General features: G+C 31.9%; 114 protein-coding genes and 2 tRNA genes (2 of these 116 cut by a window edge). 69 read left to right on the top strand and 47 right to left on the bottom strand.

All coding sequences use genetic code 11. The features are described 5' to 3' along the window. Positions 1 to 143, top strand: partial view of a glycosyltransferase gene (locus N5E64_RS00275; RefSeq protein WP_280035026.1) — the 3' end only. The gene continues 946 nt to the left of window position 1, outside the view; only the last 143 of its 1,089 coding nucleotides appear in the window; the start codon falls outside the window, past its left edge; its stop codon occupies positions 141 to 143. 13 nt (positions 144 to 156) lie between these two features. Beyond that, positions 157 to 1,551 carry an exopolysaccharide biosynthesis polyprenyl glycosylphosphotransferase gene (locus tag N5E64_RS00280; protein ID WP_125349127.1) on the top strand — a complete coding sequence of 465 codons (1,395 nt, stop codon included), beginning with the start codon at positions 157 to 159 and terminating at the stop codon, positions 1,549 to 1,551. 82 nt (positions 1,552 to 1,633) lie between these two features. Here N5E64_RS00280 and N5E64_RS00285 read toward each other — a convergent pair whose 3' ends face one another. After that, on the bottom strand, positions 1,634 to 1,822 hold the full coding sequence (locus tag N5E64_RS00285) for a hypothetical protein (protein ID WP_125349128.1): 189 nt from the start codon (positions 1,820 to 1,822) through the stop codon (positions 1,634 to 1,636). Between the two features lie 39 nt (positions 1,823 to 1,861). Between N5E64_RS00285 and N5E64_RS00290 the strand changes: the two genes are divergently transcribed. Further along, positions 1,862 to 2,806, top strand: coding sequence for a DUF6427 family protein (locus tag N5E64_RS00290; RefSeq protein WP_280035028.1), 945 nt, complete (start codon positions 1,862 to 1,864; stop codon positions 2,804 to 2,806). Here the strand turns inward: N5E64_RS00290 and N5E64_RS00295 are convergent. Beyond that, positions 2,741 to 3,568 carry a UDP-2,3-diacylglucosamine diphosphatase gene (locus N5E64_RS00295; RefSeq protein WP_280035029.1) on the bottom strand — a complete coding sequence of 276 codons (828 nt, stop codon included), beginning with the start codon at positions 3,566 to 3,568 and terminating at the stop codon, positions 2,741 to 2,743. The two genes, N5E64_RS00290 and N5E64_RS00295, sit on opposite strands and share 66 nt — an antisense overlap. Then, the gene (queD, locus tag N5E64_RS00300; protein WP_180905560.1) at positions 3,544 to 3,996 is read right to left on the bottom strand and encodes a 6-carboxytetrahydropterin synthase QueD; all 453 of its coding nucleotides are present in this window, start codon (positions 3,994 to 3,996) and stop codon (positions 3,544 to 3,546) included. Before queD ends, N5E64_RS00295 begins: the two co-directional genes overlap by 25 nt. A gap of 34 nt (positions 3,997 to 4,030) precedes the next feature. Here queD and N5E64_RS00305 point away from each other — a divergent pair, with 34 nt between their 5' ends. Both N5E64_RS00305 and N5E64_RS00310 read left to right on the top strand, forming a co-directional pair. Then, on the top strand, positions 4,031 to 4,696 hold the full coding sequence (locus N5E64_RS00305; protein ID WP_280035031.1) for a ComF family protein: 666 nt from the start codon (positions 4,031 to 4,033) through the stop codon (positions 4,694 to 4,696). A 27-nt stretch (positions 4,697 to 4,723) separates the two neighbouring features. Continuing rightward, positions 4,724 to 6,481: an Ig-like domain-containing protein gene (locus N5E64_RS00310; RefSeq protein ID WP_280035034.1), complete on the top strand. Its 1,758-nt coding sequence runs from the start codon at positions 4,724 to 4,726 to the stop codon at positions 6,479 to 6,481. 18 nt (positions 6,482 to 6,499) lie between these two features. Here N5E64_RS00310 and N5E64_RS00315 read toward each other — a convergent pair whose 3' ends face one another. The 4 genes from N5E64_RS00315 to radA form a co-directional block, all read right to left on the bottom strand. Next, on the bottom strand, positions 6,500 to 7,030 hold the full coding sequence (locus tag N5E64_RS00315) for a hypothetical protein (RefSeq protein ID WP_125349133.1): 531 nt from the start codon (positions 7,028 to 7,030) through the stop codon (positions 6,500 to 6,502). A gap of 5 nt (positions 7,031 to 7,035) precedes the next feature. After that, positions 7,036 to 7,446, bottom strand: a complete 411-nt coding sequence (locus N5E64_RS00320) for a DUF2752 domain-containing protein (protein ID WP_125349134.1) — start codon at positions 7,444 to 7,446, stop codon at positions 7,036 to 7,038. A gap of 4 nt (positions 7,447 to 7,450) precedes the next feature. Continuing rightward, positions 7,451 to 7,828, bottom strand: coding sequence for a CD225/dispanin family protein (locus N5E64_RS00325; RefSeq protein WP_125349135.1), 378 nt, complete (start codon positions 7,826 to 7,828; stop codon positions 7,451 to 7,453). A gap of 71 nt (positions 7,829 to 7,899) precedes the next feature. After that, complete coding sequence (radA, locus tag N5E64_RS00330) at positions 7,900 to 9,264, bottom strand: DNA repair protein RadA (RefSeq protein WP_125349136.1); 1,365 nt, start codon at positions 9,262 to 9,264, stop codon at positions 7,900 to 7,902. A 198-nt stretch (positions 9,265 to 9,462) separates the two neighbouring features. On the opposite strand from radA, the gene N5E64_RS00335 reads away from it, so the two are divergent. Genes N5E64_RS00335 through N5E64_RS00345 form a run of 3 tightly spaced genes read left to right on the top strand, consistent with a single transcriptional unit; the run spans position 9,463 to position 11,822 of the window. Further along, positions 9,463 to 10,272: a hypothetical protein gene (locus N5E64_RS00335; RefSeq protein WP_280035038.1), complete on the top strand. Its 810-nt coding sequence runs from the start codon at positions 9,463 to 9,465 to the stop codon at positions 10,270 to 10,272. Beyond that, the gene (locus N5E64_RS00340) at positions 10,265 to 11,053 is read left to right on the top strand and encodes a hypothetical protein (RefSeq protein WP_280035040.1); all 789 of its coding nucleotides are present in this window, start codon (positions 10,265 to 10,267) and stop codon (positions 11,051 to 11,053) included. The genes N5E64_RS00335 and N5E64_RS00340 overlap by 8 nt, the downstream gene beginning before the upstream one ends. Next, positions 11,046 to 11,822 (top strand): hypothetical protein, encoded by a 777-nt coding sequence (locus tag N5E64_RS00345; RefSeq protein WP_280035041.1) that lies wholly within the window; start codon positions 11,046 to 11,048, stop codon positions 11,820 to 11,822. Before N5E64_RS00340 ends, N5E64_RS00345 begins: the two co-directional genes overlap by 8 nt. A gap of 157 nt (positions 11,823 to 11,979) precedes the next feature. Here N5E64_RS00345 and N5E64_RS00350 read toward each other — a convergent pair whose 3' ends face one another. The 3 genes from N5E64_RS00350 to panC form a co-directional block, all read right to left on the bottom strand. After that, complete coding sequence (locus N5E64_RS00350; RefSeq protein ID WP_280035043.1) at positions 11,980 to 12,999, bottom strand: lysylphosphatidylglycerol synthase transmembrane domain-containing protein; 1,020 nt, start codon at positions 12,997 to 12,999, stop codon at positions 11,980 to 11,982. A gap of 23 nt (positions 13,000 to 13,022) precedes the next feature. Then, complete coding sequence (gene panD / locus N5E64_RS00355) at positions 13,023 to 13,370, bottom strand: aspartate 1-decarboxylase (RefSeq protein ID WP_125349140.1); 348 nt, start codon at positions 13,368 to 13,370, stop codon at positions 13,023 to 13,025. 85 nt (positions 13,371 to 13,455) lie between these two features. Next, positions 13,456 to 14,298, bottom strand: a complete 843-nt coding sequence (panC, locus tag N5E64_RS00360; protein WP_280035057.1) for a pantoate--beta-alanine ligase — start codon at positions 14,296 to 14,298, stop codon at positions 13,456 to 13,458. 118 nt (positions 14,299 to 14,416) lie between these two features. On the opposite strand from panC, the gene N5E64_RS00365 reads away from it, so the two are divergent. The 6 genes from N5E64_RS00365 (at position 14,417) to N5E64_RS00390 (ending at position 21,593) form a co-directional block, all read left to right on the top strand. Then, positions 14,417 to 15,229, top strand: a complete 813-nt coding sequence (locus N5E64_RS00365) for a glycogen/starch synthase (protein WP_125349142.1) — start codon at positions 14,417 to 14,419, stop codon at positions 15,227 to 15,229. A gap of 15 nt (positions 15,230 to 15,244) precedes the next feature. Then, a complete protein-coding gene (locus tag N5E64_RS00370; RefSeq protein ID WP_125349143.1) occupies positions 15,245 to 16,855 on the top strand; it encodes a DUF4270 family protein in 1,611 nt (536 codons plus the stop codon). A 45-nt stretch (positions 16,856 to 16,900) separates the two neighbouring features. Continuing rightward, a complete protein-coding gene (gene glmS, locus N5E64_RS00375; protein ID WP_280035060.1) occupies positions 16,901 to 18,748 on the top strand; it encodes a glutamine--fructose-6-phosphate transaminase (isomerizing) in 1,848 nt (615 codons plus the stop codon). 106 nt (positions 18,749 to 18,854) lie between these two features. Continuing rightward, the gene (locus N5E64_RS00380; RefSeq protein WP_038336006.1) at positions 18,855 to 19,442 is read left to right on the top strand and encodes a riboflavin synthase; all 588 of its coding nucleotides are present in this window, start codon (positions 18,855 to 18,857) and stop codon (positions 19,440 to 19,442) included. 2 nt (positions 19,443 to 19,444) lie between these two features. Further along, positions 19,445 to 20,893, top strand: coding sequence for an ATP-binding protein (locus tag N5E64_RS00385; RefSeq protein ID WP_280035063.1), 1,449 nt, complete (start codon positions 19,445 to 19,447; stop codon positions 20,891 to 20,893). Between the two features lie 49 nt (positions 20,894 to 20,942). After that, on the top strand, positions 20,943 to 21,593 hold the full coding sequence (locus tag N5E64_RS00390; protein WP_280035066.1) for a tRNA1(Val) (adenine(37)-N6)-methyltransferase: 651 nt from the start codon (positions 20,943 to 20,945) through the stop codon (positions 21,591 to 21,593). Positions 21,594 to 21,784: 191 nt separating this feature from the next. Here N5E64_RS00390 and pckA read toward each other — a convergent pair whose 3' ends face one another. Continuing rightward, positions 21,785 to 23,356, bottom strand: coding sequence for a phosphoenolpyruvate carboxykinase (ATP) (gene pckA / locus N5E64_RS00395; protein WP_280035067.1), 1,572 nt, complete (start codon positions 23,354 to 23,356; stop codon positions 21,785 to 21,787). A 228-nt stretch (positions 23,357 to 23,584) separates the two neighbouring features. On the opposite strand from pckA, the gene N5E64_RS00400 reads away from it, so the two are divergent. From N5E64_RS00400 to N5E64_RS00520, 25 genes are all read left to right on the top strand, one after another. Then, a complete protein-coding gene (locus N5E64_RS00400; protein ID WP_038336002.1) occupies positions 23,585 to 23,821 on the top strand; it encodes an acyl carrier protein in 237 nt (78 codons plus the stop codon). Positions 23,822 to 23,834: 13 nt separating this feature from the next. After that, positions 23,835 to 25,088: a beta-ketoacyl-ACP synthase II gene (fabF, locus tag N5E64_RS00405; protein ID WP_038336001.1), complete on the top strand. Its 1,254-nt coding sequence runs from the start codon at positions 23,835 to 23,837 to the stop codon at positions 25,086 to 25,088. After that, positions 25,088 to 25,840, top strand: a complete 753-nt coding sequence (rnc, locus tag N5E64_RS00410; RefSeq protein ID WP_221854049.1) for a ribonuclease III — start codon at positions 25,088 to 25,090, stop codon at positions 25,838 to 25,840. The genes fabF and rnc overlap by 1 nt, the downstream gene beginning before the upstream one ends. A gap of 4 nt (positions 25,841 to 25,844) precedes the next feature. Further along, complete coding sequence (locus N5E64_RS00415; RefSeq protein WP_114998513.1) at positions 25,845 to 26,303, top strand: IPExxxVDY family protein; 459 nt, start codon at positions 25,845 to 25,847, stop codon at positions 26,301 to 26,303. A gap of 32 nt (positions 26,304 to 26,335) precedes the next feature. Then, a complete protein-coding gene (gene pyk, locus N5E64_RS00420) occupies positions 26,336 to 27,778 on the top strand; it encodes a pyruvate kinase (RefSeq protein WP_280035071.1) in 1,443 nt (480 codons plus the stop codon). Positions 27,779 to 27,907: 129 nt separating this feature from the next. Next, on the top strand, positions 27,908 to 28,900 hold the full coding sequence (locus N5E64_RS00425) for a mannose-1-phosphate guanylyltransferase (RefSeq protein WP_280035073.1): 993 nt from the start codon (positions 27,908 to 27,910) through the stop codon (positions 28,898 to 28,900). A gap of 101 nt (positions 28,901 to 29,001) precedes the next feature. Further along, positions 29,002 to 29,421: an adenylyltransferase/cytidyltransferase family protein gene (locus N5E64_RS00430; RefSeq protein WP_114998507.1), complete on the top strand. Its 420-nt coding sequence runs from the start codon at positions 29,002 to 29,004 to the stop codon at positions 29,419 to 29,421. Then, a complete protein-coding gene (locus N5E64_RS00435) occupies positions 29,421 to 30,437 on the top strand; it encodes an NAD-dependent epimerase/dehydratase family protein (protein WP_280035075.1) in 1,017 nt (338 codons plus the stop codon). The genes N5E64_RS00430 and N5E64_RS00435 overlap by 1 nt, the downstream gene beginning before the upstream one ends. Continuing rightward, positions 30,434 to 31,756 carry a nucleotide sugar dehydrogenase gene (locus tag N5E64_RS00440; protein WP_280035077.1) on the top strand — a complete coding sequence of 441 codons (1,323 nt, stop codon included), beginning with the start codon at positions 30,434 to 30,436 and terminating at the stop codon, positions 31,754 to 31,756. The genes N5E64_RS00435 and N5E64_RS00440 overlap by 4 nt, the downstream gene beginning before the upstream one ends. Beyond that, positions 31,756 to 32,331: a dTDP-4-dehydrorhamnose 3,5-epimerase gene (rfbC, locus tag N5E64_RS00445; RefSeq protein ID WP_280035078.1), complete on the top strand. Its 576-nt coding sequence runs from the start codon at positions 31,756 to 31,758 to the stop codon at positions 32,329 to 32,331. Before N5E64_RS00440 ends, rfbC begins: the two co-directional genes overlap by 1 nt. Positions 32,332 to 32,979: 648 nt before the next feature. Continuing rightward, a complete protein-coding gene (gene rfbA / locus N5E64_RS00450; RefSeq protein WP_280035080.1) occupies positions 32,980 to 33,840 on the top strand; it encodes a glucose-1-phosphate thymidylyltransferase RfbA in 861 nt (286 codons plus the stop codon). A gap of 34 nt (positions 33,841 to 33,874) precedes the next feature. After that, positions 33,875 to 35,041 carry a nucleotide sugar dehydrogenase gene (locus tag N5E64_RS00455; protein WP_280035082.1) on the top strand — a complete coding sequence of 389 codons (1,167 nt, stop codon included), beginning with the start codon at positions 33,875 to 33,877 and terminating at the stop codon, positions 35,039 to 35,041. An 11-nt stretch (positions 35,042 to 35,052) separates the two neighbouring features. Then, a complete protein-coding gene (locus N5E64_RS00460) occupies positions 35,053 to 36,066 on the top strand; it encodes an NAD-dependent epimerase (protein WP_280035084.1) in 1,014 nt (337 codons plus the stop codon). A 2-nt stretch (positions 36,067 to 36,068) separates the two neighbouring features. Beyond that, positions 36,069 to 37,589 carry an MATE family efflux transporter gene (locus N5E64_RS00465; protein ID WP_280035086.1) on the top strand — a complete coding sequence of 507 codons (1,521 nt, stop codon included), beginning with the start codon at positions 36,069 to 36,071 and terminating at the stop codon, positions 37,587 to 37,589. Beyond that, the gene (locus N5E64_RS00470; protein WP_280035088.1) at positions 37,586 to 38,698 is read left to right on the top strand and encodes a polysaccharide pyruvyl transferase family protein; all 1,113 of its coding nucleotides are present in this window, start codon (positions 37,586 to 37,588) and stop codon (positions 38,696 to 38,698) included. Before N5E64_RS00465 ends, N5E64_RS00470 begins: the two co-directional genes overlap by 4 nt. Next, positions 38,698 to 39,741, top strand: coding sequence for an EpsG family protein (locus N5E64_RS00475; protein WP_280035091.1), 1,044 nt, complete (start codon positions 38,698 to 38,700; stop codon positions 39,739 to 39,741). The genes N5E64_RS00470 and N5E64_RS00475 overlap by 1 nt, the downstream gene beginning before the upstream one ends. Before the next feature lie 3 nt (positions 39,742 to 39,744). Next, positions 39,745 to 40,554, top strand: a complete 810-nt coding sequence (locus N5E64_RS00480; protein WP_280035093.1) for a glycosyltransferase family A protein — start codon at positions 39,745 to 39,747, stop codon at positions 40,552 to 40,554. Then, the gene (locus N5E64_RS00485; RefSeq protein ID WP_280035094.1) at positions 40,551 to 41,912 is read left to right on the top strand and encodes a phenylacetate--CoA ligase family protein; all 1,362 of its coding nucleotides are present in this window, start codon (positions 40,551 to 40,553) and stop codon (positions 41,910 to 41,912) included. The genes N5E64_RS00480 and N5E64_RS00485 overlap by 4 nt, the downstream gene beginning before the upstream one ends. 5 nt (positions 41,913 to 41,917) lie before the next feature. After that, complete coding sequence (locus N5E64_RS00490) at positions 41,918 to 43,045, top strand: right-handed parallel beta-helix repeat-containing protein (RefSeq protein WP_280035096.1); 1,128 nt, start codon at positions 41,918 to 41,920, stop codon at positions 43,043 to 43,045. Beyond that, entirely contained in the window at positions 43,046 to 44,185 is a 1,140-nt protein-coding gene (locus N5E64_RS00495; RefSeq protein ID WP_280035099.1) for a glycosyltransferase family 4 protein, read from the top strand. It abuts the gene before it with no gap. A gap of 3 nt (positions 44,186 to 44,188) precedes the next feature. Then, the gene (locus N5E64_RS00500) at positions 44,189 to 45,097 is read left to right on the top strand and encodes an NAD-dependent epimerase/dehydratase family protein (RefSeq protein WP_280035101.1); all 909 of its coding nucleotides are present in this window, start codon (positions 44,189 to 44,191) and stop codon (positions 45,095 to 45,097) included. Between the two features lie 166 nt (positions 45,098 to 45,263). Beyond that, positions 45,264 to 45,623 carry a four helix bundle protein gene (locus N5E64_RS00505; RefSeq protein ID WP_280035119.1) on the top strand — a complete coding sequence of 120 codons (360 nt, stop codon included), beginning with the start codon at positions 45,264 to 45,266 and terminating at the stop codon, positions 45,621 to 45,623. A 111-nt stretch (positions 45,624 to 45,734) separates the two neighbouring features. Next, complete coding sequence (locus N5E64_RS00510; RefSeq protein WP_280035121.1) at positions 45,735 to 46,286, top strand: sugar transferase; 552 nt, start codon at positions 45,735 to 45,737, stop codon at positions 46,284 to 46,286. Positions 46,287 to 46,362: 76 nt separating this feature from the next. Continuing rightward, positions 46,363 to 47,499: a DegT/DnrJ/EryC1/StrS family aminotransferase gene (locus N5E64_RS00515; RefSeq protein WP_280035123.1), complete on the top strand. Its 1,137-nt coding sequence runs from the start codon at positions 46,363 to 46,365 to the stop codon at positions 47,497 to 47,499. A gap of 148 nt (positions 47,500 to 47,647) precedes the next feature. Then, on the top strand, positions 47,648 to 48,667 hold the full coding sequence (locus tag N5E64_RS00520) for a phenylalanine--tRNA ligase subunit alpha (RefSeq protein ID WP_038336503.1): 1,020 nt from the start codon (positions 47,648 to 47,650) through the stop codon (positions 48,665 to 48,667). Between the two features lie 452 nt (positions 48,668 to 49,119). On the opposite strand, the gene N5E64_RS00525 is transcribed toward N5E64_RS00520, so the two are convergent. Beyond that, positions 49,120 to 49,611 (bottom strand): MepB family protein, encoded by a 492-nt coding sequence (locus N5E64_RS00525; protein ID WP_280035128.1) that lies wholly within the window; start codon positions 49,609 to 49,611, stop codon positions 49,120 to 49,122. Next, positions 49,612 to 50,679, bottom strand: a complete 1,068-nt coding sequence (locus N5E64_RS00530; RefSeq protein WP_280035130.1) for an ABC transporter substrate-binding protein — start codon at positions 50,677 to 50,679, stop codon at positions 49,612 to 49,614. It lies immediately after the preceding gene. A 191-nt stretch (positions 50,680 to 50,870) separates the two neighbouring features. On the opposite strand from N5E64_RS00530, the gene N5E64_RS00535 reads away from it, so the two are divergent. Further along, positions 50,871 to 50,944, top strand: a tRNA-Arg gene (locus N5E64_RS00535). Positions 50,945 to 51,052: 108 nt separating this feature from the next. On the opposite strand, the gene der is transcribed toward N5E64_RS00535, so the two are convergent. The 4 genes from der to N5E64_RS00555 all read right to left on the bottom strand — a co-directional run bounded on the left by der (position 51,053) and on the right by N5E64_RS00555 (position 53,466). Further along, positions 51,053 to 52,360, bottom strand: coding sequence for a ribosome biogenesis GTPase Der (der, locus tag N5E64_RS00540; RefSeq protein WP_280035132.1), 1,308 nt, complete (start codon positions 52,358 to 52,360; stop codon positions 51,053 to 51,055). A gap of 103 nt (positions 52,361 to 52,463) precedes the next feature. Then, positions 52,464 to 52,892 (bottom strand): adenylyltransferase/cytidyltransferase family protein, encoded by a 429-nt coding sequence (locus tag N5E64_RS00545; protein ID WP_038336508.1) that lies wholly within the window; start codon positions 52,890 to 52,892, stop codon positions 52,464 to 52,466. A 35-nt stretch (positions 52,893 to 52,927) separates the two neighbouring features. Next, entirely contained in the window at positions 52,928 to 53,278 is a 351-nt protein-coding gene (locus N5E64_RS00550) for a phosphomannose isomerase type II C-terminal cupin domain (RefSeq protein ID WP_038336510.1), read from the bottom strand. Positions 53,279 to 53,390: 112 nt separating this feature from the next. Then, a tRNA-Phe gene (locus N5E64_RS00555) sits at positions 53,391 to 53,466 on the bottom strand. Positions 53,467 to 53,597: 131 nt separating this feature from the next. Here N5E64_RS00555 and cls point away from each other — a divergent pair. Together cls and N5E64_RS00565 are read left to right on the top strand one after the other, a co-directional pair. Continuing rightward, the gene (cls, locus tag N5E64_RS00560; RefSeq protein WP_280035138.1) at positions 53,598 to 55,088 is read left to right on the top strand and encodes a cardiolipin synthase; all 1,491 of its coding nucleotides are present in this window, start codon (positions 53,598 to 53,600) and stop codon (positions 55,086 to 55,088) included. 34 nt (positions 55,089 to 55,122) lie between these two features. After that, a complete protein-coding gene (locus N5E64_RS00565; protein WP_181816261.1) occupies positions 55,123 to 55,266 on the top strand; it encodes a hypothetical protein in 144 nt (47 codons plus the stop codon). Positions 55,267 to 55,308: 42 nt separating this feature from the next. On the opposite strand, the gene N5E64_RS00570 is transcribed toward N5E64_RS00565, so the two are convergent. Continuing rightward, positions 55,309 to 55,947 (bottom strand): HdeD family acid-resistance protein, encoded by a 639-nt coding sequence (locus N5E64_RS00570; protein WP_114998444.1) that lies wholly within the window; start codon positions 55,945 to 55,947, stop codon positions 55,309 to 55,311. A gap of 173 nt (positions 55,948 to 56,120) precedes the next feature. Between N5E64_RS00570 and N5E64_RS00575 the strand changes: the two genes are divergently transcribed. Beyond that, positions 56,121 to 57,446 (top strand): hydroxymethylglutaryl-CoA synthase family protein, encoded by a 1,326-nt coding sequence (locus N5E64_RS00575; protein WP_114998442.1) that lies wholly within the window; start codon positions 56,121 to 56,123, stop codon positions 57,444 to 57,446. A gap of 35 nt (positions 57,447 to 57,481) precedes the next feature. Here the strand turns inward: N5E64_RS00575 and N5E64_RS00580 are convergent, their stop codons facing one another. Beyond that, the gene (locus N5E64_RS00580; protein ID WP_280035149.1) at positions 57,482 to 58,906 is read right to left on the bottom strand and encodes an MATE family efflux transporter; all 1,425 of its coding nucleotides are present in this window, start codon (positions 58,904 to 58,906) and stop codon (positions 57,482 to 57,484) included. 200 nt (positions 58,907 to 59,106) lie between these two features. Here N5E64_RS00580 and N5E64_RS00585 point away from each other — a divergent pair, with 200 nt between their 5' ends. Continuing rightward, the gene (locus N5E64_RS00585) at positions 59,107 to 61,221 is read left to right on the top strand and encodes a prolyl oligopeptidase family protein (protein WP_280035151.1); all 2,115 of its coding nucleotides are present in this window, start codon (positions 59,107 to 59,109) and stop codon (positions 61,219 to 61,221) included. Positions 61,222 to 61,300: 79 nt separating this feature from the next. Further along, positions 61,301 to 62,350 (top strand): NAD(P)-dependent alcohol dehydrogenase, encoded by a 1,050-nt coding sequence (locus N5E64_RS00590; protein WP_280035153.1) that lies wholly within the window; start codon positions 61,301 to 61,303, stop codon positions 62,348 to 62,350. A gap of 60 nt (positions 62,351 to 62,410) precedes the next feature. Here N5E64_RS00590 and N5E64_RS00595 read toward each other — a convergent pair whose 3' ends face one another. Beyond that, positions 62,411 to 62,632, bottom strand: coding sequence for a hypothetical protein (locus tag N5E64_RS00595; RefSeq protein WP_219034652.1), 222 nt, complete (start codon positions 62,630 to 62,632; stop codon positions 62,411 to 62,413). A gap of 30 nt (positions 62,633 to 62,662) precedes the next feature. Further along, complete coding sequence (locus tag N5E64_RS00600) at positions 62,663 to 62,920, bottom strand: hypothetical protein (RefSeq protein WP_280035157.1); 258 nt, start codon at positions 62,918 to 62,920, stop codon at positions 62,663 to 62,665. Between the two features lie 307 nt (positions 62,921 to 63,227). Here N5E64_RS00600 and N5E64_RS00605 point away from each other — a divergent pair, with 307 nt between their 5' ends. Continuing rightward, entirely contained in the window at positions 63,228 to 64,310 is a 1,083-nt protein-coding gene (locus tag N5E64_RS00605) for a hypothetical protein (RefSeq protein WP_280035159.1), read from the top strand. Continuing rightward, a complete protein-coding gene (locus N5E64_RS00610; protein WP_180905620.1) occupies positions 64,294 to 64,923 on the top strand; it encodes a hypothetical protein in 630 nt (209 codons plus the stop codon). The genes N5E64_RS00605 and N5E64_RS00610 overlap by 17 nt, the downstream gene beginning before the upstream one ends. Here the strand turns inward: N5E64_RS00610 and N5E64_RS00615 are convergent. The 3 genes from N5E64_RS00615 to N5E64_RS00625 all read right to left on the bottom strand — a co-directional run bounded on the left by N5E64_RS00615 (position 64,863) and on the right by N5E64_RS00625 (position 67,328). Next, on the bottom strand, positions 64,863 to 65,420 hold the full coding sequence (locus N5E64_RS00615; RefSeq protein ID WP_280035163.1) for a 5-formyltetrahydrofolate cyclo-ligase: 558 nt from the start codon (positions 65,418 to 65,420) through the stop codon (positions 64,863 to 64,865). The genes N5E64_RS00610 and N5E64_RS00615 overlap by 61 nt on opposite strands. Positions 65,421 to 65,790: 370 nt before the next feature. Next, a complete protein-coding gene (locus N5E64_RS00620) occupies positions 65,791 to 66,021 on the bottom strand; it encodes a ferredoxin (protein ID WP_038336269.1) in 231 nt (76 codons plus the stop codon). Positions 66,022 to 66,035: 14 nt separating this feature from the next. Further along, a complete protein-coding gene (locus N5E64_RS00625; RefSeq protein ID WP_280035167.1) occupies positions 66,036 to 67,328 on the bottom strand; it encodes a peptidase U32 family protein in 1,293 nt (430 codons plus the stop codon). Positions 67,329 to 67,481: 153 nt separating this feature from the next. Here N5E64_RS00625 and N5E64_RS00630 point away from each other — a divergent pair, with 153 nt between their 5' ends. Both N5E64_RS00630 and N5E64_RS00635 read left to right on the top strand, forming a co-directional pair. After that, positions 67,482 to 67,823, top strand: coding sequence for a DUF4377 domain-containing protein (locus N5E64_RS00630; RefSeq protein ID WP_219034657.1), 342 nt, complete (start codon positions 67,482 to 67,484; stop codon positions 67,821 to 67,823). 39 nt (positions 67,824 to 67,862) lie between these two features. Continuing rightward, the gene (locus N5E64_RS00635) at positions 67,863 to 68,636 is read left to right on the top strand and encodes an RNA methyltransferase (RefSeq protein WP_280035170.1); all 774 of its coding nucleotides are present in this window, start codon (positions 67,863 to 67,865) and stop codon (positions 68,634 to 68,636) included. Between the two features lie 60 nt (positions 68,637 to 68,696). On the opposite strand, the gene N5E64_RS00640 is transcribed toward N5E64_RS00635, so the two are convergent. From N5E64_RS00640 to N5E64_RS00660, 5 genes are read right to left on the bottom strand one after another with little or no spacing between them, the layout of a single operon-like run. Beyond that, positions 68,697 to 69,611: a hypothetical protein gene (locus N5E64_RS00640; protein ID WP_125349186.1), complete on the bottom strand. Its 915-nt coding sequence runs from the start codon at positions 69,609 to 69,611 to the stop codon at positions 68,697 to 68,699. A 29-nt stretch (positions 69,612 to 69,640) separates the two neighbouring features. Then, entirely contained in the window at positions 69,641 to 70,114 is a 474-nt protein-coding gene (rnhA, locus tag N5E64_RS00645) for a ribonuclease HI (RefSeq protein ID WP_038336544.1), read from the bottom strand. 3 nt (positions 70,115 to 70,117) lie between these two features. After that, entirely contained in the window at positions 70,118 to 71,968 is a 1,851-nt protein-coding gene (locus N5E64_RS00650; protein ID WP_280035175.1) for a M1 family metallopeptidase, read from the bottom strand. Beyond that, positions 71,965 to 72,711, bottom strand: coding sequence for a lysophospholipid acyltransferase family protein (locus N5E64_RS00655; protein ID WP_280035177.1), 747 nt, complete (start codon positions 72,709 to 72,711; stop codon positions 71,965 to 71,967). Before N5E64_RS00655 ends, N5E64_RS00650 begins: the two co-directional genes overlap by 4 nt. A 55-nt stretch (positions 72,712 to 72,766) precedes the next feature. Then, positions 72,767 to 74,392 carry an alpha/beta fold hydrolase gene (locus N5E64_RS00660; protein WP_280035179.1) on the bottom strand — a complete coding sequence of 542 codons (1,626 nt, stop codon included), beginning with the start codon at positions 74,390 to 74,392 and terminating at the stop codon, positions 72,767 to 72,769. A 163-nt stretch (positions 74,393 to 74,555) separates the two neighbouring features. Here N5E64_RS00660 and pgi point away from each other — a divergent pair, with 163 nt between their 5' ends. Beyond that, the gene (gene pgi, locus N5E64_RS00665) at positions 74,556 to 76,208 is read left to right on the top strand and encodes a glucose-6-phosphate isomerase (RefSeq protein WP_280035181.1); all 1,653 of its coding nucleotides are present in this window, start codon (positions 74,556 to 74,558) and stop codon (positions 76,206 to 76,208) included. Between the two features lie 46 nt (positions 76,209 to 76,254). On the opposite strand, the gene N5E64_RS00670 is transcribed toward pgi, so the two are convergent. From N5E64_RS00670 to N5E64_RS00705, 8 genes are all read right to left on the bottom strand, one after another. Continuing rightward, positions 76,255 to 77,493, bottom strand: coding sequence for an MFS transporter (locus tag N5E64_RS00670; RefSeq protein ID WP_280035183.1), 1,239 nt, complete (start codon positions 77,491 to 77,493; stop codon positions 76,255 to 76,257). Then, positions 77,493 to 79,226, bottom strand: coding sequence for a thiamine pyrophosphate-dependent enzyme (locus N5E64_RS00675; RefSeq protein ID WP_280035186.1), 1,734 nt, complete (start codon positions 79,224 to 79,226; stop codon positions 77,493 to 77,495). The genes N5E64_RS00670 and N5E64_RS00675 overlap by 1 nt, the downstream gene beginning before the upstream one ends. Positions 79,227 to 79,460: 234 nt before the next feature. Next, positions 79,461 to 79,982: a plastocyanin/azurin family copper-binding protein gene (locus N5E64_RS00680; protein ID WP_125349193.1), complete on the bottom strand. Its 522-nt coding sequence runs from the start codon at positions 79,980 to 79,982 to the stop codon at positions 79,461 to 79,463. A 96-nt stretch (positions 79,983 to 80,078) separates the two neighbouring features. Continuing rightward, positions 80,079 to 80,726 (bottom strand): 7-carboxy-7-deazaguanine synthase QueE, encoded by a 648-nt coding sequence (locus N5E64_RS00685; RefSeq protein ID WP_052217917.1) that lies wholly within the window; start codon positions 80,724 to 80,726, stop codon positions 80,079 to 80,081. A gap of 4 nt (positions 80,727 to 80,730) precedes the next feature. Further along, on the bottom strand, positions 80,731 to 81,606 hold the full coding sequence (locus tag N5E64_RS00690; protein ID WP_125349219.1) for a bifunctional 5,10-methylenetetrahydrofolate dehydrogenase/5,10-methenyltetrahydrofolate cyclohydrolase: 876 nt from the start codon (positions 81,604 to 81,606) through the stop codon (positions 80,731 to 80,733). A gap of 116 nt (positions 81,607 to 81,722) precedes the next feature. Continuing rightward, positions 81,723 to 82,214 carry a hypothetical protein gene (locus N5E64_RS00695; RefSeq protein ID WP_280035190.1) on the bottom strand — a complete coding sequence of 164 codons (492 nt, stop codon included), beginning with the start codon at positions 82,212 to 82,214 and terminating at the stop codon, positions 81,723 to 81,725. A gap of 89 nt (positions 82,215 to 82,303) precedes the next feature. After that, the gene (locus N5E64_RS00700) at positions 82,304 to 82,717 is read right to left on the bottom strand and encodes a hypothetical protein (protein ID WP_125349195.1); all 414 of its coding nucleotides are present in this window, start codon (positions 82,715 to 82,717) and stop codon (positions 82,304 to 82,306) included. Position 82,718: 1 nt separating this feature from the next. Then, the gene (locus N5E64_RS00705) at positions 82,719 to 83,720 is read right to left on the bottom strand and encodes an NAD(P)H-dependent glycerol-3-phosphate dehydrogenase (protein WP_280035193.1); all 1,002 of its coding nucleotides are present in this window, start codon (positions 83,718 to 83,720) and stop codon (positions 82,719 to 82,721) included. Between the two features lie 96 nt (positions 83,721 to 83,816). Between N5E64_RS00705 and N5E64_RS00710 the strand changes: the two genes are divergently transcribed. The 8 genes from N5E64_RS00710 to N5E64_RS00745 all read left to right on the top strand — a co-directional run bounded on the left by N5E64_RS00710 (position 83,817) and on the right by N5E64_RS00745 (position 92,650). Further along, complete coding sequence (locus N5E64_RS00710) at positions 83,817 to 85,235, top strand: lipopolysaccharide biosynthesis protein (protein ID WP_280035195.1); 1,419 nt, start codon at positions 83,817 to 83,819, stop codon at positions 85,233 to 85,235. 2 nt (positions 85,236 to 85,237) lie between these two features. Then, positions 85,238 to 85,672, top strand: a complete 435-nt coding sequence (gene dut / locus N5E64_RS00715) for a dUTP diphosphatase (RefSeq protein WP_038336568.1) — start codon at positions 85,238 to 85,240, stop codon at positions 85,670 to 85,672. A gap of 99 nt (positions 85,673 to 85,771) precedes the next feature. After that, entirely contained in the window at positions 85,772 to 86,794 is a 1,023-nt protein-coding gene (locus N5E64_RS00720) for a sugar phosphate nucleotidyltransferase (RefSeq protein ID WP_280035198.1), read from the top strand. Between the two features lie 6 nt (positions 86,795 to 86,800). Then, positions 86,801 to 87,601: a DUF4292 domain-containing protein gene (locus N5E64_RS00725; protein ID WP_221854108.1), complete on the top strand. Its 801-nt coding sequence runs from the start codon at positions 86,801 to 86,803 to the stop codon at positions 87,599 to 87,601. Further along, positions 87,601 to 89,268, top strand: coding sequence for a murein hydrolase activator EnvC (locus N5E64_RS00730; RefSeq protein ID WP_221627893.1), 1,668 nt, complete (start codon positions 87,601 to 87,603; stop codon positions 89,266 to 89,268). The genes N5E64_RS00725 and N5E64_RS00730 overlap by 1 nt, the downstream gene beginning before the upstream one ends. Positions 89,269 to 89,305: 37 nt before the next feature. Further along, on the top strand, positions 89,306 to 89,488 hold the full coding sequence (gene tatA / locus N5E64_RS00735) for a twin-arginine translocase TatA/TatE family subunit (RefSeq protein ID WP_038336575.1): 183 nt from the start codon (positions 89,306 to 89,308) through the stop codon (positions 89,486 to 89,488). Between the two features lie 81 nt (positions 89,489 to 89,569). Continuing rightward, the gene (locus N5E64_RS00740) at positions 89,570 to 90,181 is read left to right on the top strand and encodes a DUF4254 domain-containing protein (RefSeq protein WP_114998393.1); all 612 of its coding nucleotides are present in this window, start codon (positions 89,570 to 89,572) and stop codon (positions 90,179 to 90,181) included. 267 nt (positions 90,182 to 90,448) lie between these two features. After that, the gene (locus N5E64_RS00745) at positions 90,449 to 92,650 is read left to right on the top strand and encodes a M1 family metallopeptidase (RefSeq protein WP_280035209.1); all 2,202 of its coding nucleotides are present in this window, start codon (positions 90,449 to 90,451) and stop codon (positions 92,648 to 92,650) included. 91 nt (positions 92,651 to 92,741) lie between these two features. Here N5E64_RS00745 and N5E64_RS00750 read toward each other — a convergent pair whose 3' ends face one another. Both N5E64_RS00750 and N5E64_RS00755 read right to left on the bottom strand, forming a co-directional pair. Further along, on the bottom strand, positions 92,742 to 94,880 hold the full coding sequence (locus N5E64_RS00750; protein WP_280035212.1) for a DPP IV N-terminal domain-containing protein: 2,139 nt from the start codon (positions 94,878 to 94,880) through the stop codon (positions 92,742 to 92,744). A 9-nt stretch (positions 94,881 to 94,889) separates the two neighbouring features. Next, complete coding sequence (locus N5E64_RS00755) at positions 94,890 to 95,237, bottom strand: arsenate reductase family protein (RefSeq protein ID WP_038334703.1); 348 nt, start codon at positions 95,235 to 95,237, stop codon at positions 94,890 to 94,892. Between the two features lie 110 nt (positions 95,238 to 95,347). Here N5E64_RS00755 and rluF point away from each other — a divergent pair, with 110 nt between their 5' ends. The 3 genes from rluF (at position 95,348) to N5E64_RS00770 (ending at position 99,628) form a co-directional block, all read left to right on the top strand. Beyond that, positions 95,348 to 96,262: a 23S rRNA pseudouridine(2604) synthase RluF gene (gene rluF, locus N5E64_RS00760; RefSeq protein WP_038334704.1), complete on the top strand. Its 915-nt coding sequence runs from the start codon at positions 95,348 to 95,350 to the stop codon at positions 96,260 to 96,262. A 114-nt stretch (positions 96,263 to 96,376) separates the two neighbouring features. Then, on the top strand, positions 96,377 to 98,821 hold the full coding sequence (locus N5E64_RS00765; protein ID WP_114998387.1) for a S9 family peptidase: 2,445 nt from the start codon (positions 96,377 to 96,379) through the stop codon (positions 98,819 to 98,821). A gap of 84 nt (positions 98,822 to 98,905) precedes the next feature. Further along, positions 98,906 to 99,628, top strand: coding sequence for a GLPGLI family protein (locus tag N5E64_RS00770; RefSeq protein WP_114998385.1), 723 nt, complete (start codon positions 98,906 to 98,908; stop codon positions 99,626 to 99,628). A gap of 54 nt (positions 99,629 to 99,682) precedes the next feature. On the opposite strand, the gene N5E64_RS00775 is transcribed toward N5E64_RS00770, so the two are convergent. From N5E64_RS00775 to N5E64_RS00785, 3 genes are read right to left on the bottom strand one after another with little or no spacing between them, the layout of a single operon-like run. Further along, positions 99,683 to 100,627 carry a pseudouridine synthase gene (locus tag N5E64_RS00775; protein ID WP_038334708.1) on the bottom strand — a complete coding sequence of 315 codons (945 nt, stop codon included), beginning with the start codon at positions 100,625 to 100,627 and terminating at the stop codon, positions 99,683 to 99,685. A 10-nt stretch (positions 100,628 to 100,637) separates the two neighbouring features. Then, positions 100,638 to 101,561 (bottom strand): UbiA family prenyltransferase, encoded by a 924-nt coding sequence (locus N5E64_RS00780; RefSeq protein ID WP_114998383.1) that lies wholly within the window; start codon positions 101,559 to 101,561, stop codon positions 100,638 to 100,640. Between the two features lie 25 nt (positions 101,562 to 101,586). Next, positions 101,587 to 102,504, bottom strand: a complete 918-nt coding sequence (locus tag N5E64_RS00785) for a mevalonate kinase (protein WP_280035221.1) — start codon at positions 102,502 to 102,504, stop codon at positions 101,587 to 101,589. A 243-nt stretch (positions 102,505 to 102,747) separates the two neighbouring features. Here N5E64_RS00785 and N5E64_RS00790 point away from each other — a divergent pair, with 243 nt between their 5' ends. The 8 genes from N5E64_RS00790 (at position 102,748) to rfbD (ending at position 110,578) form a co-directional block, all read left to right on the top strand. Further along, entirely contained in the window at positions 102,748 to 103,404 is a 657-nt protein-coding gene (locus N5E64_RS00790) for an HPP family protein (protein ID WP_114998381.1), read from the top strand. After that, positions 103,404 to 104,288, top strand: a complete 885-nt coding sequence (locus tag N5E64_RS00795) for an NAD kinase (RefSeq protein ID WP_280035224.1) — start codon at positions 103,404 to 103,406, stop codon at positions 104,286 to 104,288. Before N5E64_RS00790 ends, N5E64_RS00795 begins: the two co-directional genes overlap by 1 nt. Positions 104,289 to 104,406: 118 nt before the next feature. Next, the gene (locus tag N5E64_RS00800; protein WP_280035226.1) at positions 104,407 to 105,180 is read left to right on the top strand and encodes a DUF6089 family protein; all 774 of its coding nucleotides are present in this window, start codon (positions 104,407 to 104,409) and stop codon (positions 105,178 to 105,180) included. 11 nt (positions 105,181 to 105,191) lie between these two features. After that, positions 105,192 to 105,935: an isoprenyl transferase gene (locus tag N5E64_RS00805; RefSeq protein ID WP_280035250.1), complete on the top strand. Its 744-nt coding sequence runs from the start codon at positions 105,192 to 105,194 to the stop codon at positions 105,933 to 105,935. A gap of 20 nt (positions 105,936 to 105,955) precedes the next feature. Next, positions 105,956 to 108,478, top strand: coding sequence for an outer membrane protein assembly factor BamA (bamA, locus tag N5E64_RS00810; RefSeq protein ID WP_280035228.1), 2,523 nt, complete (start codon positions 105,956 to 105,958; stop codon positions 108,476 to 108,478). A gap of 61 nt (positions 108,479 to 108,539) precedes the next feature. Beyond that, positions 108,540 to 109,127: an OmpH family outer membrane protein gene (locus N5E64_RS00815; protein ID WP_280035230.1), complete on the top strand. Its 588-nt coding sequence runs from the start codon at positions 108,540 to 108,542 to the stop codon at positions 109,125 to 109,127. Positions 109,128 to 109,153: 26 nt separating this feature from the next. Then, on the top strand, positions 109,154 to 109,669 hold the full coding sequence (locus tag N5E64_RS00820; protein WP_114998374.1) for an OmpH family outer membrane protein: 516 nt from the start codon (positions 109,154 to 109,156) through the stop codon (positions 109,667 to 109,669). A 54-nt stretch (positions 109,670 to 109,723) separates the two neighbouring features. Next, positions 109,724 to 110,578 (top strand): dTDP-4-dehydrorhamnose reductase, encoded by an 855-nt coding sequence (gene rfbD / locus N5E64_RS00825; RefSeq protein WP_038334743.1) that lies wholly within the window; start codon positions 109,724 to 109,726, stop codon positions 110,576 to 110,578. A gap of 68 nt (positions 110,579 to 110,646) precedes the next feature. Here rfbD and serS read toward each other — a convergent pair whose 3' ends face one another. The 5 genes from serS to N5E64_RS00850 all read right to left on the bottom strand — a co-directional run. After that, positions 110,647 to 111,915: a serine--tRNA ligase gene (gene serS, locus N5E64_RS00830; RefSeq protein WP_038334750.1), complete on the bottom strand. Its 1,269-nt coding sequence runs from the start codon at positions 111,913 to 111,915 to the stop codon at positions 110,647 to 110,649. Positions 111,916 to 112,230: 315 nt separating this feature from the next. Next, on the bottom strand, positions 112,231 to 112,533 hold the full coding sequence (locus N5E64_RS00835; protein ID WP_180905654.1) for a hypothetical protein: 303 nt from the start codon (positions 112,531 to 112,533) through the stop codon (positions 112,231 to 112,233). 21 nt (positions 112,534 to 112,554) lie between these two features. Next, positions 112,555 to 113,679, bottom strand: a complete 1,125-nt coding sequence (locus N5E64_RS00840) for a hypothetical protein (RefSeq protein WP_038334764.1) — start codon at positions 113,677 to 113,679, stop codon at positions 112,555 to 112,557. A gap of 18 nt (positions 113,680 to 113,697) precedes the next feature. Then, positions 113,698 to 114,375: a copper homeostasis protein CutC gene (locus N5E64_RS00845; RefSeq protein ID WP_038334770.1), complete on the bottom strand. Its 678-nt coding sequence runs from the start codon at positions 114,373 to 114,375 to the stop codon at positions 113,698 to 113,700. Then, positions 114,372 to 115,343 carry the 3' portion of a N(4)-(beta-N-acetylglucosaminyl)-L-asparaginase gene (locus tag N5E64_RS00850; protein WP_280035238.1) on the bottom strand. It continues 30 nt past the right edge of the window, so 972 of the gene's 1,002 nt are visible here — the last part of the coding sequence; the start codon falls outside the window, past its right edge — the gene reads right to left on this strand; its stop codon occupies positions 114,372 to 114,374. Before N5E64_RS00850 ends, N5E64_RS00845 begins: the two co-directional genes overlap by 4 nt.

The following is a 115,343-nucleotide window of genomic DNA, read 5'->3' on the forward strand; positions in this document are numbered from 1 at the left end:
AAAGTTTAAATTTTGCAATAAATGAGTTCGAAGAACTTCAATTTGATCAGACTTTAATAAGGAATCATGCATTAAGTTTTTCTCATGAAGTTTTCGAGAAAAAAATGAGAGATTTCGTAGAATCAAAAATAAAAAAAGTATAACGTAAATTTTATAATGGGTAATCTTAATAAATTTAATTTTTCAATAAAAATAGGATTCTATATTTTAGATGCATTGATTATTATTTTTGGTTTACTTTTTTTTATTTGTAATCAATACCAATATTTTTATCATACTAAGTTAGCTAGACTTCCTTATTTTTCTGAATTACTCGATGCTCATTACAAAGCAATTTTACTATTATTAATCGCTTGGTTTGTTATTGCAGATTATGTAAAACTCTATTCTATAAAAAGAGTCAATTTTCTTAGAGAAATTCTTCGAAAAATAGTGTTGCAAACATTTTTCTTTTCTTTGATTATTTTTACAATTTCTGGAATAAAAAAAGAGGAGCTATTAGCGAATCAATTAATTGTTTATTTTGTTACCATTTTATTTGTTTATCTAATCTTTACACGATTACTAGTGTTTTTTATGAGTAGATACAATTTTCAAAGAGGGAATGATGTGAAGAATGTTATTGTTTTGGGAGAGAATAGTAATACTCCACGTTTTAAATCGATTATAGAGAATAGAAAACATTATGGCTATAGAATTATCAAAACAAATAATATTATTGATAATGATTCATTAGAAACAGTTTTATTATCAAATAAAGTTAAAGAAATATTTATATCTCAATTAGGATTACCTATATCATTACAAGAACAAAGTATTGTTAACTTTTGCGAAGATCATCATATAAAAGTAAGCTATATACCTTATTCGTTGAACACGGAATTAATAAGTTTAGATGTTGTATACATTGATACTTTACCAATTTTTAGATTTAAAAAATTTCCTCTAGAAAAAGCGGAAAATAAATTGATCAAATCCTTATTTGATGTTATCATTTCTTGTTTTGTTTTAATTTTTATAATGAGTTGGTTGTTTCCGATAATTGCAATTTTAATTAGGTTAGATTCGAAAGGTCCTATTTTTTTTAAACAAAAGAGAAGAGGAATCAATGGAGTAGAGTTTGACTGCTATAAATTTAGAACAATGCGTAATGATGGAACAAATTCCATTAAAGCTACAGTAGTTAACGATAATAGAATTACAAAAATTGGAAAGTTTCTTCGTAAAGCAAGTTTAGACGAATTGCCACAATTTTTTAATGTACTGAACGGAGACATGTCTCTTGTAGGTCCACGACCGCATATGATATCACAAGATATACATTACAGTGAAATTATAAGAAAATATAATCTTAGAAATTATGTGAAACCAGGTATTACAGGTTTAGCACAAGTAAAAGGTTATCGTGGAGCTATAGACTGTGATAAAGATATGAAAGACCGTATACGAACGGATATTTTTTACGTACGTAATTGGTCACTTCTTTTAGATTTACAGATTATTTATCAAACAGTTGTTTTGATTTTCAAAGGAGATGAAAATGCAATATAATTCACAAAAAAAACCTCTTATAAACTTTATAAGAGGTTTCTCGAATTAATTCGAAAATATATTTTATACAATATAAGATAAATTATCTTTCGTATCTTTTTTCATTTTCGGTTCCAAAGCTAGCGATTTTATATAACCACCATCCCATCAATGCGCATCCGATGAATGTAAATAACCATCCAAAGATAACGCCAATTGGAGATAATAAGTTTTCAAAAGTCCATTTGAAAATATCACCAATCGCAAAAAATAAATCAGTTATAACTCCCATATTCTAGTTTATTGCTTAATTTGCATCAAAGTTAATAAAATGTTGGTTAATCTACTTGACAAAAGGAATTTTTTTATACAGATTTTTATCATTGTGCTGTTTACGTTACTTGGAGTTACTAATTTTAACAGTATTGATCTGAGTAATTTAGAAAAATTAGGCATAGTCCTGACGATTTTGACGATTGCTTTTGTGGGGTATATCGACAATACGAATGATTTAATTTCGACTTCATCCTATCCAACTTTTGTCTATATTTTATGGATCATGCCTTTTATTGCAGGTTTATCCGATTATCGAATTGCAGGAAGTTTGTTGCTTGTGACTTATGTAACAGTGCAATTACTCTATTTTGAGTCCGAAAAAAACGATACGTACAATGCATTTGATATAGGCGTTTTTATGAGTTTTGCAATTTTATTAAGTCCACCACTTATTTTCTTAGGAATTGTAGTTTTTACTTATTTCTTGACTTTAAGAGTGGTAGAACCAAAAATTCCTATCCTTGGTTTTCTAGGATTTATTCTTCCTATATTAATCGTTGCTCAAGTTAGTTTTCTGCTCGATTATTACTTTATGTTCGATTTTTATAAAGAACAATTAATGTTTACAATGGTACATTTCGAATGGAAACAATTGTTTTTAGTTCCAATTGCAATTATTCTAATTTATTCAATTATCAATCATTTCAAGAATGTGAATAAATTGACAGCACAAAAGAAACGTATCTTTTTGTTGATGCATTTTATGTTTGGAACAATGTTGATTACGTATATTCTTTACGGAGGAAATAATGACGCTTATCTTGCCTTCTTAGGTTTTAGCATTATGTTAATGTTAACAAGATATTTTAGCGAAAGCAAACCCAAAATAGAATGGCTAAAAGAGGCATTTCTTTGGGTTTTTATGATTTGCTTGCTAATCTATAATTTTTATGATAGAATCCCGAGATTCTTCTCCTTGATTACGGAGGTAAGTTTTTAATTCGAATTCTTTTCCATCAAAAATACCATAAGTAAAGTAGTTAATCCAATCACCAAGATTGATATGACGCGCTTTGCCTATCGCAATTTCCATTGGTAAATGTCGATGTCCGTAAATTAGATAATCGTAGTATTTTCGATGCAATTGTTTACGGCTATACATGATTAACCATTCATTATCAACGCCCAAAAAATTAACATCTTCATCACCCGAAATCATTTTATTTTTTCGCGAAGCTGTAATTCCCAACCACATTGCCAAATCGGGATGAAGTAGATAAAAAAGAAATTGACAAACTTTGTTTGTAAAAACCTTTTTCATGCGTTTGTAGCCTTTATCGCCAGGACCTTTTCCATCGCCATGAACAATAAAAAATTCTTTCCCATTGATGATAAAATCCTGCTTATCTCGGAAAACAATCGCATTGATTTGTTCTTCCAAATAATCTTTCATCCATAAATCATGGTTTCCAACAAAGAAATAAATTGGAATTCCACGATCAGAAATTTCGGCTAATTTTCCTAAAACACGCACAAATCCTTTCGGAACAACGTGTTTATATTCGAACCAAAAATCGAATAAATCGCCAATCAAAAATAAAACACCACAATCGTCTTTTATTTCGTCAAGCCATTTTACAAACAATTTTTCGCGCACCAAACTATCTTTTTCATTCGGAGCACCAAAATGATGATCCGAAGAAAAATAGGCTTTTTTACCAGCTTCTAACTGAATGTTTATTGGTTGTCCTCCGCTAACCATTCTGCATAAGAATTTTCAGTTTCGTGTAATTTCAAAGCAACCAAATCAATATTCGTTGGTAAAAGAGGTTTGATTTTATCCACAATCCATAAAATCATATTTTCAGCAGACGGTTGATAATCTGTAAAAACAACATTATGTCCTTCTGCTAATAATTTTTCTCCTAATGTTTTGTGAGGCGAATTTTCGTTCAATAAAATGGCGTGATCAAAAAGATTAACAATTTCTTTGTTCACAATTTTTTTCAAATCTCCAAAATCCATCACCATTCCAAGTTTCACATCGTTGGTGTCCTCAGAAGGTGTTCCTTTCACAGTTACAAATAATTTGTACGAATGTCCATGTATATTTTTACACTTTCCGTCATAACCATGCAAAGCATGTGCAGTTTCGAACGTAAAAGCTTTTGTAAGTCGAATGATTTTCATTAAATTTAGTACTAAACTTTAATTTGCAAAGGTAATGGAAATCAAAACAATCGTAAATTCTTTGGTTGATTTATTTTTTCCGATGCGTTGTTTGGATTGTCAAGACGTCATTCAACCTTCGCAATTTCTGTGTGTTTCGTGCTCAACAAAACTTGTTTTCACGCATTTTAATTTTGATCAAAATAATCGAGCTTATGATAAATTGAGAAATTTTTGCGAGGTCGAAAACGCTTTTTCTTTGTTAGAATTTAAACATCATAATACAACGCAAGCCATTTTACACGAAATGAAATATAGGAATCGTCCAGAAATTGGAATTGATTTAGCGCAATTGATTAAGTTTGATTTGAGTGATTATGACGGAATTATTCCGATTCCATTGCATTCAAAACGATTGAAAACAAGAGGCTACAATCAAGTAGAAAATTTTGCACTAACGTTGGCTGAAATCAACCAGATAAATTATTTTTCGGATGGATTAATCCGAACTAAATACAATTCATCTCAAGTAAATGAAGACAAAAAACACCGATTGGAAAATTTGAAAGATGCGTTTGAAATCAATCCAAATCTTAAACCTGGACATTATATTTTGATTGATGATGTCTTAACAACTGGTGCAACAATTGCATCGGCAATAAAAAAGTTTAATCTTTCTGAAAATTTTAAGATAAGTGTAATTACCATTGCTTGTGCTTAATAACAAGCTTTTTCTTAACTTGCGCCCATGAATAAGACGACACGTTTTTCGCTTTTGATGTTAACCATTTTGACGGTTATTTCTTGTGCAAGACAAGGTTCACCAACAGGAGGACCTAAAGATGAAACTCCGCCAGTTTTCCTAAAAGCTGATCCAGATACATTGGCTACGAATGTAGATGTCAATTTGCAAGAGGCTACAATCAACTTTGATGAGTATATTCTTCTGAAAGAATACAGTAAAAATGTGGTTGTTTCGCCATCGTTTCAGATTCCTCCAATTGTGACGCCGCAAGCTTTAGCGAAGAAGAATATTTCGATTAAATTTCAAGAACCATTGTTACCAAATACAACATATAGTTTCAATTTTGGTGATGCGATTCAAGATTTTAACGAAAATAATAAGTTATCAAACTTTCAATATGTTTTTTCGACAGGTAGTTTTATCGATTCGTTGAAGGTAACAGGTCGTGTAAATTCGTCTTATGATTTCAAATTACCAGAAAAGATATTGGTCGGGCTATATAAAGTAGATAGTACATACAAAGACAGTATCATTCTGCAAAAGAAACCATATTACATTGCGAGAGCCAATGATAAAGGAGAATATCAATTAAATTATTTGGCTTCGGGTAAGTATAAATTAATTGCTTTTGAGGATAAGGTAGAAAATGTGATGTACGATTATGGAAAAGAGCGTTTGGCTTTTCATAACGAACCAATTGAGCTGAATGCGAATCAACAAATCAACTTGAATTTATTCAATCAAAAACCAGCTTATCGTAAACCTGAAGCGAGTTTTAAACAAGAAGGTTTAATTGTTTTTAAAACGACAGGAGCAACGGATGATGTTACGATAACGCCGGTTGGGAAAGAATTCAAAACGGCTTATATTCAGAAGTTTCCAAGACAAGATTCGATTAATTTTTGGTTCAATCCAAAAGTGGATACAATTGTAGGAAGAAGTGCAAAATTGAATTTCAAGGTTCAACATAAAGATCAAATTGATGAAGTAAGTGCATTATATTCAAAATCGAATACAGAACGAAAATTAGAATTTAAAGCATTGAATGATCAAAAATTAGCACCAAATAAACCGTTTAAAATTCAGGCAAATGCACCAATAAAATCATTGGATTTATCTAAAATTTATGTGTTTAAGGATACGGTTTCCATTCCATTCAAAGTTTCGATCGATACAGTGAATGCTCAGAATTTGAATTTTGCTTTTGAGAAAAATTTAGATGAAAAATTTGAAGTTAATATCTATCCAAATGCGTTGACAGACGTGTTAGGAGAGAAGAATGATACACTTGCTTATCCTATAAAAATGGGAACGCGTGGAGATTTTGGACATTTGAAATTAACGCTTCAAAATACACCATCAAAACCATTTATTTTACAGTTTTTAAAGACTGATAAAGATTTTACAGTAATTGAAGAAATTTATAATCCAGCAAATAAAAACTATTTTGAGTTCAATTTTATTGAGCCAGGAGAATATTTGTTCCGTTTATTGGTTGATGAAAACGAAAATGGAAAATGGGATACTGGCGATTATTTATCAGGTAAACAGCCCGAACCAATTTATTTGTATCCAGAGCCAATTAAAATTAGAGCGATGTGGGATGCGACCGAAACTTGGGTTTTAGGAGAGGCAAATCAACCAGTTTCTTTACCAAATGATGACAAAGATTCGGACAAAAATAGAATACGTCGAGGAGAATTGAAAGAAGGCGAGGAGCGTCAAAATCCACGAACAGCAAATAAGAAATCAGAGGAATAGTTCTCTGATTTTTTTAATTTAGTCAATTCGCAAATTTCTCGTAATACTTGCGTATGGTTGTATGTCATAAACTGGACAACCTATTCTGTCCAAAATAATACTTCCTACAATTAAATAAACTTGATATTGAGTTTTAGGTGTATTGTTATCAAAAAGATGTTTACAATTTGTAATTAAAATTGCATTGATAAACTCTTCAACAGTAAGTTCTTCCCATTTAATAAAATGATAATCTAAGAAAATATATTTTAAAATATTAGAATAATTTTTAATTTTTAGATTTAAAAAATTGCTTAAATCTTGAAAGTTATTTATTTGTAAGTAATTTGATATTTTATCTGCTAGTTGAATATGATTTCCAAAATAATCCTGAAATAAAGCATAAAGTGAATTAAATTCTTCTTTGTTTTCGGAAGTAATATCAATCATTTGACAAATTAGGTTTGAAATTTCCTCAACTCGACTTATTTGCTGAATATCTTCATCTTTAAAACGAATATTGAAATGATTTTCAAATTCCATGATTAATTCAACAGTATCTAATCCCATATTTTCTAACTTTCTGGTGCCAAATATATAAAAGGTGAAAGAGGAATGTTTCTCAAAATAGAATAAACCAAAAGGAAGATTAAGAAATTTCTAGCAAAACTTTCGGGAAGATGTAATTTGCCTGACATTGGTTTGCCTAAAAAAATATTTTCAATAATAGCATAATACAATTGTACACAAATGTAAAGTGCAAAAGGCAAAATAAGATTGTATCGTAACGATTGTAAAAAATGTCCGTGAACAAGTAAGGAAAAAGCACGTTGACCGCCACAGCCAGGACACCATAAACCTGTTATTTCATGAAACATACATTTGATAGAAAACGGACTTTGGTTGCTGTAATAACTATAAAAATAGACAATTACCAAAATGGGTAAAAGTGTTGATAGTCCATAAACCAAAATCCGTTTTATCATATGATTAATTTCCGTTAGAGCTTTCTAAAATACTTTTATATTGCTCCATATAAGCATCCATACCTCCTGTAATTAATATCACAACATTTATAATAACACCAATTACACCTAAGCCAATTGCAACGTAAGCTAATATTTTAGAATTTTTAGCTGCTTGTTCAGCTCCTGTAGAATCACCAATATTGTGTTTTGTATTCACTTGATTTGCAAAAACAATCGCGATAATACCCACAATAGTACCGATACAACAAGGAGAACAAAGACCTAAAATAGTTCCGATGATTGCTAAAACAAGGTTGTTTTCTGGTTTTGGTTTAATTTCTTCAAAAGAAGATTGTTGTGGTTGATTAAAATCTTGATTAGATTGGCTAGAATAATCCATAATAATGTTTTTTTAGTTTCGAATAAAAATAGAAAAAATGTTTAAATAAATTTAATAAAATATTTAATATTCTATTGAAATAACATTCGATATAAATCTTCTACTTTTGATATTCTGACGATTCTAATTCCAAAATCTGTATCTTTTATTTTATTGTATTTTGAAACAAAAATTGCATCAAAACCTAGTTTTTCAGCTTCTGTAATGCGTTGTTCAACACGATTCACTGCTCTTATTTCTCCACTTAAACCAACTTCTCCTGCAAAACAACAATTGTCTGGAACAGCAGAATCTTCGCTTGATGAAAGAATTGCTGCAATAACAGCTAAATCAATCGCAGGATCATCTACTCGAATTCCGCCTGTAATATTTAAGAAAACATCTTTCATATTCAATCGGAAACCAGCGCGTTTTTCTAAAACAGCCAGCAACATATTCAATCGCTTGGCATCAAAACCAGTCGCAGTACGTTGTGGAGTTCCATAAACAGCAGTAGAAACTAAAGCTTGAATTTCAATCAACATCGGGCGAACACCTTCCAAAGTTGCTGCAATTGCATTTCCGCTTAGTAATTCATCTTTTTTGGTAATTAATACTTCTGACGGATTTGTGACTTCACGCAAACCCGCTCCTTGCATTTCATAAATTCCGATTTCTGCAGTCGAGCCAAAACGGTTTTTGTTTGCACGTAAAATTCGGTAAATATGGTTGCGATCGCCTTCAAATTGCAACACAACATCTACCATATGTTCCAAAATTTTTGGTCCAGCAATTACACCTTCTTTCGTAATATGACCAATTAAAATAATCGGTGTGTTGGTTTCTTTTGCGTATTGAATCAGCTCAAAAGTTGTTTCTCGAATTTGCGAAATACTTCCTGGAGATGATTCTACATAAGTGGTTTGAAGCGTTTGTACAGAATCGACAACAATCAGTTGAGGTTGAATTTCTTTGGCATGCGCAAATATTTTTTGCGTATTAGTTTCGGGTAAAATAAAACATTGATCCGATTCAATTCCGATTCGTTCGGCACGAAGTTTTACTTGCGAAACAGATTCTTCTCCAGATACATATAAGATTTTAATCGTATCTAACTTTAAGGCAACTTGCAACATCAATGTCGATTTTCCAACACCAGGTTCTCCACCAACCAAAATCACTGATCCAGGAACAATTCCGCCTCCTAAAACCCTATCTAATTCTTGGTTTTTCGTTGAAATTCTTATTTCTCCTAATGGATTTATTTCGCGAATATTCAGGGCAAACGTTTTCTCTTTTTTGTCCGATTTATCTTTCCACGATTTTTTTTCGTCGCCTTTGTCTACAATTTCTTCAACAATGGTATTCCATTCGCCACAACTTTTGCATTGTCCCATCCATTGCGCGGTTTGCGTGCCACAGTTTTGGCAGAAATATGTAGTTTTTGTTTTAGCCATAGCTTCAAATTTAGACAAAAATAATGTTTTATCGCGACAAGATATGGAGTTATAAGTGTGAAAAATTTTAATACAATAATCAAAAAACGTTAACAATAATTTACTTTTTTAACAAATTATCAACTTTAGATAAAGTTGAGTTAAATATTGATTTTCAATTATTTTCTCGATTATTTTTAATCATATTTTAAAATGCCAATGAAAAGAACTTTATTTCTTAGCTTTTTTTATATTTTTTGTATTTCTGTCAATGCACAATCGACTTTAATTTCGGGGAAAATTATGGTAGATAATGCGGATGAAATCGTTAATCTTGATGATTTTGTAATCGAAAATTTAACGTCAAATGCACGAACAAAATCAAATGAAAAAGGTCTTTTTTCGATTCGAGTTCAGCCAAACGATGTTTTACTTTTTAAACAAATTGGAATTGAAGAACGTCAGCTTAAGATTTCTGAATCAATGATTAGAAAAGGTTTTATAGACGTTCATCTAAATGTTGAAGTGATAGAATTATCCGAAACGAAAATAAAACCGCTTAAAAAGAATTGGAAAGAAAATATTAGCAAAGAAGAAACGCAAAGCGAAAAAATCAATAAAAGTTTAGGTATTAATGAAGAATTTAAAAATGATATGGTGAAAGCCTATTTTGCTTCGGAATATCTTCGAAAATTAAGAGTTCCCATTCGTTATGAAAATGTGATGGGTTTGATAGAGCAATATTCGGACAAAGAAGTGCAGACGTATAAACATTTTCTGAAAAAGAAAAACCTTGATAAATACGATAAAATCATTCAGCTCAAAGATTATTTCACCGAATATTATTTTGCACATGATTTGAAAATTCCGAAAGGAAATATTCTTGATTTTATTCATTATTGCTTTGTTGAGTTTAAGTTAGAACCACTTTTTAAAGCAAATAATTATGATAAAATCACTTTAATTTTCGAAGAACAAGCACCAAATTATCTTTCTACTATCAACCAAAAAACAATCGAACATGAGTAAAATTTTATTCTTTTTATTCATCATTTCATCAACTTATCTTCAAGCACAAAGCACTTTAATCACAGGAAAAATTATTGTGGATGATGCAGAAGAGGTTATTGATTTGGAAGGAACTTCGATTGAAAATTTAACGACAAAAGCCAAAACAAAAACGAATAATGTTGGCTTATTTTCGATCAATGTGAACTTGAATGATGAATTGATAATCAAACATACGGGAATTGAAGAAAGAAGATTGAAAGTTTCGGAAACTATGATTACAAAAGGTTTTGTGACGATTCATGTAAATATTGAAGTGATTGAATTGAAAGAAGCGAATATCTCGAAATTAGATAAAAATTCGCTCAAAAATTTGGGAAAAGAAAAATCATTTCAAGAAAAATTGAATGATGAAGCGGGTTTTACTTCTCTAGAATTTAAAGCGGAACTTAATCTTAAACATGATGAGGAAAGAGTGAATAGAACAATAAAACAAGTTGGTGGAGTTAATTTACTTGGGTTGTTAAATGTGTTTAAAAGTCCGAAAAAGCGAATGAAAAATCCAGTTCCGATAAAAGTTGTGAAAGAAGATCAATTGTCGGCGTTGCATAAATTTTTTACGACATATTATTTTGTGAATGATTTGAAAATTCCAGAAGGAAAAATAAACGAGTTTTTAGATTATTGTTATTCAAATTTTGATTTTCCGAAATTGTTGCGAGATAATAATTTTGATGAAATTCTTTTTATAATTGAAGAACAAGCGCCGATTTATTTAGCAAAAATGAAGAAAAATGAGTAGAATAAATTACATTATATTATTGAATTTGTTGAGCGTTTTTACATTTGCGCAAACAACCTTGATTACTGGAAAAGTAGTGATTGATGATGGTGTTGCTGGGCAAGATGCGGTAGACAATATTTTGGTGACAAACGAATCGACGAATGCGAAAACGTTTACAAATGCGAGCGGAATGTTTTCAATTAAAGCTTCTGTGGGAGATGAATTGGTGATTACACATGATTTTTATATCGAACGAAAAATCAAAATTACATCGGATATTTTAGCAAAAGGAATGCTGACGATTCATTTGAATATTGAAACGATTGAACTTGCTGAAGCGCGAATTAATACGTTGGACAGAAATTTTAAGAATAACATCAAGTTAGAACACGGAAAAGTAGATGAATTGTATGATAATTTGAACTTGGGTTTTGATCCTAATTTGCGTTTCAGAAAAATTGATCCTTATGCTTCTTCGATGTTGAATAATAATGGATTATTGGATCCTTCTAATTGGATAGCTATGATTTCAGGACAAAAGAAAGAAGCTAAAAAAGTAGATAAATATTTCAAAAAGGTAGATAAAATCAAGGATTTAGAGAATTATTTCACCTCAAATTATTTCATCGAAACATTAAATATTCCAGAAAATAAAGTTAGTGAATATATGCGTTATTGCTATGCGAATTTTGAATTAGAAAAACTCGTAAAAGAAAATAAATACGATAAAATCACAGAAATTTTAGAGGAACAAGCGCCTAAATATTTGGAAATGATAAAGAAATAAAATGTATATTTAATAAAACTTATTAGCTATGGAAGTACTTTTTGTATTGTTTGTTAATATTATTTTCTTTCTAATTATGAAAATAAGTTATAGAATAAATCCTTGGGAAATCAATAAAATGGTAAAGCTTTGGAATCGTAGTTTTGGAGGTATGAGATTATTGTGTAGAATCTCGTCGAATTCGTGCGATTTTGTAAATAGCAATCAATCCAAAACTAATCATCGATACAACTTGAGCTATATAAAGAATTAACCCAAAATAATCGCCAATTGCTCGTCCTTCGTGCTGATCTCCGCCTTTTGCTAAATAAACGGCCGAAAATGCAATCGACATAATATACGGATAAGCCAAACCTCCCGAAACAGGCAAAATCATTCCCAAAGATCCTGCAATCAATAGAAATAAACCTTCTGGTATACCAAAATTTTTGGTGTCTGGAAAAGCAAAGAAAACAAGGAAAGTCATTAGGAAATAACAAATCCAAAGTGCGAAAGAATAAAAAATGAATAAGCCTCTTTTTTCTAATTTCGAGATTGATTTTATACCTTCCCAAAGTCCAAATAGAAAGGTTTTGATTTTTTCAAAAAACTTTAATTGACTAATTTTTTTCCAGAAAATAGCGATTAATCCAATTCCTAAAACAAGAACTCCAATTGTGATGTAGTATTTTAAGAAAGAAGGTTCTGCTGTTGGTTGATGTGCTTTTTCTTTGTTTCCTAATTCTACAAATTTGATGAATGTTTCATAATTGAAAATAAGTGTTAAACCGAAAAATAATCCCAAAAATAAAACGTCAATTACACGCTCTAAAACTACTGTTCCGAAAGATTTCTCAAACGGGACTTTTTCCATTTTATAGAAACTTGTTGCACGAGCCACTTCGCCACTTCGAGGAATGGTCAAATTCATAAAATATGCAAATGCAATTGCCCAAAAACCAGATGAGGTTTGTGTGTTGTAGCCCATTGGCTTTAGAAGAAGATTCCAACGAGCGGCGCGTATCCAATATGTGAGAATACTGATTGCCATAGATGCAAAAATCCAAAAATAATTGGTTTGTTTTAAAACTTTTGCAACTCGTTCGAAATCAATTTGCTTCACTGTTACCACGACAAAAAATACGGCTAACAATGAAGCAGTGATTAAGAAGAGCGATTGTTTGATCTTACTCTTCATATAAATTGTTGAAAATTAATTTCTTAATCTAAACGATTGTTCTCGTTAGGGAAAACAATTGTTGGTTCGTAGGTTTTGGCTTCTTCGAAATCCATCATTGCATATGTAATGATAATTACGGTATCACCTACTTGTACTTTACGCGCAGCTGGTCCATTCAGACAGATTTCGCCACTTCCACGTTTACCTTTTATAATATAAGTTTCAAATCGTTCGCCATTCTCTTGTACCACGATTTGTACTTTCTGACCCACAACCATATTGGCAGCATCTATCAAATCTTCGTCGATTGTAATACTTCCGATGTAGTTTAATTTTGCGTCTGTTACCTTAACTCTATGTATCTTAGAGTGAAAAACTTCTACCATCATAATCTTGCAAAGTTACACTGAACTTATAAATTTCAAAACCTGTTTCAATATTTTTCTATTGATTTGAGAAATTTATTATATTTAATTAAAACTGAATATTATCGATTAAACGTACATCACCTGCATAGGCAACGACAAATCCACGAATATTATAGGCCTCAGAAAAATGTTCGATAGACAACAAGGTTTCTTCATCTGTTATTTCAAAATATTCTAATTCGAAGGGTGAATTTTTGAATTCATTTTCGACGAAAGCTTTTACTTCAGCAACATCTTTTCCTTCATTTTTTAGCGTTACAGCTTGCGATAAAATTGAATAAATTTGAGGGGCATCCGAAGTTTGTTGCGTTGATAAACGTGCATTTCTTGAACTAAATGCTAAACCAGAATCTGCTCTATGAATTGGCATTGGAACAATTTCGACATCTAAATTTTCTTGTTTTACCATTTCTTGAATGATACGAATTTGCTGAAAATCTTTCTCTCCAAAATATGCTCTTGTTGGTTGAACTGCTTTGAATAATTTGCAAACAATTGTGGCAACTCCATCAAAATGTCCAGGGCGAGAAGCGCCTTCCATCACTTGGTCTATTGTGCCAAAATCGTAATGTTTTGCACCTTCATTTGCATCATATAAATCCTCAACAGTAGGCATATAGACAAAATCACATCCATTTTTCATTAACAATTCTTTATCATTTTCCTCAGTTCGAGGATATTTTGCTAAATCTTCTGGATTATTAAATTGTGTCGGATTGACAAAAATGCTGACGATTGTGTAGTCGTTTTGAGCTTTAGAAGCTTTGACTAAAGACATGTGACCTTCGTGTAAAGCGCCCATTGTAGGGATAAAGCCAATGGTTTTGTTTTGGTTTTTTAACTCGACGATTGCGGGAGTTAATTTTTCCTTTTCGTTAAATATAACCATAACATTGATTTGTTAAAAAAAAACTAATATCTCGCAAAGCTACTATAAGCAAATAATATATCAACATTTTTTTGTAAATTTGTGCCTTATTATTCATTAGGAAAAGAGAGTAGAAATTATGGAAGGAAAGCGCATATTGTATGTAACAACAGAAATGGTACCTTACTTTCCTGAAAATCCGATGTCTTCACAAGCATTAGATTTGCCAAAAATCATGCAAAGTAGTGGCGCAGATGTAAGAATCTTTATGCCAAGATTTGGAGCAATTAACGAAAGAAGACACCAATTACACGAAGTAATACGACTTTCAGGTATGAACATGATTATTAATGATTTGGATCAACCCTTAATCATTAAAGTCGCTTCTGTTCCAGGAGAAAGACTACAAGTGTATTTTATTGATAACGAAGAATATTTCAAGCGTAAAGAAGTTTATGGAGAAGTTAATGGATTATTTTCTGATAACGACGAGCGTTCTATTTTCTTCGCAAAAGGAGTTTTAGAGACAGTAAAAAAATTAAACTGGAAACCAGATGTTGTTCACGTAATGGGTTGGATGTCTAGTTTAGTACCATTGTATCTAAAAAAATATTATTCTGACGATCCTTTCTTTCAAGATGCAAAAGTTGTTGTTTCTTTATTTGACAACGGATTTGAAGGAGAATTAGATAACGAATTAGTTAAAAAGTTAGCTTTTGATAAAGTAGAAGCTGATGTACAAACATATTTAGAAAAACCTACACATTTGGGTATGATTCAAGCTTCTTTACAATATGCAGATGCAGTTGCGAAAGGAGAAGAGATGATTCCAGAAGATGTGAAAAACTATATCAACCAACAAAATATTCCTCTATTAGACTATTGTTCTAAAGAGCAAGCTAAAGAAGTTTACAACAACTTCTATCTTGAGGAAGTAATGAACTCTAATTAAAATCTGTTTAGATTAATGAAAAAATTTTTGAATGTCCTTTCTGTGTCTGTTGCAATGATGATTGGAATGGGAGCAATTGTTTCGTGTGAGGATGAAACACTAGGATTAGATAACAATGTGATTAGAGGTGAGGCAGAAGGAAATGTAAAATCCTTAGATGTTATTGCTTTTAATGCAAATTTTGATACGCTTCGTACAGATAAATTTGTACTTCAAAATGGAGCTTTTGGTGTGTACAACGAACCAATTTTTGGTTCTACATCCTCTAAGTTTTATACACAAATTAGACCTTCGTCTATTGGTGATCAGGATTTTGGAACAGAACCTAAAGTAGATTCTGTGAATTTGGTAATTCCAGTTTATTACAACACGACTAAAGATCCAATTTCTAAAGATACAATCAATCTTTCTAAACCAGGAGAGAAACCAAAAGATACAGATACAATCCAAATTACAACAAAGTATGCAGTAGATTCTTTGTATGGGAATAAGGATTTGACAATGACGTTGAAAATTAAAGACATTAATACGGTTTTATACAAAGACACAAAATATTTTTCAACATTAAGTGGACTTGAGACGCCAATTTCTGTTAATTCGAGAGTAATTGGAAAAGCTACAATCGGAAAAACAGTAACAGGAAAAGTTGTTAAACAAAAAAATGAAACTTCTAATATTTCTGAGGTTGTTCCTGGTTACAAAGTTTCTTTAGATCCAGATTATTTTGACGAAAAAATTATTAAAAATGCTAAAACAGGATTACTTGATGATTACGCAACATTTATTCGTGAAAATATCAAAGGTTTAGAGTTTTCTGTTGAAGAATCAAATGGATTTATTGTCAATTTTAATCCAAATAAAATTGACTTGAATATGTATTATTCATACAAAAATCCGACAGCAAAAACAAGTTCAGACACAAATTATAAAGAACGTTTGAGTGCTACTTATGCTTTTGATATGACAAATCAGTGGAATTCTGATACTGCAAATAATGCCAATATTATTGCTTCTCAAATTGTGAACAATGCAGTAGGTTCAACTTATTCTACAATCAAACCTGATGAAGTGAATGGTGATGCGAGATTGTATTTAAGCGGAATGAGTGGGAATTATGCAAAATTAAAATTCAATCAAACGCAATTAGATGAATTAAAATCTGAGATGACAAAAACTAATATTGTGATTGTTGGCGCAAAATTAAAATTCTATATTGATGGTTCTACAGGTTTTCCAAAACCTCCTTATTTAGTGGCTTGGAATAATTACAAAAAAGATGATAAAGTTATAAATGAATTGTATGCAGACGTTTTAGAATTCTATAATGCATATCCTACATCAGTTCACTTTAATCCTATTGTAAAAGGAGATACTGATTATTATACAATTGATATCACGAAACATCTAAAAAGCATGTTAGAGAAAGGAAATGAGTATAAAGATCAAACGATGTTTATTACAATGGGTAATTTTATAACATCTGTTAGCGATGCAACTACGATTAATAGTACAAATCCTTATCAAAATAATAGAGCTTATAATCCATACAGAATTGTTTTACACGGAAATAATTCGGAAGTAGCGGATAAAAAATTGAAATTATTGGTATATTACTCTCAAAAATAGGGCGTATTATATTTAACGAATTTAACTAAAATACTATAAAATATTATGTGTGGAATTGTAGGATATATTGGACATCGCGAAGCGTACCCAATTATAATTAATGGACTAAAAAGACTAGAATATCGTGGATATGATAGTGCAGGTTTAGTTCTTTCTACTGGTACCGATTTTGAATTGGTAAAAACAAAAGGAAAAGTTTCAGATTTAGAAGATAAATCAGCAAATTTAGATAAAACACCTCATTTAGGAATTGGGCATACACGTTGGGCAACACATGGTGTTCCAAATGATGTAAACTCTCATCCACATATGTCTAATAATGGACGTTTGGTATTGGTTCATAACGGAATTATCGAAAATTATGAATCAATCAAACAATTATTAAAAGATAAAGGTTACGTTTTTCATAGTGATACGGATACAGAAGTTTTAGTAAACTTTATTCAATTATTTCAAGAGGAACAAAACTTAAATTTAACTGACGCAGTTCGTTTAGCTTTGAATGAAGTGATTGGGGCTTATGCGATAGCTGTTTTAGATAAAGAAGAAGCAAATACAATTGTTGTAGGTCGTTTAGGTTCTCCATTAGCAATTGGTATTGGAGAGAACGAATTTTTCGTTGCTTCTGATGCTTCTCCGTTTATCGAGTTTACAAAAGATGCGGTTTATTTGGAAGATGGTGACATGGCCACAATTACTTTAGATAAAGAAGTTGATGTACGTACAATCCATAACAATGAAGCAGTTTCTTTAGATGTTCAAGAGTTACAATTAAATATTGAAGCGATTGAAAAAGGTGGTTATGAGCATTTCATGTTAAAAGAAATCAACGAACAACCTCGTTCTATTCGTGATACAATGCGTGGACGTTTATTAGTAGACGAAGGTATTATTAAAATGGCTGGTATTTGGGATCATCAAGAAAAATTCTTGAATGCAAAACGTATCATCATTGTTGCTTGTGGAACTTCTTATCACGCAGGTTTGGTTGCAGAATACATGATTGAAGATTTCGCTCGTATTCCTGTAGAAGTTGAATATGCATCAGAATTCCGTTACCGTAATCCAATCATCAATAAACACGATGTGGTTATTGCAATTTCTCAATCAGGAGAAACAGCAGACACGTTAGCAGCGCTTAAATTAGCTAAAGAAGCTGGAGCATTTATCTTTGGAATTAATAATGTTGTAGGTTCATCAATTGCTCGTATTACAGATGCTGGTGCTTATACGCATGCAGGTCCTGAGATTGGTGTTGCTTCAACAAAAGCGTTTACAGCTCAGTTAACAATTTTAGCATTGATTGCATTAAAATTAGGAAAACACAATGGTGAATTATCAACAGAGAAATTTACATTGTTAACACGCGAATTAGAGCGTATTCCTGAATTAGTTCAACAAATTTTAGATAACTGTGAAGGTGTAATTGATCAAATCGCTGATAAATACAAAGATAACAGAAATGCAATCTATTTAGGACGTGGATACAACTATCCATCGGCTTTAGAAGGAGCATTAAAATTGAAAGAAATTTCATATATCCATGCAGAAGGTTATCCAGCAGCAGAAATGAAGCACGGACCAATTGCCTTATTGGACGAAAATATGCCAGTTATCGTTATTGCAACGAAAAAAGGTTATTACGAAAAAGTAGTTTCTAATATTCAAGAAATTAAATCACGTAGCGCCAAAGTAATTGCAATTGTTAATGATGGTGATGAGCAAGTAACTGCTATGGCAGATGATTACGTAGTAATCCCAGAAACAGCAGAAGAATTCTCTCCAATCTTAACAGCTATTCCATTACAATTATTATCGTACTGGATTGCCGTTAAATTAGGTAAGAATGTAGATCAGCCTCGTAACTTGGCAAAATCTGTTACTGTAGAGTAAAAATTATTACAGAGTTATAATATATTTTAAGGGATGATGTTTTAAAATCATCCCTTTTTCATTTTATAAGTTTAATTTAATTATTAATTTCACCAAAAATAACATCATGTTTACAGGAATAGTAGAGGGAGTAGGAAAGCTTATTAAAGCGGAAAAAGATCAATCTAATTTACATTTATGGATTGAGGCTGATTTTTGTGAGGAATTAAAAATTGATCAAAGTGTTGCACATAATGGAGTTTGTTTAACGGTTGTTGATTTCAAAGATGGGCTTTATAAAGTTACTGCTATAGAGGAAACTTTGCGAAAAACAAATTTTAACACATTAAAAAACGGAGATTTAATTAATTTAGAACGATGTTTGCAATACAATGGTCGTATCGATGGTCACATTGTGCAAGGACATGTAGATCAAACCGGAAAAGTTGTTTCGATAGAAAACCAAAATGGTAGCTTTTTTGTTACTGTAGAATATGATGAAGTATCGTCTGGAAATGTTACAGTAGAAAAAGGTTCGATTTGTCTTAACGGAATTAGTTTAACAGTTGTAGACAGTAAAGTTGGACAGTTTTCGGTTGCAATTATTCCCTACACTTGGGAGTTTACAAACCTTAATCAAGTGAAAGTGGGCGATACAATGAATTTAGAATTTGATATCTTAGGAAAATACGTCAAAAGATTATTCCAAAAATAAAAATGATTAGAAAAAAAAATAACCTATCGCTACCCGTTCGTATTATCATTTATATGGTAACGATTTTGTTATTTACAGCAGGTGCTATCTTGCTGATTACTGCCAATCATTTCAATGAACAAACTAAACAATATCACGAAGATATTCTCAAACGAAAAGTTAGAGCGGTAGAGTCTGCGATAGATTACGAAATGGATAATTATCCTGGAATTGCAACCAAAGATAATATTCATGCGATTTTAGAAGATGGTTTTCTTCGCATCGGTGATATCAATAAAACCGATATTGTAATTTATGATTTACGTGGTAATAAAATTTTAACAACGCAACCCGTTTCAACGACTTATGATGTTTTACCTCAAAAAATATTAGACCAACTACAAAAATCAAATGATTTTATTGTAACGAATAAAGATACAGCCGACGACAATAATGTTTATTCGTCTTATAGTCATATCAAAAATTATTACAATGAAAACATTGCTATTCTCTGTCTACCTTATCAATCTAACCAAGATTTTTTACAGCAAGACATGTTTACCTTAATTGGTAGTTATGGATTAGCTTTTGGAGTTATTCTTTTGTTTGGAACGTTAGCGGTTTATTTTGTTACTAAACGTACATTGAATAAACTTTGGTCATTTGCAGATCGTATTCGAGAAACAGAAGTTATTGTAAACAATATGCCGATTCGTTACGATGGTAACGATGAAATAAAGGTTCTGGTAGATTCTTATAATGATATGTTGTACCGATTGCGGGAACAATCAGATTTGTTGGCTAAACAAGAACGTGAAGAAGCCTGGAGAGATTTTGCAAAACAAGTGGCGCATGAAATCAAAAATCCATTAACACCAATGCGATTAATGCTACAGAATTTTATGCGAAAATTTGATGTAAATGATCCAAATCTTGAAGAAAAGACGATGCGAACAACTAATATTTTATTGCAACAAATTGATACCATCTCTGCGATAGCCGAAGCTTTTTCAGATTTTGCTAAAATGCCTTCTCGTAACGATGAAAAAATCGATGTAGTTGATGTTATAAAAAACACGCTTTATGTTTTTCCAATGGAGTTCATCGAATTTAATTATTCTCCAAACATCATCATGATGCGTTTTGATAAACAATATTTGAATCGAATTATTACAAATATTACAAAAAATGCGTTTCAATCCATTCCACAATCTCGTACAGCAAAAGTGAGAGTAGATGTGGCGTTAGTTAAAGATTTTCTTCATATCACCATTCAAGATAATGGGAATGGAATTCCTATCGAATCACAAGATTCTATTTTTGTTCCGAAATTTACAACAAAGAATAGTGGAATGGGAATTGGTTTGCCAATGGTGAAAAAAATTATTGATGATTACGACGGAACCATTCGTTTCGAAACCGAAATTTTTGTTGGTACAACATTCTATATTTTGATTCCTTACAATGAATAGAAAACCTTTTCGATTCAAACAATTCGAAATTTTTCAAGACAAAACCGCAATGAAAGTAGGCACAGATGGTGTTTTACTTGGTGCATGGGCTACTTTAAAAAGTGGAAATACTATTTTAGATATTGGTACAGGAACTGGATTAATTTCGTTGATGTTAGCGCAACGTTTTCCTCTTTCTATGATTGAGGCAATAGAAATTGATAACGATGCTTTTTTACAAGCAAAAGAAAATTTCGAGAATGCATCTTTTTCAGATCGATTAACCATTTTTAATTCATCGCTTCAAGATTATTCAACCAATAAAAAATATGATTTGATTGTCAGTAATCCACCTTTTTTTGTGGTGAATGATACGGTTGATTTTGACGCGCGTAAACAAGCACGCCAGCAAGAAACCTTGACTTTCGAAGAATTAATAAAAAAAACTGCCGAATTACTACAAAAAGACGGATTAGCGAGTTTTATAATTCCATACGATCAAATGGGTGATTTTTGTATGATAACGGCTCAAAACGCTTTAAAACTATCTCGTGTCGTTTATATCAAAGGGAATTCGACAACGTTAACAAAACGTGTGTTATTAGAATTTAGTTTTCATGAAAAAGAAGTAGAAGAAAAAGAATTAATTATCGAAGTCGATCGTCATCAATACACAGAAGATTATATTCAGTTGACAAAAGATTTTTACTTAAAAATGTAATTTTAATCAAAGATAAAAAACGATGAGTAAACGGCTGATTTTATATAAAATAGAAATGTATTTCTCTGTATCTATGTGGTGAATTATTCAACGTTTAAAAACATAAAAAAACCGAGCAATTTGCTCGGTTTTATATTTATTTCTGATTTTCAAAATGAGTTAAAAACTCATTCTCAACCTCAATCTTAACCTTAAATCGTTGGCCCACCCGCTAATAAATCAGCCGTTGCAAACTCTTCAAATTTCTTGAAATTCGCTTTGAATTTATCTGCTAATTCTTTCGCATTTGCTTCGTATGCTGCTGTAGAATCAAAAGAAGTCGCTGGATTTAATTTTTCTGAAGCAACACCTTCGATGGCAACTGGAACTTCAAACCCGAAATAAGGATCTTTTTTGAAATCTACGTTGTTTAAATCTCCATTTAAAGCTGCATTGATAACGGCGCGAGTGTCTTTTAAAGACATACGCTCTTTTTTACCATTCCAACCTGTGTTGATTAACCAAACATTAACACCAGTTTTCTCAACTTTATCGCTCAACATTTCAGCATATTTTGTTGGATGTAATGGCATAAATGGTGCACCAAAACATGTAGAAAATGTAGTTTGAGGCTCTGTAACACCAGCTTCTGTACCAGCAACTTTAGATGTATATCCTGAGATAAACAAGTAAGCCGCTTGATCTGGGTTTAATTTTGCAATTGGAGGGAAAACTCCGTAAGCATCAAACGATAAGAAGAAAATATTTTTAGGATTTTTTCCTACAGAAGGAACTGCAATATTTTCGATATAATCAATTGGATAAGAAACACGTGTGTTTTCTGTGATAGATGTATCTGTAAAATCAACCTCGTTAGTTCCTGGAATTAATTTACAGTTTTCTAATAAAGCTCCGTCTTTGATTGCTGCAAAAATTTCTGGCTCACCTTCTGGAGATAAGTTGATAACTTTTGCGTAACAACCACCTTCAAAATTGAAAACCGTATTGTCTTCTGTCCATCCGTGTTCGTCATCACCAATCAAACGTCTGTTTTTGTCTGCTGATAAAGTTGTTTTTCCTGTTCCAGATAAACCAAAGAACATTGCTGTATCTCCATTTTCACCAGAGTTTGCAGAACAGTGCATTGGTAAAGTATTTCTGAATACTGGCATGATGAAGTTTAAGGCAGAGAAAATACCCTTTTTCATTTCTCCTGTATAACCAGTTCCTCCGTTTAAAACGATTTTACGTTTAAAATTTAAGATAGAGAAATTGTGTTGTCTTGTACCATCTTCATTAGCGTCTGCAACAAAAGTTGGCGCATTGATAATTGTCCATTCAGAATCACCAAAGTTTTTTAATTCTTCTTCCGTTGGACGAATAAACATGTTATAGATAAATAAATTAGCAGCAGGAGTTTCTGTAATTGCTCTAATCTTTGTTTTGTAAGAATCATCAGCACAAGCAAAAGCATCACGTACATAAATTTCGCGGTTGCTTAAATGCTCAACAACTTTATCATACAAAGCGTCAAATTTATCAGAATCAAAAGGAATATTGATGTTTCCATCCCACCAAACGTTTTCTGCAGTAATATCATCTTTTACAATAAAACGGTCTTTAGGTGAACGTCCTGTAAATTCTCCTGTTAACATATTTACTGCTCCAGAAGATGTAATTTCTCCTTGTCCTAGCTCTACCATTTTCTCCGTAAGCTCTTGAGGAGATAATTGATAGTTAATTTTGGAATTTTTTATTCCGTAAGATGCCAATTCTATGCTCATTTTTGTGATTTTTATAGTATTTTAAAATATTAAAGGTAAAAACTTTGGACAAAGTTACAATAAAAAGAAGCGTGAAAAATTTGACTTATGTCATTCACTTAAACGTTTTCGTGAATATTTATTCACCATATATTTGCAAGTTCTTATGCGTGCATATAAAAAAAAGCTTGTATTTAATATAAGTTTTATATTTTTGCACTAGTTTACAACAATTAAAATTAGAAAATTATGTCTGACATTACATCAAGAGTGAAAGCAATTATCGTAGATAAATTAGGAGTTGACGAAAGCGAAGTTACGCTAGAAGCAAGTTTCACTAACGATTTAGGAGCTGATTCATTAGACACAGTAGAATTAATCATGGAATTCGAAAAAGAATTTGATATCCAAATTCCAGACGATCAAGCAGAAAAAATTTCTACTGTAGGTCAAGCTGTAACATACATCGAAGACTTAAACAAGTAATAGTTCCTATTTTATGGAATTAAAAAGAGTAGTAGTAACAGGTTTAGGCGCGCTAACACCAATCGGAAATACATACCAAGAATATTGGAATGGATTAGTGAATGGTGTAAGTGGCGCTGCGCCTATTACGCTTTTTGACGCAACTCTTTTTAAGACACAATTTGCTTGTGAGATCAAGAACTTCAATATTGAAGATCATTTTGATCGTAAAGAGGCAAGAAAAATTGACCGTTGTGCCCAATTGGGAATTATTGCAGCTAGAGAGGCAATAAAACACAGTGGAATCTTAGAAGATGCAAATGTAAACAAAGAGCGTATCGGCGTTATATGGGGATCTGGTATCGGTGGAATTAAAACTTTTGAAGAAGAAGTTTCTAATTACGCAACAGGAAATGGAACACCACGTTTCAATCCTTTCTTTATCCCTAAGATGATTGCAGATATCACGCCTGGTCATATTTCAATGGAATTTGGTCTTATGGGACCTAATTATACAACTGTTTCGGCATGTGCCTCTTCTACAAACGCAATTATTGATGCTTACATGTTATTAAGACTTGGAAAAGCTGATGCAATTGTTGCAGGAGGGTCAGAAGCTGCGATTACAGCTGCAAGTATTGGAGGTTTCAATGCATTACATGCGTTATCTACACGAAATGATGATCCGCAAACTGCTTCTCGTCCATTCGATAAAGACCGCGATGGTTTTGTAATGGGAGAAGGAGCTGGAAGTATTATTTTAGAAGAATACGAACATGCAATTGCACGTGGCGCTACAATTTATGCAGAATTAGTAGGAACAGGAATGACAGCAGATGCTCACCATATTACAGCACCACATCCAGAAGGATTAGGCGCACTTAATGTGATGAGAGAGGCTTTATTAGACGCAAATATCAATGTAGAAGATGTAGATCATATTAATATGCATGGAACATCTACACCATTAGGTGATATTGCAGAATCTAAAGCAATTCAAAAATTATTTGGAGAACATGCTTATAATATTCAAATCAATTCAACAAAATCTATGACTGGTCACTTATTAGGTGGTGCAGGAATTATTGAAGCGATTTCGGCTATTGGAGCAATCAATAACAGTATCGTTCCACCAACAATTAATCATTTTACGGATGATGAAAATCTTGATCCGAAAATCGATTATACATTTAACAAAGCAAAAGAGAAAAATGTAGATTATGCATTGAGTAATACTTTTGGTTTCGGTGGTCACAATGCTTGTGTGATATTTAAGAAGTATAAGTAATGTCTTTCTTAAAAAAATTATTTTCTTTTAAAAATCATCGTGATGATTCAAATTCATCTGATCCTTTTTTGAAATTTTTGAAGTCGATTTTGGGTTATACTCCTCGCAATGTTGAGGTTTTTAAAGAAGCATTTACCCACAGATCTGCACAGAAAAAAGATGAAAACGGAAACAGTATAAACTTTGAAAGATTAGAGTTTTTAGGAGATGCATTACTTGGTGCTTCTGCAGCAATGCACTTATACTACAAAGCGCCAGATCAACAAGAAGGTTATTTGACAAAAATGCGCTCTAAAATTGTTTCGCGTAAGCAATTGAATGCCGTTTCCAAACAACTTGGCTTGTTGGATTATTTGGATCCAATGAACAATCACAACAATTTGGGTGAAGACGTGAATGGTGATATGTTGGAAGCTTTGGTTGGTGCAATTTATGTTGATGGAGGTATAGCTGCTGTACAAAAATTTATTCAAGTCAAAATTATTGACCCTTATGCGGATTTAGATCGTTTGGAACACACGATTACAAGTCACAAATCGTTGATTTTGGAATGGAGTCAAAAAACGAGAAATACGATAAGATTCAATACATTTGAGGAGCAAAATGCAGAAGATTTGCAGGTTTTTGTATCAGTTATCCGTCTCAATGATAAAGTCATCTCGAAAGGGAGAGGAACTTCTAAAAAGAAAGCCGAAGAAAGCGCAGCAAAACGCGCGTACTATTCGCTACAAAAGAAAATAGAAAAAGTTTAGAAACATGGCAGAATTACTCTTATATGATGATTGGATAGATTTTCATCTCATAGGCGTAAATTCTAGTTTTAACACTTCTACACAATTTATTTTCCATCTCAACTCTACTTTTGATACGCGTTTTCAGCGTATTCAGGATTTGGATATTCGGTTAGATGAGCATACTTATTTTTTCGAAACCTATCAATGGTTAGATGAAGCAAATAAAATAGATTATCATATTATTAAAAATACGCCAAATCAATACGATTTTAAAAAAAATGAAGTAGATTTATCCAATCTTTTCAAAGGGAGCGTTATTCTTGTGCCAAATTACAAGGATTGCAACTATGTTGTAAAAATCTCTGGTTGGGAAGATGAACTACAATATCTTCAACTACCATTTGTAGAAAAAGATTTTATAAAAACGATCAAAAAAATAGATATCGATTTGATTAGCAATGCAGATCAATTGGTTTTCTAACAAAATATTGTGCATAAAAAAAGGGAAAAATTATGATTTACGATAGACAATATCTTAAAAAGACAAAAATTGTCGCGACTTTAGGTCCGGCAACCGATAGTCCAGAGATTTTATTAGAAATGATGAGAAAAGGAACAGATGTGTTCCGTATCAACTTTTCGCACGCAGACTATGCGGATGTGAAACGTAAGATTGAAACAATTCATCAATTAAATAACGATCATGGCTACAATACAGCAATTTTAGCGGATTTACAAGGACCTAAGTTGCGTATTGGAAAAATGGAACACGAAGATTTCGTAATCAATCCAGGAGATATTTTAACTTTCACAAACGAGGATGTTGTAGGAACGAAAGAAAAAGTTTTTATGACGTACAAAAAGTTTGCGCAAGATGTGCAAGTGGGAGAAAATATTTTGATTGATGACGGAAAATTAATCTTCAAAGTAATCGAGACAAACGGAACAGATACTGTAAAAGCAGAAACGATTCAAGGAGGTCCGCTACGTTCTAAAAAAGGAGTTAACTTACCAAATACCAATATTTCTTTACCTGCTCTAACAGATAAAGATAAAGAAGATGCAAAATTCGCAATCGAAAATCGTGTCGATTGGTTTGCACTATCTTTCGTTCGTTCTGGACAAGATGTAAAAGATTTATCAGAATTTATCAAAGAACATGGAACAGTAAAAATTCCAATTATCTCTAAAATTGAAAAACCTGAAGCATTAGAAAATATCGATGATATTTTAGAATTTTCGGATGGATTAATGGTTGCTCGTGGAGATTTAGGTGTTGAGGTTCCGTTTGAAATCGTTCCAAAAGCGCAAAAACAATTAATTGACAAAGCGAAATTAGCGCGTAAGCCAGTTATTGTTGCAACACAAATGATGGAAACAATGATTTCGAGTTTAACACCAACTCGTGCTGAGGTTTCTGACGTTGCAAATGCAGTTTTTGATGGTGCGGATGCGGTAATGTTATCTGGAGAAACTTCTGTAGGGCAATATCCTGTACAAGTTATCGAGAAAATGACGAAGATTCTTCAAACAGTCGAAGATGATGAGCACGTACATGTACCAGAACACAAACCAAAGATCAAAAACGAACGTTTCGTAACTGATATGGTTTGTTACAATGCAGCTAAAATGGCAGAAGATACAGGAGCGAAAGCAATTGCCACTTTAACGTATTCTGGTTATACCGCTTTCCAAATTTCTTCTCATCGTCCAAATTCATTTATTTTGGTTTTCAATCCAAGTAAACGTATTAACCGTATGTTGAACCTATTATGGGGAGTAAAAGCAATCAATTACGATCCTCGCGATACATCTACGGATCAAACGGTTACAGAGGTCAATATCTTAGCGAAAAATGCGGGTTATGTAGAATATGGTGATTATATCATCAATCTGAATGCAATGCCAGCATTTGAGAAAGGAATTACCAATACATTACGTATTTCGATGATTTAATAAAATCAATACTAATACTTTAAAGCGTTCAATTTTGAACGCTTTTTTTGTGTTTAAAAGAAAAATCATAATAGAATGTTATGATATAGTAGTTTTTAATATCTTTACGAGTTCGAATTAGAAGAATTTATGTGTATTTATAATGTGATCTTATCTGGTGGTGTTGGGAGTAGACTTTGGCCACTTTCACGAAAAAGTCATCCCAAACAATATTTACCTTTGTTTAATGGGCAATCTTTATTTGAGTTAACGATTCAGAGAAATCGTCCAATTGCTGATAAATTAATGGTGATTGGGAATAAAGATAATGACCATTTAAGTCAAGAAGTGCTTGATAAAATGAATGTTGAATACACGAAAATTGTAGAGGCTGTTCCACGTAATACTGCAGCGGCAATTGCATTTGCAGCTTTAGCAGTTGAGGATGATGATATTCTAATTGTGACACCATCTGATCATTTGATTGAAGATATGGAAGCCTATCAAGAAGCGATGAATAGAGCAATCGAATTAGCACAAAATGACTATATCGTCACATTTGGTGTGCATCCAACTCGTCCAGAAACAGGTTATGGCTATATTGAGCACAAAGAAGACACTGTGTTATCGTTTCGCGAAAAACCAAATCATATTACGGCGCAAGATTTTATCGAGCAAGGTAATTTTTTGTGGAACAGTGGAATGTTTTGTTTCAAAGCACGTGTCTTATTGAAAGAACTAAAGAAATTTGAGAAAGAAATTTACGAAGCTTCAAAAATTGCTTGGTCTGAAAATATCAACGGAGAGTTGAACGAAGAACTTTCAATGAATATTCCATCAAATAGTATCGATTATGCTGTAATGGAACGAAGCAAGAAGATAAAAGTAGTTCCAGCAAAATTTGTTTGGAATGATTTAGGTTCTTTCGAATCCTTGTATGATTATTTTGTGATGAACGGACATTATGTCGATCGTAATGGAAACATGGTGATTGGAACAGATGTGTATACTTCTTTTGTCGGTTTGCAAAACACTATTTTTGTGAATACCCCAACCGCGAATTTAATTCTACAAAAAGAATATTCACAGGAAGTAAAGAATGTTTATACGCATTTAGAAAAAAGAAATTCTGAATTAATTTAAATACCTAGCACTCGATTTGAGTGCTTTTTTTATGTCAAAAAAGCTTAAAATTAATTCAATATAAATCCTTAAATTTGTTGCTCCAACAATATTATTATAAAATGACAACGGGAATTACATTCGGTATATTTGACCTTCTTCATGCAGGTCATGTGATGATGCTCGAAGAAGCCAAAAGACAATGCGACTACTTAATTGTAGGGCTTAATACAGATCCTGCAAGTGTAGATCCTTCAAAAAATAGTCCTACGCAATCCATCGTAGAGCGTTATATTCAATTAGAAGGTTGTCGATATGTCGACGAAATCATTCCCTACGAAACCGAACAAGATTTGTTTGATATGCTAAGTGCTTTACCAATAAATGTTAGAGTTATTGGCGAAGAATACCGAAATATCGACTTTACGGGAAAACAATATTGTTTAGATAATAATATTCAAATTTACTACAACAAGCGTACACATCGCTTCTCTAGTTCTGGATTAAGAAAAGTAGTTGCGACTTCTGAAAAGGAGAAATAATGAAAACAGTATTCATAACTGGTGTAGCTGGTTTCATAGGTTACCATTTAGCTGAAAAATTAATCGAAAAAAACATCAAAGTTGTTGGAATTGATAACATTAACGATTATTACACTGTTCAGTTAAAATATGATCGATTAAAAGAATTAGGAATCAATCAAGAATTTGCTTCAAATTTTGGGCAGAAAGTTCTTTCTTCTAAACACGAAGAAAAGATGATTTTCTATCGCATGAATTTAGAAGATAAAGAGTCATTGGCTCATCTTTTTAAAACATATTCGTTTGATGCGGTTGTTAATATGGCAGCTCAGGCTGGTGTTCGTTATAGTATCGAAAATCCTGATGCCTATGGACAAAGTAATTTGGTTGGTTTTCTAAATATTTTAGAATGTTGCCGAAATTATAACGTCAAAAAATTATTGTACGCAAGTAGTTCAAGTATTTACGGAAACTCTTCAGATGTTCCTTTTTCAACAAATCAAAATGTTGATCATCCTATTAGTTTATACGCAGCTACTAAAAAAGCAAACGAGCTAATGGCGCATGCGTATAGTCATTTATACAATTTCCAAACGATAGGTTTGCGCTTTTTCACGGTTTATGGACCTTGGGGACGACCAGATATGGCCATGTTTTTGTTTACAGATGCTATATTGAATCATCAACCTCTAAAAGTGTTTAATCACGGTGATTTATCACGAGATTTTACGTACATTGACGATATTATTCAAGGAATTGATAAAATTCTTGAAAATCAAACAATAAAAGAAAATTACCAATTATACAATATAGGAAATAGTAAACCTGTTCAATTAATGGATTTTATCAAAGAAATCGAAAAGTCAACAGGAGAAAAAGCTATTTTAGAAATGTATCCGATGCAAGCAGGAGATGTCAATCAAACATGGGCAGATGTCCAAGAGTTGAAAGATAAATTTGGTTATAATCCTCATTATCCGGTTGACAAAGGAGTGTATAACTTTGTACAATGGTACAGAAAATATTATAATAAATGAATCAACAACATAAAATAGCAGTTATCGGTTTAGGTTACGTAGGTTTACCTTTGGCTCGATTATTTGCAACAAAATACCCTGTTGTTGGGTTTGATATCAATCAGAAACGTATTGCTGAATTAAATAATGGAGTAGATTCAACTTTAGAAGTTGAGAATAATGTTTTACAAAATGTTTTATCAACACAAAATCCTTTTATTCAAGTAGAAAATGGATTGTTTTGTTCATCAGATATAACGGATATTGAAGATGCTACAATTTATGTGGTAACCGTTCCTACGCCAGTGGACAAAAATAATCGACCAGACTTGACTCCTTTGAAAAAAGCTTCGGAAACGGTAGGTAAAGTGTTGAAACCAAATGATATTGTTATTTACGAATCTACGGTTTATCCAGGTGTTACAGAAGAAGAATGTATTCCAGTATTGGAACATTCTTCGGGATTGAAGTTTAACCAAGATTTTTATGCGGGATATTCTCCAGAGCGAATTAATCCAGGAGATAAAAAACATACGGTTGAGAAAATTTTAAAAGTAACCTCAGGTTCAACTCCAGAAATTGGAAAAATTATTGATGATTTATATCAATCAGTAATTGTTGCTGGGACTCATTTAGCACCTACAATCAAAGTTGCAGAAGCATCAAAAGTGATCGAAAATTCGCAACGTGATATCAATATTGCATTTATCAATGAATTATCGAAGATTTTTTCGCTAATGGATATTGATACCAATGATGTGTTGGAAGCTGCAGGTACAAAATGGAATTTTTTACCATTCAAACCAGGTTTGGTTGGAGGACATTGTATCGGTGTTGATCCATTTTATTTGGCTCAAAAAGCACAAGAAATTGGATATTATTCTGAATTGATTTTAGCAGCAAGACGATTAAATGACTCGATGGGAGCATTTGTGGCTTCTCAGGTTGTTAAATTGTTAATAAATAACGACATCAAAGTAAAAGGAGCAAGAGTTCTAAATTTAGGAATTACCTTTAAAGAAAATTGCCCTGATATTCGTAATTCGAAAGCAATTGACGTGATTCATGCATTAGAAGAATATGGAATCGAAGTGATAACGTTAGACCCTTGGGCTAACCCGGATGAGGTAAACCATGAATACGGAATAACTTTTTGTAATACATGGGATCAGGTTTTCCAGTTCACTAATTCACAAGTTCACCAATTCGACGCCATTATATTAACCGTTTCACACGACGAATTTTTAAATCTTCAGTTAACTGATTATTTAAAAGGAAATGGTGTGATTTATGACGTAAAAGGCGCTTTGCCTAAAGAAGAAGTTGATAAACGATTATAATGAAAGCAACAGAAACGAAATTAAAAGGCTGTTTCATTTTAGAACCAACTGTTTTTGAAGATTCAAGAGGGTATTTTTTTGAATCGTACAATGAAAATAAAATAGAAGAAATTTTAGGGTATAAACCAACTTTTGTTCAAGATAATCAGTCTAAATCTTCTTACGGTGTAGTTCGTGGATTACATATGCAAGCAGGAGAACATGCCCAAGCAAAATTAGTTCGCGTTGTAGAAGGTGCTGTAATTGATGTTGCAGTTGATGTTCGTCCAGGTTCTGAAACCTATGGACAGTCTGTTTCGGTAGAGTTATCTGCAGATAATAAAAGACAATTGTTTATTCCGAGAGGATTTTTACATGGATTTTCTGTTATTTCTGATTCAGCTACATTTTTCTATAAATGTGACAATGGCTATAATAAAGCTTCTGAAGATGGAGTTAACCCTTTAGACAGCGAACTGAATATAGATTGGCAAATTCCAACAGATAAAATGATAATCTCTGAAAAAGATCAAGAAGCACAGTCGTTTGAAGAGTTTAAAGTTAAGGGGGTAACAAGTGAACAAGTGAAGAGGTGAAGGAGTGAAGAAGTGAAGAGGTTAACAAGTGAACAAGTGAAGAAGTGAAGAAGTGAAGGAGTTAACAAGTGAAGGAGTGAAGGAGTTAACAAGTGAAGAAGTGAAGGAGTTAACAAGTGAAGGAGTGAAGGAGTTAACAAGTGAAGAAGTGAAGGAGTTAACAAGTGAACAAGTGAACAAGTGAAGGAGTGAAGAAGTGAAAGAGTTAACAAGTGAAGAAGTGAAGAAGTGAAGAAGTGAAGAAGTGAAGAGGTTAACAAGTGAAGGAGTTACAAGTTCACAATTTGACAAGTGAAGAAGTGAAGAGGTTAACAAGTGAAGAGGTTAACAAGTGAAGAAGTTAACAAGTGAAGAAGTTTACATGATCACACGTTTACAAGTTAACAAGTGAAGAAGTGAAAAAGTGAAGAAGTGAAGAGGTTAACAAGTGAACAAGTTAACAAGTGAAGAGGTGAAGAAGTGAAAGAGTTAACAAGTGAAGGAGTTTACATGATCACACGTTTACAAGTTCACAAGTTCACAATTTGACAAGTGAAGGAGTGAAAAAGTGAAGAAGTGAAAGAGTTACAAGTTCACACGTTTACAAGTTTACAAGTTCACCCTTTAACCATCTAACCATATAACCGTTTTAACAACATAAAAAAAAACATGAAAGGAATAATATTAGCAGGAGGATCTGGTACGAGATTACATCCATTAACATTGGCTGTAAGCAAGCAATTGATGCCTGTTTATGACAAACCAATGATTTACTATCCGTTGTCGACATTAATGTTGGCAGGGATAAATGAAATATTGATTATTTCTACTCCTCATGATTTACCTCATTTTGAAAAATTATTAGGTGACGGATCTCAAATCGGATGTAAATTTTCTTACAAAGAACAGCCAAGCCCTGATGGTTTAGCGCAAGCTTTTATATTAGGAGAAGAATTTATTGGAGATGATAAAGTTGCGTTAATTTTAGGAGATAATATTTTTTACGCTTCTGGAATGTCAAAATTATTACAAGATTCAGCAGATCCTGATGGAGGAGTAGTTTTTGCTTATCAAGTTTCAGATCCTGAAAGATATGGTGTTGTTGAGTTTAACGAGAATAATGAAGTAGTTTCGATTGAAGAAAAACCTACTAAACCAAAATCAAATTATGCTGTGCCAGGCTTGTATTTTTATGACAATGATGTCGTTGAAATTGCGAAAAAGATAAAACCATCCTTTCGAGGAGAATTAGAAATTACAGACATCAATGCTGAATACCTTAAAAGAGGGAAATTGAAAGTTGGTGTTTTCAACCGCGGAACAGCATGGCTAGATACAGGAACAATCAATTCATTGATGCAAGCTGGTCAATTTGTTCAAGTGATCGAAGAGCGTCAAGGAATGAAGATTGGTGCCATAGAAGAAGTAGCTTATCGTATGGGTTACATTACAAAAGAAGAATTAATGAAAATTGCCGAACCTTTGAAGAAAAGTGGTTATGGTGAGTATTTAATTAAAATAACTAAATAAAATTTAGTTATTAATAGTTAAACAGTAATAAAAAATGAAAATAACAATTGTAGGAACAGGGTATGTTGGTTTATCAAACGCCATATTATTAGCACAGCATAATGAAGTGGTAGCCTTGGATATTGTACCTGAAAAAGTTGCATTATTAAACGATAAGAAATCACCGATTGAAGACAAAGAAATTACGGAATTTTTAACTTCAAAAGAGTTAAATTTTAAAGCTACTTTAAATAAAGAAGAGGCCTACGAAGCGGCAGATTTTGTCATTGTAGCAACACCTACAGATTATGATCCTACAACGAATTACTTTAATACTAAAAGTGTCGAAGGGGTTTTAGCAGAAATCAAACAATATAATCCTACTGCAGTTGCAGTTGTTAAATCAACGGTACCAGTTGGGTTCACTAAAAAGATAAAAGAAGAATTAGGAACAACTAATGTCTTATTTTCACCTGAATTTCTGAGAGAAGGAAAAGCGTTGTACGACAATTTATACCCCTCTCGTATCATTGTAGGCGAGCAAAGTGAGCGTGCTACAACATTTGCAAACTTATTAAAAGAAGGAGCAATCAAAGAAGACGTACCTGTTCTATTCACAGATTCGACAGAGGCAGAAGCAATTAAATTATTCTCAAATACCTATTTAGCAATGCGCGTAGCTTATTTCAATGAGTTAGACAGTTATGCTCAGATTTATGGTCTTGATTCTAAACAAATTATAGAAGGAGTAGGTTTAGATCCAAGAATCGGATCGCATTACAATAATCCCTCATTCGGTTATGGTGGATATTGTTTACCAAAAGATACTAAACAATTATTAGCGAATTATAATTCTGTACCTAATAATATTATTCAAGCAATTGTAGATGCTAATCGCACACGTAAAGATTTTATTGCAGATTCTATCATGGCGAAAGGACCTAAAAAAGTTGGGGTTTATCGTTTGATTATGAAATCTGGTTCAGATAACTTCCGTGCTTCTGCTATACAGGGTGTAATGAAAAGAATAAAAGCAAAAGGGATAGAAGTTGAGGTTTTTGAGCCAGCTCTTAAAGAAGATAATTTTTTTGGATCAAAAGTCGTAAACGATTTAGGGCAATTTAAAAAAGAATGTGATGTAATTATTTCTAATCGTATGGCGGAAGAATTAAATGATGTACAAGAGAAAGTCTATACAAGAGATTTATTTGGTAACGACTAAGAAATAAAACGATGCAGAAAGTATTAGTAACTGGCGCTGCCGGTTTTATTGGTTATTATACCGCAAAGAAAATAATCGACTTAGGTTATGAAGTTGTTGGATTAGACAACATCAACGATTATTACGATATCAATTTAAAATATGCGCGTTTAAACGAATTAGGAATTGATCGTAATCAAGCAGAAATTGAAAATAATATTGTTCAATCTTCTACTTTTCCTACTTTTAAATTTATTCGTTTAAATTTAGAAGACAGAGAAAATCTCCCACAATTATTTAAAACAGAGCAATTTGATTCGGTAATTAATTTAGCTGCTCAAGCAGGTGTTCGTTATAGTTTAGAAAACCCAATGGCTTATGTCGATAGCAATTTGGTTGGTTTTGTAAATATTTTAGAATGCTGTCGTCACAATGATATTAAGCATTTGGTATATGCATCAAGCTCATCTGTTTATGGAGAAAACGATAAAATTCCGTTTGGCGAAGAAGATCAAGTAGATAATCCGGTAAGTTTATACGCAGCGACCAAAAAAGCAAATGAATTAATGGCACATACATATAGCCATTTATATCAATTGCCAACATCTGGACTAAGATTCTTCACGGTATACGGACCTTGGGGAAGACCAGATATGGCTCCAATGCTTTTTGCTGATGCGATGACGAACAATAGAGAAATTAAGGTATTTAATAATGGTGAGATGAGTCGCGATTTTACCTATATCGACGATATCGTACAAGGAATCATTATTACCTTACAAAATCCTGACAAAAAAGGAAATGGTTACCAACTATTCAACATCGGGAATGGATCTCCAGTTTCTTTATTGCACTTTATCCAATGCATGGAAAATTCGTTAGGCATAACAGCACAAAAGAATATGATGCCTATGCAACCGGGAGATGTCCCAAGAACATGGGCAGACACGACTCAATTAAATACATTAGGGTATCAAAGCACAACGCCAATAGAAAAAGGAGTCGAACAATTTGTACAATGGTTTAAGGAGTATTTTAATAAATAGTTGTGGCTGAATTAAATTCAAATAAAAAGATTTTAAAAAACTCATTATCCTTATACGTAAGGATGGGTTTCACATTATTAGTTGCATTATATACATCTCGTGTTTTATTAAATAGATTAGGGGTTGATGATTATGGTCTTTATACAATTGTAGGTGGCTTAATATCATTTCTTGGTTTTTTAAATATGGCGATGTCTTCTACAACGCAAAGGTTTTTGGCTTTTGAAATAGGAAGAGGAAATAAAATAGATTTAAACAATACATTTAATTTATCAATATTAATACATTTAATATTGGGCATTGTAATATTAATTATTGGTGAAACTTTAGGTAATTGGTATGTACTTAAAGTTCTTAATATTCAAGAAAGTCAAAGAACTTTAGCTTTTATAATTTTTCAGTTAACACTTTGTATGTTTTTCATTAAAGTTATACAAGTACCTTTTAGTGCCTTGATTACTTCACACGAGAAGATGAATATTTTTGCAAGGATAAGTATTGCAGATGCACTATTGAATTTAGGATTATTATTGGTCCTAAATTTTATAGACAATAATAAACTTATTTTTTATACATCAATTTTATTAGGAATTAATTTTATCATTTTCATAACGAATTTTTTGTATTGTAAATTTAATTTTAAAGAAATTAGATTAAAATTTTATTATGATCAAGGTAAATTTAAAGATATTCTATCTTATTCCAGCTGGAGTTTAGTAGGGAATTTAGCAGCAGTTTCAAGAGGATATGGTATTAATATTATACTTAATCTTTTCTTTGGTGTTGTTATTAATGCTGCATACGGTGTTACAATGCAATTTCAGAGTGCAGTTAGTATGTTTACAGATAGTTTCCGTATGGCTATCAATCCCCAAATTATTAAAAATTATGCGAATGAGAATATGGAAAGGATGTATGATCTTATTTACTTAAGTTCTAAATTTTCTTATTTCATTATGTTATTTATCGTAATACCAGCATGGATTAATATAGATTTTATATTAAAATTATGGTTAGTAAATCCTCCAGAATATACAAGCATTTTTGTAAGACTTTCTGTTGTTTATTTATTAATAGAGAGTGTATCAGGTGCATTAATTACAGCTGTGCAGGCAACGGGTAAAATTAAAGTCTATCAAATTGTAACAGGGTTTATAATTCTATTAAATTTACCAGTATCCTATTTGTTCTTGAAGTTAGGATACGATCCATACATTACATACATAATAAGTATAATTCTTAGTGTATTAGCATTATGCTCTAGATTATATTTTCTTAGAAAACTAATACAATTTCCTTTAAAAGAATATTTCAGTAATGTATTTCAAAGAATATTAATAACTATACCAATTATCACAGTGTTTATTTATTTAATTAAAGATTGTAATCAATCCTTAATTCAAGTAATGATTAACATTCTACTATCTACGTTTTTATCAGCCATCCTAATTTTATTATTTGGAATTAGTAGAAATGAAAAAGGTGTTATTAAATCTATAATATTGAAAAAAATAAAAAAATGAAACAAATAACATATACTGGTTTTTATGGCCATAAAAATACAGGAGACGATGCCTTTCTAGAAGTAACTGCATATTACTCAAATAAGAATAATTTTACACCTTATTTCTTAGGAGATAATTTACCTGAATTAATTTCACCATTTAAGAATTTAAGAGAGAATAGATTTGATAATTTTAAATTAAATAAGATTAATAGTAGATTAGTTTCAATAAAACCTATAGTACAATCAGATTATTTTCTTTCTGCAGGAGGATCTACATTTGGGGATCATAAAATGCATGGGTACAAAGAAATATCAAAATATATAAAGAAGTATCTGAACAAGAATTTAAAAACTGGAGGTATAGGAGTTTCGATAGGTCCATTTAAATCTGTTGAAGCAGAAAGAAGAGTTATTGAGTATATTAAAACATTAGATTTTTTAGCAGTTAGAGACAAAAAATCATTTGAGTATTTAAAAACTTTAGCCCTAGATTTCGCTCCAGTAGAAGCTTTTGATTTAGCAGCACTTTTACCAGAAATTTACAACTCATCTGTAAAGCAGAAAAACAACAACGAAAAAATTATTGGGGTTAGTTTATGCAATTACGAGATGTACTATGGCTTAGATTTAAAAAATCAAGCTCGTCGAAATAAAGTAAATATAGAATTGCTAAAGAATATAGCAAATAGAGATAAGTCAGTAAAATTTAGATTTTTTATTTTTAATGGAAATTCAAAAGTTGGTGATGAAAAGATAACATTAGAAACAATTAAAGAATCACAAATAGAAAATTACGAAATAATGAATTATCAAAATAATGTAAAAAAAGCATGGGATTTAATTAGAGAGTGTGATTTTATTATTTCAACTCGTTTACATGCAGCAATTTTTGCAGCATTTAGTAATGTTCCATTTATCTTAAATGAATATCATAGAAAATGTGTAGATTTATTAAATGATATCGAACATAATCAACTATATATAGTGGGAGATGCAGTTTTTGATGTTCACGAAATGTCAGATATAATATTAAACACTATAAATGGAGCTAAAGAATATATTAAACCTTTAAAAATACAAGAGTGTATCAGCTTAGCAAAGAGAAACTTTGAATTTTTAAAATAATGGACATTGTTACATATAATATAATAAAAGTATTTACATATATAATATATTGTATTTTTATATTCATTAGTATTTTATCTAATAAAAATATAAAAGGATTAAGTACAATATGTGTTTTAGGATTTGCAGTAATTTATATGTTTGTATTTGGTAATAGAGATTTAGAAATAGGTACCGATACTAGATCATATATTGAAAATTATAATAAGATTACACAAGGAGTACTATCATTTGAAAAAACTTCTGATACAATTTTTTATGTTTTATCCTATATTAATAATTATATAGGATTTTCAAATTTAAATATATTACTTTTTATTGCTTTTATTTTTATGTTTAATGTTGTGCTTTTTAGTGTAAAATATGGTAAATATAATTCGCTCTATATATTATTTAGTTTTGTAAGTTGTTTCTTCTTTTATAATCTTGGTACAAATATACTTAGACAAGGATTAGCTATTTCATTTTTTTTATGTAGTATCGCTTTTTTTAAAAATAAAACCTTAAAATATTTATATTTTATTTTAACAATATTATCTCATATTAGTTCTGTTTTAATTGTTGGAGTTTATTTTTTATCAAAGTATTTAAAAATAAAAACAGGAGTAATAATCTTTATAATTTCAATAATATTATCATTTTTAAAATTTGATTTTAAGTTCATAGTCAATCAAATTCCATTTTTTCAGAGATTCTTGAAATATACAGATGAGGATGGGTATTTAGCTTCAGTCTATGATGTTGGATTTAAACCAAAGTTTATAGTTTTTAATTTATTTTTTCTAATTATCGGATTATTTATAAAAAAATATATAAAATTTGAAGATGATAATTATGATAAAATATTAATTACTTTTTGTTTAGCATCTGCTATATTTTTTCTAAGCTTCAATATACCTTTTTCTGATAGAGTTGGTGTGTATTCTTGGTGTTTAATACCATTAATTATTTTCCCTATATTTTCGTACAAGTTTAAAAATATGGTGAATTATCGTTTAGCAATGTTTTTTATATTAATTATTTTCTTTTTTGCAATTCAATAACTTATGATATCAATAGTAATACCTTTATACAACAAAGAGTCTTATATAAAAGATACTTTAAAAATGATATTCAATCAAACATTTCAAAATTTTGAAATTGTAATTATTGATGATGGTTCTACTGATAATGGTCCAAAATTTATACACGAATTTTCTGATAGAAGAATCAATTTTTTTTCTAAAGAGAATGGAGGTGTTTCTTCTGCTAGAAATATGGGAATTGAAAAATCTAGTTTTGAATATATTGCATTTTTAGATGCAGATGATATATGGACAAATAATCATCTAGAAATTATTTTTAATATGATTGTAAAATATGATAAAGAAGCAGACGTATTTGTTACAAATTTTTCTAGAAAATATCCAGATGGAAGATTAATTATAAATCGTTTAGATATTAAAGAAGGAATTATAGATGATTATTTTTCTGAAGTTTTATTTAAAGATGTTATTCATACTTCTTGTGTATGTGTAAGAAAAAAAGCTTTGGATAAAGTGGGACACTTTAACACACAAGTTTCTAGAGGTGAAGATTTAGATCTTTGGATAAGATTAAATAGAGAATTTAAAACAGCATATTCACCTATTGTTACAGAATATTATTTACAAGATGCTATTAATAACAGTCGAAAAAAATTTCCAATAGACAAATCAATAGTATTTCATCTTAAAAAGGAGAAAATTCATACTAAATCCGAGAAAATCTATTTAAGAAATTTAATAATAAGAAAGAGTTTGTCCCTTATTATTAAAGAACAAAGAATTATAGATTCGATAAAATTATTATGGAATAAAAAAAATATATTAATATGAAAGAAAAAATATTTAAATTTTCGCCAGTTTTTATACAAGAATTATTGATTTCTTTATTCAATATTATAGCCTATAAGGAGAGATATGCAGGGAAATATAAAGAATTATTAAATCAATATAAACAGAATGAAGATTTACGTTTAGATGAGCTAAAAAATATACAAAAGAAAAGATTCAATAGTTTTTTAAAAGAAGCTATTCAAGATTCAAAATATTATAAAGATTATCCTTTAGTAGATATAGAACAAATCTATCAGTTACCTATTATCAGTAAAGAAGATTTAAGAACTAATATTAATGATTTTTTTACTGTAGCTAAAAAAGATGGAGTAGTTTCTAAAACGGGTGGTACGACAGGTAAATCATTAGAAATTTTATTTACAAAAGAAGGCAATAATGAGAAATTTGCCTATCTAGATTACTTCCGTGGAAAATTTGGATATGAATTAGGTAAAAAGACAGCGTGGTTCTCAGGAAAAGATCTATTGACAAATAAGGATGTACAAAATCATATTTTTTGGAAAACAGATCATAAACATAATGTTCGATATTATTCAACATTTCATATAAAGGAAGAGTATTTACAATATTATGTAAATGATTTATTAGATTATAAACCTGAGTTTTTATCGGGGTTTCCATCTACTATGTTAGAGATAGCTAAACATGGGGTGTCAAAAGGTTATCAAATGCCTAAAGGTGTAGTAAAAGCAATTTTTCCTACAGCAGAATCGATTAATCCTGAAATGAGGGAAATTATTGAGCATTTTTTTAATGCAAAAATGTTTAACCAATATTCATCATCTGAAGGTGCTCCATTTATAATTGAATGTAAGAATGGTAATCTTCATATGGATTTACAAACGGGTGTGTTTGAGGTTTTAGATGATTTTAATAAGCCTACAGATTCGGGGCGTTTAGTAATAACTTCTTTTTTTACACAAGGTACACCTTTAATTCGTTACGATATCGGTGACCGTCTAAGTTTAGAGAAGTCGAAAACATGTAATTGTGGAAACCATAATCCATTGGTAAAAGAAATTTTAGGTCGAATTGATGATTATATTTATTCTCCTGAAAATGGTAAAATAAATTTAGGGAATATTTCCAATACGTTAAAAGATACGAAAGGAATTATTAAATTCCAGGTAATTCAAGATAAATTGAATGAGATAATAATAAAATTAGTAATCGATAGCTCCATGTATGATAAAAAAGTAGAAAATAAATTTATTCAAAATTGGGTAGATCGTGTAGGTGATAATATGAAAATAGATTTAGAATTTGTGAATGATATACCTGTTGAGAAAAGTGGTAAATATAGAATGGTAAAAAACAATATTAAACACTTAATATAAATATCATGAGGAATATTGTATGTTTATTTTTTATATTATTTTTTAGTAATTTATTGTTAAGTCAATTCAAAAAATCAATTCAAGAGTCACCTTATAAATTAATAAAGACATCTACTTCAATAAACAAAAATAATTTTTATGATTTAACAAAATCTTTACCTATTAAGTATGTGAAGGATGGTAGTGTTGATTATACATACTATATTCAAAAAGCAATTGATAAATATGATAAAATTATTTTCCCAAATTTTCCTATAGCTTCCAAAGGAGTTATTTTAAGGTCAAATTCTGAAATTTTTTTTCAAGAAAACTCTAAAATACTGTTAATACCAAATAGCTTGGAGCGCTATCAAATAATAGCTTTACATGGTGTAGAGAATGTTAAATTATATAACATCAATATAGTTGGAGATAAAGGAACACATCTGGGTGTAAAAGGTGAATGGGGCTTTGGAATTGATATCAGAAAATCACAGAATATTTATATAGAAAATGCGTCTATTAATAATTGTTGGGGTGACGGAATTGTTATATCAAATTCTAGTAGAAATAATTTAAATCCTAATTCTAAAATAAATACTAATAAAATTAGTATTAATAATAGTGTAATTAATAATTCAAGAAGAAATGGCCTTTCAATTATAAGTGGCAATAATATTTCAATTAATAATTTAATTGTAAACAACACTTTTGGTACAGCACCAATGTCAGGTATTGACATTGAGCCAGATAACAATAAAGAGTTATTAAATAATATATATATCGATAATTTAAAGGTTTTTAATGCATATTCTGGGATTCAAATTCATTTGAATAACTATGCATCTAAATTTAAATCATTAGACATAAATATTTATTTAAATAAAATTGAAACTAGCAATACTTCTGTAGGTATTTTAGTGGCTGGATTTGACAAAAAGCCAGATTTGACATTGATAAATGGTAAAATAGTAATTAATGATTTATTTGTTAAAAATTCAAATAGAGAATTTGTTAAAGCGAATCAATATGGTATTTATCCAAAAATTCAATTAAAAAATTATAAATTCTTAAAAAATGGAAAAGAGCTTTATAATAATGAGATTGAGTTATTGAAGTATATAAAAGATATTAAAGGTATAGAATATAAATAAATGAAAATCGCTTTAATCGAAAACTTTGGTTCTGATTTTTATGGTGCACGCTTGCGATATGCGCTATTTTTACAACATTTCGGACACGAAGTAACAGCCATAGTACCCAACGATGGGTATGCTGATAAAATAAAAGAATCTGGGATTACAACCATAGCCTTAGATATTGATATTAGACAAAGAAGTTTAGGTTCGATGTTGTCTTTTGGTTTTCAGTTAGGCAAAATCTTTAAACGAGAAAAATTTGATGTCATCCATTTGTATCGTATGCAACCCAACATTATTGGGACACCTTTTGCTTATTGGTATGGAAAAAAAGCTAAAATAGTAAATCACATCACAGGATTGGGAGTTGCTTTTACAAAGGATTCACTTAAATTTAATGTGATAAAAACCATTATTAAAACGTTTTATAACATTAATAATACGGTATTTGGTGCACAGTTAATTTTTCAGAACGAAGAAGATAAAAAAGAATTAGGTAATCATTCCTCTTTTCAAGTAATTAAAGGAAGTGCTGTAAACGAAGATCGTTTTAATACAACAATTCAATCTTCGGCTAAATTATTAGAACAATTAAAAAAGGAATATCACTTAACAGAAGGAAAAACACTAATTTTTGTTTCTCGTTTATTAAAACAAAAAGGGTTATCTTACTTAATTGAGACAATCAATCAAATCAATCAATCAGAGAACCAAAAAATTAATTTATTAATTGCAGGTTGGATAGATCCAAATAATCCTGACTCTTTTACAGAAGAGGAGATTAAACATTATGGTGCTCAAGAAGGGGTTGTTTTTTTAGGAAAACGTAGCGATATTAATGATATTATTGCTTTAGCAGACATTGCAGTGTTACCAACCTATTACAGAGAAGGTACGCCACGATTTTTATTAGAGGCAATGGCAATGGGTAAACCAATTCTTACAACAGATATGCCAGGGTGTAATCATTTGGTGAAGGATAATAAAAATGGTGTATTAGTACAATCACAGAGTACAGAAGAAATTTTAAAAGGATTAGAATATTTATTAAATGCTGATTTAGAAAAAATGGGAATAGAAAGTAATAAATTATACCTTGAAGAATTTTCTGAAGATGTGGTGTATAACCAAATACTAAATTTATATAAAAAGTAAAACATGCATATTACCATAACAGGAGCTTCAGGATTTGTAGGTCAAAATTTATCTGTTTATCTAAAACATAAAAATCATTCGGTCCATGAGTTGTCTTTGAGAGGTAATGATTGGCAATCGAACCTAGATAAAAATTCTGAAGCAATAATTCATTTGGCTGGGAAAGCACATGATACAGAGAATACATCTGAAGAAAAAGCCTATTTCGAGATTAATAGAGATTTAACGATTGCCTTGTTTCAAGAATTTTTAAGATCCGATAGTCGAGATTTTTTTTATTTTAGTTCTGTAAAAGCGGTTGCAGATACAGCAGATGATATAATAGATGAGAACATTAAGCCCAATCCTTTAACACCTTATGGTCAGTCAAAATTCGAGGCAGAAAACTATTTATTAGCTCAGCAATTACCAGAAGGTAAACGTTTATTTATCATTCGCCCTTGTATGATACATGGTCCTGGAAATAAAGGAAATCTTAACCTTTTGTATAAGATTGTAGAAAAAGGAATTCCATGGCCGTTGTCGGCTTTCGAGAATAACCGTTCGTTTCTAAGTATTGATAATTTATCATATTTAATACATGAAATGTTATTAAATAAAGAAGTTATTTCTGGAGTATATAATTTTGCGGACGATCAATCCTTATCAACAAATCAGTTAATTGTAGCAATGAATAAAGCATTAGACCGTAAGGCTAAATTTTTATCAATACCTAAGGGATTAATTGAGAAGGTAGCAAAGTGTGGAGATGTTATTAACTTTCCACTAAATTCGGAACGATTAAAGAAATTAACGGAGAGTTACGTTGTTTCAAATCAAAAGATAAAAACAGCTTTAAATATTAAACAATTACCTTTGTCAGCAGAAGAAGGAATTATTAAAACAATAAAAAGCTTTAAGACTGGGGGTTAGTGATTAGTAATTAGGGGTTAGTAACTAGTGACTAGTAACCAGTAATTAGTAACTAATAACCATTCACCAATAACTAGGGGTTGTAATTAGTGAGTATTGATGAGTGACTAGTAACCAGTAATTAGTAACTAATAACCATTTACCAATAACAATTAACTAATAAACAATGAAAACACATAAAGATTTAGAGGTTTGGAAGCTTGCAATAGATTTTGTTTCAGAGATATACTTAATAACAAAACAATTTCCTGAGGCTGAAAAATTTGGTTTATCTACTCAGATGAGAAGAGCTTCTGTGTCTATACCAAGTAATATTGCAGAAGGTGCAGCACGCCAATCGGATAAAGAATTTATACAGTTTTTATACATTGCATTAGGTAGTACAGCGGAATTAGAAACACAATTAATTATCGCTTTTAATTTAAATTTTATTAAACAAAATCAATTAGATCAATTAATTTTGAAGCAAGAACAGATTGCTAAAATGTTAAATGGTCTTATAAAATTTATAAAAAATAAGAAATAGAGGCTAGTGACTTGCGAGGAGTAATTAGAGAGGAGTGACTAGTAACCAGTAATTAGTAACTAATAACCATTTTACCAATAACCATTCATTATTAACTAATAACTAACAATTATGACAAGATTATTCGATATATTATTTTCATTTTTTGGTCTACTATTTTTATGGCCAATCGGAATTATATTATACATTATCGGTTTATTCGATACGGGTTCACCTATTTTTATGCAAGAAAGAGTTGGGAAAGGTAAAAAACCTTTTAAACTATTCAAATTTAGAACAATGGATGTGAATACAAAATCGGTTGCCTCGCATTTGGCTTCAGGTGTGCAGATTACTAAATTCGGAGCATTCTTACGTAAATCTAAGTTAGATGAATTACCACAACTAATTAATGTGTTGGTAGGGGATATGAGTTTAGTTGGAGCTAGACCATGTTTATTTAATCAAACAGAATTGATTGAAGAACGAGAGAAAAGAGGTGTGTTTAATTATTTACCAGGAATTACAGGTTTAGGACAAATTAATAATGTCGACATGTCGACACCTGAAAAATTAGCGAAATTAGATGCTGAAATGTATCAAACCATGTCTATTGGTAATTATTTTAAATATATTTTAGCTACTGTTACAGGAAGTGGACAAGGTGATGCAGTGAAGAAATAATATAAATATATACAAGTTATAAAGAGTCTATTTCTAGACTCTTTTTTGTTATATTTGAAATAAATCTAAACATTTAATGCAAACTAAAATCTGGCTTTCATCTCCACATCTTTCAGGAAATGAAATGAAATACATTCAAGATGCTTTTGATAAAAATTGGATCACATCCATTGGTGATAATATTGACGGATTTGAGGCTGATATTCAAAAAGCGTTGAATACATCAAATCCAATCGTTGCACTAAATACTTGTACTTCTGTTTTGCATTTAGCTCTTGTGATGTTAGGAGTGAAACAAAACGATGAAATTCTTACGCAAACCTTAACTTTTTGTGGTTCTACAAACCCTATTGTTTATTGTGGTGCAACTCCTATTTTCGTCGATTCAGAAGAAGATACATGGAATATGTGTCCAGTTGCATTAGAAGAAGCAATAAAAGATCGTATCGCAAAAGGAAAAACGCCAAAAGCAATTTTAGCAGTTCACTTGTACGGAATGCCATATAAAGTAGACGAAGTACATGCTGTTGCTGATAAATATAACATTCCTGTGATAGAAGATGCTGCAGAAGCATTGGGTTCTACGTTCAAAGGTAAAGCTTGTGGTACGTTTGGTCGTTTTGGAGGTTTGTCGTTTAATGGAAATAAAATTATTACAACTTCTGGTGGTGGAGCATTAGTTTGTCAAACACAAGAAGATAAAGATAAAGCAGTCTTTTTAGCAACGCAAGCACGTGATAACGCACCACATTATCAACATTCGCATATTGGGTACAATTACCGTATGAGTAATATTACAGCAGGTATCGGTCGTGGACAAATGGAAGTTTTAGCGGATAGAGTAGCAGCTCGTCGTGCAATGAATCAATTCTACCAAGAGTTGTTTGCGGATATTGATGGCGTAACGGTATTTACAGAACCAAGTTCTGATTATTTCTCTAACCATTGGTTGTCAGCGATTTTAATTGATCCAAAAGTAGCAGGGAAAACACGTGAAGATTTGCGTTTAGCTTTCTTGGAAGATGATATCGAATCTCGTCCATTATGGAAACCAATGCACATGCAACCTGTATTTGCAGATGCACCTTATTATGGAGGAACAGTAGCAGAAGAATTATTCGAAAATGGATTATGTTTACCTTCTGGTTCTAATTTGACAGATGCAGAACGTGAACGAATTACAGCTAAAGTAAAAGAAGTATTTGGGAAATAATTTTCAAAAATAAGATATCAATCAAATCCTCTTAAGTTTCTTAGGAGGATTTTTATTTATAAGAATTAGACGTTTTTAATAAAAGTCCTCGAATAATTTGTTATAAGTTGATTATCGGTTAAATTTGTAATCAAATTGATCAGAAATTATGATTGACCAAATCAAACAATATATTGAAGAAGTAAAAAACTTCCATTCAACAAATGCTGCTGAAATTGAAGAATTCAGAATTAAATTTTTAGGAAAAAAAGGAATTTTAACAGACTTGTTTACACAGTTCAAATCTGTTCCGAATGAACAAAAAAAGGAATTTGGTCAAGTTGTGAATGAATTAAAAACATTGGCAACTGAAAAATCAACTGTTCTTAAAAATGAAATCTCAAACGAAGGAAAAACTGATTCTTCTTTAGATTTAACACGTCCTGGAGAGCCTTTTACATTGGGTTCTCGTCATCCAATTAATATTACAAAAAATCGTATTATCGAGATTTTTAATCGCATTGGATTCAGCGTTTCTGAAGGGCCAGAAATTGAAGATGATTGGCACAATTTTACCGCATTAAATTTGCCAGCACATCACCCTGCGAGAGATATGCAAGATACATTTTTCATCGAAACTGATCCAGATATTGTGTTGCGTACGCATACATCGTCTACGCAGATTCGTCATATGGAGAAAAATCAACCGCCCATGCGTTTCTTAGCGCCAGGTCGTGTTTACCGTAACGAAGCGATTTCGTCTCGTTCGCATATGATGTTCCACCAAATCGAAGGTTTATACATCGACGAAGGTGTTTCGTTTGCAGATTTGAAACAAACGTTAAGTTATTTTACAACTGAGTTATTTGGTAAATCTGAAATTCGTTTACGTCCTTCATATTTCCCTTTTACAGAGCCTTCTGCGGAGGTTGACGTGTATTGGGGATTAGAAACAGAAACTGATTATCGTATGACAAAAGGTACAGGTTGGTTAGAAATTATGGGATGTGGAATGGTAGATCCTAACGTTTTGCGTAATGTTGATATCGATCCTGAGAAATATTCGGGTTATGCATTCGGTATGGGAATTGAGCGTATCGCGTTATTATTATACCAAATTGGGGATATCCGTTTGTATACAGAAAATGATAAACGTTTCTTAGAGCAATTTCAATCGGAGTTATTCTAAGATAGAAAATATTATAAACAAAAAATCCTGTTCAATTGAGCAGGATTTTTTTATTGGAATAATGTTTTAAATAATATATTAGAGATTATATCCTTTAGTTTTAATTTTCATAAAAAAGCATTTAGAAATTGTCATGCCGAGACATCACTCTATTTATTTACAAAGTAATAATTAATGTAATCGTCCTATTAAAAATGGCCTTAAATCTATGACGTTAAGAAAATAATTGAATGTAACGTTAAAAAGATTTTAGCCTGTAGGGTTTTTAAAATCTTTAGTGAAATGAAAGTATTTTTAGTCTAATAGATTTACAGCCTTGACTTTTTGGTTACTTTTTAGTCAAGTAAAAAGTGACATAAAATATAAGGAATATCTAATTATATGATGTGTTTAATTTTCATAAAAAAGCATTTAGAAATTGTCATGTCAAGCTTGTTGAGACATCTCAATTATTATTTAAGTATTGATTTAACATTTTTCTTATCAATTTGTTGATTGTTGACTTCTACGAAATAATCTTGTTGCCAATTTTGAGTTTTCTCCGCTTGTTTATTTTCAGGTTTTACCCAATTCGGATAAACTCTAAAACCTCTTTTTCCTTCTTTTTTAATTGAGGTCAAAATATTCTTTTCAATTAAAATTGATGTCGGAAAAATATAAAAACCTAGTTTAGAATCATCTTCTGCAGCAATAATGTAATAATCAAAACCATCATTTTCGTCAAAAGGTTCGGTTTGTTTAGCTGTATTTCGTTTCCATAACGTTACAAATTGACCAACTTTTTTAGGTGTAATTTTCGCTTTTCTAAATTTTATAGAAATTTCTTTAACATTGAAATTATAACCTATATATTCGTCACATTCTGCATCTTTTTCAAGAGTTGAAATGGATAAATTCGAAGATTTTAGAACAAAATCCTCGAATTGTTGAATAATTTCAGTCATTTATTTCAATTGTTGATAAAAGTATAAATCATAAGTTGGAAATAAATTTGGATAGAAAATCTTTCCTAAATCATTCAAAATAATATCAGGACGAAGAATTCCTTGTTCAAAATAATCATTCGAACCTTTTGCATTCATACGTTTGTTGTAAGCGTACACATTTCCTTTCTTAAATGCATCAAACCACGCATAGTTTGGATAAGAAGCTTTCATTTCTGCCAACGTATTTACGTTTGTAACATTGATCCAATAATTTGCAGATTTTCCAGCTGTATAAACTTCTTCAAATGTTAAGCTCAAACTATTTTCACCTGTTTTATTCTTGAAAATATAATTTCCTTTCGCATCGTCTATTAATTTTGCTTGCAACAAGTCATTTGTCGGAACGTACCAAATGTCGCCATACATTGTATTCACAATTGTTGAAATGTTGCCTTTGGCTTTGGTTTGAATGATATTTTTGATGGAGTCGTAATTATTTTTAACCGTTTCTACGCGTTTTTCAGCTTCTGTATCTTTTCCGAATAATTTTCCGAAAACCTTCAAATACTCAACTTGTCCCAATGGGTTTTGCTCTTTGTATTCATCTAAATACAATACTTTTATTCCATTTTGTTCTAATTGTTGATGAAATTTTGCTAAAACAGGATTAGAACTTGCGATAATCAATTGTGGTTTATTTTTTAAGATAATTTCTGTGAATAGTTCGTTTGAATTTCCAACTTTTAAGATTGATTTATTCGCAATTCCTTCTGCTATTTTAGGATTGTAAATAAAATCTGCATCGCAAACTCCTTTGATTAAGTCAAGACTTCCTAATTGATCTAAAAACGTAACGGCAGATGAAGTTTCAACCATCACAGTTTTGATAGGCAAGTCTTTTTTATCAAATGAAATTGTATTTCCAGAAGATTTTATCGTGATTGTTTGGTTGTTTTCTTCGATAGAAATATTTTTTGCAAACTGAAAAGTTGTATTTTCTTGTTCAGTTTTAACAGCTTCTTTTGACTGTTTACAACTACTAATGGCAAGAAGAACGAATGAGGTTAGAATAAATTTTTTTATCATTTGGATTGAATTTAGAGAAAGCAAGTTAAGAATTCTGTTAAAATCTTAAAAAAAATATTTTTGTAAGCAATTGATTCGTTGTAAATTAAATTATTGTTAAAAATTTTTCTCGAAAAGCTTAGGTTTTTACGATAAAAGAGCTGTATATTTGCATTCGAAAATAAAGGAAAATACTTTCAATTATTTCAAACGGCCGAGTGGCGCAACTGAATAGCGCACTTGATTACGGCTCAAGAGGTTACAGGTTTGAATCCTGTCTCGGTCACAAAAATGCTCAGCGGCAATCGTTGAGCTTTTTTTATGAATGTTAAATTCTATTGTTATCAATAAAAAAGTCCATCTACAAATTGTAAATGGACTTTTTGGATTTTTATTATTTCTTTCTGAAGTAAACTTCAATAGGAACTCCTTCAAAATTGAATTCCTTTCTCAATTGATTTTCGATAAATCGTTTGTAAGGATCTCTAATATATTGCGGCAAGTTACAGAAAAACGCAAATTGAGGCGTTTTTGTAGGTAACTGCGTTACATATTTGATTTTGATGTATTTTCCTTTTACTGCAGGTGGAGGTGTAATCTCGATAATCGGTAACAAGGTTTCGTTTAATTTACTTGTTTTGATACGACGACTACGGTTCTCGTAAACTTCGATAAATGTATCCACAGCTTTCAAGACACGTTGTTTTGTAAGAGCCGAGATAAACAACACAGGAACGTCTGTAAAAGGCGCAATACGTTTTAGAATAGCATCTTTGTATTCTTTCATTGTATTGGTTTCTTTTTCCAATAAATCCCATTTGTTGATTAAGATGACCACACCTTTTCGGTTACGTTCTGCTAAATAAAGAATATTCAAATCTTGTGCTTCAATACCACGTTCTGCATCAATTACTAAGACACAAACGTCGCATTCTTCGATTGCACGAACCGAACGCATGACAGAATAGAATTCTAAATCTTCGCTAACTTTTCCTTTTTTACGCATTCCGGCAGTGTCTACCAAAACAAATTCGTGTCCAAATTTATTGTACAACGTTTCGATAGAATCACGTGTTGTTCCTGCGATATCGGTTACAATATTACGTTCTTCACCTAATAATGCATTGATTAATGTAGATTTTCCAGCATTTGGACGACCTACGATTGTAATTTTAGGTAAACCTTCGAATGGATCAATGTGTTCTTCTTCTGTAAAACAATCTACCACATCATCTAATAATTCACCTGTTCCACTTCCGCTCATTGCAGCGATTGTGTACATTTTTTCGAATCCTAAGTTATAAAACTCATAAGAATCGTCTAAATTTTTGTTGGTATCGACCTTATTCACAACTAAGAATGTAGGCTTCTTAGTGCGTCTTAAAAGGTTGCCAACTTCCTTATCCATATCCGTTAAACCAACTTGATTGTCTACCATGAACAAAATTACATTTGCTTCATCAATAGCTAATTCAACTTGCTTGCGGATCTCTTCTTCAAAGGTATCATCTGAACCAACGACATACCCTCCGGTATCGATTACGGTAAACTCTTTTCCATTCCAATCAGATTTTCCATAGTGACGGTCACGTGTAACACCAGAAGTGTCATCAACGATAGCTTGTCTTTTTTGGATCATTCTGTTGAAGAACGTAGATTTACCAACGTTTGGTCTTCCTACAATTGCAACTATATTTGACATTTTGCAAAGGTATAATTTTTAGAATTATTTTTTACATTAATTTTTTGATTGAGAAAGTATTGTAAATAAAAAAGGTTAGATAAACTCTAACCTTACTCCATTTTTATTTTACAACTTTAAGAAGTTCTTTTTCAGCAACCACTTTTCTAAGTCCGGAACTTGAGAAACGGTGGTCTCTTGAATTGTAATACAATTCGATTCCTTTTTCTTCACAATATTTACGTCCTGTAAAGTTTTTGTCTTGGTATTCAATCCCTAAAATACGCACATCAATTTTGAAAGATCTCAAAACATCTTCTAAATCCTGTTCTGTTGCATAAGGCACAATTTCATCGACGAATTTGCAACCTTTGAGCTGAATGTAACGCTCTACAACAGTTTGTGTCGGTTTGTTTTTTTCTGGTCGATCTAATGTTGGATCTGTTTGTAAACCTACAATCAAATAATCGCAATGTTGTTTTGCGTCTTCTAGCATTTTGATATGTCCCGCATGAAGCAAATCAAAAGCACTAAATGTAATTCCGATTTTCATAGTCAATCAGTTTAGTCTTTTATAATTAGTTTTTATTAATCTTCAGATGATCGGTTGTAATCATCTTCAATGCGAATGATGTCTTCTTCTCCAAAATACGTACCATGTTGAACTTCGATAAAAATTAATGTTTCATTACCTATGTTCTGAATACGATGTTTTGCTTTTAATGGAATAATAACGACTTCACCCGCTTTGTATTCATATTCTTTATCATCAAGTGTCACCATTGCGGTTCCCTGAACAATTGTCCAAACTTCTGCACGATGATTGTGATATTGGTAAGACAAACGCCCGCCAACATTCACTTCTATTCTCTTCAATTTATATATATCGGTGTCCTCTAATACATAGTAAGAACCCCAAGGTCTATTTCCTATTTCCATGTTTTACGCAATTTACGGAATATTTAGATGCAACTCTAAAATACTCGATGAATAAATTGTTATGTTCATTCAAAAAAAAAACCTCAAACACATGCTTGAGGTTTTATAAATGTGGTGGTGCCTCCAGGAATCGAACCAGGGACACAAGGATTTTCAGTCCTTTGCTCTACCAACTGAGCTAAGGCACCGTCATTTTGGATTGCAAATATAAGAAGGTTTATTTATCATTTCCAAAATTATTTTTAAATATTTTCTATTAATTTTTTAAGCAGTTGATTTTTATTCATTTATTTTTATAAAAATTACGAATCGATTACAAATGGAATGGTCTATCACACTTTTGCACATCTGGAATTTTATCAAAGAATGGTATTGGGTTCCGCTTACCGTCCTTTATATAATGGTGATTGTTACTATTTTGATCGAAAATCGAAACCCTACTAAAACAATTGCATGGATATTAGTAATTGTTTTTCTACCGTTTATTGGAATAATCCTATATTTTTTCTTTGGACAGAAATTTAAAAAAGATGAATTTTTTAAACGAATAGATAAGAATCATCAAAAAATCATCAATGAAAAATGGGCTGAAATGGATCAATCTGTTCAAGATGATTTAGATAAAGTAAATGCAAGAATTGGTTCATTGTCGCAGGTTTATCGTTATTTAAACAATGCAAGAGTTGCTTATCCTGCAACAAATAATAAAGTAAAGTTGTTGACAAATGGAGAAGATAAATTCCCTCTTTTTTTAGAAGCTTTACGAGAAGCGAAAGATCATATTCATCTTGAATATTACATTTTTGATGAAGATCATATTGGAAATGAAATCATTGATATTCTGATTGAAAAAGCTAAAAATGGTGTAGAAGTTCGTGTAACTGCGGATGATTTTGGATCATCAAAACTGAATAAACATCACTCAAGATTTGATGGAACAGGTGTGGAGTTTCAGACATTTTTACCTGTTCGATTTTCGTCTTTAGCGAATTCTAATTACCGTAATCACCGTAAAATTTTGATTGTTGATGGTAAAAAAGCATTTTTAGGAGGAATTAACATTAGTGATAAATACATCAATCAAAATGGTGTAATAAGTCCAAATAATAAGATTTATTGGCGTGATACTTCTGTGATGATTGAAGGCGATTCTATCAATAGTTTGCAATTGCATTTTTATCTAAATTGGATGATGACGGAAGGCAAAAAGTATAATATTTCTGATCCAAAATATTTTTATTCAAGTAAAGAAAAGAACGATTTTTCAACGGTTAGTTTTGGACTTTCTTCACCAGGAAGTGATTTACATTCGGCAATGGAAGCGATGGTTCTGGCAATTACTTTGGCGAAAAAGAAAGTGCAATTGTGCACGCCATATTTTATACCAAGTGACGAATTTAAAACAGCGATGATGATTGCTGTTTCGAGCGGAGTAGAAGTGGAGTTGATTATACCTAAAAAAGGCGATTCTATTGTAGTGCAACAAGCGTCATTATCATTCCTAAAACCTTTGATGAAGCGGGGTGTAAAAGTTTATTTATACGAAAAAGGATTTATTCACGCCAAAACAATAACGGTTGATGATAAATTGGCTTTTATTGGAACAGTGAATTTAGATTATCGTAGTTTTATGATTAATTTCGAGATTACTTCGGTGATTGAAAACACGACGTTATTGCAACAAATGAGTGCTCAATTTGATATAGATAAAGAGGATTCAGAATTATTAACGCTAGAAAAATGGGAAAATAGACCTTGGTATTACCGTGCATTTGCATCAATTTGTAGATTGTTAGCACCGATATTGTAAATATTTATTACATTCGATTTTAGATCAAGGTAATATGAAAAAGCTATCTTTATTAACAATTGGAAAAATTGCTATAGGTGCAGTTCTAGCTTATGGTTTTCTAAATTTTATAGATCAACCAGATGTTATGATTGAATCTTTTAAAACTGGATTTTTAGAAGGAATCTTAGGAAAATAAAACAAAAACCTCCACATCAATTAAAGTAGAGGTTTTTGTTTTTTATTGATTTTTAAAATCTTCGATTTCTTTTCTAATTTCTTCATATCGACTTCTCAAATCGTCTGAAATATTATTCGGGATATCTTTTATTTTCTTCAATTGAAGCGAAATAAAAATAGCAAATAATCCTGATGAAATTACAGCTAATCCAAGCCAAGCTACTGCTGTTAAACCTGCTAATTGTGGAGATGATAATAAAATTAGGGAAATGATTAATCCAATAATAGCTAAGAACAGAGAAATTCCCCAATCTTTTACGCCATAATTTTTTAGGTCGAAAGCATAACTAATTCCAGAAATTGAGCGGAATAAAATTAAAAATCCAACATAATAAGCAAAAACTTCTAAACTTAGAATTGGATTTACAACTAACATAAATCCAACAATAGTTGTAATAATTCCATATGTCAATGTCCAGCCCCAACTATCAATTTCATCTTTGTTTGAGATCGAAAAAACAATTTCCGAAATTCCAGAGAATAAAAAAGATACAGCAAAAAATACTGAAAGTGCAACATACGATGCTGTTGGAAATGCGAATGTATAAATTCCAAGTCCAACGAATAATAATCCAATGATTAATAAAATCCACCAATATTTGACAGAATTTTTGATTGATTTGTAAAAAGTACGAGCCATTTTGAAAAAAAATATTTAAAATTATAGACTTAAAATTAAGAAATATTCTAATTAAACCTCTATTTTTTTGTTTTTTTATAATGATTATTGATTTCTTAAAATTCAGGATTTATTTCATGCTTACTAAAAATTAAATACTCTTAACTTTGAAGTTCGCTTAAAAATCAACGAAAATGAAGTATGGAATAGAGGCGGCTTCTATCTACGTTCCGCATATATATTTACCAATAAAAGATTTAGCAATTCAACGCAATATTGATCCTGATAAACTTGAAATTGGTTTGGGTTTAAAGAAAATGTCTGTTTTAGATGTTCATGAAGATACAGCAACTATCGCTGCGAATGCTTTGTTGAAATTAATCACAGATTTTGATATAAATCCAACTGAAATCGGACGAATTTATTTAGGAACAGAAAGCGCTTTAGATGGAGCAAAACCAACCGCAACTTATGCAGTACAATTGGTAGAATCTGTTTTGGCTAAACAATTTGGTGAACGACCTTTTAGACATACAGATGTTGTGGATATGACGTTTGCGTGCGTGGGTGGAGTAGATGCGATGCACAATTCTATCGATTATGTTCGTGTAAATCCAGCTAAAAAAGCAATTGTAATTGCAGCCGATTATGCAAAATATGGCTTAGAATCGACGGGAGAATATACGCAAGGTGCTGGTGCAGTAGCGATGTTAATCTCGAATCAACCAGATTTGATTGCGTTTGATAACAATTGGGGAATTGGAATGGAATCTGTTTTTGATTTCTTTAAACCACATCAATCAACTTCTGATGAAGCGATTTTGAATGCTTTAGGAACAACAAAATCTGAAATCGAAATTTTTTCAGATGAACCAGTTTTTGAAGGGCAATATTCTAACGAATGTTATAAAAATAGAGTTAGAGAAGCTTATTTCAACTTTAAAGATGAGGCTAAAATAGAAGGTAAATTGTACGAAAGTTGGCGATATATTGCTTTTCATCTGCCTTATGCATTTCAAGGAAAAAGAATGTTTTCGGATGTTTTTGCATTAGAAAATGATCAAGATAATTCGAATGATAACTTGAAAGTTGTTTCAAAATCGGATGAATATAAAGCCTTAATCAAAGAAAAAGTAGAACCAACTCAACGTGCTTCTTCTGAGATCGGAAATATGTACACAGCTTCAGTTTTTACAGCATTTTTATCGGCTCTACAAGTAAGCGCAGATAGCAATGAAGAATTAAATGGAAAAACAGTTGGTTTTATTGCGTATGGTTCTGGATCTAAATCGAAAGTTTTTCAAGGACAAATTGGTGAAGGTTGGAAGAATGTGATGAATAAAATGGATTTGTTCACTTATTTAAATAAAAGAGAAGCAATTTCTTTTGAACAATACCAAGATTTACACAATAAAAATCTGAAAACATCTATTAATGATTCGAAAGGTTTTGCTTTAGATCGCATTGAAACTGAAATTCCAGATTTGAAAGGTGCAAGATATTATACTTTTAAAGGATAAAACATAAAAAAATCCGCTCATTTGAGCGATTTTTTTTATACTATTTTCTGCTTCCATTTCCCTCGTTTAAAGAGAATAAATGCTAAAATTGCAATAAACGTTTCCGAAACAGGAATTGCTATAAAAACGCCTTCTTCCTTCAAATTGAAATGATACGTTAACATATACGCTAATGGAATTTGGAATAACCAAAATCCAACAAAATTGATAATCGTTGGCGTCATTGTATCGCCCGCGCCGTTAAAAGCATTCATCATTACCATTCCAATTCCGTATAATAAAAAACCAGTTGCAAGAATGTACATTCCTTCTTTTGCAACGATTTTGATATGTTCTTCTGTTGTAAAAATTGAGACTAAATAATTGCTTAATCCATAGAAAATAACACTTACAATCAACATGTAAATGATGTTAAATTTCATGGTCATAAGGACTGATTTTTCTGCTTTTTCGGGATCTTTATTTCCTAAGTTTTGACCAACTAAAGTTGCCGCAGCATTGCTCAATCCCCAAGCAGGTAACATAAAAAACATCATCAGTCGTAAAGCTGTTTGATAACCAGATGAGGCAATTTCTCCACCAGATTGAGCAACAATTCGCGCAAGAATAATCCAACTACAACTAGCAATAATGTATTGTACAATAGCTGGTACTGCAATTTTTACAATATTGATAATTAGTTTAGATTTTGGAACGAAATAACTCCATTTGATTTGAATTAATGAATCTTTTTTCGTTAAACCATACAATTGATAAACCACACCACCACTTCTACCAATTGCAGTAGCTAAGGCTGCTCCTTCTAATCCCATTTCAGGAAAAAAGAACCATCCGCGAACAAGAATTGGACACAAAATAATATTGATTCCGTTAGCTAACCACAAACTTTTCATCGCAATTGCTGCATTCCCAGCTCCACGAAAAATTCCGTTAATCAAGAATAATAAGACAATTGATAAACAACTTACCATCATTATTTTAGTGAAATTCTTACCGTATTCAGCAGCTTGTTCAGTTGATCCCATCCAAATCAATAAATCTTTGGAGAATATAAATCCGAAAATACTCAACAGAATTGTAATGATAATCGATAATAAAATTGCTTGCGAAGCGCTTTCTGATGCTTTTTCGGGTTTCTTTTCTCCAATTCTTCGTGCAATAATGGCAGTTGCAGCCATACTTATTCCTATTGAAATCGAATAAACAATTGTTAATAAAGATTCTGTAAGACCAACGGTTTGTATGGCGAAAGCGCTTTCTTTTAAATGTCCTACAAAATATAAATCGACCAATGCAAAGACAGATTCCATCACCATTTCGAACATCATCGGAATTGCTAATAGAAAGACTGATTTTTTGATTGGTAACGCGGTTAAATCTAAGTTTTCGCTTGAAAAAGATTGTTTAATTAACGAAAAAATAGACCCAATTTTGGCTGTTAAAGACTTTTCTACAGTCATTTTTTTGGTTTTAAAAAAATTAAAAATACTTGATAAATTTTTAAATCAAAATGAATTTAACGTTAAGTTGCCGCGAAGTTGTAAGTATTCATTTCAATTAAAATCTGAGAGGATTTTGCCCAAAAATAAATCATTTTTTTCAATACCAATTTATCTTTTTGATTTTATTATCTTTACCAAAACAGCTATACTAAGAAGAAATGAAAAAAACTGCTTTTATTTTATTTAATGTTGCCCTTATGGTAGGAGTGAATGCACAGAGTTATAAGAAAAAGTATCCAGATTCAAAAAAAATTGATCATGTTGATACGTATTTTGGAGAGAATGTACAAGATCCATATCGTTGGTTGGAAGATGATTTGTCTGAAGATACTAAGAAATGGGTAATTGAACAAAATAAAGCAACTTATGCTTATTTGAATGAAATTCCATTACGTACACAATTGAAAAAATCGTTGACGGATATCTGGAATTACGAGAAAATTTCGACTCCTTTTAAAGAAGGAGATTATACGTATTACTACAAAAATGATGGTTTACAACAACACTCAGTTTTGTACCGTAAATTAGGTGAAAATGGAACAGAAGAAGTTTTTTTAGATCCGAATAAATTCTCGAAAGATGGTTCTGTTTCGTTGGCTGATGTTAGCTTTTCTAAAGATGGAAGCTTAGTTGCCTATTCAATTTCAGAAGGTGGATCAGATTGGAGAAAAGTAATTGTTCTTAACGCAAAAGATAAAACACAAGTTGGAGAAACATTGATTGATGTTAAATTCTCTGGAACAGCTTGGAAAGGAAACGACGGTTTCTACTATTCGTCTTATGATAAACCAAAAGGATCTGAATTATCTGAGAAAACAGATCAACACAAATTATATTACCACAAATTAGGAACAGCTCAGAAAAAAGATCAATTGATTTTTGGAGGAGCAGAAACACCTCGCCGCTATGTTGGTGCTTATTTGACGGATGATGAGCGTTTCTTAATTATTACAGCTGCAAATACAACAACTGGAAATGAGTTGTATTATCAAGATTTGTCTCAAGCAAATAGCCCAATCAAAACAATTGTGAATAATTTTGATACAAATACTTCTGTGATTGATAATGATGGAGAGACTTTCTACATTTTTACAAATAACAAAGCACCTAATAACAAGGTTGTAAAAGCTACAATCTCAGATTTGAGCGAAGCTGCTTGGCAAACCGTTATTCCAGAAACTGAAAATGTATTATCTGTTTCTACAGGAGGAGGTTATTTATTTGCTAAATACTTAAAAGATGCAATTTCGGTTGTAGAGCAATACAAATATGATGGATCAAAAGTTCGTCAAATTACATTGCCTGGAGTTGGTTCTGCATCAGGATTTGGAGGGAAAAAATCAGAGAAAGAAATCTATTTCGGATTTTCAAATTATATCACACCTTCTACAAGTTACAAGTACAATGTAGAATCAGGTTCTTCAGATGTTTACATTAAACCAAATGTGAAATTTAATTCAGATGATTATATTTCAGAACAAGTTTTTTATACGTCAAAAGATGGAACAAAAGTTCCGATGATTATTACGTATAAAAAAGGATTGAAGAAAAATGGTAAAAATCCTACAATCGTTTATGGATACGGAGGATTCAATATTAGTTTAACGCCAGGATTTAGTCCAGCAACTGCTGCTTGGATTGAAAATGGTGGAGTTTACGCTGTTCCAAACCTACGTGGAGGTGGAGAATATGGTAAAAAATGGCACGATGGAGGGCGTCAATTCAATAAATTGAATGTTTTTAATGATTTTATAGCAGCAGCAGAATATTTACAGAAAAACAACTATACTTCGCCAGATTATACTGCATTATCAGGAGGATCTAACGGAGGTTTATTAGTTGGAGCAACAGAAACAATTAATCCAAAAGTAGCAAAAGTAGCATTGCCTGCGGTTGGTGTTTTGGATATGTTACGTTATCATACATTTACTGCTGGTGCAGGTTGGGGCTATGATTACGGAACAGCTGATGATAGCAAAGAAATGTTCGAGTATTTGAAAGGATATTCACCAGTTCACAATGTAAAAGAAGGAACATGTTATCCTGCTACATTAGTCACAACAGGAGATCATGATGATCGTGTAGTTCCTGCGCATTCGTACAAGTTTGCGGCAAATTTACAAGCGAAACAAGCGTGTGATAATCCAGTTTTAATCAGAATTGAAACGAAAGCTGGTCACGGAGCAGGTCGTTCGACAGAAGTTGTGATCAATGAAACAGCTGATAAGTATGCCTTCACTTTGTGGAACATGGGAATCAAAAAATTGAAATAATTATAATTTAATTCATTCAAAACCATCTGATTATTCAGGTAGATTTTTTAATTTTATAGGGTTAAAAATTTTAAAAATAATGAACACAAAAACATACGCAGCGTTTAATGAAACTGATCCATTAGCGCCACACACAATAGAACGTCGACATTTACATGCGAAAGATATTTTTATAGATATCGAGTATTGTGGAGTTTGTCACAGCGATATTCATACAGCGAAAGGCGATTGGGGAAAACCAAATTATCCAGTTGTTCCAGGGCACGAAATTATTGGTCGAGTAAAAGAAATTGGTTCTGATGTAACAAAGTTTAAAGTTGGAGATTTGGTTGGAGTAGGTTGTATGGTCGAATCTTGTCAACATTGTCATTCTTGCGACGAAGGTTTGGAGCAGTATTGTGAAAATGGTTTTACAGGAACGTACAATTCTAAAAACTCGAAACATGGTGGAATCACTTACGGTGGTTATTCAGAAAACATCGTGGTAGAAGAAGATTTTGTGCTTCATGTACCCGAAAATATCGATGTAAAAGCTGCTGCGCCATTGTTGTGTGCGGGAATTACAACTTGGTCACCTTTACGTCATTGGAATGTAAAATCGGGCGATAAAGTTGGTATAATTGGTCTTGGAGGTTTGGGACATATGGGTGTTAAATTTGCAAAAGCAATGGGTGCTCATGTTGTAATGATTACAACATCCGAATCTAAAGGTGAGGATGCAAAGAAACTTGGAGCTGATGAGGTTTTGATTTCGAAAGATGCAACACAAATGAAAGCGCATGCAAATTCATTTGATTTTTTATTGAATACAATTCCTGTAAAACACGATGTTAATCCATATTTACAATTATTAAAATTAGATAAAACAATGTGTATGGTTGGAGCTATCGAGCCTTTAGATGCTATTCACGGAGGTTTATTGATTATGAAACGTCGTAATTTGGCAGGATCTTTAATTGGAGGAATCAAGGAAACACAAGAAATGTTAGATTTTTGTGGAGAACACAATATTGTGTCTGATGTAGAAATGATCGATATTCAAAACATTAATGAAGCATACGAACGTATGATGAAATCTGATGTGAAATATCGTTTTGTGATTGACATTAAATCACTGAAAGAATCTTAATCTTAGATATAGAAACAAAAAAATCCGCTCAACGAGCGGATTTTTTTGAGTTTTTAAGTTCTATTTCGCAACAGAATCTTTTGTTGTTTCTGCTGGATTTACAGTTTTCGAAGAATCTACCGTAACTCCTTCTACAGAATCTGCCGCAGGAATCTCTGCTTTTTCAACATTTACAGAATCTTCAATAACTGTTGTTGGTTCTCCTACACTTGTTGGTTCTTGTTTACAAGAAATTGCTGTGAAAGAAATCGCTGCGAAAGCGAATAACGCTAATTTTTTCATTTGATTTTTTTGTTTAATCTATTCTACAAATTATTTTTTCTCTGTTGTTGTAGTCGTAGTTGTTTCAACTTTTACAGGAGTTTCATTTACAACTGCCGAATCTTTGATAACAACAGAATCTTTTCCTACAGAGTCAATTTTTACAGAATCTTCGATTGTTGTAATCGTGTCATTTTTTACTTCTGTTTCAGTTTTTGTTTCTTTCGATCCAAATAAATTACAAGATGTTAGACCAAATGAAGTTCCGATTACTCCTAATACGATTACGTTTAATGCTAATTTTTTCATAACTTTAATTTTTGATATGTTTAATTGATTTTTTGTTTTTCTTGATTTTTCAATCATTTTGTTGAACCAAAGTTAAGCAGACATCAAAGTTTTTTGAAGCAAAATAGTTGTAAGATGATTGTAATCCAATCATCTAATATTCAACAAATGTTTTACAACAAAAGAAATCATTTAACAACGCATTAATAAAGAAATACAACTCAACATATCAAAAAAATTATTTTATTTGTAGTTGTATTAAAAGACAATTTGTAAAATCGAAATTATTTTACAAAATACTGAAAACCAACTTTATAAATTTTATTTTTTGAGCAAATTTACAGATATAGAAATTTTCGAAATTCTGAAAAAAACGATTTCAAATCGATTTTTGGAAGAAAATTCTGCTCAATCCGAAAATATCTCCGATTGGAAGGGGCAAGAAATTACATCTTTTCAAGACGATTTATTCAATAAAACCAGATCTACTGTTAGTGAAAAATGGTTTTATACGTATTTTAAGTCAGATTTTAAGAAACTTCCGCGTATTGATATGCTCAATCTTTTGGCGCAATATTGTGGATATAAAAATTGGGCACACTTTCTTAATGTTCAGAAAATCGAACATTTTGGTCCAAATAAGACTGAAGAATCGACGATTGAAGTAACAGAAAACGAAAATTTTTCATCAGAACATATAATTCCAGAAGAATCTGAAGTAGAGATTCCAGCAGATGTTAAACCATCAACAGAAAAAGAAATAATTCCGGTAAAAGAGGAACCTGTTAAAACAAAACCCAAGCTAAAATTGATTTCGATAATAGCAGCAGCAGTTGTTTTGTTGAGCGGAATTGGAGCAACTATTTATTATTCAATTTTTGGTCAGCGAGAATATGAATTTTGTTTTGTAGATTCGGATAGACAAGCTGCAATTACCAATTCTGTTGAGGTTACAATTATTAGAGATGGTTTTACGCCACTTTATTTATCGACCAAAACAGGTTGTATCAAATTCGAATCGCAAAAAGATACAATCAAGATGTTTGTGAGTTCGCCTTACTATAAACAAGATACATTTAAGGTTAATTTGCATCAATATAATCAGCCAGAAAAGCTTTTGTTAGAGCCAGATGATTATAAGATTATGCTGTATTATTATTCGAATTCAGCAAAAGATTTGAAACAACGAATTTCTAAGCTAAATCAAATGATTGCGGATGATGCGTTGATTTATCAAGTGTATGACAATGATTTTTTTGGTGTAGAGATTCTTTCGAAACAACAATATATCAATTTAGTTACAATGCCTACGACATCGTTAAAGAATTTTTCTTTGATCGAATCGGAAAGGAAAAATGGAAAAATTGTGAAATTAAAATTTAAAATCCAGCAAGATGAGAACGATAAGTAAAATAGTTCAGTTTAGCATGATATTGCTGATGAGTGTTTGGATGATATTTTCGTGCAAAGACGATAAATATAAAGGAGATTATAACCCAGAAGCAATAAAAGGTTACAAAAACGAAGCATCGACAGTAAGTAATAAAATGGATTCGGTAGAAGCTGTAAATTTTATTGCAAAGCAAAAATTGCGCGAGTTTTTCGAGCTTTCGGCACTGGCATCTAATACCAATGATACGGTTGTTGATAGTTTGTTGAGAGATCAATTGTTATCTTATTTTCCTAAAAAAGATACGACCGAAATATTTTCGTTATTGAGAGAACTTCGTTCAAAAAAAGTAACATTTACTTCCGTTTCTAAATTTGCAATTTTACCAAAAGATTCAATTACACCTGACTCTATCAAGCGAATTGCGTATACAATTAATTATTTCAATTCGGATAAAAAGTTAATCGAAACCAATAATCATGTTGGGGTATTTGTGTTAAAACAAGAGCCGATCAAATTTCAACGAGAGTTTAAATTCTATTTTAGAACGTTAAATGATAAAAAAGACTCGATTCAGAAAGATTCAATTCCGTCTGGAGTAATACAGAAATCAAGAGGAAAATCGCCGAAATAAGCGTCTTCAATATATTCGATAGGTCTAAAATAAGTTAGACCTATTTTTTTTGAATCAGCTCTACATCTTGCCAAAAACTTATCATAATATCCTCCTCCGTAACCTACACGATTTCCTTTTTTATCGGCAACAAACATTGGAATAAAAATAACATCAATAGCTTTAGAATCAATTTCTGAATACTGAATAGGTTCTGGAATTTGAAGTGAATTTAATACCGTTTCGAAACTTTTTTCGACTTTACAATTAATCATATCATTGCCAACAACCAAAGGCAAAACCACATCTTTTTGCTGTTGAAATAGCCAATTTATGATTGGATAAGTATTGATTTCGTTATTTTTTTCGATAGGTAAGAAAATATGAAATGTCTGATCTGTAGAAAAATCTAACTGTTTGATGTGTTCAAAAATTTGCTCACTCAAGTCATTCACTTCTTCTTTAGTGAATAATTTTCTCAACGTTCGATAATATTTTCTAGCTTCAGATTTTGTCATTTCTTCGTAGTTTGATACGAAGTTAAGAAATTATCAAAGTAAAAAAGTAGAGAGTAATAAATTCCAATTAATTTAGAAAAACTAAAACAAAAATAAAACAAGCGATTGCCATAAATAGTAATAAGTTTACCGGTTTTATTTTCATTTTACTGAATAAAGACTTTTTGTAAGTTTTGTGAATTCTTTTCGGTTTAGACATTTTATAGTTTATTTGTTTTCTATATAGATGCAAATATGTATAAAAGGTTGCTTATAAAAAAAAGGGAAACCGTAAATATCTTTTATGAATTTGTATATTAATTAAATAAAATTAAAAAAATAAAAAGTCCATCAAAATTTTGATGGACTTTTATATAGCTAATGTTTTAACCTAAATTTCTTTTACTGTAATTATATTTACAGGGCAAGCTTTGGCAGCACGTTCGCAATTATCTGCGATAGAATGATCAGGGTCTTTCAACGTGTGGAAACCTTTTTTATCAATTGCTTTTAATAAAACAGATTTACCATCTTTTTTTGACATTCTGAATCGTTCTGGTGCTAACTCATAACAATAGTTGCATCCGATGCATTTATCGCGTTGTAACGTAATAATGACCATTGATAACTATTTTTTTAATGAGAATAAGCGCCTTCTTCAACACTATTTTGTTGTGTTCCTGGCTCTTCTACTTTTACTAATTTGTATAATTTATCAGATGGACGAATTCTAAATTCCATTGGAATTGTAATCGAATCACCTTTTTTAGCTGTATCAGATTTTACATCTTCCACCATCATTTCTGTTACCACCATTTCTTTGGCTCCAGTTGTTGGTCCTGTAACTAAAATTAAATCTCCAATTTTCAAATCATAGGCATCAATTACAAATTGACCAATGCTTGGTTTTGGGAAGAAATGAACTCCTTTTCCGATATAAACTTTTTTCTGAGTTGCCATAGAACCTGGAACAGCAGACCATTCTCCTAATTTTTGACCTAAATAATATCCAGACCAAAAACCACGATTATAAACAGTTTGCAATAATCCCATCCAGTAATCCACTTTTTCTTTTGAATATGTTTTATCCGCAATAGAATCAATCGCTTCTCTATACGCACGAATTACAGTTGCAACGTATTCTGGAGCACGTCCACGACCTTCAATTTTCAATACTTTTACACCAGCATCAACCACTTCATCCAAAAATTCCATTGTACAAAGGTCTTTTGGCGACATCATGTATTCGTTATCTAATTCGATTTCGAAACCAGATTCTTGGTCGATTACCGTATATTTTTTACGACAGTTTTGTTTACAAGCTCCACGATTTGCAGAAGAATTGTGCGAATGTAAGCTCAAGTAACATTTACCTGAAACAGCCATACACAATGCTCCGTGACCGAAAATTTCGATTTCAACTAAATTTCCACTCGGTCCACGAACATCATCTTTGATAATCTGTTCACAAATCTTTTTCACTTGTTTCAAACTCAATTCACGCGACAATACCATTGTATCAGCAAACATTGCATAGAATTTTACTGTTTCGATATTCGTAACGTTAATTTGTGTCGAAATATGAATCTCAATCCCAATTTGTCTTGCATAAGCAATAACAGATTGATCCATCGCAATAACAGCCGTAATATTTGCTTCTTTTGCTCTGTCCAATAAGTTTTTGATTAAAGATAAATCGTGATCGTATATAATTGTATTTAAAGTAAGGTAAGAACGCACACCTTTTTCTTCACAACGTCTTACGATTTCTGGTAAATCGTCCATTGTAAAGTTTATTGATGCTCTCGCACGCATATTCAACTGCTCAACTCCGAAATATACAGAATCAGCTCCATTATCTAAAGCCGCTTGTAACGATTCGAAATTCCCAGCAGGAGCCATCAACTCCATTTTTCCATCTTTGGTCATACGAAAATTCTGATTTTAAGGTGCAAAGGTACAACAAAAAATACAAGTGATTAAGTTATTTATAATCAAGTTAAATTTTTGAGAATGAATTTACTTTGAAGTTTAAGTTAGTTTTTAGCATAATATTTGTTGTCAAACAATAAATGATATTCCATGAAAAAAATTATTTTATCAAGTATTTTAAGTATCGGTTTATTTGCCTCTTGTGCTTCAACTAAAGAATTGAAACAAGGAGAAGAATTGTTAACAGTTGCTCCAGAAACAAGAGAATGTACCGCAGGAGTTGCAAAAATGCAATGTATGATGGTAAAAGAAGCAAATGCAGCTGAATGGCAATATTTTTATAATCAGATTGAAGGATTTAAGCATGAACCAGGTTATGAATATCAAATTATTGTTTCAAAATCTGAAATTGAAAATCCACCAGCAGATGCATCTTCATTAAAATATAAGTTAGTAAAAGTTGTAAGTAAAAAATTAGCAACAATGAAATAATTTGAATCTACTTCAAAGAATTTCGAGTAATTTTGTAAAATGTTAATAGAAAGTCTTCAAAATCCAAGGATTAAAAACTTGCTGAAATTGCAAGAAAAATCGAGAGAACGTAAAAATCAAGGTTTATTTATTGTGGAAGGAACACAAGAAAATGAATTAGCTGTAAAAGGTGGTTACGAAGCAGTTGAAATTTATATTTGCGAAGATATTTATAACAAATCAATTGATTTTGGACAGGCAAAAGTATTTACAATTACCAAACAAGTTTTTGAAAAGCTTGCGTATAGAAAATCGACAGGCGGAATTATCGGTGCCTATAAAACGAAATCTTCGACATTAACGGATTTACAATTACCAGAAAATGCGTTGGTTGTTGTTTTGGAAGCTGTAGAAAAACCAGGGAATCTTGGTGCAGTTTTACGAACTGGAGATGGAGCAAAAGTAGATGCTGTAATTGTTTGTGATGAAACAGTTGATTTTTTCAATCCGAATGTGATTCGTTCTTCGGTTGGAACATTGTTTACCAATCAAATTACATCAGCAAGTAAAGAGGATGTTTTGGATTTCTTAAAGTCGAAAAATATTCAAGTTGTTTCAACATTTTTGAAAGATGAAACAAAGAATTTATACGAGGCTAATTTTACAAAATCATCTGCGATTATTTTAGGAACTGAAGCAACAGGACTTTCGGACTTTTGGGCTGATCATTCAGATTTGTTGATTAAAATTCCGATGTTAGGTTTTGTAGATTCGCTAAATGTGAGTAACGCAGCAGCGATTTGTGTTTACGAAGCTGTGAGACAAAGACAATAAGAGATAACTTAAAAAAATAAAAGCCACTTCGAAAGAAGTGGCTTTTATTTTTTTAAGTTATCAACCAAATTTTTTCATGCGCTTTGCAGCCTCATTCAACCAAGGTTGATAATTACAGTGTTTTTGTATCGCTTGATAAATTCCGTTGCTATTCGGATCTTTTGGATCAAGTTCATAGATTAATGAATTAATAAATCCGTTTTTTATCGATTGACTTTTGATGTTTTCCAATAAAGTATCTGGGGAAAGACCTTGATATAATTTTTCTTGTAAGTTTGTTAAGACAATATTACGGTAACTCTGATACGTTCTATAATCCTCGTCATTATCTAAATCAATTTCGTCTAATTCTGTCAAAAAATTAACGGGTAATTGTTGTGAAGCAGGATTGTAGTAAGTGTACGAATCCTTGTATATGTACAACAAATTGATAAAATCGTAATTTAAATTCGTTTTTTCTGTTTTGATGAACGAAGAATTAACTTCTAATTTTTCTAAATTTTCGAAAACTTTTTGATGAAACTTTTTGATTTGATTTTTGAAATCTGGCGGAGCAAGTTTAAATAATTCGGTATGTTCAGTTAAGAATTTATCCGTTTTAAAACTTTTGTCAACCAAATAATTGTTTCGATTTTTTCCTATTCCAGAGAATTTGAAATTATTCTCCAAATGTTTTAAATCTGTATTTAGAATCAAACTATCACCTGGAATCAAATAAATTGTAAACTCTTCGCGCTCGATAGAAAGTGTTTTGTAGCCTTCGTCAACTAACTGAAGAGTATCCGAAAAGTTTCCATCAAAATCTAAAGCAAAAGCTTTTTCACGATTATTCAATAATAGATAAATGCTATCTGTTTGCGCATTTGCGATTCGTCCACTAAAGTAGACAAGTTCACCTTTTTCTTTTTTAGGCGAACAACTGTAAATTGTAATTAAAAGTAGTAGGAGAAATCTCCACAACGTCTTCATTTTCATTTTTCTCTCTGCCTCACAAAAGTAGAAAATTATTCTTCGTTTTGATGAATTTCGAAGTAAGAATCTATCTTAAAATTTTCTGGTTTATTTGCTGCCGCAACCGCCAATTTATCAGCTTCTTCGTTCCAATGATGTCCAGCATGACCTTTTATCCATTGAAATTTTACGCGATGAATTTTATAAACCTCTAAAAATCTTTTCCACAAATCAGCATTCTTCTTTCCTTTGAAATTCTTTTGCACCCAACCAAAAACCCAACGTTTTTCCACAGCATCTACCACATATTTAGAATCCGTCACAATAGTAATCTCCGTGTTGGTGAACTTTAGCGTTTCCAAAGCCGTAATAACTGCCAACAATTCCATTCGATTATTGGTTGTTAGTCGAAAACCTTGAGAAATTTCTTTTTTGACTTTTTTCTCGGTTTCCAACAAAATACAACCAAATCCTCCTGGACCAGGATTTCCCAACGACGAACCGTCTGTATATGCTACAATCGCCATGTTTTATGGTTTGTAATTTAACATTGTATCAATTGTTTGACGCGCAACAAAATGATAATTTGGACGCGCATCTTTATAAATATTCTTCGCTAAATCCAATTGATTAGATTCTTTTAAAGCTAAATATAAAGGCTCTAAAAATTTACGACGACCAACATTTACCAAGAATTCTTTTGCATTTGTGTTGACTTTATCGTAATGCATTAAAAATGCTTTTTCGTACCAAGCACATTCAATTTCTGGATTTTTTGAATTTGTAAAATCATAAATAGCATCCAAATAAGCTAAATCTTCTTTCGTGTTTTTAGTCGTATCAATTTGACGAATAAAATGAACCCATTCGTTTGTAGATTTCGTAGATATCGCCACTTTTTTCGGAGCAACTTTATTTCGCCCGTTTTTAATATCTTGCTGTAACTGTGCTTCTGCTAAATCGAATAATTTTGAAGTAGGTTTTTTCAAATCTTTTGGCCAACCTGTGTTATAAATCCATTCTTGAACAAAAGAATCGTCTCCATTTGTCAAATTAGTTTTCAAATACTCCACAAATTTTTCTGTCGTCATCGTTTGGAAAGCGTGCGAAGAAAAATATTGATTCAAGAATTTATCAAATTTTTTACGACCATATTTATCTTCTAACATTTTCAAAAATAAATAACCTTTATCGTACGGAACATCAGAAAAAGCATCATCAGGATTTGCACCTTTCATGTTCACTTTTAATGAAGTATATTTTTCTGGAATATTTTTCATCGACGTTTCCAAATCTTGAAAACCGATTACCGAAATCATATCTGCATAATCTTTTCCTTCTAATTCTTCCATAATTCTACGTTCGAAATAAACTGTAAATCCTTCATTTACCCAGAAATCATCCCAAGTAGAATTCGTTACTAAATTTCCAGACCAAGAATGCGCCAATTCGTGTGCAATCAAATTCGTCATCGAACGATCACCTACAATTGCAGTTGGTGTTGCGAATGTTAAACGCGGATTTTCCATTCCACCAAAAGGAAACGAAGGCGGTAAAACCAATACATCAAATTGTTCCCAAGGATATTTTCCGTACAATTTCTCGGCAGCCGTTACCATTTTTCCCATGTCGGCAAATTCCCACGCAGCAGCTTTCAATAAGCCAGGTTCTGCATAAACTCCCGTTCTGTTATCGATTGGTTGATATTGTACATCACCAACAGCCAAAGCAATCAAATAAGGTGCAATTGGTTGTGGCATTTTGAAGGTATAAATTCCTTCGGAATTTTTTTCTTTTGGATTGATTGCACTCATCAAAGGCAACAAATCTTTTGGTGTTTTTACTTTTGCATCGTACGTTAAACGAACACTTGGTGTATCTTGAATAGGAATCCAAGAACGTGTTAAAATCGCTTGACCTTGTGACAATAAAAACGGATGTTTTTTATCGTGTGTTTGTTGCGGATTTAACCATTGTAAGGCATTTGCATCAGGCGAAGTTTTATAGAAAACTTTTACAATTGTATCATTTGGCGTAACATCAATGATTAAGGCTTGACCTTTAATAGAATCTTTTTCACCTAATTTGTATGTTGTTGTTTTTCCATTCGCTAATAAAACTGAATCAATTATTAGTTTTTCGGTATCTAAAATCAATTGTTTTGCTTGATTATTTTCGAATGTATAAGCAGCCGAACCTTTGATTTGATGCGTATTGAAATCAGTTTCGATATCCAAATTCAAATGTTTGATGCGAGCTTTATCTAAATCAGCAAAAGTTTGATTATCCTTTGCTTCAGTTTCTGTGGTAGAAGTGATTTGTTTATTGCAACTAACCGCCGTTAAAGCCGTTCCTAATGCGATATAAACTAAATTTTTCATTGTTCTAAATCTTTTAAAATCATGTTGAAAGCAGCTTCTTTCAAAGCAACTTTATCGTTTTTTACATTCAAATCTTTTGTTTCGAAAGTCGCTAATAATCGAACTTTTATTTTCCCCGGATATCCTCGAAACCAATTAAACGGAAACATTTTATTCAATCCATGAATCGCCAAAACAGCCAAAGGCGTTTGTGTTTCAATCGCAATGTTAAACGCTCCGTCTTTGAAAGGATCCAAATAAATCTTGAATTCTTTGTCGTTTGTTACGCCGCCTTCAGGAAAAATAAAAATACTTAGATTTTTGTCTAATTTTTTCTTTGCTTCGGGATAAACAAGTGCTTTACTACGTGCACTTTTTCGGTCGACAGGAATACAAATTCGTTCGAATATTCGTCCAAAGATAGGGATTTTAAGCAATTCTGCCTTGCCAACAAATACGATTGGATGATGTTTTAGAATCGTCAACATCAACATAATATCCATAATCGAAGTATGATTGGCTATAAAAACATAATTTTCTTTTGGATCGAGGGGGACAAGTTTTTTGTAATCTATTCTGAATCCCGTTCCATACAACACAAATTTGCCCCAATATCTAATTAACGGATAAATATATGGGAATGTTTTTTCGAAACTTGCCAAAGGTAGTACGATAAAAACACCAATTGTTAGGACATAAATTGCGGCTAATAAAATCATCCAAATGCGCCAGATAAGGACGAAAAAACCTGTGATGTATTTCATTGAGTTGGTTTATTGGAGTAAAGATATGGAGAAAATGAAAACTAAACCTATGTTCCTATTTTTTCAAAAACCTCAAAATAGCTTCATTCAATACTTTTGGCTGTTCAAAAGGAACATAATGCGTTGAATTTGGAATGATGAATAATTCTGCTTTTGAAATATTTTGTTGAATTTCTTTTGTATGACTCTCTTTTACTTCATCTTTTTCACCAGCAATAACCAATACAGGATTTTGAATTTTATTTAATTCATTTTTTGTGATATTTGGTTCATTTAACATTAAGTTGATTAAACGTAAATTGGTGTTTTCGGAAGGCTTATTTGCTAAACTTTTCAAACTCCCAATCAGTTCTTCGCTTACTCCATTTGGATTAAGAACTGCTCCAATTGTTACAATTTTATTAACTAATTCAGGATATTTAGAATTAAAAATTAAAGCTGTATTTCCACCATCACTCCAACCAATAAGATTGACTTTATTTAAATTAAGTTGCTGAATTACTTGAAATAAATCATTTGCAAACTCTTCATAAGTGTAAGGTGTATTTGTCAAATCGGTACTTCTACCTTGTCCGCGCGTATCAAGAACAATTACTCGATAATGCTTCGCAAAAAATGGAATTTGTTGATAAAAATCCTCAATACTTCCATTATTTCCATGCAGAAATATCAAAGGCTCACCTTCTCCATATTCTTCATAATAAATCTTCGCATCGTTTATATCAACATATTTTCCTGACTTATTTTTTCCGTAAATCGACCTTTTAGCTTTCTCTTTATGCTGATAGTATGAAATCAATTCTTGTGTTTTTGTATCAATTTCTTCAGACTTTTCCTCATTTATAGTTAATCTATCTTTTGAGTATAAAACTTCTAAGTTAGCGATAAAAACTCCTGCAGAAGCTTCCCAATTTCCTTGACTTTGATACCTAAACAATAAATCCTTTGCTAAAGATTTTTTAGCAGAAATACCAAAAACAAAATCTTCTTGATCAAGTTTTTTATAACGAACTAATTGTAATGTTACAGCAATTTGCTCTACATTTTTGAATCGAAATTTATAAGGAGTTAAATCAATTTTTTGCCATGCAGTTGTAGAAGTTTTATAAATAATATTCTCATCTAAAAGCGATTCTGTTGGTAAACCATTTTTAAATGCGTAAATATTAACTTTCAAAGTGATTTCTTCGTATTTAGAACTTGGAATAATATGAAAATTAAATGCGTTTAGTTTTGTATTTGGGTAAATTTCAAAAATATTTCCTTGTTCAATTGTTGGTACATTTTCATCAAACATTTTAGAAAAAGTAAGCATTGGACGAGTTTTTTGACCAATTATTTTTTCTTTCATTTTTTCTGTTTTCAGTGTCACCTCTGACAATGAAATTGATTTTTCAGTTAATATAACAACAGAACTTTGTTGAATATCATGAACCGATTTTGAAGTTAAATTATAACCTGACGCATCAAAAACTAAATGAGTTTTAGTTAAATTTTCGGGAATTTCGATAGAAAATTGACCATTTTCATCTGTAATTGCTCCAACTTCTGAATTTTCTATTCCAATAGAACAGTATGAAATTGGCAAATTATTACTGTCTTTTACAGTTCCTTTCACTTGAATTTGGGCTTGAACGATTGTACAAATACTTAAAATTAATCCAAAAAAATAGTTGCTCATGACTTTGTTGTTTGCTATATGACGCATTGTTTTTAAAAAGGTTACATTAATCGTTTATTAATTATTTCATAAAATTTTCATCTAAAACGTTATCGTAATAATATTGGTTTTGAGATGAGCATGAAATGATTAAATTTGTTAAGGAAAGAATACTAAAAATATTATGGCTTTAAATACAATCAATCCAACAACTACGAATGCTTGGAATGCGTTAGAGAAACATTTTCAAACGATTCAACATACGTCAATCAAAGAATTATTTGCTCAAAATGCAAATCGTTTTGAAGAATTTTCGATTCAATATCCTTCATTATTAGTGGATTATTCGAAAAATAGAATTAATGCAGAAACGATTCAACTTTTGGTTGATTTAGCGAAAGAAATGGATGTTGATACAGCAATTCAGCAAATGTTTGAAGGAGATGTCATTAACGTTACTGAAAAACGTGCTGTTCTACATACAGCTTTACGCAATCGCTCTAATGAAGAAGTTTTGGTTGACGGAAAAGATGTGATGCCTCAAATTAATGAGGTGTTAGATCAGATGAAATCTTTTTCGGAGAAAGTAATTTCGGGTGAATGGAAAGGTTTTTCAGGAAAAGAAATTACAGACGTTGTCAACATTGGAATTGGAGGTTCTGACCTTGGACCTGTGATGGTGACGGAAGCTTTGAAACATTATAAAACTCGTTTGAATATTCATTTTGTTTCGAATATTGATGGAACGCATTTAGCAGAAACTTTTAAAGAAATAAATCCTGAAACAACCTTATTTATTGTTGCTTCAAAAACATTTACAACGCAAGAAACGATGACAAATGCTTTTTCTGCGAAAGAATGGTTTTTGAATTCTGATGCGCAAGAAGCTGATGTAGCGAAACATTTTGTGGCATTATCAACAAATGCAGAAGGTGTTGCTAATTTCGGAATTGATACGGCAAATATGTTCCAATTTTGGGATTGGGTTGGCGGTCGTTATTCATTGTGGAGTGCGATTGGTTTGAGCATTGCTTTGGCAGTTGGTTTCGATAATTTCGAAGAATTGTTAGAGGGAGCGCATGAAATGGATGTGCATTTCAAGACAGAAACTTTAGATCAAAATATACCAGTAGTTTTGGCGCTTTTAGGAATTTGGTACAACAACTTCTTTGGTGCAGATTCGGTTGCTTTGTTACCTTATGAACAATATTTATCGCGCTTTGCAGCATATTTTCAACAAGGAGATATGGAATCGAATGGCAAATATGTTGGTCGAGATGGAAAAAAAGTGGATTATGAAACTGGACCAATTATTTGGGGAGAACCTGGAACAAATGGACAACACGCTTTTTATCAATTAATCCATCAAGGAACAAAATTAATTCCAGCAGATTTTATTGCAGGAGCTAATTCATTGAATGTTTTAGGCGATCATCATGCAAAATTATTGTCAAACTTTTTTGCTCAAACAGAAGCTTTAGCATTTGGAAAAGATGAAGAAACAGTTGTTGCAGAATTAGAAAAAGCAGGAAAATCGAAAGAAGAAATTGATTTCTTAGCAGCTTTCAAAATTTTTGAAGGAAATCGTCCAACAAACTCAATTTTATATGAAGTATTGACACCAAAAGTTTTAGGAAATTTAATTGCGATGTACGAACACAAAATTTTCGTGCAAGGTGTTATTTGGAATATTTTCTCTTTCGATCAATGGGGAGTAGAGTTAGGAAAACAATTAGCAAATGTGATTTTACCAGAGTTAGAAAATGATGAGCAAGTTACTTCTCATGATGCTTCTACAAATGGATTAATCAATGCTTATAAATATTGGAGAAAATAATTTATCAATATAATTACTAAAAAATCCGCTCAATGAGCGGATTTTTTTATGAATTTTTGTGACCAGTTTCTTTTAAAAATAAGGTTAGAATAATGGCAATAAATATTCCGATGATCCAAAACCAAATTGCTTGATGATAATGTACAGTTTTATCTGTAACATTTACAATTTCGTTTCCATATAATTTAGCAAAAACAGGATTTACTAGAGAAGTTACACCAAACGTCAAAAAGTTTTGAACTCCAGTAGCAGAGCCTTTTACATAATCTGGATTAGCTTCTTTGATAACCGAATATGGGATCATTGCGACTCCAGAGAAAAGCCCAAAAATGAAAAATGTAACTTTTATTGGAATTAAATCTGAAAGATAAATGAGTTGTAAAAACATCAAGATCATTCCGATACAACCAAAAAGAATAACAGGTTTTCTTTTTCCTATTTTATCCGTTATATAACCCATTAATGGACATCCAACTACCCAGCCTAGTGACGCCATAGCAGCAGTCATAGCAGCAGTGTGAGCATCAAAACCTAAGTCTAATTTGAAAAAAGGAACAGCCCAAGTCATAGCAAAAATAGTTGTCGGTATAAATAATAATCCAGAAATAATACCAGTTAACCACGAATTTGGATTGCTGAAAATAATTTTGAAAGGTTCTATAAAAGAGGTTTGTTTACTTTTTTCGATCTCTTCTTCAGACGATTTTGGAGTTATGAACAGCATTGCTACAGCTGGAATTATACATAAAACTCCAGCAATTATCCAAAATGTTTTATATCCAAAACCATTTTCTAATAATGGCGCAACCACAAATTGACCTGCCGCTCCACCAAGCATTCCTATACATTGAGAGAAGCCTATTGCTGTTGCTAAAGATTTTGAAGAGAATCCTTTGGTTGCTAAATAGACACAACCAGGAAAAGCAAATGCGCTACCTGCTCCTTGTAATAATCTGCCTGTTGTTCCAGCGAATTGGGAGGAAGCGATAAATAAAATACATCCTATTCCGAGTATAAAACACCCTGCAAACATCGAATATCTTGCGCCAAATTTGTCTAAACATATTCCAGCAATTAAAGCGAATATCGAATAAGTGTAATAATATGTTCCAATGAGAGAAACTAAATTTTCTTTAGAAATGTTGTAATTCTGAGCCAAATCTGTAATCATTAATGAAGGCGCAGAACGGGTTGCGTAATCAATGAAATAGAAGATTAAGCCTAAAACCCATGCAATGATGAAAAGTTTTTTACTTGATTGTGTGATAGATGATGATTGATTCATTATAAATCTTTTAAATGTTTATAATTGGATTTAATCGTTTCCATTACCTCATCCATTTTTCCACCTAACATTAGTTTTGCCATAGATTTTGTCATTCCAATCATTTGATCAAGATCTACTTTTGGAGGCATTGCTAAAGCGTTTGGATTTGTAAATACATTTAATAAATACGGTCCATTATGCGCAAAAGCTCTTCCGATTGCATCAGGTAAATCATCAGGATTTTTAACCGATTCGCTTTCTATTCCCATTGCTTTTCCAATCAAAGTAAAGTCAGGATTTTCCATATCTGTTTCATTGTCAGGTAAACCAGCAACTTCCATTTCCAATTTAACCATTCCTAATGTTCTATTATTAAAAATAATAAGTTTAACAGGTAAATTATATTGTTTGATGGTTGCTAAATCTCCCAATAACATCGAGATTCCACCATCACCACACATGGCAATAATTTGTCTGTCAGGATATGCCATTTGTGCACCAATCGCTTGAGGCATTGCATTTGCCATAGAACCATGATTGAAAGATCCTAACATTTTGCGTTCTCCCGTCCCCGTTATATAACGTGCTCCCCAAACACAACACATTCCTGTATCAACTGTAAAAATGGCATCTTTTGTAGCTAACTCATCTAATAAATAAGCTGCATATTCGGGTTGAATGGCATTTTCTTTTCCTTTTTCATGAACAAATGTCATTTTGCTTTCAAGAACTTTCTTGTACATTTCTAATTGACTATCCAAAAAATCTTTGTCTTGCTTAGGTTCTAATAACTCAATTAATTCGTTAATTGTTTCTTTTGCATTTCCGACTAATCCTAAATCAATTTTAGCTCTTCGTCCAAGTTTAGAGCCATCTGAATCAATTTGAATGATTTTTTTATCTGTTGGAATAAAATCTTTATAAGGAAAATCGGTACCAATCAAAATAATTAAATCAGCTTTGTGCATAGCATGATAAGCAGATGGTTGACCAAGTAATCCTGTCATTCCTATTTCATTTGGATTATTGGGTTGAATACTCATTTTTCCCTTGAACGAATATCCAACTGGAGCATGTAAATGACGAGAAAGTTTTATAACTTCTTCATTTGCTTGAGATGCGCCAATTCCACAGAATAAGGTAATATTATTAGCATCATTTATAATAGAAGCAGCTTCTCTTAATTCAGTTTTATTTGGAGTAATAATAGGTTGATTGAAATAGAAATTCGAGGTATAATTACTTTCAACGGCTTCCATTTCTGCAATATCTCCTGGAAGTCCAATAATTGCAACATCTTTTTTTGAAATAGCATGTTGTATAGCTGTTTGTACCATTCTAGGAACTTGTTCTGCTCGAGTAATAATTTGATTATAACAACTACAATCATCAAAAAGTTTAATAGTATTCGTTTCCTGAAAATAATCTGTACCAAATTCTATTGTAGGCAGAGTAGAGGCAATTACAACTAAAGGAGTTCTTGATTTATGCGCTTCATAAACTCCGTTAATCAAATGTACATGACCAGGACCAGAACTTCCAGCGCAACATCCAATCCCATTCAATTCTGATTCGGCAGTAGCAGCTATTGCTCCAGCTTCTTCATGTCTTACATGAACCCAATCAATTTTGTCACTTTGTTTAACTGCAATATTAAAAAAATTGAGACTATCACCAGTTACTGCATAAACACGTTTTATATTCGCTTTTTCTAGTAATTCTACAATTTGATGTGCTACATTCTTTCCCATAATAAAGTATTTTTTTGATTGTGACTAACAAGTTATGAAATTATAGGATAAAAATGTTTAAAATAAGTGTTAAATATTTGAATATTAAATTGTTGAAAAACAAAAAAGCCTGTTGAAAAACAGGCTTAAAATTAACACATGAGGACAAAATTTACTCTACTAAATCTTATACGTACATGAATATTTCAATATTTGTGCCAAAACTATATTTGACATAAAAAATAATTGCACAATCTATTTAACTGCTTTAATTTTTCCATTCATTGTTGCAAAATGTCCTGGGAAAGAGCATAAAAAATCATAAGTACCTTCTTCTAAGGTAAATTTGATTTGATCATTTTCTTTACCACCTAACAATTTTGTGTGCGCAATAATTTCTGATTGTAATTCTGTCGGAATATAATCTGTCGCCTTAGCAGAAGCCGCTGTATTTGCAAAAGCAGAAGCATCAGAACCTGGTTTTAACAAAATAAAATTATGTCCCATTGCTTCTTTTGACATTTCACCAGCATTCATTAAGATTAAAGTTACTTCTTCACCAGCTTTTACTGTAAATTCAGTTTTATCGTAGCGCATATCATCACTCGCTTTCAAAACAATATGATTGTTTGTAGCAGGCGTAGCTGTAGAAGTTTCAGCATCTTCTGATGGAGCTGTACTATAATCTATTTCTGGTTGAGTTGATTCATCTTTCTTAGAATCTCCGCAGCTCATCATCAAAATTGCCGCGAAACTCATCAAAGCTATTTTTTTCATTATTTCAATTTTTTGTTTGATGTAAAAATAATGAAATTCAGTAACTTAAAAAAATTTACTCAGTCTAAATAGAACTGATTTTAAACAGATAAATTTCTAAGGAATATCCAAATATTTGTGTGTTTGTAAAGAATAACGCCATTTTGGATTTTCTTTTACATATTCCACAATCAATGGAAGGTTTTTGTCGCGTTTGCTCCACTCTGTTTGTAAGAAAAGCGTACAATCTTTTCCAACTCGAGCAGCTTGTTCTTCAGCAAATTGAAAATCGTGATTATTGAACACAATACATTTCAATTCATTTGCAGCTTCGCAAACTTCGTCTAACGGCAACATTAATTTCTTAGGAGAAAGACAAACCCAATCAATTTCTCCGCTCAACGGATAGGCACCCGAAGTTTCAATATGGATTCTTGCACCTTTTTCGTGTAGTTTTTTTGTCAAATAAGTCAAATCCCACATTAAAGGTTCTCCTCCTGTAATGATGATTGTTTTGGCTTGAGAAGTTGCCAAATCCACCAATTCATCCACATTAGTTAAGGGATGCTTTTCAGCATCCCAACTATCTTTTACATCGCACCAATGGCAACCAACATCACAACCTCCTAATCGAATAAAATAAGAAGCCACACCTGTGTACATTCCTTCACCTTGAATTGTGTAAAAATGCTCCATAACAGGCAATAATTTCCCTTCTTGTATCAATTGTTGTTCTTCTGCAGTTGTTGATGCAATGTGTATCATAATTTTATTTTTTGTTGTTGTATGCCAACAATGTGTTTTTTAATAACATAGCGCGTGTCATTGGTCCAACTCCTCCTGGAACTGGCGTTATCCACGATGCTTTTTCTTTTACATTATCAAAATCTACATCACCAGCTAATCTAAATCCTCGTGGATTAGTTTCGTCATCAACGCGTGTAATTCCTACGTCAACGATAACCGCTCCAACTTTTACCATATCAGCTTTTAAGAAACCAGGAACACCTAATGCAGTGATCACAATATCAGCTTCTTTTGTAAATTGTTCTAAATTTTGAGTTTTCGAATGAGTTAATGTTACTGTACTGTTTCCAGGATTTCCGTTTTTACTCATCAAAATACTCATTGGGCGACCAACGATGCGAGAACGACCAATCACAACTGTATGTTTACCAGCTGTATCAATGTTGTAACGCTCTAACATTTCCATAATTCCGTAAGGTGTAGCAGGTAAAAATGTTTCCATTTCTAACGCCATTTTACCAAAATTCATCGGATGAAAACCATCTACATCTTTCTTAGGATCAATTGCATTGATAACCGCTTCTTGATCGATGTGTTTTGGTAATGGCAATTGCACGATAAACCCGTCCAATGTATCATCATTGTTCCATTTTTCAATTTCTGCAATCAAATCTTCTTGAGAAATTGTATCAGGCAAACGTAATTCTGATGACTCGAAACCTACAAAATGACAATCCTTGATTTTATTGTCAACATAGGTCTGAGAAGCACCATTACTTCCTACTAAAATTGCACCCAAATGTGGTACACGAACTCCTTGGTCCTTGTAATTCTGCACCAGCTCCTTGATCTCTTGTTTGATCTCTTTTGCCAGTTTAATACCGTCTAAAATTTGCATTGTTTTGTTGTGTTTGCGCAAAGATACGGACAAATTGGAAAATAAATCATTAAGTTTTGAGTTGATGATTTTCTGATTAAATAGAAAAACCACTTCGTTGTGAAGTGGTTTTAGCATTATTGATATTTTTTCTGCGCTTCTTTCAAGTAATTAAAAACTTGCGTTGTTTTCATTTTTTTGGAATTCGTATTAAAAATAAACATGCCAGTTTCGACATTGAAATAATAATCTTTTTCTCCATTTTTCAATTGAAACCATTCCAATAAACCATTTGTAAGATTAACACCAATCCAATTGATTTGTGAAGTTTTGAGGTCGAAAATAAAATTATCATTCGGATTATTTGTGGTGATATAATGTATTTTGTCGTCCAAAACATATAAAACACCACTTCCTTGAAACGCTTTCATTTTAAAGAATTTTGATTGTTGATTTCCAAAGTTATAACGCAAAACTGCTTTGAACTCTGCATTTGGAGGAACTTGTGCTAACAAAGCATTTTGTTTCTTTTCGCGCGATTTACTTGCCCAAAAAGCAATTCCAAAAATTAAGGCAAATGGTAAAAAACAACAAAGTAATGATGATAGTAATGAGAGAATATTATCCATAGTAGATTGATTTAGGTTGTGTTAAGATACAAAAAAAAAGCTGTTAGTTTTCTAACAGCTTTTTTGAAATTTTATAAAGTTTGATTTTATTACAAATTACTCATTTTTTCTTCCACAACTTTTCGTTCTTGCGCAATCAAATTATCTTCTTCTGTCGGAAATTGAAAAATTCCAGAATTGATGCTTTCAATGCGTTTCAAGACTTCGTAAGATGCTTTTGCTTTTACAATATCTTCTCGATTTAGATAAATACGAATCGCTTTCATAAACGTCAAAATATTTTTCTTTTTCAATTCATCTGCCAACAAAAACTGATCGCGTTCTTCGTTTGCTTCCAATAAAGTCGACAAATTATTGTCATCAATTTTGTAATACGATTGTAACATTTGATTGAAAATAATCAAAAAACCTTCATCAGCATTTCCGACTTCTAACGAAATAATTCGTGCTAATGTTTTGTTTAATTCTTGAATATATTTTGAAATAAAATCTTGTTTAATCATCTTAATCTAATTTTTTAGACAACTTTTCGAAAGTTTTCTTCGGATTTTTATCTTCGTATAAAATCTTATGAACAGCGTTGATAATTGGCGCTTTTATTTGATATTGCTCGTTCATAATTGCCACACCTTTTGTCGCATAGTAACCTTCGGCAACCATGTTCATCTCCAAAATAGCAGATTTTACGGTGTAACCTTTTCCGATCATATTCCCAAACATACGATTTCGTGAAAAGAACGAATATCCAGTCACCAACAAATCGCCTAAATAAGCCGAATCGTTAATTTTACGTTTCATTGGACTTGCTGTTTTCAAGATATGATTCATTTCTCGAATTGCGTTACTCATCAAAACTGCTTGGAAATTATCTCCATAACCCAAACCATGTGCAATACCTGCTGCAATTGCGTAAATATTTTTCAATACCGCTCCAAATTCAGTTCCGTAAATATCATTTGAAAGTTTTGTTTTGATAAAATCACATGCTAAACAATCCGCAACAACTTGTGCTTTAGCTTCGTTTTGCGCCGCAATTGTCAAATATGAAAGACGCTCCAAAGCAACTTCCTCAGCGTGACAAGGACCGCTTACAATTCCTAATTGTTCTTCTTTTACGTCGAATTTATCAAATAAATATTGTCCAACCAATTGATAATAATCTGGAATAATTCCTTTGATTGATGTCACAACAAATTTATCTGTCAACGGAACAGTTAATTTACTCAAACAATCGGCAACGTAAATAGATGGCACAACCAAAAAGATGATATCCGAATTCATGACAACTTCGTTGATATCCGTTGAAATTTTAAGCTTTTCTGACTTAAATTCGACATCAGTTAAATAATTTGGATTGTGTCTATTTCGCTCCAAATATCCTTTTACGTATTCATCTTTTACCCACCAGTTGAAAGTTTCGAGGTTTTTATTCAGCATTTTTGCAATCGCAGTTGCCCAGCTTCCATTCCCTATTAATCCAACTTTACGATTAGATAACTCTATCATAATATATGTATTGAATAGACAAAGTTAATTAATTTGTAGCTTAGGTATTTTGAATTTTACGAAAAGAAACTCAATTTTGTAAAAATTTTAACGACTTTGTATAAAAAGCTTTTTAGTGAGACCATTATCTACGGTATTGGCTCTATTTTGCCGAGGGTAATTATTTTAGCATTGAATTTTTTTATTATCAAGCAAGTTGATAATTCAGATTTTGCAATGTTTTCTCAATTATATTCTGCGGTTTCTTTCCTGAATGTCATTTTAACATTTGGTTTCGAAACAGCCTTTTTCCGCTACGCAACCGAAGAAGGAATGTATCAAAAAGTGTTGAATACAGCTTTTTGGTTTATGGTAATGAGTTCCACTGCGATGCTCGTTTTGGTTTTTCTTTTTTTACAACCTTTGGCAGATTTTGCAAACTATAGCGATCATCCCGAATACTTGTTATGGTTTGCCTGGATTGCTTTTTTTGATGCAATTTGTGTGATTCCTTTTGCAGTTCTACGTTTTAAAATTCGACCAATATTATATACAGCAATTCGCGTAATTCAGAATGTTTTTCAAGCAGTTTTGACAATTGGTTTGTTGTATTATGTTTCGAAAGATTTTATGCTAAGTCTTGGTTTTGATAATGCGATTTCCTATCCATTTATTGCGAATTTATTAGCGAGTATTTTAGGTTTTGTATTGTTAATAGGCGTTGTACGTCATGTTCAATTCAAATTTGATCAACCACTTTTCAAGCAAATGTTTTTGTACGGTTATCCGATTATGATTGCTGGTTTAGGTTATATTTTGAATGAAAATTTCGATAAATTAGTTCAACGACAATTAATAGATCCAGCAGCAGCGGGTTCTTATGGCGCTTGTTACAAATTAGCAACATTGATGACGCTTTTCGTAACAGCTTATCGAATGGGTATAGAACCATTTTTCTTTAAAGTTGCCAAAAAAGGAGATGCAAAACAGACGTATGCGAATATTCTGTTCTTTTTCAGTATCATTTGTAATATTGTGATTCTTGGAATTTTAGCAAATATTGATTGGATTAAGAAAATATTTGTTCCAAATTCAACGTATTGGAATGCTTTAGATATTGTCCCAATTATTTTAATTGCGAATTTATTTTTCGGAATTTATTATAACCTTTCAACATGGTACAAAGTAACGGATAGAACAAGTATCGGAACTATAATTTCATTGGTTGGTGGTGCGATTACTATTATTTTGAATGTTTTTTTATTGCCAAAATATGGATTTATGGTTTCTGCTTGGACAACTTTATTGGCGTATGGTGTAATGATGGTGATTTCGTACATTTGGGGGCAGAAAGTTTATCCAATTCCATATAAGGTGAATAAAATTCTACTTTACATGGGAATTGCAATTGCTCTAGCATGTACAAATTATTATATGCTCGATTCTAATTTGATTATTGGTAATCTGATTCTAATCGTGTACATTGCGCTTATTGCGTTTGCGGAAAAAAACACACTTAAAAAACTAAGAAAATAAAGATGAAAGTAAAAGTTATCAACATCTCGAAACACGCTTTACCAGAATATAAAACAGCTTTATCGGCTGGAATGGATTTAACTGCTAACATTGATGCACCAATCGAATTAAAACCTTTGGAAAGAAGATTAATTCCAACTGGATTGAGCATCGAATTACCTGCAGGTTACGAAGCGCAAGTTCGTCCTCGTAGTGGAATGGCATTAAAATATGGTTTAACTTGTTTGAATTCTCCTGGAACAATCGACGCAGATTATCGTGGAGAAATCGGTGTTATTTTAGCAAATGTTTCAAATGAAGCAGTTACAATTAATGATGGCGAGAGAATTGCTCAATTAGTAATCGCAAAACACGAAACAGTTGAGTGGGAAGAATCAAACGCTTTAAATGAAACTGAACGCGGAGCTGGAGGTTTCGGAAGTACAGGAAAACAATAAATAATTTTTTTTGTCATTCTGAGTTTATTGAAGAATATAAAAAAAGAATTAATCCAATTATAAAATATCAATCTAACAAAAAATATTTTTAGAAATAAAATGAAAATTATTATCCCAATGGCAGGACGTGGTTCACGTTTACGCCCTCATACATTAACAACACCAAAACCATTAATTCCAATTGCAGGAAAACCAATTGTACATCGTTTGGTAGAAGATATTGCAAAAGTTTGTTCAGAAAAAATTGATGAAATTGCTTTTGTAATTGGTGATTTTGGAGCTGAGGTTGAAGCTGATTTAATTGCAATTGCAGAAAAATTAGGAGCAAAAGGAACAATTTGTCATCAATTGGAGCCGCTTGGAACAGCACATTCTATTTGGATGGCAAAAGAAGCTTTGGACGGACCAACGGTTGTGGCGTATGCAGACACATTATTCCGTGCAGATTTCAAATTAGATATGGAGTCGGATGGTGTTGTTTGGGTAAAGCAAGTTGATAATCCTTCGGCTTTTGGTGTAGTGAAATTGGATGATAACAACGTTATCACTGATTTCGTTGAAAAACCAAAAGATTTTGTTTCGGATTTGGCGATTATCGGAATTTACTTTTTCCGTGATGGACAAAAGTTATATAAAGAAATCGAATATTTATTAGAAAATGATATTCAAAAAGGTGGTGAATATCAATTGACAGATGCATTAGAAAATATGCGTGCTGCGGGTGATAAATTTACGCTTGGAAAAGTGGACGAATGGATGGATTGTGGTAACAAAGCGGTTACGGTTGATACCAATACACGTGTGTTGAATTTAGATAAAGAAGATTTCAAAACGATTTCGTCTTCTGCAAAAATTGACAATTCATTAATCATCGAGCCATGTTTTATTGGTGAAAATGTTGTGATTAAAAATTCGAAAATTGGACCTTTTGTTTCATTAGGAAATGGAACGGTTGTTGAAAACTCGAATATTGATAACAGTTTGATTCAAGAAAATTCAATCATCAGTAATGCAAATCTTACAGATACAATGATCGGAAATAATGCCAAATATTATGGTGTTTCGCGCAGTATCAGTTTGGGAGATTACTCAGAATTGGATTTTAAATCTCACGAAGCTTAAAAAATTATGATCAAAAAATTAACGTATATCTTTTGTTTAGGAGTTCTTGCAACAGCTTGTAACACTCAGAAAGCAGCAAAAGTAGATAAAGATAATACAGAAGTTGTTTCGGCTTCTTCAAAAATTATTCAGCAAACCTTGTCAAAAAAATCATCATTCAAAGATTTGACGATTAAGGCAAAAGTAACAGCAGATTTAGAAGAGATTTCTGGAGATGCAAACGCTACAATTGCTGTGAAAAATGGGCAAAAGATATGGGTTAATGCAACAAAATTTGGATTTACAGGTGCTCGCGCATTGATTACGCCTGATGGTTTTTCAGCTTTTGAAAAGTTAGGTGGAACATATTATGAAGGAGATTTTTCTATTGCAAATAAATTATTGAAAGTTGATTTTGTCGATTATCAAAAATTACAAAATTTGATGTTAGGAAAAGTTTTCGTTGATCTAAATCCTACAGATTATACAGCTACTTTTACAGATAATCAATATACGATTACATATAATAAAAATCAAGCGATTGCGACTTCTCCAAAAGAAGGCGAATATATACAAACATATGTTTTTGATAATGGTTTCCGATTGAAAGAAGCACATCTGAAAGATCCAAAACGAAAAATGGAAGTTGATTTGGCTTACGACAATTGGGTAAAAGCTGGAGCAGAGGAATTTCCGAAAAATGTTAAAATTATTATAAAAGAAAAAAAAACGCGTCAAATAGACTTGGAATATAATAGTTTTACGTTTCAGGAAACGAACACACCGTTCTCAATTCCAGATGGGTATAAGAAAAAAGAAATAAAATAATGAAGTTTGTTTTATCAACTGTACTTTTAACGTTGTCATTATCAGTGTTTGCGCAGGTTCCGTACAATAAAGCGAACTTACAAAAACAGAATGCTCAGCTTAAAAAAGAGATTATAAACTTAAACAAACAACTCGAGGTTAATAAGCAAAATTCGAAGTTAAATGTTGATTTTGTGCAGAATTTGACGAAAAAAATTCAGGTACAAACAAAATTAGTTAACAACTTATCGAAAGAAAAACGCTTTATCGAGGACGAAATTTATTTAACTCAATTAGAGATTAATAAACTTTCGCGCGAGTTGGTTGAGCTAAAAAAAGACTACAAACAGGTTTTGGTTCGAGCATATAAGAACAAATCTGTTGAAAATAAATTACTTTTTGTGCTTTCTTCTAAAAGTTTGGGAGAAGCATATCGTCGTATCAAATATTTAGAAAAATATTCGGCTTTTCAATTAGGACAAGCAAATGAAATTATCGGTAAACAAACTGATATTCAGACGAAAAAAGCAAAAAAAGAAAAAGCGAAAGACGAAAAAGAAAAAGTACTTTCTCAGCAAACTTTGTTTAGTCAAAATCTTGAAAAAGAACGATTAACAAAAGAGAAAGCGGTCGAAGAATTCCGTAAAAACGAAGGTGTTATTGCTGCTGAAATTAATGCAAAAGAAGCACAACAACGTCAAATTGATGCACAGATTAAAGCAATTATTGAAGAAGAGATTCGACAAGCAAAGATTCGTGCAGAAAAAGATTTAAAAGATTGGAACGAAGCTAAACGAGGAAATACAATTGCATCTTATAATGAGTATTTAAGAGATAACCCAAAAGGAGATTATGCGAAATCAGCTCGTACAGCTATTTTAAGAATTGAGAATGATGCCAAAGCATGGAATATTGCACGTTCAGCGCATACAAAACAAGCGTATCAATCTTATTTAAATCATCATCCAACAGGAAGTTTCGTATCTACAGCAAAAACAGAAGTTGCTAAATTTGAACAATTAGAACGCGAAGCTGAAGCAGAACGTCAACGTATCATTGCACAACGTAAAGCAGAAGAGGAAGCTCGTTTGAAAGCTCAAAAAGAAGAAGATGCTCGTAAAATTGCAGCAGCTAAAGCTGAAGCTGAGCGTAAAGCGAAGATAGAAGCTGAGCAGAAAGTTGTTGTAAAAGTGCCAGAAAAAGAACGTGTTGTAAAAGTAGATGCAGTAAAACCAGCTGAGACTTTTGCAGAACGTCCAGATTCTGAAGGTATTTCGGGAGAATTCTCATCAAACAAAGGTCGTCTACCTTGGCCTGTTGATAAAGGAACGGTTGTAAGTAGATTTGGAGCTAATTCTCACCCAGTTTTATCTAATATTACAACGCAAAATAGTGGTGTTGATATTTCAACTTATCGTGGAGCACATGCACGTGCTGTTTACGAAGGAACTGTTCAAGCTGTAATGAGTGTATCTGGAAATGGTAAGTCTGTATTGGTAAGACATGGTTCGTATTATTCAGTTTATACAAACTTATCAAGTGTAAGTGTTTCGAAAGGTGATGATGTAAAACGTGGTCAGTCTTTAGGAATTATCTATACAAGTGGAGATGGAGAAACAATCATGAATTTCCAAGTTTGGAGCGGAACAACAAAACAAAATCCTGCTTCTTGGGTAGCGGGAATGTAATAAATTAATTATATATTTGCATTAAAATCAATTCAGTATGGGATTAGGAGGTAAAGAATGGATCGTAATCGTACTTGTTGTGTTATTATTATTCGGAGGAAAGAAAATTCCTGAATTAATGAAAGGATTAGGTTCTGGATTAAACGAATTCAAGAAAGCAACAAAAGATGATAACAAATCAGAAGCTACTGAAAGTACTTCTGACAAAAAAGAAAATTAAAATATATTTTTAATTAGATAATAGAGCATTGTAGTTGCGTATACAATTACAATGCTTTTATTTTATAAACTAAAACAAAACATGAAATTCACAGATAAAGCTTGGTCTATTTTTAATCAAAGTATCAATGATTATCACAAATATGATGATGTAAATCGTCAAATCGAAAATCCATATAGCGAAGAAGATTTAATCGCTCATTTATTGTACAAAAAAAATTGGATTGATACAGTTCAATGGCATTTAGAAGATATTATTCGTGATCCACAAATTGATCCAGTAGAAGCATTAAGCTTAAAACGTTGGATTGATAAATCAAACCAAGAACGTACAGATATGGTAGAATATGTGGATAGCTGGTTTTTACAACAATATGCGAATGTAGAAGTAAAAGCAGATGCAACTTACAATACAGAATCTCCTGCGTGGGCTGTAGACCGTTTTTCTATTTTATCGCTTAAGGTTTATCACATGAAACAAGAGGTAGAACGTGAGGATGCAACACCGGAGCATAAAGCAGCTTGTCAAGTGAAATTAGATGTTTTGAATCAACAACATCAAGATTTATCAACAGCGATTGAAGAATTGTTGGCTGATTTTGAAGCAGGTAAAAAATACATGAAAGTGTATAAACAAATGAAAATGTATAATGACGAGGATTTGAATCCAGTTCTTTATGCAAACAAGAAATAATTTTCAGAAAAATTAATAAAATATAGAAAACTCATCTTTTTTGGATGAGTTTTTTTATTGCGTACAAATATGTTAATTTCATCTAATCAAAATATTAGAATGAAAAAACTGAAATTTATTACTTGCTTTACCTTATAATCAACCTAAAAATTAACACCAGAAGAATTTAAAAAGCTTCAAACTAAAATTTTAGAATAATTATAAAGTTGAAATTACCTCGTATTGAAAAATATGAGGTAATTTTATAATTACTGTAAAATTTCACACATGAAGAAAAATTATTTCAAACCCTTACTTTTAGGAGTAAGTTTATTCTCGATTTCGGTTTTTGGTCAACAAGAAAAACCAAAATACGATTATCAAGAAGCTTTCAAACCATTTTTTTATCAGAATAATGCAACAGAAACTCGTTCGGCGAGTGGAAAACCAGGTCATAATTATTGGCAAAATCGTGCAGATTATAATCTGAATGTTAGTTTGAATGAAGAAAAAAATGAAATTTCGGGAACATCTGAAATTACATATACCAACAATAGTTTTGATGATTTAGACTTTTTGTGGTTACAATTGGATCAAAATTTATTCAAAAAAGAATCTCGAGGAAGTGCTTTATTACCGATTTCTGGAAGCCGTTATGGTGATTCAACTTCTGAATTTGAAGGAGGTTATAAAATTAAATCTGTTCAAATAGACGGAAAAGAAGCGAAATACACTGTTTCGGATACACGCATGCAAATTGATTTGATTAATCATTTGAAAGCTCGTGGAGGAAAAACAAAAATAAAAATCGAATATTCATTTGTTTCGCCAGATTATGGAGCCGATAGAATGGGAGTAGAGCCAACTAAAAATGGAAAGATTTTTACGATGGCGCAATGGTTTCCTCGCATGGCGGTTTATGATGACATCATGGGATGGAATACTTTGCCTTATCTAGGTCCAGGAGAATTTTATCTGGAATATGGAGATGTAACAGCAAGTATTACGGTTCCGTCTACGCATTATGTGGTTGGTTCGGGAGAATTATTGAATGAAAACGAAGTTTACTCGAAAGAAGAAGTGAATCGTTGGAACAAAGCAAAAGCGAGTGATAAAACCATTATTATTCGTTCTGCTGATGAGGTAAACAAAGCGACAAAAGTTGCAAAAGGAACAAAAACGTGGAAATTTAAAATTCAGAATACACGTGATTTTGCTTGGGCTTCATCATCTTCGTTCATCTTAGATGCAGCAAAAATTAATCTTCCAAGTGGTCAAAAATCGTTGGCAATTTCGGCTTATCCAGTAGAAAGTGACGGAAATGATGCTTGGGGAAGATCGACAGAATATACAAAAGCTTCTATTGAGCATTACTCGAAACAATGGTTAGAGTATCCTTATCCAGCGGCGACAAATGTGGCAGGAAATGAGGGTGGAATGGAATATCCTGGGATTGTTTTTTGTCATATGACTTCGAAAGGTGAAGGACTTTGGGGTGTTACAGATCACGAATTTGGACATATTTGGTTCCCGATGATTGTTGGTTCTAATGAGCGTGTTCATGGTTGGATGGACGAAGGTTTTAATACGTTTATCAATGATATTTCGACGAAGAATTTCAACAATGGCGAATATTACAAAAAGCAATCTGCACAACGAATGGCGGGTTATTTATTCAGCGATAATCTTGAGCCTGTAACGACTCAACCAGATAATATGCGCGAAAGAAATATCGGTGCATTGTTGTATTATAAGCCAGGTGCAGGAATGAAAGTTTTGCGTGAAACAATTTTGGGTGAAGAAAAATTCGATAAAGCATTGCGTCGATACATCAAATATTGGGCATATAAACATCCAACGCCAGAAGATTTTTTCCGTACAATGGAAAATGTTTCGGGTGAGGAATTATCGTGGTTTTGGAGAGGTTGGTTCTTGAATAAATGGACAATTGATCAAGGAATTAATAGCGCAAAATATGTAGATGGCGATTATAAAAAAGGCTTGATTTTGAAAGTCGAAAATTTTGGACAATTACCAATGCCAACAACTGTTCAAGTGAATTTTAAAGATGGAACTTCGCAAGAAGTTAAATTACCGATTGAAGTTTGGAAACGTAATACAGAATGGACTTTCAAAGTGCCTTCAACAAAAGAAGTTTCGACGATTAAATTGGATCCAAATGGAGCTTTACCAGATGTAGATTTGAAGAATAATACATTCAATATGGCAGATGCAAAACCTGTTGAAAAGATTAATCCAAAAGAATACGAAGGTACATTTACGAATAAACAAATCAATGCAGAATTTGTGTTGAAAGCTGAAAACGATAAATTGAATTTAGTTTTTGGTGGACAAACTATTCCGTTAGATTATCAAGGTGATGGTAAATTTGTGAATGAACAAGGCGGTTTGGAATTGACTTTTGCAAAAGATAAAAAGACATTTTCTGTAGAAGAAGCTGGACAAAAATTCGAATTTACGAAGAAGTAAATTTGTTCTAAATTTTCATACTGAACCCGTTTTAGCATCACATCATAAAATATAAAAAACCACTTCGTAAGAAGTGGTTTTTTGTTGATTACTATTTTTGAGATGTACCTTCTGGTTTAAGATATAAATCGAAGTAATCTGTAATTTTTTGCATCAAATGAACGCGATCTTTTCCACGAACATTGTGTTCATGTCCAGGATAAACAAAGTAATCCATTTGAACACCATTTTTCACTGCTTCGCGAATAAAATCAATCGAATGTTGCCAAACAACCACATTATCTTGCGCTCCGTGAATCATTAATAATTTACCTTTTAAGTCTTTTACACGGTTAATTAAATTCGTGTTTTTGAAACCTTCAGGATTATCTTGAGGCGATTCCATGTAACGTTCTGTGTACATAATTTCGTATTGCGTCCAATCTAAAACTGGTCCACCAGCAACTCCAACTTTGAAAACGTCAGGTTTACGCAACATAAATGATGTTGTCATAAATCCACCATAAGACCAACCATGAATTCCCATACGTTCCGCATCCACGAAAGGTAAAGTTTTCAAGAAATCAACACCTTTCATTTGGTCATTCATTTCTGTAGTTGCTACATTTCCGTGAATAGCTTGCTCAAATTTAAGACCTCTATTCGCCGATCCGCGTCCGTCCATTGTAAAAACAACATATCCTTTTTCTGCTAAATGATCGTACCAAAGATTCCCTGTTGCAGGAAAACGATTTGTGATTAATTGCGCGTGAGGACCATTGTATAAATAAACGATAACTGGATATTTTTTCGAAGAATCAAAGTTTGTTGGATAGATTAATTTTCCATACAAATCTGTTCCATCATCCGCTTTTAACGTTACATTTTCAACTTTCGCTGTGTTGTAATTTGCCAAAGGATTTTGAGCAGTTAAGATATTTTGTTTGAATTTTCCATTTGCATCCAACACATCAATTTTACGCGGCGTGTTGTCATTACTCCAATTATCAATTGCATATTCTCCGTTCGTTGAAACCGATACATTGTGCGTTCCTGCATCTGTCGTTATTTTACGCAACTTTCCATTCTCCCAATTCACCGCATATAAATGACGATCTTTCGGAGAATCTTTTGTTGTTATAATTAAGAATTCTTTTTTCTTCGCATTTTCGCCAACAAGATCCGTTACAATCCAATCTCCTTTTGTGATTTGGTTTAATAATTTTCCATCAGTATTGAAACGATACAAATGCATAAAACCATCACGTTGCGACCACCAAACAAATTCGTTATTTTTTCCTGGAATAAAATGTAATTCATTTTGAGGTTCTACATATTTTGCATCATCTTCTTTGAATAATGTTTTAATCAATTTCCCTGAAACAGCATCATATTGATTCAATTCCATGTGTTTTTGATTACGAGAAAGTAACGCGATATAAATATGTTTTTCGTCTGGCGACCACGTAACCGAAGTTAAATAATGATCAACTTCTGGATGAATTTCTAAGAAAGTCGTTTTTTGAGTGGTTGGATTATAAACACCTAACGTAACGGTATGATTTTTTGTTCCAGCAAATGGATATTTGATGTTTTTGTTCACCGCAGGTTGTACAGACCAATCGATAATTGGATAATCTGTAACCGCTGTTTGATCCATTCTATAAAATGCAACTAAATTCCCTTTTGGAGAGATGAAAATTCCTTTGTGAATCCCAAACTCATTTTGATGAACCGATTTTCCATTCACGATTTCATATTTTCCGTCTTTGGTAATTTGATGTGTTTTTCCAGATTTATCAACAAAAAATAAATTGTTGTCAATTACATATCCAACTTGATTATTCGTCGCGTCAAATTCTATATTTTCTGCATTTTCAGGTAATTTCAACCAATCGTTTTGTTGACCAGCAGTTGTAATTGTTTTGTAACCTGTTTTTGTAGAAAAATAAGCTTGCTTATCATTGATCCAATTCAAAGAAGGAATTCTTTTATTCTCAAATTGAGAACTTCTAAAAATTGTATCAGTTTTAAGAGATGGAACTTCTTTCTTGATTAAAGCTTCTCCGTATGATGTTTTTACATTTTGCGTGTACGCATTTTGATTCGGAATCCATTGAACTTGATTTAGATTTTCGATACGTAAATTCGTCGATAATCCAAGTACAGCATCTTCCATTGTGACATTCTTTTTCTGAGCAATTAAACTAGCGCTCATCAAAAGTGTACTCAATAAAATTGTTTTTTTCATGTGTGATTTCTATTTCAAATATTGCCCAAGTGCTTCTAAGTTTTTCTTTTCATTCCCAATAAAAATTTTGTCTCCATCTACCACGACAGGACGTTTTAGGAAAGTATAATCTGATAAAATATAATTTTTGATATCATCTTCAGAAAGCTGTTGATCTTTCAATCCTAATTTTTTGTAATTCTGTGCACGACGTGAAAATAGAGCTTCGTAGTTGCCAGCTAAATTCTTCATTTCTTCTAATTCTTCTGCTGTTATCGCAGTCGATTTTATTTCATGCAAATCAAAACCTGTAAAATCAAACTCTTTCATAATACGTTTGCACGTATCGCAAGTTTTCAAAAAAAATATTTTTTTCATTTCTCAAAATCTTTGGTTTTGTAAAGATAAATAAGTTTCATCGTTTTGCAGAATGATAAAGAATTTTGTCAAAATATATTTCAAATCGATAAAAAACTATCTTTGCAAGTATGGAAGAAACTAATTTTTTGCGTTTAAACAAATATATTAGCGATAGTGGTTTTTGTTCGCGTCGTGAAGCAGATCAATACATCGAAAATCGTTTGGTACAAATTAATGGACGAGTTGCTAAAATTGGGCAATTTGTAGGACCAAATGATGTGGTGACTGTAAAAGGTGTCGAAATAGAACCGCGCGAAAAGGAGCATGCGGTTTATATTATGCTGAATAAACCTGTGGGCGTTACGTGTACAACAGATCCTACAGATCCAGATAATATTATCGATTTTCTTTCGTTTGGAGAACGAATTTTTCCGATTGGTCGTTTAGATAAAGATTCGCAAGGATTGATTTTATTGACAAGCGATGGTGATATTGTGAATAAGATTTTACGTGCTGGAAATAATCACGAAAAAGAATACATTGTAACCGTTGATAAACCAATTACGGATGAATTTTGCGAACGAATGTCGAAAGGTGTTCCGATTCTTAATCAGGTTACGAAGAAATGTAAGATCGAAAAAATAAGTACAAATGTTTTCAAAATTACATTAATCCAAGGTTTGAATAGACAGATTCGCCGTATGTGCGAATATTTTGGATATGGTGTAAAAAAATTAGAACGTGTTCGGATTATGAATTTAACGTTGAATGTAGGAATTGGTCAACATCGAGATTTAACGGCAGAAGAATTAGCAGAAATCAATCGCTTGACGAAAGATTCGGAAAAACACGAAGAAAAGAAACCAGCTTCAAAATCAAAAAAATCATCAGCGAAAAAAACAAAAGAAATTTCTCCAGATTTTAAAGATTCGAAAGGAAAATCAATTAAAAAGCCAGTAAAAAAATCAACAACTCAAGCCAGAGTAGGAAAAAGTAAACCACCTACAAATACGAAAGGAGGTAAATTTGGTAAAAGAAGATAAAATCAAAAGACGAATATTTTTCGTCTTTTTTTATACATTTTAGTCAAAACTAACTTCTATCATGTCATTTTACCAAAGATTCAATATCTTTATAAAGTAAAATCTTAAAAACACATGAAGAAAATTGTTTATTCGTTGCTTTTTATAGCGATGACTTTTGGTGCATCGGTAAAAGCACAAGAAAATGTTACTTATCAATTGCCTCCGCAAGAAATTTTACAATTGGCAGATGCAGATATGCCGCCGTCAATTAGTATAGATCGTAAAGCGGAGAATGCATTTTTGTCTTATAGAAGTCGTTATAAAACGATTAATGAATTGTCAGAAACGGAATTACGTTTAGCAGGATTACGAATTAATCCAGTTACAAATATTAATTCACGTGAAACATTCAGCGAGAAAATTACTTATTTTGATTTAAAAACTTCAAAAGAAAAAACGATTGCTGGTTTACCTGCAAAAGGTCGTTTTTCTAATCAATCTTGGAACACTTCTCAATCGAAATTTGCCGTTACAAATACAACAAATAAAGGTGTAGAACTATGGATTGTTGATGTAAAAACACAAGCTGCAACAAAAGTTTATGAAGATAAATTAAACGCAAACTTAGGTCGTCCTTTCAATTGGATTTCAGATACAGAATTAATTGTGAATGTAATTCCAGCTTCTAAAAAAGCTTTGATTGACACGAAAGATGCGATTGCAACTGGACCTACAGTTTCTGTTGCTGACGGAAAAGAAGCGCAAAACAGAACCTATCAAGATTTATTACAAAATAAAAATGATGAGTTTAACTTCGAACAATTAGCAATTTCTGAATTAGTAAAAGTAAATATCGAAACAGGTGCAAAATCGAAATGGAAAGACGCTGCGATGTACACAGATATTTCGACTTCTCCAGATGGACAATATGTTTTGGTGAACGAAATCAAAAAACCTTTTTCATATTTAGTAACGTACAATAGTTTTCCTTCAACCAATATTGTGTATGATATCAACGGAAAATTAATAAAAGAAGTTGATCATAAAGAGTTACAAGAAGTTGTTCCGAAAGGATTTTCTTCTACGATTATGGGAAAAAGAGGTTTGAATTGGAGAGCAGATAAACCAAATACTTTATATTGGGTTGAGGCTTTAGATGGTGGTGATGCAAACAAGCCTGCGGAATATCGCGATGCGCTTTATCAAGTAACGGCGCCATTTACAGCGAATAAAGAGTTGTTGGTAAAAGTAAAAGATCGCTATAGAGGAGTGACTTGGGGGAATGATGAGGTTGCGATTGTGAGAGATGCTTGGTATAATACACGTAACGAAAGTAGTTATTTGTTCAATCCGTCAAATCCAAATCAAGAACCGATACGCTTTTTTAGTAGAAACTCGCAAGATGCTTACAATAATCCTGGAAGTTTTGTAACTGAAATGAATGATTATGGTTACAATGTTTTAGCAATTAACAAAGGAAAATTGATGTTAGTTGGAGAAGGAGTTTCTGCGGAAGGAATCTTACCTTTTGTAGATGATTTTGATATCAAAACGCAAAAAACTTCTCGTTTATGGAGAGCACAGAAATCAGATAAACTAGAAGCGATTGCTAGAGTTATCGATCCGAAGAAAGGGATCATTTTAGAACAGATTCAATCGAAAACAGATTATCCAAATTTATATGTTCGTAATATTTTTCAGAAAGGAGGAAAGCCAAAACAAGTAACGTTTACAAAAAATCCTTTTGAGGCAATGAACAAAATTTCGAAAGAATTAATTACGTACAAACGTGCTGATGGTGTAGAATTATCAGGAACTTTATATTTGCCGCCAAATTACGATAAAACGAAAAAGGAAAAGTTGCCAATGTTAATGTGGGCTTATCCTCGCGAGTTCAAAGATGCATCTACGGCTGGTCAGGTAACAACTTCTGAAAATAAATTTACTTCTCCTTCTTACGGAGGTCCTATTTATTGGGCATTGAGAGGATATGCGGTCTTAGATGATGCGGCTTTTCCAATTATTGGAGAAGGAAAAGAGGAGCCAAATGATACGTTCGTTCCTCAATTGGTTGCCAATGCAAAAGCTGCGATTGATGCGGTGGATAAATTAGGTTTTATCGATCGTGAAAGAGTTGCGGTTGGTGGACATTCTTATGGCGCATTTATGACAGCAAATTTATTAACGCATTCTAATTTATTTGCGGCAGGTATCGCACGTTCAGGTGCTTATAACCGTACATTGACGCCTTTTGGATTTCAATCTGAACAACGTAATTATTGGGAAGCTCCAGATGTTTACAACACAATGGCGCCTTTCCAAAATGCAGATAAAATGAAAACACCATTGTTGTTAATTCATGGTGAAGCAGATAATAATACAGGAACTTTCCCGATGCAATCTGAGCGCTATTTCAATGCATTGAAAGGTTTGGGAGCGACAACTCGTTTGGTTTTATTACCAAAAGAATCTCACGGATATGCAGCCAGAGAAAATATTCTTCACATGTTGTGGGAACAAGATCAATGGTTAGAGAAATATGTGAAAAACAAAGGAAAAAATTCTGAAAAGAAATAATTCTCAATATAAGAAAAGCGATTCAATTTTGAATCGCTTTTTTATTGTAAATAATTATTATATTTAGTTCATAATTAATCAACTATGAAATTAAAAGCTTTACTCTTCTTTCTAATGATTTTTTCTCCATTTCTATTTGCTCAAAATTTGTGGAAAGTAGAATATGAAACCTATGATAAAATGTTTTTTGACGAAAAAGATCCTGTTTTTAAGGCAGAATTAGATAAAAACAATTCTACACCAAAATACTATCAATTACTTTTTAATGAAAATCAGTCGTTTTTTTCTGAAATTGTAAGAATTGATAATAGTCAAAATCAATCATCTATGTCGATGAGTACAATTGATGATAATATTTACATCGATTATAAAACTTCACAATATAAGATTGAAGGAAATTATGTGAACAAGAATATTTTAATAATAGATAATTTGCCTAAATACACTTGGACAATTAGTAGAGAATCAAAAGAAATTTTGGGAATTAAAGTAAAAAAAGCAATAACCGAATACAAAGATTCTAAGATAGAAGTTTGGTTTGCGCCAACTTTACAACCAAAAGGAGGACCAATATTTTTCAATGGGTTACCAGGTTTAATTTTAGAATTGAAAGCTGTAACAACAATGAAAGACGAAAGTTATGAAACGATTTTCAGAGCAATTAATATAAAAGAAGCATCTAAAAACGAAGTGATTAAAATTCCATCAAAAGGTCAGAAAATGACACAAATTGAGAAAGATGATTTTGTGAAAGAAGCAAATAAAAAGATGATGGAAGCTTATAATAACAAGGTTTCGAAAGATTAAAACATAAAAAAACCACTTCTTTAGAAGTGGTTTTTAAATTTTATAGCTGAGGTATTATAACATTTTCAAGAAGTTAACTTCTAATTCCGTTAATCTTCTAAAATCACCTCTTTGTAAAGTTTTCTTTGTAAGTCCTGCAAAAGAAACGCGGTCTAACGCTTCTACTTCGTATCCTTTTGTTTCGAAAATACGACGTACAACGCGGTTCCAACCAATATGTAATTCTACACCAACTTCATTTTTCGGTCTACCTTCAATAAAAGAAATTTCGTCAACAACTGCAATTCCTTCAGGAATTAAACGAACACCTTTTTTGATGTCAGCCAAATCATTTGCTGTTAACTTTTTGTCCAATGTAACGTGATATATTTTTTTGATATCATGACTTGGATGTGTTAATTTCTTAGTTAAATAACCATCATTTGTAAACAATAAAACTCCTGTTGTTTGTCTATCCAAGCGTCCTACTGGGAAAATTCTCGCTGTAGTTGCTGTAGACATTAAGTCCATCACAGTTTTACGTCCTTTTTCATCATTTGATGTTGAAATAAAACCTTTTGGTTTATTCAACACAAAATATACATTTTTCTCTGAAGAGATTTTACGACCATCGAAACGAACTTCATCATCGGGTTGTACTTTATAACCCATTTCAGTAATCACTTGACCATTCACTGTAACGATTCCAGTTTTGATCAACTCGTCAGCCTCTCTTCTGGATGCAATCCCTGCATTCGCTACATATTTATTTAAACGAATAGTCCCGTCATCAACTGGTGCTTTTTTCAGTCTTTTAACAAATGGTTTTTCACCTGGTTTGTTAAACGGTTTCTTTGGTCCAAAACTTTTCTTTCCTTCTTCTGATGGTTTTCCACCAAAAGTTGGTTTTCCTTTCCCTGAAGATGGTTTAGAAGAAGAATTTCCTCTTGCTCCACCTTTTCCACGATTGTTCCCGCCTTGGGAATTTCTGTCGTTGGATTGATTTCGTCTGTTATTCATCTGAATTTGATTAATTTATGCGCTGATTAAAATTTTGCGCAATAGTTTGCAAAGTTAAGGGATTTATTTCGATTAATACGATACTAAATACACCCGCAACAATCATTCCCTTAAAAAAATAATGTAAAATCTTATATGCTTGTGTCGATTTTATTCTCCAAATGATAAATAAAATCACTGTGAAAGCGATATTCGCAGCAATAAAAAAGTACTTCATCGCGCCAACATCATTTTTCATAATGATAATAATTCCAATGATTAATTCTGTAATAATTAAACATGAAATCAAAACTTTTGTAAAATCTATTCCATATTTGATTGGAATTGAATCATAATTATAAATCAAATCTGCTTTTTGAGAACTCAAATCTTTTACAATATCAGTAATCAATAATAAAATACTCAAAAAAGTAGCATGTAAAGCCAAATTGAACGTGAAATGATCAAAATAAACCAATAAGGCGAAAAATGGCATGACACGAATAATAACCAAATAAAAGTTTTTGATCAATGCAAATCGATTGATTTTGTGGCTATAAAACCAAACTAGAAATTGATAAATCAAAAAGAAAATGAAAACCTTCCACGAAATTAAGGCTGCAATAATCAATGCTAAAGCATTCAGAACAATGTAAACAGTTAGTTTGAAACCTTGCGAAACTTGTTTCTGAAGATAAACTTGTAAAGGACGTTTGAGTTCGTCTTTTTCTAAATCGTAAAAATTATTGATGATATATCCCGCGGCCACACAAAGTATCGAACAAAGAATAAGCCCGTCCAACTTTGGATTTGTCAACAATTGACGATGACCAACTTCTGGCGCAAAAATAAAAAGTGCAGCAAGGTATTGTGCCAATATTAACACAATTAAATTATAGCCACGAACAACAGAAAATAATGCAAAAACTTTTAAGATTATTTTCTGAACGTTCATTGATTATATTTTTATAAATTATTTTTTAGAATTTGTAAATAACTTCGGTCTGGAAGTCTTTTAAGTAGCTTTTCGCTTTGTCATAATCTTGTGTAAAACCAAGAACATAACCGCCTCCGCCAGAACCACAAAGTTTTAGGTAATACGTATCTGTATCAATTCCAGTTTTCCATGCATTCACCAGTTTTTGAGGAATCATTGGTCTGAAATGCTCATAACCCCAAGCTGACAATTTTTGAAGATTTGAAAAAAGTGGATTGTATTCACCTTTCACAAAGTTTTCGATACATGCGTTGTTGTATTTAATAAATTCTTCTTTCAATGTTTTACGAAAACCCTCTTTTTTCATTTTTTCGAAGAAAATATGAATCATTGGCGCCGTTTCTCCTGGCGTTCCTGAATTGATTAAGAAAACAGCTCCTTTTCCGTCAGTATTTGCAGAAGGTAAACCAATTGTCGAGATATCATCTTTTGATTGAATTAATAAAGGAATATTCATGTAACAAATCAAAGGATCAATTCCAGAACTTTTTCCATGAAAATGAGATTCTAAATTTCCGAAAAGAGCTTTTAATTTGCTAATTTTTTCTTTGTTTAGATTTTGATTGATATCAATTTTATTCAAGGCATATTTGTCATAAATAGCTGCAACCAAAGCGCCAGAACTACCTACACCATATCCTTGAGGAATGTTAGAATCGAAGTACATTCCGTTTGCAACATCTTCCGAAAAAGATTTTGTATCAAAAGTATCTGCAAAATTCTCTTCTAAAAATTTCGCATAATTTTTCAAGTGAGCATTTGACTCTTCTGCAATTTCAGAAGGCTCAAATTTTAATGCACCTTGGTAAAAATTATAAGGAATTGTTAATCCTTTCGAGTTTTCAATAATTCCATATTCGCCAAAAAGTAAGATTTTGGCATAAAATAATGGGTTCTTCATTCAATGCTAAAATTGGTACTGCAAAGTTACAAAATTTAAGCCATTCTTTTTTTAATTTGAGGAAGAGTTTTGTTTTAAAAAATTGTAAATCACATTATTTTTTGATTAATAGTAGTTTTTGGAATATATTTTGACTAAATAATTTAGAATAAATTGGTTAAATTTCAATTAATAATCAATGATTTTAACCGAATTAGCATTAAAAATAGAGAATTAATGTATTAAAATATATAAATTTGTGCCATGTATATCACCGAATATCTATCGAATGAGATAAAACCAGGGAAAGTTAATTCTTCTCCAAGTCAGCTTTTAGAAGTTGTGCAAGAGAATAAATTGACGCATTTACCTTTGTTTAAAGGGTTGGATTTTGTTGGAAATATCTCGGAAGAAGATTTGATTGAATTATCAATTGATGATGAAAAAGTAGATTATACTTCGTATTTGGAGAGTTTTTATCTTTCTGAATCGAGTACGCTTTTAGATGCAATTCAGATGATGTATACGAATCAGGCGAATATCTTACCGATTATTAATGAACAATCGCGTTATGTTGGTTTTATTACGGAAACGGATATTATCAACACGTTTGCAAATTTCCCTTTTGTCGCTGCACAAGGCGTTTCGATGTTAGTTTCGATTGCGGAAAAAGACTTGTCGATGACGGCGATTTCTAATATTATAGAAGTGAATAACGGAAAAATATTGGGAATGATGATTGTTGGAAATAAAGAAGATAGCGTTTATGTTTTGCTGAAATTTAGTTCATCAAACTTGTTAACAATTGGTGAAACATTTGAGCGATATGGATATCAAGTGATTCAAAAATTTTATAACGACGAAAAACAAGAACTTCTGCAAAGTCGTTATGCACAATTGTTAAAATACATGAATACCTAATGATAAAAGTTGCACTTTTTGGACAAAAAACAAGTACGTCTTTAACGGACATTATTCCTCCATTTCTTAATTATTTAACTCAAAACAAAATTGCTTTTTGTGTTGAGCAGAATTTTCTTCAAATTTTGAAGGATTCTACAAATATTAGTTTTGAACAGGTAGAAACCTATACTTCTTATGAAGATTTAGATAAATCGGTAAAATTCTTATTCAGTTTTGGTGGAGACGGAACAATTTTATCAGCAACTACAATTGTTAGGGATTCTAATATTCCAATTATTGGCGTAAATACGGGACGTTTAGGCTTTTTAGCAACAATTAATAAAAGTGTGTTGTTGGAGCAAATGGATAGTTTTTTCAATGATGATTACAACATTATTCCACGAACTTTATTAACAGTGAAAAGAAGTGATGGTGTAGAAATTGAAAATAATTTTGCAATTAACGAAGTAACTGTAGTTCGCCGTGAAACAACGAGTATGATTACGGTTGATGCTTATTTGAACAATGAATTTCTAAATTCTTTTTGGTCTGATGGATTAATTATTTCTACGCCAACAGGTTCTACAGGATATTCGTTGAGTTGTGGAGGACCAATTGTTCATCCGTCCAATCAAAATTTTGTCATTACACCTGTTGCGCCACATAATCTAAATGTGCGTCCATTAGTTGTTTCGGAAAACGAAAAAATAGACTTGAAAATTCGAAGTCGTGCCAATGAATACTTCTTATCATTAGATTCTCGTAACTTTCCTTTAACAACTGACGTTGAATTAACCATACAAAAAGCAGAGTTCAAAATCCTAATTGTTGAAGCTATTGATGCGACTTATTTCACGACTTTGAGAGAAAAAATGCTTTGGGGTTCAGATAAAAGGAATTAAAATTTACAATAAAACTTCTTAATTTTTGTTAAATCAGTTACGTTGAATTGACTTTTGTTTATATTTGTTCGAATTTAAAAAGAAGAAAAAGCAAAAGCCGAAAAAATAACACAACATTATGATGAGATTATTTTTGTTCGTTTTTACATTGTGTTTGTCGCAAATGATTTTTGCCCAAAGACACGAACTCGGAATTTTTGCTGGTGGGGCAAATGTGATAGGTGATGTTGGAAAAGCTAGCTATATCAATCCATTTCCTACAAAAACTGAACCTGATGGAAAAATTTTCCTGCCTGTTTCGATTGGAGGGTTGTATCGTTTTAATATAAATCCACAAATGGGATTTAGAGCAAATATTTCTTATTCGAAAGTAGGTGCAAGTGATCACCGTTCGAAAGAGCAATATAAATTAGACCGGAAAAAAAGTTTTCGAAACAATATAGTAGAAGGGTCAGTAATGTTTGAGTATAATTTCTTTAGCATAAATGATGATCAGGAAAAAGCTCAATCTCCTTATATTTTTATAGGTTTGGGTGCTTTCTCTGCCAAAGGAAAGGAATATGATTATGACGCAGACAATGATTTGATTATAGAAAAAACAAAATACAATACTGATTTGACGATTCCTTTTGGAGTTGGCTATAAAGTAAGATTCAATTACAATTGGATTTTATCTTTCGAAACAGGTGTTCGTTATGCAAATGTAGATTATCTTGATTATAACACAGGGAAGTTTTCTGATCGATTTAATGAGGCAATAGCAGACGGAACTTTACCAAAAAGTGAATTTGATAAAAGACAATTTGGAAATATGTCTAGTAAAGACTGGTATGTATTAACAGGAATCACCTTAACTTATAGTTTTGGTCGACCTGCATGTTATTGCGATTAAAAAGAATGGAAATTAGTTTAGTAGAACAAATAGATAAAAATAATATACCAAATCATGTAGCCATTATTATGGATGGTAATGGTAGATGGGCAAAGAAGAATGGTAAAGAAAGAACCTTTGGACACAAAAGTTCTTTGGGTGCTGTGAGATCTTCTATAGAGACATGTCGTAGATTAGGAATAAAACATCTTACACTTTACGCATTTTCTACAGAAAACTGGAATCGTCCAAAATTAGAAGTCAATGTTTTAATGACTTTATTAAGTTCTGCAATTAAGGACGAAATAAATGAATTACACAAAAATGAAGTTCGCTTGAATGTGATTGGAGATTTATCAAAATTACCAAAAAAAGCATTCAAAGATTTGACTCAAGCAATAGAAAAAACGAAAGACAACACAGCTTGTGTTTTGACATTAGCATTAAGTTATGGTTCGAAAGAAGAACTATTACAAGCGATGAAGTCTATTGCACAAAAATATAAAGACGGAGAAATATCCGACAATGATTTTAATGAAGAATTAGTTCATCAAAACTTATATACACACGATTTACCTATGGTAGATCTTATGATTAGAACAAGTGGCGAAACCAGAATTAGTAATTTCTTGTTGTGGCAAATTGCTTACGCAGAATTATATTTTACAGAGGTTTTGTGGCCTGATTTTAACGAGAAAGAATTTTATAAAGCAATTTTAAATTACCAGAATCGAGAACGTAGATTTGGTAAAATAAGCGAGCAACTAACGAACTAATCGAACTGAAATAGAGGATTATGAAGAAAATTTTTTGGACAATGTGTATGCTTGGAGCTTACATGGCACAAGCGCAAGTCGTAGATTCTACGAAAACCATTGATTCAACACAACAAGATAATTTTGTCTTAGATTATACCAATGCACGAACTTTCAAATTGAAAGATATCGTTGTAACAGGTGACTCTAAATATTCTAAGAATCAAATTATCCGTTATGCAGGTTTTGCTATCGGTGAAGAGATAGAATTACCAGGTACGAAGGTAAATAATGCTGTAAAAAAATTATGGAGATCTAATATTTTCTCTGACATCGACTTGTATGTAGATAAAATAGAAGGTAACGAAGTTACATTAGAGCTTGCCTTGGTTTCAGTTCCTAGTTTAGGAGAAATTAAGATTAATGGTGTGAAAAAATCGCAACGCGAAGATTTAATCAAACAAAATAAATTAAATCCAGGTGTTAAGATTACACAAAGTTTAATCAATACGACAAATAATAAAATTAAAGATTATTATACTGGAAAAGGTTATCCTAACACAACAATTAATGTAGAACGTCAGCCAATTGTTGGTAAAGAAGACGAAGAAAACATTACATTAAATGTGAATCGTGGAGAGCGTGTAAAGATTAAGAAAATCATTTTCGAAGGAAATGAAAACTTAACTGCTGCTCGTTTACGTAAAAAAGGGATGAAAAATACCAAACAGAAATCTATCAATATCTTCAAGTCATCTAAAATGATTCCTGAAAAATTCCAGGAAGATTTAAAAACATTGGTTGAAGAATACAAATCTGTTGGTTTTAGAGATGCTAAAGTTGAGTCATACAATATCGAAAAAGTTGATGATAAAAACTTATTGGTTAAGATTAAAGTTAACGAAGGAAAACCATATTTCTTAGGAGATGTAACGTTTTCTGGAAACTCAATTTATACTTCTGAGCAGTTGCAACGAATTTTTGGATATAAAACCGGAGATCGTTATGATGCTGTCGGAATCAATAAAAAGATTTCGGGATCAGAAAAAGATGATGATATTTCAACGTTATACATGGACAGAGGGTATTTATTTGCACGTGCTATTCCTGTTGAAAAAAGTGTGAAAAATGATACGATTGACCTGGAAATCAAAATTTTTGAAGGAACTCAAGCTACACTTAATAAAGTAACGATTAACGGTAATACAGAAGCACACGATCATATTTTATACCGTGAGTTAAGAACTAAACCAGGAGATTTATTCTCTAAATCGGACATTAAGCGTACGATGATGGAGTTAGCTTCTTTGGGATACTTAGAACCAACGCAAATAGTTCCAGATATTCAACCAAATCAAGATAATAATACAGTTGATGTGGAGTGGAAAGTTGCGCCAAAATCATCTTCTCAAGTAGAATTACAAGGAGGATATGGTGCAGGGACTTTCATTGGTACATTAGGATTAACTTTCGGGAATTTCTCATTAAAGAATTTTTTCAATAAAAAAGCTTGGAAACCAATTCCAATGGGAGATGGACAACAATTATCACTAAGAGCACAAGCTGGTAACGGATATAAAAATTATAGTTTATCATTTGTTGAACCTTGGATTGGAGGAAAACGCCCTACAGCTTTATCAACATCTTTTTATTATTCACAATATGATTACCGTGATAATTATGGAGAAAAAGCGAAATTGGACATCTTAGGAGCTTCAGTTGGGTTAACTAAGTTGTTAACTTGGCCAGATGATTATTTCCGCTTATCAAACTCAATTTCTTATCAGTTGTATAACTTCGATAATTATGCGATGTCTGTTGGTAATATGCAATATGAAAATGGTTCGTCAAATAACTTAAACTATACATTAGGTTTAACACGTAATTCAGCAGGACCAGACCCTATTTTCCCTCAATCAGGATCAGAAATTAGTTTATCATTTACAACAACAGTTCCATATTCTGTTTTCAAAGAAAAAGATTATGCAAATATGTCTGATGTAGAAAAATTCAAATGGTTAGAGTATTATAAATTTAAGGCTAAAGCATATTTCTACAAAGAATTAACGGGTAAATTAGTTTTAAAAGCTGGTGGAGAATTTGGAGTTTTAGGAACATATAACCGTAAAATTGGAACAATTCCTTTCGAACGTTTTTACTTAGGAGGAACAGGTCTTACACAAAATCGTTTCGATGGACGTGAGATCATTTCATTAAGAGGTTACGAAGATGCAACAAACTCTGGTGGACAAACAGGAGATATTACGCCAGAAGGAGGTGGAACAATTTATAATAAATATTCGTTAGAATTGCGTTATCCAATCACAATGAGCCAAACAGCTAAGATTTATGCATTAACTTTTGCAGAAGGAGGTAACGTTTGGAACAATACAAGTGAATTTAAACCGTTTGAATTAAAACGTTCTGCTGGAGCAGGTGTTCGTATTTATATGCCAGCATTTGGTTTATTAGGATTCGATTTCGGATACGGATTCGATAAAGGATTTGGACAAACAGAACGCTCAGGATGGCAAACTCACTTTATTATTGGACAACAATTCTAATAAATTGATTAATTTTGCTTAGAACGTTTTGGCATAATTTTAGAATTAACACATCACAAATATGAAAAAATGGATTAGCTTTATAGCGTTGTTCTTTGGATTAGCAAGTTTCACTTTCGCGCAAAGATTTTGTTACGTAGACAGTCAGTATATTTTAGAAAATTTACCAGAATATACATCGTCTCAAAACAAATTAAAATCTCAAACAGAGTCTTGGCAAAAAGAAATTGAGCAAAAACAAGAAAATTTAGCTAAATTACAAGCCGAATTCGAAGCCGAAAAGATTTTATTAACGGCAGAACAGGTGAAAGAGCAAGAGAAAAAGCTAGCTGATGAAGTAGCGGCTGTAAGAATTTTGCAAGATAAACGTTATGGACCAAATGGTGATTTAGTTAATCTGAGAAGATCAATGGTAAAGCCTTTACAAGATCAAATTTATAATGCGACAAAAGAAGTTGCAGATAAAAGAGGATATGGTTTTGTATTTGATAAAGGAAGTGATTTAATCATGATTTATACAGATCCAAAGTTTGACATAAGTAGAGAAGTATTAATGACTTTAAGACCAGAGTTGAAACCAAATAATTCAAAAACATCAACTTCTGGAAATAATAAAACTAGTAATAGTAGCAATAAAACAAGAAAATAAATTTTAAAAAACAAATTAGACTAGAAATGAAACAAATTAGATTGATAGCAGTATTTACAATGATGGTTTTCGGAAGCGTTTTATCTTTCGCTCAAGAAATTGCACATATTGATACGCAAGCAGTAATTGAATCAATGCCAGCTTACAAAAAAGCAGAGGCTGATTTACAAGCATTAGGTAAAAAACACGAAGATGCTATCGCAAAATTACAAGCAGACTATAAAACTTTTATGGAAACTGCTCAAAAAGATTTAGCTGGTAAATCTCAAGAAGAGGCTCAAAAATTAATTGCAGCGAACAAATACCAAGAGAAAGAGCAAGAAATGCAAAAGAAATACGAAACGTATGCAAAAGCTGCTCAAGATGAAATGCAAGCAAAAGAGAAAGCTTTAATGGATCCAATCGAGAAAAGAGTAATGGATGCAATTAATGCTGCTGCTGCAAAAAAAGGAGTTAAATATGTTTTACCTGCAGGTGTTTTAGTTTACAAAGCTGGAGGATACGACTTATTAAATGACGTTAAAAAAGAATTAGGATTATAATTTTAAGATATTAATAATACCTTCAAGCCACTATTTTAGTGGCTTTTTTTATATATGAAAAGAATTTTAGTTACCGGAGCGAATGGTCAGTTAGGTCAATCGATTTTAGAGCAATCAAAAAACTACAAGGAAATTGAATGTTTTTTTGTCACTCGAAATGAATTAGATATTACGAATGAAGAATTAATTAATCATTATTTCGAAGATAAATCATTCGATTTTGTTGTCAATTGTGCAGCTTATACAGCGGTTGATAAAGCTGAAGATGATCAAGAGAATGCTTATTTAGTAAACGCAAAAGCAACAGAATTTTTAGCAAAAATCACGAATCAAAAAGGAATTCCTTTTATTCACGTTTCGACAGATTATGTATTTGATGGAACTGAAGCTCAACCTCGTCTAGAAACAGATCAAACAAATCCTATAGGGGTGTATGGTCAAACAAAATTAGATGGCGAAAATTTAGCATTAGAAAACAATTCTAAAACGATTATTTTACGCACAGCTTGGGTTTATTCTCGATTTGGAAATAATTTCGTTAAAACGATGCTTAGGTTGTTTAATGACAAAGATTCGATCTCTGTTGTAGCAGATCAAATTGGTTCGCCAACAAATGCAATTGATTTGGCTGATGTAATCTTAACGATTATTTTGAAAGATGATTTAACCTATGGAATTTTTAATTATTCGAATGAAGGAAAATGTTCTTGGTTTGAATTTGCGCAAAAAATTAAAGAATTGTCTAATTCAACAATCGAAATTAATCCTGTTCCAACTTCAGCTTATCCGACAAAAGCGAAACGTCCTGCGTATAGTTTATTGGATAAATCGAAAATAAAAGAAGTTTATCAATTTGATATTCCGACTTGGGAAGATAGTTTGAAAAAAGAATTGAAACACCTGATTTAGTTTCAATTTTAATAACATAAAAAAGCTCGAGAAATTCTCGAGCTTTTATTTATCTGACAGATTATTGATTAATCTAAAATCTCAAAACGAGTATAAGGTTGCAACGCTTTCGGAATTTTTACTGTTCCATCAGCTTGTTGGTGATTCTCTAAAATTGAGGCTAAAATACGTGGTAAAGCCAAAGCAGAACCATTTAAACTATGTGCTAATTGAGTTCCGTTTTCATCTTTGTAACGTAATTTCAAACGATTCGCTTGGAAAGTCTCAAAATTAGATACAGATGAAACTTCTAACCATTTTTCTTGCGCTTCAGAGAAAACTTCAAAATCGTATGTAATTGCAGATGTAAATCCTGTATCACCACCACAAAGTCTTAAAATACGGTATGGTAATTCTAAATCTTCTAAAATTCCTTTTACGTGCTCAATCATTCCGTCTAAAGCAGCGTAAGAATTTTCTGGTTTTTCGATACGTACAATCTCAACTTTCTCAAATTGGTGTAAACGATTTAATCCTCTAACATCTTTTCCATAAGAACCCGCTTCACGACGGAAACATGGTGAATATGCAGTCAACGTAATTGGTAAATCTTCTGCTTTTACAATTGTATCACGGTAAATATTCGTCACAGGAACTTCCGCAGTAGGAATCAAGTACAAATCATCTTCTCCAATATAATACATTTGTCCTTCTTTGTCTGGTAACTGTCCAGTTCCATAACCAGAAGCCTCATTCACAACGAAGGGAGGAACAATTTCTGTATAGCCAGCATCAGAATTTTTATCTAAGAAAAATTGTGTTAAAGCACGTTGCAAACGAGCACCTTTTCCTTTGTAAACAGGGAAACCAGCTCCGGTAATTTTAACACCTAATTCAAAATCAATGATGTTAAATTTCTTAGCAACTTCCCAGTGTGGCAAATTGTTTGGTTTTGCAGTTGCATCACCGTGTTCAAAAACGATTTCATTATCATCAGCATCTTTTCCTGCTTTTACGATTTCGTTCGGAATATTCGGGATTTGATACAAAATATCTTTAACGGATGTTTCGTAAGACGATAATAAATCTTGTAACTCTTTTGATTGAGTTTTTAAATCAACCGTTTTGTTTTTTAATTCATTAGCCTCTTCCGATCTTCCATCTTTAAACAAATTACCAATTTCTTTTGCTAATTTGTTGGATTCAGCTAATACATTATCTAATTCAAATTGTGTTTTACGACGAAGTTCATCCACATTTAAAACTTCATCAACAAGATCTAATTGTTTGAAGTTACGTTTTTTAAGTCCTTCAATTACACGATCTTTGTTTTCTTGAATGTAAGAAACTACTAGCATACTTTTATTAAATTTATACAAATGTATAAATAATTAATTTTTTAGAATAAAGATTAAATGATTTAGGATCAAAAATTAATCAAAATCAATTAATTTTTAAATTTAACTGTCTTCATTAGATAAATAATTGACACAATGTTTTTTACAAAAAATATTCAAAAATTGTAAAACTATTTATAATTGATTAAAAATCAATAGTTTAAATTTTATTTATTGAGAATTGATTAATACAATTATATTACATTGATTTTACATGCTGTTGTTTACGTTTCGAAATACATTTGTCAAAGAAAATTAATCGAAAATTATTAATAATTAAAACAATAAAACAATGAAAAAATTTTTCGCAGTAGTTGCAGTAGCAGCTTTATCTTTAGGAGCAGTATCTTGTGGTGAGAAAAAAGCAGAAGAAGCACCAGCTAACGTTGATTCAGCAGCAGTAACAGTTGATTCAGCAGCAGCAGTAGTTGATTCAGCAGCAGCAGTAGTTGACTCAGCAGCAGCTAAAGTTGATTCAGCAGCAACTAAAGTTGAAGGTGCAGCTAAAGAAGTAGCTCCAGCTACTGAAGCTCCAGCAAAATAATTTGAAATAACATTCAGATCATATAAAGAAACCACTTATTAGATAAGTGGTTTTTTTTATGCTGTTTTGCGATGTAAATATCTCGTTAGCTTGATTGATAAATCTAAAAGTATAATTTTAGAATTACCATTTCGTTCGATATGATACGACGCTTCATTAATTTCATTTAAAATATCTTCGATATTTGCTCCATGTATAAAAGGCGCAAAACCTTGCCATTTAAAACCTTCTGCATTGATTTGTAGAAAAACTAAATCATCAGATTGATACGTTTTTAATAAAGCTTGACGAAAAATCTCTGAACAATAATTCAAAAAATCTTTTTGCTCACTTCTCGACCAACTTGCAATTTGATTCGACCAATCAATCAAATCTTTTAAAACGGTTGGAGTTTTGGCTGCCATAAAGGCTTTTCGAACCCAAGTCACAAAATACTTATCGAATAAATGTTCGTCATCATTCAATTGATGCAACGCTTCTCGTACATTTCCTTGCGATAGAAAAGCAATATGTTGCGCTTTTTCTGGATTAATATTTTTCTTCTCAATTAGATAATCCTTTATATCCGATTGCGATAAACGAGGAATTTTAACCAATTGACAACGAGAAGTAATAGTTTGTAGAATCAAATCTTCACGTTCTGTTACCAATAAAAAAAGTGTTTTTTGAGGCGGTTCTTCAATTATTTTCAACAATTTATTTGCAGCTGCAGTAGTCATTTCCTCAGCTTGCCAAATAATCATGATTTTATAGCCTCCTTCGTAACTGTTTAACGCTAATGTTTTGACGATTTCATCCGCTTCATCAACAGGAATAACGCCTTGTTTTTTCTCAATTCCAAGATGAGACATCCAATCCGTTAAATTTCCATAGACATTTTCGTCTACAAAAGTTCGCCAATCGTTTAATAAATACTTAGCAAGTGGCTTTTTTACACTTTCTGTTGCTGAATAAGGAAAAGAAAAATGTAAATCGGGATGTTGTAATTTATCAACTTTCAGATTGCATTGTTCGTTATTCAAATCACACAAAACCTCACGTGCATAAGCAATTGCCAAAGCCAAAGTTCCCGAACCTTCTGGACCAGAAAAAAGCTGAGCATGACTTATACGACCATCTTTTATAGATTGTTGAAGCTTGTTTTTAATCTCCTGTTGTCCAATTATATTTTCCCAAAGCATAGTCCAAAGTTACTATTTTTATTTTTCAGAATTTATCATACTTTTTAATCGATTGATTTCTTCTAAATTAGCAATTCCAGAATCGTCAATCATCGCTGATGAATGAAAGTAAGTAGCGTTTGTATATGAATCAATTTCTTTAATATTTGTTGAGCGCAAACCACCTCCTGGCATAATTGTAATCTTATTTTCTGCTTTTTTAACAAGGTTTTTTAATTCATGTTTTCCATCATCAACATTACTATCTAAACCAGAAGTTAAAATAGTTTTGAATCCTAAATCAATCACGATTTGAAGTGAATTTTCGGCATCAGAAGTTCTGTCAAAAGCGCGATGAAAAGTACAAGGAAAAGGTTTTGCAAGTTCAATTAATTCATGATTTCGTTCAGAATCGATTTTATTATCTTCATTCAAAATTCCAAAAACAAAACCATTAATTCTAAAATTTTTAATCATGATAATTTCAGATTTCATTTGTTCAAATTCTTCATCAGAATAACAAAAATCTCCACCACGAGGACGAATCATCACCATGATTTCTTTGTCTGTTTCTTTTCTTAATGTTTTGATATCTTCAAAGTCTGGTGTAATTCCACCTGTTGAAGCATCGGCGCATAACTCGATTCGATCTGCATTTGATTTTGCTGCAACTAAAGCTGATTCTAAGTTGAAGCAAGCAATTTCTAATTTTTTCATTTTGTAATAGATTTTCCGTCAATCAAACGATTTCCAGTTTCGTCATAAACCGCAAAGTTAAAACCTGGATGGATACAATACGAACCATATTCGCCTTGTTTGTTGATTGCAATAAAACCAACTTGAATCGCCGATAAATCTTTTTTACGCGATTTTGTTAATTTAATGATTCGATGAACAGCCTCCTTACACGCATTTTCTGGCGAATATCCTTGACGCATCAATTCCACAACCAAATGACTTCCCGCAATACGAATCACTTCTTCGCCGTGTCCAGTCGCCGTTGCCGCACCAATTTCGTTGTCAACATACAAACCTGCGCCGATAATTGGTGAATCGCCAACACGACCATGCATTTTGTATGCCATTCCGCTCGTAGTACAAGCTCCAGAAAGATTTCCGTGGGCATCTAAGGCAATCATTCCAATTGTATCATGATTTTCGATGTTGATAGGCATCTGATAATTGGTATCTTTCAACCATTCTTTCCACTCTTTTTCGGAAACATCAGTCAATAAATTCTCTTTCTTGAAACCTTTTTCTAACGCAAATTGAAGTGCACCATTTCCAACTAACATAACATGTGGCGTATCTTCCATCACTTTTCGCGCAACAGAAATCGGATGTTTGATATATTCTAAAGCTGCAACAGAACCGATATTCGCTTGATCGTCCATAATACAGGCATCCAATGTTACTTTTCCATCACGATCAGGACGTCCGCCGTAACCAACACTTCGTTCATTAGGATCTGCTTCAACTAATTTTACCCCTTGTTCTACTGCGTCTAAAGCAGTACCATTTTTTCCTAAAACCTTCCAAGCTTCGGCGTTGGCTTCAAGTCCAAAACGCCAAGTAGAAAGAACAATCGGTTTATTGATTTTTGTTGAAGTAGTTGATCTTGTAGATTTAGTTTGTGCACTAAGATCAAGTTTCGTTGTACCTAAAAGCAAGCCTAAAGCTCCAAG

The organism is Empedobacter sp. GD03739 (genome assembly GCF_029843245.1).
Classification (GTDB): Bacteria; Bacteroidota; Bacteroidia; order Flavobacteriales; family Weeksellaceae; genus Empedobacter; species Empedobacter falsenii_B.

What these genes read in the sequence shown, in the direction of transcription:
- N5E64_RS00280 (WP_125349127.1), top strand. Translation starts at nt 157, where the DNA reads ATGGGTAATCTTAATAAATTTAATTTTTCAATAAAAATAGGATTCTAT.
- N5E64_RS00285 (WP_125349128.1), bottom strand. Translation starts at nt 1,822, where the DNA reads ATGGGAGTTATAACTGATTTATTTTTTGCGATTGGTGATATTTTCAAA.
- N5E64_RS00290 (WP_280035028.1), top strand. Translation starts at nt 1,862, where the DNA reads ATGTTGGTTAATCTACTTGACAAAAGGAATTTTTTTATACAGATTTTT.
- N5E64_RS00295 (WP_280035029.1), bottom strand. Translation starts at nt 3,568, where the DNA reads ATGGTTAGCGGAGGACAACCAATAAACATTCAGTTAGAAGCTGGTAAA.
- queD (WP_180905560.1), bottom strand. Translation starts at nt 3,996, where the DNA reads ATGAAAATCATTCGACTTACAAAAGCTTTTACGTTCGAAACTGCACAT.
- N5E64_RS00305 (WP_280035031.1), top strand. Translation starts at nt 4,031, where the DNA reads ATGGAAATCAAAACAATCGTAAATTCTTTGGTTGATTTATTTTTTCCG.
- N5E64_RS00310 (WP_280035034.1), top strand. Translation starts at nt 4,724, where the DNA reads ATGAATAAGACGACACGTTTTTCGCTTTTGATGTTAACCATTTTGACG.
- N5E64_RS00315 (WP_125349133.1), bottom strand. Translation starts at nt 7,030, where the DNA reads ATGGGATTAGATACTGTTGAATTAATCATGGAATTTGAAAATCATTTC.
- N5E64_RS00320 (WP_125349134.1), bottom strand. Translation starts at nt 7,446, where the DNA reads ATGATAAAACGGATTTTGGTTTATGGACTATCAACACTTTTACCCATT.
- N5E64_RS00325 (WP_125349135.1), bottom strand. Translation starts at nt 7,828, where the DNA reads ATGGATTATTCTAGCCAATCTAATCAAGATTTTAATCAACCACAACAA.
- radA (WP_125349136.1), bottom strand. Translation starts at nt 9,264, where the DNA reads ATGGCTAAAACAAAAACTACATATTTCTGCCAAAACTGTGGCACGCAA.
- N5E64_RS00335 (WP_280035038.1), top strand. Translation starts at nt 9,463, where the DNA reads ATGAAAAGAACTTTATTTCTTAGCTTTTTTTATATTTTTTGTATTTCT.
- N5E64_RS00340 (WP_280035040.1), top strand. Translation starts at nt 10,265, where the DNA reads ATGAGTAAAATTTTATTCTTTTTATTCATCATTTCATCAACTTATCTT.
- N5E64_RS00345 (WP_280035041.1), top strand. Translation starts at nt 11,046, where the DNA reads ATGAGTAGAATAAATTACATTATATTATTGAATTTGTTGAGCGTTTTT.
- N5E64_RS00350 (WP_280035043.1), bottom strand. Translation starts at nt 12,999, where the DNA reads ATGAAGAGTAAGATCAAACAATCGCTCTTCTTAATCACTGCTTCATTG.
- panD (WP_125349140.1), bottom strand. Translation starts at nt 13,370, where the DNA reads ATGATGGTAGAAGTTTTTCACTCTAAGATACATAGAGTTAAGGTAACA.
- panC (WP_280035057.1), bottom strand. Translation starts at nt 14,298, where the DNA reads ATGGTTATATTTAACGAAAAGGAAAAATTAACTCCCGCAATCGTCGAG.
- N5E64_RS00365 (WP_125349142.1), top strand. Translation starts at nt 14,417, where the DNA reads ATGGAAGGAAAGCGCATATTGTATGTAACAACAGAAATGGTACCTTAC.
- N5E64_RS00370 (WP_125349143.1), top strand. Translation starts at nt 15,245, where the DNA reads ATGAAAAAATTTTTGAATGTCCTTTCTGTGTCTGTTGCAATGATGATT.
- glmS (WP_280035060.1), top strand. Translation starts at nt 16,901, where the DNA reads ATGTGTGGAATTGTAGGATATATTGGACATCGCGAAGCGTACCCAATT.
- N5E64_RS00380 (WP_038336006.1), top strand. Translation starts at nt 18,855, where the DNA reads ATGTTTACAGGAATAGTAGAGGGAGTAGGAAAGCTTATTAAAGCGGAA.
- N5E64_RS00385 (WP_280035063.1), top strand. Translation starts at nt 19,445, where the DNA reads ATGATTAGAAAAAAAAATAACCTATCGCTACCCGTTCGTATTATCATT.
- N5E64_RS00390 (WP_280035066.1), top strand. Translation starts at nt 20,943, where the DNA reads ATGAAAGTAGGCACAGATGGTGTTTTACTTGGTGCATGGGCTACTTTA.
- pckA (WP_280035067.1), bottom strand. Translation starts at nt 23,356, where the DNA reads ATGAGCATAGAATTGGCATCTTACGGAATAAAAAATTCCAAAATTAAC.
- N5E64_RS00400 (WP_038336002.1), top strand. Translation starts at nt 23,585, where the DNA reads ATGTCTGACATTACATCAAGAGTGAAAGCAATTATCGTAGATAAATTA.
- fabF (WP_038336001.1), top strand. Translation starts at nt 23,835, where the DNA reads ATGGAATTAAAAAGAGTAGTAGTAACAGGTTTAGGCGCGCTAACACCA.
- rnc (WP_221854049.1), top strand. Translation starts at nt 25,088, where the DNA reads ATGTCTTTCTTAAAAAAATTATTTTCTTTTAAAAATCATCGTGATGAT.
- N5E64_RS00415 (WP_114998513.1), top strand. Translation starts at nt 25,845, where the DNA reads ATGGCAGAATTACTCTTATATGATGATTGGATAGATTTTCATCTCATA.
- pyk (WP_280035071.1), top strand. Translation starts at nt 26,336, where the DNA reads ATGATTTACGATAGACAATATCTTAAAAAGACAAAAATTGTCGCGACT.
- N5E64_RS00425 (WP_280035073.1), top strand. Translation starts at nt 27,908, where the DNA reads ATGTGTATTTATAATGTGATCTTATCTGGTGGTGTTGGGAGTAGACTT.
- N5E64_RS00430 (WP_114998507.1), top strand. Translation starts at nt 29,002, where the DNA reads ATGACAACGGGAATTACATTCGGTATATTTGACCTTCTTCATGCAGGT.
- N5E64_RS00435 (WP_280035075.1), top strand. Translation starts at nt 29,421, where the DNA reads ATGAAAACAGTATTCATAACTGGTGTAGCTGGTTTCATAGGTTACCAT.
- N5E64_RS00440 (WP_280035077.1), top strand. Translation starts at nt 30,434, where the DNA reads ATGAATCAACAACATAAAATAGCAGTTATCGGTTTAGGTTACGTAGGT.
- rfbC (WP_280035078.1), top strand. Translation starts at nt 31,756, where the DNA reads ATGAAAGCAACAGAAACGAAATTAAAAGGCTGTTTCATTTTAGAACCA.
- rfbA (WP_280035080.1), top strand. Translation starts at nt 32,980, where the DNA reads ATGAAAGGAATAATATTAGCAGGAGGATCTGGTACGAGATTACATCCA.
- N5E64_RS00455 (WP_280035082.1), top strand. Translation starts at nt 33,875, where the DNA reads ATGAAAATAACAATTGTAGGAACAGGGTATGTTGGTTTATCAAACGCC.
- N5E64_RS00460 (WP_280035084.1), top strand. Translation starts at nt 35,053, where the DNA reads ATGCAGAAAGTATTAGTAACTGGCGCTGCCGGTTTTATTGGTTATTAT.
- N5E64_RS00470 (WP_280035088.1), top strand. Translation starts at nt 37,586, where the DNA reads ATGAAACAAATAACATATACTGGTTTTTATGGCCATAAAAATACAGGA.
- N5E64_RS00475 (WP_280035091.1), top strand. Translation starts at nt 38,698, where the DNA reads ATGGACATTGTTACATATAATATAATAAAAGTATTTACATATATAATA.
- N5E64_RS00480 (WP_280035093.1), top strand. Translation starts at nt 39,745, where the DNA reads ATGATATCAATAGTAATACCTTTATACAACAAAGAGTCTTATATAAAA.
- N5E64_RS00485 (WP_280035094.1), top strand. Translation starts at nt 40,551, where the DNA reads ATGAAAGAAAAAATATTTAAATTTTCGCCAGTTTTTATACAAGAATTA.
- N5E64_RS00490 (WP_280035096.1), top strand. Translation starts at nt 41,918, where the DNA reads ATGAGGAATATTGTATGTTTATTTTTTATATTATTTTTTAGTAATTTA.
- N5E64_RS00495 (WP_280035099.1), top strand. Translation starts at nt 43,046, where the DNA reads ATGAAAATCGCTTTAATCGAAAACTTTGGTTCTGATTTTTATGGTGCA.
- N5E64_RS00500 (WP_280035101.1), top strand. Translation starts at nt 44,189, where the DNA reads ATGCATATTACCATAACAGGAGCTTCAGGATTTGTAGGTCAAAATTTA.
- N5E64_RS00505 (WP_280035119.1), top strand. Translation starts at nt 45,264, where the DNA reads ATGAAAACACATAAAGATTTAGAGGTTTGGAAGCTTGCAATAGATTTT.
- N5E64_RS00510 (WP_280035121.1), top strand. Translation starts at nt 45,735, where the DNA reads ATGACAAGATTATTCGATATATTATTTTCATTTTTTGGTCTACTATTT.
- N5E64_RS00515 (WP_280035123.1), top strand. Translation starts at nt 46,363, where the DNA reads ATGCAAACTAAAATCTGGCTTTCATCTCCACATCTTTCAGGAAATGAA.
- N5E64_RS00520 (WP_038336503.1), top strand. Translation starts at nt 47,648, where the DNA reads ATGATTGACCAAATCAAACAATATATTGAAGAAGTAAAAAACTTCCAT.
- N5E64_RS00525 (WP_280035128.1), bottom strand. Translation starts at nt 49,611, where the DNA reads ATGACTGAAATTATTCAACAATTCGAGGATTTTGTTCTAAAATCTTCG.
- N5E64_RS00530 (WP_280035130.1), bottom strand. Translation starts at nt 50,679, where the DNA reads ATGATAAAAAAATTTATTCTAACCTCATTCGTTCTTCTTGCCATTAGT.
- der (WP_280035132.1), bottom strand. Translation starts at nt 52,360, where the DNA reads ATGTCAAATATAGTTGCAATTGTAGGAAGACCAAACGTTGGTAAATCT.
- N5E64_RS00545 (WP_038336508.1), bottom strand. Translation starts at nt 52,892, where the DNA reads ATGAAAATCGGAATTACATTTAGTGCTTTTGATTTGCTTCATGCGGGA.
- N5E64_RS00550 (WP_038336510.1), bottom strand. Translation starts at nt 53,278, where the DNA reads ATGGAAATAGGAAATAGACCTTGGGGTTCTTACTATGTATTAGAGGAC.
- cls (WP_280035138.1), top strand. Translation starts at nt 53,598, where the DNA reads ATGGAATGGTCTATCACACTTTTGCACATCTGGAATTTTATCAAAGAA.
- N5E64_RS00565 (WP_181816261.1), top strand. Translation starts at nt 55,123, where the DNA reads ATGAAAAAGCTATCTTTATTAACAATTGGAAAAATTGCTATAGGTGCA.
- N5E64_RS00570 (WP_114998444.1), bottom strand. Translation starts at nt 55,947, where the DNA reads ATGGCTCGTACTTTTTACAAATCAATCAAAAATTCTGTCAAATATTGG.
- N5E64_RS00575 (WP_114998442.1), top strand. Translation starts at nt 56,121, where the DNA reads ATGAAGTATGGAATAGAGGCGGCTTCTATCTACGTTCCGCATATATAT.
- N5E64_RS00580 (WP_280035149.1), bottom strand. Translation starts at nt 58,906, where the DNA reads ATGACTGTAGAAAAGTCTTTAACAGCCAAAATTGGGTCTATTTTTTCG.
- N5E64_RS00585 (WP_280035151.1), top strand. Translation starts at nt 59,107, where the DNA reads ATGAAAAAAACTGCTTTTATTTTATTTAATGTTGCCCTTATGGTAGGA.
- N5E64_RS00590 (WP_280035153.1), top strand. Translation starts at nt 61,301, where the DNA reads ATGAACACAAAAACATACGCAGCGTTTAATGAAACTGATCCATTAGCG.
- N5E64_RS00595 (WP_219034652.1), bottom strand. Translation starts at nt 62,632, where the DNA reads ATGAAAAAATTAGCGTTATTCGCTTTCGCAGCGATTTCTTTCACAGCA.
- N5E64_RS00600 (WP_280035157.1), bottom strand. Translation starts at nt 62,920, where the DNA reads ATGAAAAAATTAGCATTAAACGTAATCGTATTAGGAGTAATCGGAACT.
- N5E64_RS00610 (WP_180905620.1), top strand. Translation starts at nt 64,294, where the DNA reads ATGAGAACGATAAGTAAAATAGTTCAGTTTAGCATGATATTGCTGATG.
- N5E64_RS00615 (WP_280035163.1), bottom strand. Translation starts at nt 65,420, where the DNA reads ATGACAAAATCTGAAGCTAGAAAATATTATCGAACGTTGAGAAAATTA.
- N5E64_RS00620 (WP_038336269.1), bottom strand. Translation starts at nt 66,021, where the DNA reads ATGGTCATTATTACGTTACAACGCGATAAATGCATCGGATGCAACTAT.
- N5E64_RS00625 (WP_280035167.1), bottom strand. Translation starts at nt 67,328, where the DNA reads ATGACCAAAGATGGAAAAATGGAGTTGATGGCTCCTGCTGGGAATTTC.
- N5E64_RS00630 (WP_219034657.1), top strand. Translation starts at nt 67,482, where the DNA reads ATGAAAAAAATTATTTTATCAAGTATTTTAAGTATCGGTTTATTTGCC.
- N5E64_RS00635 (WP_280035170.1), top strand. Translation starts at nt 67,863, where the DNA reads ATGTTAATAGAAAGTCTTCAAAATCCAAGGATTAAAAACTTGCTGAAA.
- N5E64_RS00640 (WP_125349186.1), bottom strand. Translation starts at nt 69,611, where the DNA reads ATGAAAATGAAGACGTTGTGGAGATTTCTCCTACTACTTTTAATTACA.
- rnhA (WP_038336544.1), bottom strand. Translation starts at nt 70,114, where the DNA reads ATGGCGATTGTAGCATATACAGACGGTTCGTCGTTGGGAAATCCTGGT.
- N5E64_RS00650 (WP_280035175.1), bottom strand. Translation starts at nt 71,968, where the DNA reads ATGAAAAATTTAGTTTATATCGCATTAGGAACGGCTTTAACGGCGGTT.
- N5E64_RS00655 (WP_280035177.1), bottom strand. Translation starts at nt 72,711, where the DNA reads ATGAAATACATCACAGGTTTTTTCGTCCTTATCTGGCGCATTTGGATG.
- N5E64_RS00660 (WP_280035179.1), bottom strand. Translation starts at nt 74,392, where the DNA reads ATGAGCAACTATTTTTTTGGATTAATTTTAAGTATTTGTACAATCGTT.
- pgi (WP_280035181.1), top strand. Translation starts at nt 74,556, where the DNA reads ATGGCTTTAAATACAATCAATCCAACAACTACGAATGCTTGGAATGCG.
- N5E64_RS00670 (WP_280035183.1), bottom strand. Translation starts at nt 77,493, where the DNA reads ATGAATCAATCATCATCTATCACACAATCAAGTAAAAAACTTTTCATC.
- N5E64_RS00675 (WP_280035186.1), bottom strand. Translation starts at nt 79,226, where the DNA reads ATGGGAAAGAATGTAGCACATCAAATTGTAGAATTACTAGAAAAAGCG.
- N5E64_RS00680 (WP_125349193.1), bottom strand. Translation starts at nt 79,982, where the DNA reads ATGAAAAAAATAGCTTTGATGAGTTTCGCGGCAATTTTGATGATGAGC.
- N5E64_RS00685 (WP_052217917.1), bottom strand. Translation starts at nt 80,726, where the DNA reads ATGATACACATTGCATCAACAACTGCAGAAGAACAACAATTGATACAA.
- N5E64_RS00690 (WP_125349219.1), bottom strand. Translation starts at nt 81,606, where the DNA reads ATGCAAATTTTAGACGGTATTAAACTGGCAAAAGAGATCAAACAAGAG.
- N5E64_RS00695 (WP_280035190.1), bottom strand. Translation starts at nt 82,214, where the DNA reads ATGGATAATATTCTCTCATTACTATCATCATTACTTTGTTGTTTTTTA.
- N5E64_RS00700 (WP_125349195.1), bottom strand. Translation starts at nt 82,717, where the DNA reads ATGATTAAACAAGATTTTATTTCAAAATATATTCAAGAATTAAACAAA.
- N5E64_RS00705 (WP_280035193.1), bottom strand. Translation starts at nt 83,720, where the DNA reads ATGATAGAGTTATCTAATCGTAAAGTTGGATTAATAGGGAATGGAAGC.
- dut (WP_038336568.1), top strand. Translation starts at nt 85,238, where the DNA reads ATGAAAGTAAAAGTTATCAACATCTCGAAACACGCTTTACCAGAATAT.
- N5E64_RS00720 (WP_280035198.1), top strand. Translation starts at nt 85,772, where the DNA reads ATGAAAATTATTATCCCAATGGCAGGACGTGGTTCACGTTTACGCCCT.
- N5E64_RS00725 (WP_221854108.1), top strand. Translation starts at nt 86,801, where the DNA reads ATGATCAAAAAATTAACGTATATCTTTTGTTTAGGAGTTCTTGCAACA.
- N5E64_RS00730 (WP_221627893.1), top strand. Translation starts at nt 87,601, where the DNA reads ATGAAGTTTGTTTTATCAACTGTACTTTTAACGTTGTCATTATCAGTG.
- tatA (WP_038336575.1), top strand. Translation starts at nt 89,306, where the DNA reads ATGGGATTAGGAGGTAAAGAATGGATCGTAATCGTACTTGTTGTGTTA.
- N5E64_RS00740 (WP_114998393.1), top strand. Translation starts at nt 89,570, where the DNA reads ATGAAATTCACAGATAAAGCTTGGTCTATTTTTAATCAAAGTATCAAT.
- N5E64_RS00745 (WP_280035209.1), top strand. Translation starts at nt 90,449, where the DNA reads ATGAAGAAAAATTATTTCAAACCCTTACTTTTAGGAGTAAGTTTATTC.
- N5E64_RS00750 (WP_280035212.1), bottom strand. Translation starts at nt 94,880, where the DNA reads ATGAAAAAAACAATTTTATTGAGTACACTTTTGATGAGCGCTAGTTTA.
- N5E64_RS00755 (WP_038334703.1), bottom strand. Translation starts at nt 95,237, where the DNA reads ATGAAAAAAATATTTTTTTTGAAAACTTGCGATACGTGCAAACGTATT.
- rluF (WP_038334704.1), top strand. Translation starts at nt 95,348, where the DNA reads ATGGAAGAAACTAATTTTTTGCGTTTAAACAAATATATTAGCGATAGT.
- N5E64_RS00765 (WP_114998387.1), top strand. Translation starts at nt 96,377, where the DNA reads ATGAAGAAAATTGTTTATTCGTTGCTTTTTATAGCGATGACTTTTGGT.
- N5E64_RS00770 (WP_114998385.1), top strand. Translation starts at nt 98,906, where the DNA reads ATGAAATTAAAAGCTTTACTCTTCTTTCTAATGATTTTTTCTCCATTT.
- N5E64_RS00775 (WP_038334708.1), bottom strand. Translation starts at nt 100,627, where the DNA reads ATGAATAACAGACGAAATCAATCCAACGACAGAAATTCCCAAGGCGGG.
- N5E64_RS00780 (WP_114998383.1), bottom strand. Translation starts at nt 101,561, where the DNA reads ATGAACGTTCAGAAAATAATCTTAAAAGTTTTTGCATTATTTTCTGTT.
- N5E64_RS00785 (WP_280035221.1), bottom strand. Translation starts at nt 102,504, where the DNA reads ATGAAGAACCCATTATTTTATGCCAAAATCTTACTTTTTGGCGAATAT.
- N5E64_RS00790 (WP_114998381.1), top strand. Translation starts at nt 102,748, where the DNA reads ATGTATATCACCGAATATCTATCGAATGAGATAAAACCAGGGAAAGTT.
- N5E64_RS00795 (WP_280035224.1), top strand. Translation starts at nt 103,404, where the DNA reads ATGATAAAAGTTGCACTTTTTGGACAAAAAACAAGTACGTCTTTAACG.
- N5E64_RS00800 (WP_280035226.1), top strand. Translation starts at nt 104,407, where the DNA reads ATGATGAGATTATTTTTGTTCGTTTTTACATTGTGTTTGTCGCAAATG.
- bamA (WP_280035228.1), top strand. Translation starts at nt 105,956, where the DNA reads ATGAAGAAAATTTTTTGGACAATGTGTATGCTTGGAGCTTACATGGCA.
- N5E64_RS00815 (WP_280035230.1), top strand. Translation starts at nt 108,540, where the DNA reads ATGAAAAAATGGATTAGCTTTATAGCGTTGTTCTTTGGATTAGCAAGT.
- N5E64_RS00820 (WP_114998374.1), top strand. Translation starts at nt 109,154, where the DNA reads ATGAAACAAATTAGATTGATAGCAGTATTTACAATGATGGTTTTCGGA.
- rfbD (WP_038334743.1), top strand. Translation starts at nt 109,724, where the DNA reads ATGAAAAGAATTTTAGTTACCGGAGCGAATGGTCAGTTAGGTCAATCG.
- serS (WP_038334750.1), bottom strand. Translation starts at nt 111,915, where the DNA reads ATGCTAGTAGTTTCTTACATTCAAGAAAACAAAGATCGTGTAATTGAA.
- N5E64_RS00840 (WP_038334764.1), bottom strand. Translation starts at nt 113,679, where the DNA reads ATGCTTTGGGAAAATATAATTGGACAACAGGAGATTAAAAACAAGCTT.
- N5E64_RS00845 (WP_038334770.1), bottom strand. Translation starts at nt 114,375, where the DNA reads ATGAAAAAATTAGAAATTGCTTGCTTCAACTTAGAATCAGCTTTAGTT.